Here is a 115,343-nt window from a genome sequence, read left to right as displayed (position 1 = left end):
GCCGTACGTGATGGCGGCCAGCACCGCGGTCAGCCCGACCGCGAACGTCGCGTTGCCCCACCAGTCGATGCGTGCGTGCCGCCGCGCTCCGGTGTCGTGCAGCGACCGGTACGCCCACACCGTGCCGAGCACGCCGAGCGGGATGTTGACCCAGAACACCGAGCGCCAGTCCCATTCGGCGAGCACGCCGCCCGCGACCAGGCCGATGAACGAGCCGGCGAGCGCGGAGACGATGTTGACGCCCAGTGCCATGCCGCGCTGCCGGACGTCGAACGCGTCCGTGATGATGGCCGCGGAGTTAGCCATGAGCATGGCGCCGCCGATGGCCTGCACGACGCGCCAGCCGATCAGCCACAGCGCGCCCTCGCCGCCCGTGAACGGGTCCAGCGCCAGCACGATCGAGGTGAGCGTGAACAGGGCGAACCCGGCGTTGTAGATCTTCACGCGGCCGTACATGTCGCCGAGGCGGCCCAGCGTGACGACCAGGACGGCGGTCACGAGCATGTAGCCCATGAGCATCCACAGCAGATAGGAGACGTTGCCGGGCTCCAGCGGGTTGAGCTCGACACCTTTGAAGATCGCCGGGAGGGAGATCAGCACGATGGATGAGTTGATCATGGCGAGCAGGGTGCCGAGCGTGGTGTTCGACAACGCCACCCATTTGTAGTGCGGATGATCCACGGAGTACATGCGTGCCGCTTTCATCACTCGGTGATCCCCTCGGCCAGTCGTTGCAGAGCGGGCAGCGCGGCCAGGATCGCCGCCCGGTCGGGGGTGGCCAGGCCGTCCAGTACCTGCGCGAGGGCGGCGGCGTGGCGGGCCCGGCGGTGCTCCACGAGTGCCTCACCCGCCTCGGTGATCGTCACGACCACCACCCGGCGGTCGGCCGGGTCGGGGCCGCGGGTGGCCAGGCCGTCGCGTTCGAGCCGGGTGACGAGCTGCGTCATCGCCGGCTGGGTCACCCCCTCGGCGACGTGCAGGGCGCACAGCCGGTGCGGGCCGGATCGCTGCAGGCGGCGCAGCGTCGAGACTGCGGTGAGGCTCAGGCCGTCGCGGGGAGTGAGCCGGCGCAGGGCCTCGTACAACCGCTCGAATGCGGACGCGACGAGGGCGCCGTCCGTGCCGGTCTCGGGGACAGGAGGCATTCCTGATTTATATCACCTGCTTATACAAGCAGGTTATGTAACGTACGCCACGCGTCAGTGCTCGGCGGCCTCCGGGTAGCGCCGGGCGAGAACGCCGAGCGCCAGGCGCCCCCAGGCGATGTTGTCCCGCTCGAACGCGATTCCGCGGTGCAGCGTCAGATAGGGGCCGAGCCGGCTGCCGGTGGCCAGGAACTCGTCATCGGTGCGATCGCCGAGGATCTCCGCGAGTGTGCGCTGGTAGCTCTCCAGCCGGTGGGTGCAGCTCTCGATCCGGGCACGGATCGACGACCGGAGACTCGGAATGTCGGCGTGGGCCAGTGCCTCGACCTGAATGAGGAGTTCGTCGCGGATGGCGGTCGGCTTAGGGTCGCGCCGGGTGAACTCCCGCAGGGCGGCGCGCCCGGCGTCGGTGACCGAGAACAGGCGTTTGTCGGGCCGCTTGGACTGCTTGACGATACGGGCCGACAGCAAGCCGTCGGATTCCATCTTCTCCAGTTCCCGGTAAAGCTGCTGCGGGGTCGTGGTCCAGAAATTGGCGACGGATCCGCGGAACTCCTTGGCGAGGTCGTACCCGGACGACTCGCGGTCGATCAGGGCCGCGAGCAACGCATTCCTCAATGCCACGGTGACATCCTACGGGCGCGATGCGGAACCACCGCCGCAGCGGATCCGCTCACCGGGCGCGCGGTTGGAACTCCGGCGTGCTCTTCGTGAACGCGGAACCGCGGGCGATACGGGTGTTCGGCAGCCGGAGCAGCCGGAGTTGTTCGCGCCGTTCCCGCGCGAACGTCCGCCGGGCGCTGGCCGTCAGCGCGCCGTCGAGCAGGCGCTTGGCGGCCGCAATCGCGTCGGGAGACCGGCCCCGCAATTTCTCGGCGAACGCCACCGCGGCGTCCACCGGATCGTCGTGGATTTCCGTGACCAGACCGATCCGCTGCGCATCGGCACCGGAGATCTCCTCGGCGGTCATGGTGAGCCTTTTGGCCACATCGACACCCACGATCTCGGCGAGACTACGGATGCCACTCATATCGGGGATGATGCCCCATTTGCCTTCCAGCACCGACCATCGCGAATCCGGCGTCGCGAAACGCAGATCGGCGCCCATGGCGATCTGCAGCCCGCCGCCGAAGCAGTGCCCGTGCACCGCCGCGATCACCGGAACGGGAATGCGCCGCCAGGCCCAGCACGCTTCCTGGAAACGGTTGGTGCTGCGCCACGGCACGGGCGCGAACGCCTTCACGATACGGCCGGGGGTGCGCAGCACCGTGGCGAAATCCAGCCCCGAACAGAACGACGGACCGTCGCCCGCGACAACGACCGCGCGCAGGGTGCGGTCGCGGCGCAGCCATCGGGCCGTACGGATCAGATCGTCCAGCGTGTCCAGGGTCAGCGCGTTGAGCTTGTCGGGGCGGGCGAGGCGGACATGCGCGATGCCGTTCTCCACCCGGGTGCTCACGTACGTCGTCCGGGGTGCGGTGTGTTCCATGGTTCGGGCTCCACAAGTGAGGATCTAGAGGCGTGCGGCGAGCTCGGTGGCCTGCTTGATGGCGCGTTTCGCGTCGAGTTCGGCGGCGACGTCCGCTCCCCCGATGACGTGGACCGGGATGCCCCGCTCCTGCAGCGGGGCGACCAGCTCCCGCACGGAGGTCTGCCCGGCGCACAACAGAACCGTGTCCACGGCCAGCACGCGGGTCTCGCGGGGGGACTTGCGGTCGCGCGGGTCCGTGGGGACGGAGATGTGCAGGCCGTCGTCGTCGATGCGGACGTACTCAACGCCGCGCATCATCGTGACCCCGGAATCCTGCAGCGTGGCGCGGTGCACCCAGCCGGTGGTCTTGCCCAGCCCCTTGCCCAGCGCGGTCGTCTTGCGTTGCAGCAGGTAGACCTGCCGGCGCGCCGGTGCGGTCACCTTCGTGGTGAGGCCGCCGCGGGCCTGCTCCGGGTCGGTGACCCCCCACCGCTGCATCCAGTGCTCCAGCGACTCGTTCGCGTCGTGGAGCAGGAACTCGCCGACGTCGAACCCGATGCCGCCGGCCCCGATGATCGCGACTCGCTCGCCGACCGGGGCGCCCTCGCCGACGACCTGCTGATAGGTCAGGACGCTCGGGTGGTCGACGCCGGGGATGTCCGGCACCCGGGGCCGCACGCCGGTGGCGATGACGACCTCGTCGTACCCGGCCAGGTCGTCGGCCGTGGCGCGGGTGCCCAGCCGCAGCGTGATGCCCCGGACGTCGATCATGTGGCGGTAGTACTCCAGGGTGCGCGCGAACTCCTCCTTGCCGGGGATCCGCGCGGCCAGCGTGAACTGGCCACCGATCGCGTCCGCGGCCTCGAACAGCTCGACCCGGTGGCCGCGCCCGGCCAGCTCGACCGCGGCGGCCAGCCCGGCCGGGCCGGCGCCGACCACGGCGATGCGCTTGACCGTACGGGTGGGCAGCAGTACCAGCTCGGTCTCGTGGCCGGAACGCGGGTTCAGCAGGCACGTGGCCCGCTGGTTGCGGAACGTGTGGTCCAGGCACGCCTGGTTGCACGCGATGCAGGTGATGATCTCGCGTTCCCGGCGCTGCGCGGCCTTGGTGACCCAGTCGGCGTCGGCCAGCAGGGGACGGGCCATCGACACGAGATCGGCCTCGCCGGACGCGAGGATCTGCTCCGCGACCTCGGGGCGGTTGATGCGGTTGGACGCGACGATCGGGATCGACACCTCGCGGCGCATCTTCCCGGTCACCCAGGCGAACGCCGCGCCGGGCACCGACGTGACGATGGTGGGTACGCGAGCCTCGTGCCAGCCGATGCCCGTGTTCAGGATGGACACGCCCGCGTCCTGGAGCCCGCGGGCGAGCTCGACGGTCTCCTCCCAGGACTGGGCGTCGTCGACGAGGTCGAGCAGGCTGATCCGGTACTGCACGATGAAGTCGTCGCCGACCAGGTCCCTGGTGCGCCGGACGACCTCCAGCGGGAAGCGCATCCGCTTCGCCGCCGAGCCACCCCAGGCGTCCGTGCGGTCGTTGGTGCGCGCGGCGAGGAACTGATTGATCAGATACCCCTCGGAGCCCATGATCTCCACGCCGTCGTACCCGGCGCGGCGGGCCAGCAGGGAGGCGCGCGCGAAGGCGGTCGCCGTACGGTCGACCTGCCGTGTCGTCATGGCCCGCGGCCGGAACGGCGTGATCGGCGACTTGCGCCCCGACGCGCCCAGGCTGAACGGGTGGTACGAGTACCGGCCCGCGTGCAGCAGTTGCAGCAGGATCTTCCCGTCGTGCTCGTGCACCGCGTCGGTCACGACGCGGTGGGCGCGGGCGTGGTGCTCCCGGGTCATCCGGCTGCCGAACGGCGCCAGCCAGCCCCGCCACGTGGGCGCGTAGCCGCCGGTCACCATCAGGCCGACGCCGCCACGAGCCCGCTCGGCGAAGAACGCCGCCAGCTTCGGCAGGTCCCGCTCGCGGTCCTCCAGCTTGGTGTGCATCGAACCCATCACCACGCGGTTACGCAGCACCGTGTGGCCGAGATCCAACGGGCTCAGCAGCGTCGGATACCCGTCGGGGATGCCATCCATGTTCGTCGTCATGCCACCGGACTCCCTCGTCCCGCTCCCTGCCGGCGACCCTCGTCGGGCGACCGAGAGCCGAGCGCAGTCACCATACAACAAGTTGCATAGTAAAAAAAGTGACTATCAGGGCCGACTCCGCACCGCGCGACTCCCCCGCCCGGGTGACCGTGGGGTCGTGGCACGCGCGTTCCGGGTGCACGATGGACCTCGCTGCTCGGAACGCGGGGGTGGACTGACCGGCAGGAGGTGTGGACCACGAACGCGTTCGGGGTACGTGAGCACTATCGGGCCGGCGGGGTCGCCCGGCTCGTTGTCCGGGGCGACATCGACCACGACGTGGCGCCGCTGCTGGCCGCAGCCATCGCGGGCGTCGCCGGCCGTCCCGCGGTGACGGAACTCGTCATCGACCTGCGCGCGGTTCCCCTACTGGCGGCGGCCGGCATCCGGGCACTGCTCGAAGGCCGCACGGCGGCCGTACGGGATGGCTGCGGCTTCCGGGTCGTCAACGCCGACGGTCTCGTCCACCACGTCCTGTGCCTCACCGGGGTGATCGACCTGTTGCAGGTCACGGCGGACGCCCCGACCTCGCCGCCATGACGCCGGTCCCGGCGGGTCAGCCCGCCCGCCCGCCGCGGGTGCGCAGGCAGGCCCAGACCACCTTGCCGCCGTCGGCGGCGATGCACCCCCACCGGGACGCGGTCGCGTCGACCAGCAACAGCCCGAGCCCGGCGGCGGGACGTGGTGGCAGCCCACGCGTCAGCAGCGGCTGCGCGGCGGACCCGTCCCGCACGCTGATCATCAGATGGTGCGGGCCCACGGCAAGCCTGATGTCGGCCATCGTGCGCGCATGGACGACCGCGTTGGTGGCCAGCTCGTCCGCGATCAGGCAGGCCGGGCCGACCAGCGCGGGCAACTGCCAGCGGGCGCACGCCTCGACGGCCAGCTCACGGGCGCGCCGCGCGGCACCCGTCACCGGAAGCAGCGTGTCGTGCAGCACGGTCACCCGGCGGCGCGGCTGCGCCGCGATGGCCTGCTCGGGGCTGGAGAACACCGGCAGCAGGCGCCGGCAGCCGCGGGTCAGCCGGCGGGCCGTGTCGGCATCGGGGGTGCAGATCAGCAGCGGTATGCCCGGCCACGCCGCCGCCTGCCAGGCCACCGCCCGGAACACCGCCAGCGAACCCGGATCGGGAACCACCAGGTCGGCCACGTCGAGCACGACCGCATCCGGCCGCTCCACCAGGCACGTCAACAGGGTGGCCCGCACCTGCGGGGCGTTCGCCGCGGACAGCTCACCGCAGAGCCGCACCAGAAGCCTGGTGCCCACCTGTTCGACCGTGCACCCCACCGGCGGCGGCATGGTGCGATGGTCGCGCGGCGCCGGCCCGCCGCGCCATCCGTGCCGGTCCCGGGTTTCGTCTTCCGGTTCAACCTTTCGTCCGATGGCCTGACCGCTCGTCGCCGGCATTCGTTCCGAAGGGTGATGGCCTTTCGCTTCCTGGCGCTGCATGACAATGTGGCCGGTGAGCCGGCGCGCAGCCGACGTCGCCACCGCCGACGGCATCGATTCGTGGAGTGGCCGTGCAGGACCAGGACGGACGTCAATGCAGCGGGTCCGCCGAGACGGTCGGCGGCCTGCCGCCACCGCACATCGGACGGATCTTCACCCGCAGCCCCGACGAGCACCACGCCTGGATCCGTTCCCGCTACACCGACCACGAACGCCGGGTCCGCGCACACGCCCGCGACTTCGCATTCTCCTCCGAGTTCGGTGCGCTGGGTGCACTGGCGGTCGTCCGCAGCAGCTACACCGCGGCGAGCGCCGAGGTGTTCTGGCCGCCCGCGCGCGACATCCTCGTCTCGCATGTGGTGTCCGGCCGGTCCCGGCACCGCTGGGACGGCGGCGAGGTGCTGGTGGGCCGGCACGGCACGATGCTGTTCCCGCCGTACGGGTACGAGCACCTGCATGAATGCAGCGACAGCCGCGGCGTCACGCTACGCATGGACGTGCTGTTGCGGGTCGCCGAGGAGACCACCGGACTCGCCCGCGCCGACATCCGTTTCACCGGGCTGCTGCCCGTCTCCCCGCTGGCCCAACGGCACTGGCTGGCCACCGCCGACTACGTACGGCACGGCATCTACAGCCTCGCCCTGGAATCACCGCTGCTGCTGGCGGCCGCGGAGCAGATGGTGGCGGCGAGCCTGCTCGCCACGTTCCCGAACACCACGATGTCCGCCGCGCTGCGGGCGCCGCGGGACACGGCCACCCCGGCGACCGTACGGCGGGCCATGGCGTTCATCGACGCCCGGGCCGGTGAGCCGATCACGCTGACCGACATCGCCGCCGCGGCCGGGGTGGTGCCACGGACCCTGCAGTACGCGTTCCGCCGCCACCGCGACACCAGCCCGACCGGCTACCTGCGTCAGGTCCGGCTGGCCCGCGCGCACGAACAGCTGTCCGCGGCCCAGCCCGGCGACGGCACCACGGTCGCCGCCGTTGCCGTGCGCTGGGGTTTCACCCGCCCCCACCGGTTCGCGACCGCCTACCGGCAGGCGTACGACCGCTCGCCCGCACAGACCCTGCGCACCTGACGTCGGCGACCTCCTGCGCCTCGACACATCCCATGTCGGCGCACCGGCCGGCGGACATGCATGGAGTTGATCACTGCATACTCGCGCAGGGGGCCGCCGTCATGGCCCGCGCGAAAAACCGGTTTGGGGTGCTTGGGTGATTCTTTCGGCAGAACGGAGCGCGATCATGGCCCGGGTTGCGCGGTGCGTTCCCGGGGCCGTCGATGGTGGCTGCGTACGCGTCGCAGTGGACGGCCCCGACGGATCCGGCAAGACGAGCTTCGCCGACGACCTCGCCGCGGCACTGCGCGCTCTCGGCCGCCCGGTGGTCCGGATATCACTGGACGACTTCCTCAACCTCCGCACGGTTCGGTATCGCCAGGGGCGCCATTCACCGCAGGGCTTCTGGGAGGACTCGTACGACTACGCGCGCTTCGCGGCTGATGTGCTCACCCCGCTCGGGCCCGGCGGATCGCGGCGGTACCGGCCGGCCGCGTACGACCTGAAGACGGACACGATGCTGGAACCGGAGCCGAGCACCGCGGAGGCCGAAACGGTGGTGGTGGTCGACGGGTTGTTCCTGCACCGCGACGAGCTTGCCGCGGCCTGGGACTTCTCGGTTTTCCTCGATGTTCCGTTCCCCGTGACCGCCGAGCGCATGGCGCACCGCGACGGCACCCATCCTGATCCGGAGCATCCGACGATGCGCCGTTACGTCGAGGGCCAGCGAATCTACTTCAGGACATGCTTTCCTCACCAGCGTGCCGGCATCCTGATCGACAACCGCGACTTTGACGCGCCACGCATCGTCCGAGGATGACGCCTCGACCTCGTAGCGCGCCGACGTACCGCGGCCCGTCAGGCCGGGAGCCGCAGCGTGAACGTGCTGCCCTGACCGGGGGTGCTGTGCACGGTCAGGTCTCCGCCGTGAGCACGGGCGAGGTTGCGGGCGATGGCCAGGCCCAGCCCGCTGCCGCCGGTAGCTCTGCTGCGCGACTTGTCCGCCCGCCAGAACCGGTCGAACACGTGGGGCAGGTCCTCCGGCGCGATGCCCGGCCCGGTGTCGGTCACGGAAATCACGAGCGCGCCGTCGCGCAGCGTGGAACGCAGCTCGACCCGGCCGCCCGCCGGGGTGTGCCGGACCGCGTTCGACAGCAGGTTGGCCACGATCTGGCGCAGGCGTACCGGGTCCGCGTCGACCTCGGGATCCGCTTCGGCGGACAGTGTGAGCTCCACGCCGCCCCGGTGCGCGGCGCCGCGCTGGGCGTCGGCCGCCTGCCGCAGCAGATCGTCGACGAACACGACTTCGCGGTGCAGGCGCAGGCTGCCGGCGTCCGCGGCGGCGAGATCACGCAGATCGTCGACGACGTGCTGCAGGAGTACGGCCTCCTCGGTGAGCAGGTCCAGCAGTTCGGGGTCCAGCGTGGCCAGCCCGTCCTGGGCGGCCTCCAGCCAGATCCGCATGTTCGCCAGCGGACTGCGCAACTCGTGGGCGATGTCGCTGACCATCGCCGTCCGCTGCTGCTCGCTGGCCGCGCGGCGCTCGGACAGGTCGTTGAACGCGGCGGCGAGCCGCCCGATCTCGTCGTCGCCTCGGACGGGTACCGGCGCCGCCGCGTCCAGCGGTCGCTGCGCCGCCGCGGTGAGCAGGCGCAACGGGCGGACCAGCCGCCTGCCGACCACGACCGTGACGGCGACCGCGAGCAGCAGCACCAGCCCGGTCACGCCGGCCAGGTACGCGATGTTGCGATCGGACAGATCGAAGGAGGCGTCCGGGCGGCGCCCCGGGTCCGCGATGTACAGGCGGGCGGCCGGGGCGACGTACGGTCTGAGCTGGTCCCGGTGGGCCGCTTGCGCGCAGTCGCGCACCCGGTCGTCGGTCATCGGCGGCTCGGTCTTCGCCCGGACGGTGAAATCGAGCGCGGCCGTGACGACCGCGGTGCTGCCCTGTCGCCGCAGGCAGCCGGCGACGAGGCCCTGGTACGCATCCAGCGCCCGTTTCTCCGTCGTTGTCGGCGCCAGCAGGTCGAACGCCCCGCACGCGAGCACGTGCTCGCCGTCGCTGTAGGCGGTCAGCGTGATGGTCGTGCGCCCGCTCGGCGACTCGGTGACCCGTCCCTCGTACCCGTGCTCGCGAAGGCACCGGATCCGCTCACCGGCCCGGGCGCGCATGTCACGCCGCTCCGCCGCGGTGAGCTGCCACGGGCCCACCGCACGCGGGTCGATCTCGCCCGCCGCGTCGCCGCGCAGCGCCGCGTCGACGTGCAGCGGGTCGACCACCGCGGTCAGACGTGCCGGCAGCGGCGACGCGGCACCGGCGATCCGGTGCACGGAGGCGTCCGTGAGCGTGATCTCCCGGCCGGTCTCGGCGGCGAGTGCCTGGATCAGCGGGTCGACACCGGCCCAGCCGGAATGGGTGGCGGCGTACCCGAGGAGGCGGTCGTAGATGCGGCCGTCATCCGCGAGCGACCTGCCCTGCGCCTGCTGGATCGCCCGGCTGGTGGTACGCACCGCCAGCCACGCGGTCGCCGCCACCGCACACAACGCCACCGTGATCGACGTGACGAGCAGCCGGAGCAGCAGGCTCCGGTGCAGCGGGATACGGCTGTCCGGCACCGCTCAGCCCGCCGCCAGCTTGTACCCGACGCCGTACACGGTGACGAGCCGCCGGGGCTGCGCGGGATCGTCCTCCAGTTTGCGGCGCAGGTTCATCACGTGCATGTCGATCGTGCGGTCGGTGGGGTAGCTCTCCCAGCCGCGCGTACGCTGCAGCAGCTGCTGACGGGTGAAGACCCGGCCAGGCTCGGCCGCCAGTGTCGCCATCACCTCGAACTCCCCCCGCGTGCACGGGACGGGTACGCCGTCGCGGTGCACCTCCCGGCGTACCGGATCGACCGTGATCGTGCCGACCGCGTAGCGGTGGTGACCGGGGGCGGCCCGGTGGCCGGTACGCCGCAGCAGCGTCCGTACCCGGGCCATCAGTTCCCGCGGGCTGTACGGCTTGGTCAGGTAGTCGTCGGCGCCCAGGTCGAGGCCGAGCAGCAGGTCGTTCTCGTCGGCGCGGGCAGTCAGCATGAGGATCGGCAGGTCGGACTCGGCACGCAGCACCCGGCACACGTCCAGCCCGTCGACCACGGGCAGCATCACGTCGAGGATGAGCAGATCGGGACGGGTACGCCGGGCCGCGTCGATGGCCGCCCGCCCGTCCGGCACCACGGTCGCCTCGTATCCCTCGGCGCCCAGGTAGCGCCGCACGCCCTCGGCCTGCCGGACGTCGTCCTCGGCGATCAGCACCCGTGTCTGCACGGCCCCGACTATAGGCACCCGGGTTCGCGGTGCTCAGATTTCTGACAGCCTCGATACAGGCGGCTGACCGGTGACCCACACCGGCGCACCACGATCCTTTGCCATGCCGCTGAAACTCTGCGCCACCGTGGCGCTCACGCTGTGCGTCGGCGCGTTGAGCGCCTGCTCCCAAGACAACTCTTCGTCGAACCAGTCGTCACCCGGCGTGGTGTCGTTCGCGAGCGATCCGGCCGCGAAGCCGTCACCGTCGGCCAAGGGCCGCCCGGTCATGCGCCTCGACATGACCGAGGAGGAGGAACTGCAGATGCAGGACGGTTACTACCGGTGCCTGGTCGCGCACGGCGTGAAGATGACCCAGAACGCCCAGGGGCACTACGAGTGGACCGGCCCCGAATCCAAGCAGAAGTCCGAGGATCCGAAGGTCAAGCGGGCGTGCGCCGAGGCGGAGCCGCTGCCGCCGCCCGAGCAGGACCCGGCGAAGAACCCGTACCTCGCGGACGACGAGGACCACTACTGGCAGTGCCTCAAGGACCACGGTGACGACGTGCACCGCGCGTCCGGCGGAGGCTGGGAGCCGGGGCCGCACTGGGGCGAGATCCCCAACGCCACCGCGGTGGACCGGCAGTGCAAGGTGACGGCGTTCAATGGCAAGAAGGGTTGAGCGCCGCTGGGTCGCCGGTGCCGCGATCGTGCTGGTCGCCGCCGGGGTCGTGGCCGCGGGCGTACGGTGGTTGCCCGCCCGGCCCGGCGACGCCCACGGCAGGACCGCAGGCCCCCCGGTGACGACCGCGACCGTCACCCGCACCGACCTGTCGACGGCCCGGACCGTTTCCGGCAACCTGGGGTACGGACCGGCCCGGGTGGTCAAGGGCGGCGCCGGAACGGTGACCTGGCTGCCGGATTCCGGTGTGCTGGTCACCCGAGGGCAGACGCTGTATCGCCGTGACGACCGCCCGGTCGTGCTGTTCTACGGCCGCACGCCGCTGTTCCGCCGCCTCGGCCCGGCCGGTGCGCTCGGGCGCGACGTGCGGGTCGTCGCCGACAACCTGCGGGCGCTGGGCTACCGGGTCGGCGCACAGCCGGCGGTGGGAACCGTCGTCTCGCTGCCGGATCCGGCGGCAGCGGACGACACCGGCGCGGCGCCGACCCCGGAAGCGGCTCCGGCTCCGGCTCCGGCTCCGGCTCCGGCTTCGGCTTCGGCTTCGGCTTCGGCTTCGGCTTCGGCGCAGCATGCCGCACCGGTGAAGTCGGCGCCGCCGGCGAAGCGCGCCGGCTCAGCGGAGTCCCCGGCCGAGGCGGCCGCACGGCGGGTGCGGGTCACCGTCCGCGACGGCGACGCGCTGCTCACCGCGCGCCTGGCCGAGGCGATCCGGCGATGGCAGGCGGACGTGGGCATACCGGTGACGGGCGTCATCGACCCCGCCGATGTGGTCGTGCAACCGGACCGGTTGCGCATCAGCGCCCTGACGTCGCAGCTCGGCGACCCGTCCGAGGCGGCCCTGTTGTCCGTGACCGGCACCGCGAAGGTCGTCACGGTGGAGGTGGGCGCGGACGACGCCGGGCCGGTACGGCGCGGCGACCGCGTGACGGTCACCCTGCCGGACGGCTCGGCGGCGGGCGGCCGGATAGCCGGCATCGGCACGGTCGTCACCGCCGCGGAAGGCGATGACGCGTTGCCGGACCGGGCGAAGATGCGGGTCACGGTGACGGTGGACGACGCGGGCAAGGTGGACCGGCTGACCGCGGCGCCGGTCCAGGTGCGGCTGGCCGGGGAGACCCACCGCAACGTGCTGGTCGTGCCGGTCGGTGCGTTGCTCGCGGTCCTGGAGGGCGGGTACGCCGTACAGCTCGCGGGCGGCGCGGTCGTGCCGGTCACCGCCGGACTGTTCGCCGACGGCCGGGTGGAGATCCGCGGGGCGGGCATCGCCGAGGGCAGCACCGTGGTGACCGCGTCATGACCCCGGTCATCGAGGTGAGCGACGTCAGCATGGCTTACCCCGGTGGGGTCCGGGCGCTGGACGCCGTGTCGCTGACGATCGCCGCCGGTGAACTCGTGGCCATCGTCGGCCCGTCCGGATCCGGCAAGTCCACGCTGCTCAACGTCATGGGCACGCTGGACCGGCCGATCAGCGGCACGGTACGGATCGCCGGGCACGACCTCGCCGGCGCCTCCGACCGGCAGCTGTCCGGCCTGCGCGGGCGCCGCCTGGGCTTCGTGTTCCAGCAGTGCCACCTCACCGACGGGCTCAGCGCGACCGAGAACGTGGCTACCGGCCTGCTGTACGCCGGGGTGCCGCGCCGCCGGCGCCACGCGGCGGCCGCCGAAGCCCTGCACCGGGTGGGGCTGGGGCATCGCCTGCAGCATCTGCCGCACCAGCTCTCCGGCGGCGAACGGCAACGCGTGGCCATCGCCCGGGCGGTGGTCAACGCTCCGGCGCTGGTCCTCGCGGACGAGCCGACCGGTGCCCTGGACACCCGCAACTCGCACGCGGTGCTGGAGCTGCTGACCCGCCTGAACGACGAAGGGACCACCATCGCCGTGATCACCCACGACCGGGAGATCGCTGCGGCGCTGCCCCGCCGGGTGGAACTGCGCGACGGCCGGCTGGTCCGGGACACGGGAGGCTCGGATGGCCGGTGACCCGCGGTCTCGCGTACGGCCGTACGACCTGCTGGCGCTGGGCCTGGTGGGGATCCGGACCCGGCGGCTGCGGGCGGCGTTGTCCGCGCTGGGCATCGCGATCGGCATCGCCACGATGGTGGTCGTCACCGGGGTACCGGCCTCCAGCCAGAAGGCCCTGCTGGCCGAACTCGCCCGCCTTGGGCCCGGCCTGCTGCACGCGAACGCGGTCCCGGACCAGCACCCGCCGGTACGGCTGCCGGCCGAGTCGGTGGCGGTGACGACCCGGATCCCCCCGGTGACCGCGGTCAGTGCGGTGGCCAACACGCACCGTACGGTCAGTCGTCACGAACGCACCGACGCGGCCGTCGGTATCGCGGTCCTGGCGGGCCGCCCGGACCTGGCGCACACGCTCGACGTACGGATGCGGGCGGGCCGTTTCCTCGACGCGGTGACGGAACGCTTCCCCGCGGTGGTCCTCGGCGCGGAGGCCGCGCAGGACCTGGGCATCGTGGACGTCGCGGCCTCGGCGCCGGTGCAGGCGGTCATCGACGGCCGCCGCTTCACCGTGATCGGGGTGCTGCAACCGGTGCCGCTGGCCCCGGAGCTCGACCGCGCGGTCGTCGTGGGATGGGACGCCGCCGTGCGGTGGTTGCGCTTCGACGGGCACCCGACCGTGCTGTACGTGCAGGCGGACGAGGCGGCCGTGGAGCAGGTCCGGGCGGTCCTGCCCGCCACCGTCTATCCGGAATCGCCCGGCATGGTGCAGGTCAGCCGCCCGTCGGACGCGTTGGCCGCCAAACGCAGCACCGAGGCGACGTTCTCGGCGCTGTTCCTCGGCCTGGCCGGGGTCGCGCTGCTGGTCGGCGGCATCGGCGTGGCCAACACGATGGTGATCTCGGTGCTGGAACGCCGCCGCGAGATCGGCCTGCGGCGTGCGCTGGGCGCCACCCGCGGGCACATCTGTCTGCAGTTCCTCGCGGAATCGGTGGCGCTGTCCGTGCTCGGCGCGGTGGTCGGCACCGCGGCCGGTGCCGCGGCGACCGTGGCGTACGCGATCCACCACGGCTGGCCGCCGGTGGTGCCGCCGACGCTGGTCGCCGCGGCCGTCGGCGGGGCGGTGCTGGTCGGCGTGGTCTCGGGCGCGTACCCGGCGATCCGGGCGGCGCGCCTGTCCCCCACCGAGGCGCTGGCGGTGGGCTGACGGGCGGCCGGCGCCCGATCGCCGACCGCCCGCCGCCCCGTCCTACACGGGGACCGACACCAGCTTGGTACCGGTGAACGTCTCCACCTCGACCGCGGCGACGTCGCTCGGCGGCACCAGGGCGAAACCGTCCAGATTCGTCCCGGCCGTCACGCCGGTCTCGGAGGAGAGCCAGCTGCCGGCCTCGCGGCGGCTGCCGTCGTGGCCGACGACGACCAGCCGGCAGCGCTGCCCGGCGGTGATGCCGGCCACCGAGGCGTTGACCCGCACCCAGCCCGCGGCCGGGCGGACCACCACGCTCATCCGGGCACCGGACACCGGGTCCTGGCCGGTGCGGTGCATCGTGCCGGGCACGTCGGCCGAGGTGGACGGCCCGGGCAGCGCGACCTGCTGCGGCGCGGTGGCCCGGCCCAGCACGGTGCCGCCGCCGAGGACCGCGCCGCCCACCGCCACCGCGGCGGCCACCAGGGTCGCGCGGCGCCGCCAGTCGTGCCGGCCGCGTTCCTTGCGGGCCGTCTGCAGCGTGCGCTGCAACAGCAGCTCGCCGTCGGCCGGCGGCCCGTCGATCAGCGCCTCCGGGGGCACCTCACCCAGGGCGGCTTCCACGGTACGCAGGTCGTCCGTCTCCAGCCGGCACTGGGGGCAGGATGCGAGATGCTGCTCCACCGTGGACCCCTCCTGCTCGTCCAGGACGTTCAACACGTACGCGCCGAGCAGATCAGTCACGTGTTCCGTGGTCATCCGGCCACTCCCTTCATGGCAACCACCTGGCCGGGCAGTTGTGCCGGTTGACTGGTGAACGTCTCGCGCATGCGTCGTAACGCGTAGTAAGTGCGGGACTTGATCGTCCCCGGGGGCACGCCGAGCGCGTCGGCCGCCTCGGCCACGGTGTGGCCCTTGAAGTAGATGGCGTCCAGAACGTCGCGATGCTCCGGCGACAACTGCTCCAGCGCATCGAGGACGACGATGGAATCCACCACCCCGTCGGCGTGGTCGCGGTGCACCGGCTCGGTGGCCGGCGACTCCGCCACCTCCTGGGGACGCCGCGACCGGGCACGGAACCGGTCGGTAACGACATTACGGGCAACCGTGAGGAGCCAGCCGCGGACGGACCCCTTGCTGTTGGACAGCGCCTCCGGATGTCGCCAGGCACGCAGCAGCGTCTCCTGGACGACGTCCTCGGCGGCCGGACGGTCACCGGTGAGACGGGTGGCATACGCCAGCAGGGCGCCGCCGTGTTCCTCGTACAACGCACGGATCAGCACCTCGTCAGCGGCGGTGTCCCTGCGACGGGACCACACGGCAGCCATTCGCGCCTCTTCCTCCTGCCCGCGGTGTTAGGCCGGGCGATGCCATCGGAGTCACTGCTCTTGATGCACACGCCCCGGGCGGCGGACCGGTTCATTCCGTACGGGAAACATCGCCCACGCCACACCCCCGGGCGTCAGCTCGCCGGATCGGCCTTGACGAGCTTTCCGTCGCCCCCGACGACGAACCACGCGCCGTCCACGCCCTGCCCGTCGATGTCACCGGCGCCGGCGTCACCGGCGTAGTAGTAGAGCGGCCACCCCCCGTACACGGCCTGGGTGGCGCCCTCGGTCCGCGCGACGGTGCTCAGCAGCGAGGCGTCGACGCCGGCCCCGGTCGTGAGCGGCGCCTGGGCGGTCAACGCCGGCCAGGTCGCGATGCAGGGCCCGGTGCAGCTGCTCGTGCCGTCCTTGTCGCGGGTGAACGCGTACAGGGTGCGGCCGTTGCCGTCGACGAGGATGGACCCGACCGCCGACTCCTCCAGGTGTATGCCGGCCGGTGCCGGCTTCGCGGCGACATCGGCCGCCGACGCGTGCTGGACCGCTTCGGCCGACGGGCCACTGCACGCGGACATTCCCACGGCCAGCACCGCTCCACACAGAACCAGGGACAACCGGCGTCGCATGACGTTTCCTCTCCACGATGGTGTTCGTGGGCCAAACGCCAGGGGGCGGAAACCGGTTCACCGGACCGGCACCCATTGTGATCCAGCCCATGTTCCGGCCGATTCCGGTGAACCGATCCGGAGCGCGGGGCGTGTGCAGCCCGGAATCGCAGAAACACACCGTCGAATCGTTGGAGACCTCATGAAACTGCCCGTCGCCGCATCAGCGCTCGTGCTGAGCATTTCCGCCCTCGTGCTGGCCCCGGCAGCGCCATCCGCGTCCGCCGCCCCAGCGACACCGGCCACACCGGACACCCAATCGATGGCCGGGATGCACCACATGACAACGCCGGTGGCCGGGGTCACCGTCCACAACGGCAGCCGTGCCGAGGGCGTGCAACGGTCCCGCCAGCAGGTCCGCTTCTTCGCCGCCACGCTGCGCGGACGCGACGAGGTGCCGGTCGCGGGCGGACCCGCCGTCGGCGATCCTGACGGTGAGGCCACCGGCCTGGTCCGGGTGCAGGGGAACCGGGTCACGTTCGCGTTCCGCTGGAAGAAGATCGGCGCGCCGACGCTCGGCCACATCCACCAGGGCAAGAGCGGCGTCAACGGCGACGTGAAGGTCCCGCTGTTCACCACGGCCATGCCCGCGACGGTGAACGCCGCCGCCGGTATCACGACGGTCAGCGACCCGGCCATCGCGGACGCGATCCGCCGCGAGCCGGCGAACTTCTACCTGAACCTGCACACCGCCGAGTTCCCCGGTGGCGCTGTACGGGGACAGCTGCACGGCCTGCACGGCCGCGCCGACGTCCTCGGGCTGCTGCACGGCAGCGACCTGAAGGCGTTCCTCTCCGGCGACCAGGAGGTGCCCACCAAGGGCGGCCCTGCGGTCGGTGACCCGACGGGACAGGCGGTCGCGTTCGTCCAGCCGCACGGCACCACGAGCCTCGACTACTCGTTCGCCTGGGTGGGGATCCGGCCCACGCTGGGCCACATCCACCAGGGCAAGCGCGGGGTCAACGGCGACGTGAAGGTGCCGCTGTTCACCACCGCGGTCCCGAGCACGATCGTCGCGGTGGCGGGTACCGCTACCGGCGTGGACGCGGCGGTCATCCGCAGCATCAAGCAGAAGCCGTCCGGGTTCTACGCCAACCTGCACACCGCGGAGTTCCCCGGTGGCGCGGTCCGCGGACAGCTGTTCCGCCGCTGACCCGCCGCGGACGAACCGCCGGCCCCGCAGAACGCGGGCCGGCGGTTCGAGCCGTGTCAGGGCAGGTAGTAGCTGGGGTTGGGCAGCTTGAACGTACGGTCGGCGTGGCCGCCCTTGAGGTCGCTGAACTGGTCACCGAAGCTGGCGACGATGTCGTAGCCCTGCGCCTCGATGTGGGCGCGGGTGGCCGACTTGTAGTGGATCGTGGTGCAGGCGCCGTTCGGGTCGCCCGCACACGCCTTCTTGAGGTACTCCGGGTAGTCCGCGAGCGCGGGCTTGGTGAACAGGCCGTCCTCGCCGTCGGACAACGTGGTCGGCTTCGGGTAGCCGGCGTCCACGCCGACCCCGTCGGCGGTCAGGTTGCCCAGGGTGGCCTGCTCCTGCGCGGCGCCGCGACCGGTCAGGAAGAAGATCGCGTAGCCCTCACGCTGCGCCGCGGTGACCATGCTCACCATGCCCGGCACCGCCGGGAACCGCTGCTCGGTGACGAACGTGGCGTTGGTCGCCGGGTTGTACGCCCAGTTGCTCGCGATCTCGTAGTTGTACGTGGCGAGCGTGGTGTCGTCGACGTCCAGCACGATGGCGCGGGTGCGGTAGCCGCGAGGGGCGTGGGCCAGGTATCGCTTGCCCGCGGCGGCGACCGAACGGGCCTCCTTGGCGTAGTAGCTGTCGTCGGCGAACACGCCGGTGCTCAGCGGGTCGCCGTAGTAGTTGCGGATCTGCTGACGCAGCACGTCGATGTTGGTGATGTCGTCCGCCGAGTGCGGCGTCGAGGTCTTGATGGCGGGCTGCTGCGGTGCGGTGGTGCTGGTCGCCGCGTATCCGATACCGGCGCCGCCGAGCGCGGCGACCGTGCACGCCGCGGCCGCGGTGGCCGCGAGCCGGCGCGAGAAGTGCAGGGCCACGGGTCTTCCTTTCATGAATATTGAACGTTGCCTCAGCAACGTAGACCCCGCCGCAACCGCCGCGCGGGCGGCCCACCGATCTTCAGACGACCGGTACGCGGGCCGGCAGGCGTGCGCTGCCCTGCCGGCCCGCCGGGACGCGACGGCGCCCCGGTTTGCCGGTCAGCTCGAGGTACGGATGCGCAGTACCTCACCGACACCGGCGAGGGTGCCCTTGTTGGACACGTAGAAGGAGCCGTCCGCGCCGACCGCGACCGAGGTCGGCGTGATCAGACCGGCGCTCGCCAGCTCGGTCCGAGCCCCGTTGCGCTCGACGCGGATCAGCGCGCCGGCCGGGTTGCCCGACAGCAGACCGTTCTTCGTGATCTCCAGCACGATCAGCCGGCCGCGCCGGTCGAACGCGATGTCGATGATGTTGGTGAAGCCGTCGGCGTACACGGTGGGTGCGTGGCCGGGTACGACCCGCCAGACCTTCGCCCCGCCGACCGGGAACGGGAACCCGGTGAGCTGGCCGACGTACCAGGCGCCGTCCGGGCCGCGGACCACCGTGGTCGGCACGAAGTGCATCGGGATCACCGCGCCACCGGGGCCCGGCGTCGGCCGGACCGGGAAGACCGCGAGCGTGGAGATGTGGCCTTTGCGGTCGATGCGGAGCAGGTCGTTCCCGCCCGCGTCGGTGGCCACCACGCCGCCGCCGGGCGCGGGGGCCAGCCCGTACGGGTTGCTGTCCGGTCCGGTGCCCGGCTGCCCCTGGTCGGGGTTGTTGGCGGCTTCGAACGCGGCGAGGTCGGCGAAGCGGCGCGGCCCGTACCTGGTCAACCGCACGACCGTGCCGGTGAGCGCGCCGGCCGTGCCCAGGCTGGCCCGCCGGGCGGGGTCGGTGCCCAGGCCGAGCGTGACCAGGGCTCCGGCCGAGGTGAGCGCAACGTCGTGCGGCCCGAGGACCTCGCTGGCGTTGCGGGTGCCCAGCGAGGGCAGGCCGGTGGCGATCCGCCACTGCCGCCCGTGCTGGATCGCGGTGACCGCACCGGTGGCGCTGAGGCAGAAGTCCGCGCCTTCGGGCCCCGGGACACAGGGGCCGACACCGGCCCGGCCGGCCTCGGTGACCAGGATCAGTCCGCCGGGTCCGAGCGTGAGGCCCCGCGGATTGTCGAGACCGGTCGCGATCACGTCGATCCTGGGGGCCGGCGCGCCCGGCGAGCGGGGGGCGGCCAGCGCCGGGCCGGCCGCGCCGACGACCGTCGCGGCCGCCACCAGGACGGTCAGCCAGCGCCAGGGATGTTTCGCCATCAAGTCTCCTCACGTACGGTGCAAAGCCGATGAACGGAACGTATAGGCTGTGTCTTCTCGATTGGTACGAAATAGTATTTTTCGTCCGCAAGTTATCGTGTGGCGATGGCTGATGTGCGCGTCGAGCGCGATGGGACGATCACCACGATCTGGCTGGATCGGCCGGAACGGCGCAACGCCGTGGACGGTCCGATGGCGGCGGAGCTGCGGGCGGCGTTCGAGGCGTTCGAGGCCGATCCGGGACAGCGGGTCGCGGTGCTCGCCGGCTCGGGCGCCACGTTCTGCGCCGGTGCGGACCTCACCGCGGTGGCCGACCCGGCGCGCCGCAACGAGCTGGACCCGGACGGCGCCGGCGGCGGGCCGATGGGACCGACCCGGCTGCAACTCGGCAAGCCGGTCATCGCGGCGATCAACGGGTATGCCGTGGCCGGAGGTCTGGAGCTGGCGTTGCTGGCCGACCTACGGGTGGTCGAGCGCGACGCGGTGCTGGGCGTCTTCTGTCGCCGGTGGGGAGTGCCGCTGATCGACGGCGGCACGGTGCGGCTGCCGCGGATCGTCGGGCTGGGCCGGGCACTGGACCTGATCCTCACCGGCCGGCCCGTCGATGCCGCCGAGGCGCTGGCGATCGGGCTGGCCAACCGGGTCGTGGAACCCGGCCGCGCCGTCGAGACGGCACGGGAGATCGCGGAGCAGATCGCGGCGTTCCCGTACGCGTGCGTGCTCGCCGACCGTGCCTCGACGTACGCGGGCCTCGATCTGCCGGTGCCGGAGGCGCTGCGCGCCGAAGGGGTCGCGGGCGTCCCGATCGTCGCGGGCGAGGGCGTGGCCGGAGCGGCCCGCTTCGCCGCGGGGGCGGGGCGGCACGGCAGTTTCACCGAGCGGCGGGAGTAGCCGCGGGCGTGCGGTCACGCGAGCCGGTGGGCGATCTCGCGGACGGCGGCGTTGATCTCCTCCTCGGGGGCGTCGAGTCCCTGCGCGGCGAACACGGTGAGGTTGACGCTGAGCAGCGCCACCCGGATACGCAGAGCCTCCTGCACCGTGGCGCCCGGTTCCGTGACCGCGTCGAACAGCGCGCTCAGCCGCTCGAAGGTGCTCTCCTTGCCGGGGTGCAGATACCGGACGACGTGCTGGTTGGCCAGGGCGAACTGCATGGCCTGCCGGCCGTGGTCAGCGCTCAGGTGCAACATCCGGTCGATGACCTCGGCCAGCAGCTCCGGCCCGCGGGCCTGCGCCGAGGCCCAGGCAACGAGCTCGTCCAGGGCTGCCAGGTAGTCGCCGAACAGGGACCGGACGATGTCCTCCTTGCTGCGGAAGTGGTAGTACAGCGCGGCCTTGGTGACGCCGAGCCGCTCGGCGATCTCGCGCAGCGAGGTGGCCTCGTAGCCCTGCTGGGTGAACAGCTCCATGGCCACCCGCCGGATTTCGGCCCTGGTGTCGTTTTGCCGTCCCGCCACGCCGGTCATCTCCTGTCGCTCATGTGAGCCTGCTGTCGCCGTCCTCATATTACTTGCCTGCTTGCCGACCGGTAAGGTATCAACTTACCGGTCGGCAAGTAGAAGACTGCGGGCCCACCGGTCGGCAACCTGATTCGCCAGGAAAGGCAAGCACTTGAGTTCGAACGCAGCGGACACCGCCCAGGTGGCGGCACCGAGGTTCACCCACCGCGAAATCATGGTCACGATGAGCGGCCTGGTCATCGCGATGCTGCTGGCCATGCTGGACAACATGATCGTGGCCCCCGCGCTGCCGACGATCGTCGGCGAGCTGGGCGGCCTGGAACACCTGGCGTGGGTGACCACCGGATACATCCTCGCCTCGACCGTGGCGACCCCGATCTGGGGCAAGCTCGGTGACCTGCTCGGGCGCCGCCTGACCTTCATCTCGTCCATCGCGATCTTCCTGATCGGCTCGGTCCTCTGCGGCATGTCGCAGAACATGGCGGAGCTGATCGGCTTCCGCGCCCTGCAGGGTCTCGGTGCCGGCGGCCTCATGGTCGGCGTCATGGCGGTGGTGGCCGAGATCGTGCCGCCCCGCGAGCGCGGCAAGTACCAGGGCGTGATGATGGCGGTCATGCCGATCGCCATGATCGGCGGCCCGCTGGTCGGCGGCTTCATCACCGACAACCTGAGCTGGCGCTGGGCCTTCTACGTCAACCTGCCGCTCGGTGTGGCCGCCCTGGCGGTGTGCTGGTTCGCCCTGGCGAAGCTGCCCCGCGGCACCGGCCGCGTGCGCATCGACTGGACCGGGTCGGCGCTGCTCACCACGTGGATCACCGCGCTCGTGCTGATCACGAGCTGGGGCGGCACCGAGTACGACTGGAACTCCCCGCAGATCATCAGCCTGGCCGTGGTCACCGTGCTGGCCCTGGTGGCGTTCGTGTTCGTCGAGAGCCGCGCCGCCGAACCGATGATGCCGCTGACGGTCTTCCGCAACCGCAACTTCACGCTGGCCGGGATGCTCAGCTTCATCGTCGGCTTCGCGATGTTCGGCGGGATGACGTTCCTGCCGCAGTTCCAGCAGTTCGTGCAGGGCGCCTCCGCCACCAACAGCGGGCTGCTGCTCATGCCGATGATGATCTCCATGATGGTGACCTCGCTGGCCGGCGGTGCCGTGATCAGCAAGACCGGCCGTTACCGGGCCCTGCCGATCGTCGGCACCGTCCTGATGGCCACCGGGCTGGGGCTGTTCGCCACCATGGGCATCCACACCTCCCGGAGCATGACCTCGCTCTACATGGTCGTGCTGGGCGCGGGCATGGGCTGCCTCATGCAAACGACCATGCTGATCGCCCAGAACAGCGCGCCGCTGCGCGACGTCGGCGCGGCCACCGGGGCGGCCACGTTCCTGCGGAACATGGGCGGCTCGCTGGGCGTCTCCGTGCTCGGCTCGGTGTACACCCACGCCCTGACCGAGTCCCTCGCCTCCCACGCCGGCCCGGCCGCGACCGGTGCGGCGGGAGGTTCGGTAGCGCGGATGACCCCCGAGCTGCTGCGCAGCCTGCCCGAGGCGGTGCGGCACCTGTTCCAGCAGGCGGTCACCGACGGCGTCAACGCGGTCTTCACCTGGGCTGCGATCGTGGCCGCGGTGGGCCTGCTGGTCGCCCTGGCCATCCGCCACGTGCCGCTGCGCGGCTTCGCCGCCAAGGAGCAGCCGGCGGCACCCGAGACCGCGGCCGAGCTCGACATGGAGCCCGCCGCGGCCTGACGCTCCGCAACTGCGTGGGCCGGTCCACTGGGGACCGGCCCACGTTCGCGTCGGTGAGAGTTCACGATGCGGCACGGTGCACCGTATGCCCGGTAATAGGGTGTTCGCGTGAACGGCGTGGAACTCCTGCTCATCATCGGACTCGGCATCGCGGTCACCGCGGTGGCCCGGCGGCACCGGATCGAACCCGGCTGGGTGATCGTGGCGCTGGCCGCGGCGGCATCGTTCGTACCCGGAGTGCCCCGCCTCGAACTCGACAGCGAGGTGATCCTCGCCGTGGTGATCCCGCCGCTGCTCTACTCGGCGGCCCGCGGCGCCTCACTCTCCGGATTCGGCGCCAACCTGCGCGCCATCGTCTACCTCGGCGTCGTGCTCGTGGTGCTCAGCGCAGGCGTCCTGGGCTGGATCTCGTCGCTCCTGCTGCCGTCGGTCGGGCTGGCCGCCGCGTTCGTGCTGGGCTCGGTGCTCGCCCCGCCGGACACCATCACCACCGTCTCGCACGGCGACGAGATCGGCCTGCCGAAACGGGTCACCTCGATCCTGACCGGGGAGAGCCTGGTCAACGACGCGACCGCGCTCACACTGTTCAGCCTCGCCATAGCCGCCGTCAACGGCGAGGACGCCACCTGGGCCGGAGGTGTGCTGGCGCTGCTGCGTACGGCGGCGATCGGGCTGGGGATCGGGTTCGCGTTCGCCCTGGCCGGGCTGCGGATCCGCAAGCGGCTCGGCAACCCGACGCTGGAGACCTCGCTGACGCTGCTGCTGCCTTTCACCGCGTTCCTCACCGCCGAGGAACTGCACGCCTCCGGAATCCTCGCGGTGGTCGCCGCCGCGTTCTCGATGAGCATCAACCTCACACTCGACCCCCGGCACCAGTACCCCGGCGGCTACCTGACCCGGCTCCAGGAGGAGCAGGTGTGGCGCGTCGTGGACTTCCTGCTGGAGACGTTCGTTTTCGCGTACATCGGGCTGCAGCTCAAGTTCGTGCTGCGCGACCTCGCCGAGTCCGGGCAACCGGGCCTGGCCCGTACGCTGGCCGCGGCGGGTGTGCTGCTCGTGGCCGCGATCGGTTTCCGGATGGCGGGCGCGTTCGGGCTGTTCGGCCGCTGGACCCTGCGGCACCGCGCGGCCGAACGACACGCCGCCCGCGACGCCCGCTACCGCCAGGCCCGCGAGCAGCGGACGGCCCGCCGGCGCGGCGAGGTGCTGCCGCCGCCGACGGTCAAGGAGACCGTCCTGGTCGGCTGGACCGGCATGCGGGGCATCCTCACGCTCGCAGCGGCGGCCGCGGTCCCCGAGCACACCGCCTCGGGTGCGCCGTTCCCGGGACGCGGCGCGATCCAGGCGATCGCCCTGATCGTGACGCTCGGCACGCTGCTCATCCAGGGCACCACCATCGGCTGGCTGGCCCGCAGGCTCCACTTCGATCTCGGCGCCGAACGGACGCAGGAGGAACGGATGCGCGAGCAGGCCCACCGGATCGTGGCCGAAGCGCGTGAGCAAGTGCACCGGGCGCAGGGAGTGCACGCCCCGCCGGCACCGGCCACCCGTTCCGCCGCGGACATCGACGCATCGTTCGAGGCGCAACGGCTGGCCCTCGGCAGGGCGGTCGTGGAGCGACAGGTCACCGAGGAACTCGCCCGCGAACTGATCGAAGACCTCGATCTGCGGCAGGCGGCCCGGCACACCGCCCACCGGTACGACGGCTCCGAAGGGGACACAACCGTCCGCTGAGATGACCAACATCGAGGTGTTCCGGCCGACGACTCCGCCGGCCGAAGCCGGCCGGATATGGCCGGCAAACCCCCTGCCAGCTGTGTAAACGCTGGGAATCAGGCTGCCGAGGGAACCAAAACGACCACCTGCACTTCGCGCGCACGAAGCACTACACGTTTGCTGCGGTGGACGTTACACTTCGGACACACATGGCCCGCCCAGGGCATCCGCGCGCGTCGTTTTACGGGGAGGAACGTTGCGCATCGCCATCCTTGGACCGCTCGCCGCCACGCATCACGGCCAACCGGTCGCACCGACGGCGGCGAAGCCACGCACGGTACTGGCCACGCTGGCGACCAACGTCAACGACGTGGTCCCCATGGATTCCCTCATCGCCGAGTTATGGCAGGATTCGCCGCCGCGCAACGCGCGCACCACGATCCAGACGTACATTCTCAGCCTCCGCAAGCTGATCCACACCGCCGCGCAGCGCGCCGGCGTGGCCGATGACGCCAAGACGGTGCTGGCCACCACGCCCGCGGGATATCTGCTGCGGGTGTCACCCGACTCCGTCGACGCGAGCCACTTCGAGCGTCTGGCGAACATCGGCCACCGCGCCCGGGAACGCCAGGACCACGTCGCGGCGGCCCGGGCGTTCGCCGAGGCGCTGAGCTGGTGGCGCGGGCCGGTCTTCGTGGACGTGCAGGGCGGGCGCCGGCTGCGGCTGTGCGCCAGACGGCTCGGCGAGGCCCGGCTCAACGTGCTCGACTGCCGGATCGAGGCCGACCTGCGCCTCGGGCGCCATCACGAGCTGCTCGGCGAACTGTCCGCGATCACGGCGCAGCACCCCACGCACGAGGGCATGGTGGCTCATCTCATGCTCGCGCTGTACCGGTCGGGGCGGCGCTACGAGGCGCTGGAGGCGTACCAGCGGCTGCGGATGGGCCTCGCCGAGAAGCGGGGACTCGAGCCGGCACCGGCCCTGCGTCGGCTGCACCGGTCGATGCTCAGCGCGGACCAGGCCGGCACGGACGTGACCGAGACGTGGCAGGCCACCCATTCCGGGGCGCGGCGGGCCGTGCCCCCGCAGCGGATCCCGGCGGAGGCGGCCGCGCTGCCCTGGTCGGTGTCACTGCAGAACTAGCCGACCATCCGGTACGGCAGTGCGTGCACCGTCTGGGCGAACCCGTCGTCGTCCAGCCGGTAGCCGGACACGTCGAGCCGCACCGGCCGGTGGCCGGCCACGGCGGCCAGACCGGCGGTGACCTGCAGCCGGGCACTGGCCGCCCCGAGGCAGTAGTGCGCGCCCTTGCCGAACGTGACGGCGGCGCTGCGGCCGCGTCCCGGGCAGAACGCCGCCGGGTCCGCCACCCGGGCCGGATCGACGTTCACCGCGACGATGTCGACGACCACCGCGTCGCCGGGACGCAGACGGATGCCGAGGCAGTCGCAGTCGGCCACCACCCAGCCGTACACGCCGAGGAACGGCGGGCTCAGGCGCATCGCCTCCTCGGCCACGTCCGCGTACGCGACGTCTCCGGCCCGGGCCGCGGCCAGCGCCGCCGGGTCGCGGTACAGCGCGTGGCACGCCACTGCGATGCCGGTCGTCACCTGGGGCACCCCGGCCGCCAGCAGCTGCGCGACCGTGGCGACGTCCGCCCACGGGTCCGGGCCCTCCGCCTCGGCGTACCTCTGCAGTGCGGCCACCAGCGGGGTGACCGGCGGCCCGGCGGTCAGCTCGTCCACCGCGGCCCGCAGCGCGCGCATCGCCGCGGTGAACGCCGCGGTCTGCCGCTGCGGCAACTCCAGGACGCCGCGGAAGCGGGCCCGGATGACCGACATGACGATGGTGTAGACCTTGGCCAGGGTGGGCCAGCGTTCCGGCGGGAAACCCATCAGCCGGAACGTGCCGTCCAGGCAGAACGGCTCGACGAACGCGGTGACCAGGTCACCGGCCGCGGGCAGCACCGCCATGCGGGCGGCGGCCAGCGCGGTGAACGCGTCGGCGAACTCGTCGACCGCCGCGGGCGCGTACGCCCGGCGCAGCGCCCGGCTGAACACCGGATGGCTCGCCCCCCGGTGGTACCACAGCGCGAAGAACTGGCTCACGGACGGGATCTCGGCCGCCGACGGCAGCGCGACCGCCGACGGGCCGGAGTCCAGCGCCATCCCGATGTGCGGGTCGCGCAACGCGACGTCCGCCAGGTCGTGGGTACGCACCACCCACTGCCCGGTGTCGGCGCGCCAGGTCAGGCCCGGTGGCAGCGCCACGGCGGCCGGCTCAGCGGGCATCGCCGCCCCCGATCCGGTACGGGATCGCCCGCACCTCCTTGAGGTTGTTGTGCGTGTCGATGCGGGTCCCGGCGAGGTCGAGCCGGAGATCCGCCCGCCCGCGCACGAGCTGGCGCAGCCCCGCCGCGACCTGGATCCGCGCGCTGTACGCGCCCAGGCAGTAGTGCGTGCCCCGGCCGAACGTGAGCACCTCGCTGGGCCGTACCGGGCATCCGCGGGCCGGGTCGGCGGCCGGGGTCCGGTGCAGGTTCACCGCAGCCACGTCGATCGCCACGATCGTGCCGGCGGGCAGCGGAACCCCGAGGCAGTCGCACGGCTCGGTGACGAACCGGAAGATGTTGCCGAACGGGGGATGCTGGCGCAGCACCTCCTCGGCCAGGTCGGTGACGTCGACCGTGGCGTCGCGGATCGCGTCGCGCAGGTGCGGCGCGGACCAGATGTCGCGGCAGGCGATGCTCGACCCCACGATCATCGGCTCGATCCCGGCCATGAGAAGTTGCCCGACCAGCGCGGCGATCGGCCACGTGCTGGCGTCGATCGTGGCGAGGTCACGTGCGGCCAGCAGGAACGGTTCCTCGCCGGGACCGGTGAGCATCTGGTCGGTCAGCCGTTTCAGGTAGTGCATCGCCGTCGCGAACGCGGCCGCCTGCTTCTCGCCGTACTCGGTGACCCCGAGCAGTTGCTGTTTGAACAGGTGGATGACGAGCCGGGCGACCTTCGTCAGCCGGGGCCACTGCTCCGGCGGCACCCCGATCAGCAGGAACGTGCTGTGCATGAAGTACGGCGACAGGTAGTCGCGGGCGAGGTCGCCGTGCGGCGGCATCGCGGCCACGCACCGATCGGCCTCATCCCGGAACGCGGTGTCGAACGCGCCGACCACCCGGGCCGTGAACGCCCGGCGCAGCTCCGTGTTGAACCGCGGATAGTGCTCGCCGACGGTGTACCACAGCTCGAAGAACTGGGTGATCGTCGGCGACTCGCCCGGCGGCGGCAGCGCACCCGCCCGCGCGGACTTGCCGTGGTCGACCCCGGTGATGATGTGCGGGTCCCGCAGCACGATGTCGGCCAGGCGCGGGTCGCGGACCTTCAGCCGGCCCCGGTCGGCGTCCCAGCGCAGGCCCTCCGGCAGGACCGCGGACGCCAGCGGCCCGGTCATCGTGCCGCTCCGGCGACGGTCACCGGCAGTTCACGCGGGTAGTACGTGAACAGGTTGCTCGACAGCACCACATCGGACAGATCGCCGTCGAAGCGCAGGTCCGGGAACCGGGCCAGCACCCGGGCGATCCCCTCCTGCATCTCGGCGCGGGCCAGCGCCGCGCCCAGGCAGAAGTGCGGCCCGTGGCTGAACGCGATCTGGCCGGACGCCGACTCCCGGGTCAGGTTCAGCACGTCGGCGTCCACCCCGAACACCGAGGTGTCCCGGTTGCCGGAGCCCAGCGACACGAACACGGTCGCGCCGGCCGGGATTGTCACGCCGCCCAGCTCGACGTTCGCGGTGGCGAACTTGGCCACCGCGAACCCGGTGCCCATCTGCGCCCAGCGCAGCAGTTCCTCCACCGCGTTGCCGATCAGCTCCGGGCGCGCCCGCAACAGCGCGAGCTGCGACGGGTTGAGCAGCAGCGCGAAGAACGCGTTGCCGAGCTGCACGGCGGTGCTCTCGTACCCGGCCATGAGCAGCAGGATCACGGTTGACACCAGCTCCTCGGTGGACAACTGCGACTCGTCGTCGTCGCGCAGCGCGATGAGCTTGCTGAGCAGGTCGTCGCCCAGCGCGCGGCGCTTGCGGGCGATCAGGGTGGCGGCGTACCGGCCGATGCCGCCCAGCGCCTCACCGAAGTCGGCGAACGACGACTGCATGTCGCGCCGGGTGAGCCGGGAGGCCAGCGCCGTGAACTCGGCACGGTTCGCCACCTCGATGCCCAGCAGGTCGCAGATCACCCGGATCGGGATCTGGTACGCGAAATCCGCCATCAGGTCGAACCGGCCGCCACGCGCCTCGATCGCGTCCAACATCTCGTCGGTGTGCGCGGCGATCCGCGGCCGCATCGCGTCCGCCTGCCGCTGGGTGAACGCCTTGGCCACGATGCGCCGCCAGCGGGTGTGTCCGGGCGGCTCCGAGATGGACCCGCCGAAACTGAACACCGGGCTGGACCGGTCCGCCTGGTAGCCGGTGTCCACCCGGGCCGCGCCGTCGCGGTCGATGCTGCGGCTGAACCGCGGGTCCAGCATGGCGGCGCGGACGTCCTCGTACCGGGTGACCAGCCAGGCCGGGTCGCCGCTGGCCAGCTTCACGCGGGCCACCGGGGTGTTGTCGCGCAGCCAGGGCCACTGCGGTGGCTCCTCGAACGGCCGCTGCCGGGCGAACGGATACGGTCGGGCGGTCACATCCATGTCGGTCCTCCGGTGACGGTCACGGTGCGTCGGTGCTCCGGTGAGGGGGTGAGGGTGCCGAGGCGGTGCGCCCGGTGGGCGCGGACGCTGTCCAGCAGCGCGGGCTCGGGGGGTGTGCCCGCGTATTCGCTGAGCACGTGGTGGCCGAGGAAACCCAGGAACGCCTCCTGCTCGGGCGTCAGGCCCAGCCTGTTGTTGTGCGTGTGCAGGTAGCTGACCAGCAGCACCTGCCGGCGGCGTGCGGCGTCGGCGTCCGGGCCGGCCAGCGTCACCGCGGGCAGCACGACCGGGTCGGCGGCCACCGCGGCGAGGGCCGCGCCGACGGCGGCGCCGTACGCGTCGTCGCCCGGCTGCAGCTCGGCGAGCACCCGGGCGGCCTGGGCAGCGACACGGTCCCGGCGCGCCGCCAGCAACCCCGGCCAGGTGCCCAGGAACTCGTCGAACACCCACGGCGACCACAGCAGGCAATAGCGGCCCAGGAACGCCGCCGCCTGCGCCGGGGACAGCCCGGCCCCGCACAGGCCGCGCAGCATCATCGTGAACGCCATCCCGAGCCGCCGTCCCGGCCGCTCGGCCAGCCGGGGCAGAGCGCTGAGCACCAGCGCGGCGCTGCGGTCGAAGAACTCCTCCGCCACGGCCACCCCGGCCGGGCCGCCGTACTTGTCGTGCTCCGGGGTGTAGGTCGCGGCCCGGACGGTGTCCCTCGGGTACGTCGGTCCCGCCGCCACACCTTCCAACGCCGCCATCGTCGGCTGCGCCTCACGCCGGAACTCGTCGAGGTCGAAGGCGAGCTCGTCCGGATGCTCGCGCAGATACCGGGCGAACTCGGCGACCAGCACCGCGGCGACCGCGTCCGCGTCGGCCGCCTCGGTGCGCACCCGCACGCGGAGGTGGTGGCCGCCCTCCCAGTACCGCAGGAAGAACGCGCGCCGCACCCGCCCCTGCGCCCGCAGCCGAGCCAGGGCGGGCGCCAGCGCGTCGGTGAGGAACGCGTCCTGCCCGCCGAGGCGGTGCACGTGCAGGCTGCGCCAGACGTCATCGGGCATGGTGGAACTCCACGAAGAACTCCTCGGCTGCGGTGTCGGGATCTGCGGTGTCGGGATCGGAGTCCGGCGGCACCGGCAGGCATTCGTGGATCAGCACGGATCCGCCGGGCGTCGCGCGGGCCTGCTTCGCGAACACGTGGGTCAGGAACGGATTGCGTACGTCCAGGAAATGCGGCTTGTGCAGCCGGGCGCTGCGCGCCTCCAGTGCCCACTGGCGCGTCTCGGCCAACAGGTCCCGTTCCCCGGCGGGCAGCACGGGCGGGGCCAGCATCCGGAAGAACAGCCGCCGGGGCAGCCCGGCGGCCCGGCACCACCGGTCGAACGCCGCCAGGCCCGCGGCCTCACCGCGTTCCAGCTCCGCCAGCGCGGGCAGCTCGCCGACGCCGAACCGCCACGACCGGCGGTCCAGCACCAGGTCACCGAGCACCAGGCGGGGCCGCGGCCCGGTACGCGGCCCGTCCGCACGGTCCAGTTGCTCCCACAACCCGCCCCGGTACGTGCGGGTCGGCGCGAACACGCACAGGAACCGGTACAGCATCGGCGCCGCCGCCGGGTACAGGAAGTTCAGCGGCACCAGGTCGATCGGCTGAGAGTCGCGCGCGGACACCAGCACCAGCCGCCGCCTCTGCGGATCGGCCCGTACGGTGAGGTCGGCCAGCGTCAGCGCGCCCGGCGCGGCGGCCACCGACCCGGGATAGACCAATTCCAGCGGGCTCAACCGGGGATGCTGGTTGAAGTTCAGCCCCAGCACCACGGTGAGGTCGGCCTGCCGGGGCCCGGTCCGGGCCAGGTGCCGGCGCAACGCCGCGGACAGGCTCCAGCCGTCGCCGTCCTCCGGCTCCAGCAGGTCGCAGTAGCGGGAGAAGAACACCCCGTGCCCGGTGGTCATGCCGTTGATCACCGCCCGCCCGGCGGCCCGGTCGAACTGCACCCGGTACGCCGCCGAGCGCCACGGCGGCACCGACTCGGGCAGCCGGCCGGTGAACGCGCGCAGCTCCGCCGGGTCCAGCACCAGCTCGTCCGCCGCCGGATCCGCGGCCAGCCGCGCCCGTAGCAGGTCGAAGAAGTCGCCGCGCAACGCCCGTACCGCGTCGGCGGCCGGGTCGTCCACCCCGCACATGACCGCGCTCGCCGCGGCCGGGGCCAGCTCGGCGAACTGCCGGTACAGCTCCAGCAGCGGCGCCTCGGCGGCCGGGCCGAACCGGTCCGCGAAGAACCGGTACAGGCCGAGCTTCTCGATCGTGGCGTCGTCGAGCACCGGGACCAGCCGCTGCAGCAGGTCGAGGTGGTCGCGGTTCGCCTCCAGCACGTCCGGGCGCCACGTGCGGGGGCGGCCCGTGGTGCCGACGTCCTCGTACATGGCGGCGCGCATCGCCTCCCGCGCCGGGGGCGGGCCGCCGCACACCTCGGCGAACCGGTGCACCAGCGCGCGCAGCTCGGCCAGCAGGCCGGTGCGGCGGCGGGCGCCGGCCGCGGCGTACGTACGCTCCACCGCCCGCAGCCGCTCGAAGATCTCCGCGCACGCCGCCGCCTGCGCGGTGCCGACCTGGCGGAGCCGGTCGGCGGCCTGTCCGGCCAGGTCGGTGGTCTGGTCCGGCAGGCCCAGGCCGCGATGGCACAGGCCGACCGTGACGAGCTTGTCGATCGTGTCCGCTGCCGCGGGCACCCCGGCCGCGGCCAGGCGATCGCGCAGCTCCCGCACGGTCAGCTCACCGTCGCCGAGCGCGGTGACCAGGAGGTGCACAAGGTCCGTGGCGCGTGCCGCAACCACTCGGTCCGGCGCGAACCCGTCGTCGGCACCCTCCATCGGCCGCCGCAGGAAGTACGCACGCCCGTCGCGGATCGTCACCGAGTTGTTCATCCGCACCCGCAGCAGGTCGTCGGCGCCGTCGATGCGGTGCAACTGGTGCACCATCCACATGAGCAGGCCGACGCTGAGGCGGACCTGCGCGTGCCGCTGGCCCCGCGTACCCGGACCGGTGTGCCACGGCCCCGCGCCGATCTCCGTGAACGCGCCGAACGGCGACGGTTTCAGCGCCACCCGGTAGGCGAAGCTGGTGATCGTGCTTTCCGCCCGGCGCGTCCGGCTGGGCTTGCGGGCCGGGTCGAACGGGTCCGCCGCGTACGCCGTCACCTCGCGGTAGACGTCCTCGCCGGAGAGTTGCACGCCGCGCTGGAAGTCCTCGCCGGTGGCCACGGCCGCGAGGGCGCGCCGCCCGTCGGCCAGGTCCGCGGCCAGCGCCCGCTGCACCCGGGCATCCAGCGCGTCGGCCGCCGCGCGCTCGCGGGCCCACTCGGCGAGCAGGTCCCGCACCGGCTCCGGCAGCAGGTCCGGCCGGGACGGGGGCCGGACCTGCCGGTCATTGTGTACGGCGCGCCGCGCTGCCAGAAGTTCCCGCCGCTCGTCGGCCGATGCCGCCGGAACCAGCGCGTGCACCGCGTCGGCCAGCTTGCCCGCCAGCGGGGCCCGCCGGGCAGCCGCCGCGTCGCACTCCTCCAGCAGCTCCCAGAACCGCCGCGGCACCAGGCCGTCCAGGGCGGCCAGGCCGATCGTGCCGCGCCGGAACAGCAGGTACGGACTGAACTCGCCGCTCACCCGTGCCTCACCGTCACCTCCCAGTCGAGGCCGGCGCGTACCGCGCCGACACAGATCTGCGCCTGTGTGCCCGCGTCGTGCCCGTCCAGCCCGTACGCGGCGTCGATTGCGGGCGCGTCGAATCCGAGAAACGGGTGGTTGCCCAGCCCCGCCGCGGTCGCCGCGAGGATCACCGCGTCCATCGCGACACCCACCGCGAGCTGCTGGGTCCGGTAGTGGCGCGCGGATCGGCACGCGTACCGGGGTGAGGCGGCGACGTGCACCGTGAACGCGGCGAGCTCCGCGTTCACCCCGTCGCCGAACATGGCCGCCTGCAGGTACGGGCCGAGGGCCGGGTCGGGGCCGCGACCGGCCGGGGTGAGCCGGCCGCGGTCGTGGGCGTACCAGCCGGGCGGGATGTCCCGCACCCGGTGCACCGCGACGTACAGGGAGGTCGCCGGCGCGGTGTCGCCGCAGCGGAGCAGCCCGGTCACCGCGTCGGCGCCGTGGCGCAGCACCGTGGCGAGCTGCGCCGGGTCGGCCGGGGCGCCGGTGAACTGCGCTCCCCCGGACCGCCGCCGGACGATCACCGCGGGATCTGCCGGATCGACCGCGACCGGGGCGGGCAACGCGACCGCGCCGCGCCGGGGCGGTTGCGGCTGGCCGGCGTCGAACTGGAATCCAGGGGGCTCTGCGGTAGTCGGTCCGGCTGTTGCGGGCTGGGCTGTTGCGGGCTGGGCTGCCGCGGGCTGGGCTGTTGCGGGCTGGGCTGCCGCGGGCTGCGTCGCGGGCGGTGGGGTCGCCGGGAGATCCGCGGCGAGCGGTGTGGCGCGGGCCGACGCGTGTACCAGGTCGAACATCGGGGACCGTTTGATCCGGCGGGACCGCTCCAGCAGCTCGGGTGCTGCGAGCGGCGGGGCGCCGGCTCCGTCCGCGGCGCGGAACACGGCGTCATCGCCGGCCGGGTCCGCCGCGCGGGTGGCGGGGCCGCACCCGACGACCGCGTACACGCTCTCGTCGCGGCCGTCCACGCCCAGACTGGTGTTCAGCGTGTCGTCCGCGAAGTCGGTCCACACCCGCGACGGACCGAACTCGGCGGTGGACAGCCGCATCAGCCTGCCCAGCACCACGCCGGCGTCGACCGCGCCCAGCCGGTACGAGAATTCGCCGTACTTGTAGAAGTTCTTCCAGAACCGGCTGGTCAGCAGCAGTACCACCGCGGGCAGCGGCGCATCCGGGGCCAGCCGCAGCCCGGCGCGCAGCCGCGCGCCAGGGCTGCCGGGCAGCGCCAGCAGCTCCATCCGGTACGGGTCGACATGCCACAGCCGCTCCGCGGCCACCACGTACGTCTCGGTGGGGTGCATCGCCCCGCCCGACGGCACGGCCCGCCGCAGCGTCGCCCGGGGCCCGCGGACCGCGGTCACCGCGACCGCCCCGGCCAGTACGCGGGCCAGCGCACCGGACGGCGGCACCCGTTCGCCGCCGCGGTGCACCTTCACCGGCCATGGGCCGTCGGCGAAGTCGGCGCGCCAGCCGGGCGGGTTCACCGACTGCGGGTCCTCCCGCAGCCGCCGCAGATGCGCGGCGATCCGGTCAGGGGAAGGGGTGCGGGACACCGCCGACCTCCTCCCCGGGCCGCAGCCCGCTGTCGTACGGCACGCCGGTGCCGTCGGTGAGCCGCGGCAGTCCCTCGGTGCGCCGATTCAGGTGCCCGAACGTCATCGGCACCAGACCGGGCACGATGACCCGGGTGCAGTGCAGGCCGTTGCGGGCGAGCTCCGGCATGGTCTGGTCGACGGCCAGCACGTCCAGGCCCACGGCGAGCATGTCGCCCACGGCCCGGTGCAGGTCGGCCCGCAGATCCGGATCGTGGTCGACGACCGTGCCGGTGACCTCGGCCAGCGGGACCGCCGGGCGTCCGGAGTCGAGCAGGAACGCGTACCGGCCGCGTGCCTCCGGCAGCGAACCGGCCAGCGAGTGGTCCTCCATCCGCCGGATCAGGGCCGGGTCGTCGAGCATTCGCAGCCCGTCCGCCCGGCGGCGCGGGTACGTGTGCCGGGTGGCCAGGATGCTGCCGATCAGCTCGTGCAGCCCCCCGGTGACGGCCTGCTGCGGGTCGGGATGGGCGCCCGAACCGGCGAGCACCGCCGGGCCGCGGCCGGACCGGTTCTCCGCGGCCAGCCAGAACGTCGGCAGCCCGTACTCCATGGTGGACCGGAAGCAGCGGAACTCGAAGCCGGTGAACAGCCGCGCCTTGCGCAGTACGGACCCCAGCTCGCCGTCGGCCGGCAGCTCCACCTCGGGCAGCGCCAGCCGCCGGTACCAGGCGAGCAGGAACGAGTCACGCTCGGCCACCTCGCGCAGTCCATGCAGGATCGCCTCCTCCGCGGAGCTGCCCACGGCGCAGCCGTTCGAGGTGTCGTAGACGAACGAGACCTCGTGGTCGTGGCGCGGCCCCCAGAACGCGGCCCGTTCGGGGACCAGCACCCGGCCGCCGTCGCGGAACGAATAAGCCCACACCCAGTCGATGACCGTGTCCGGGTCGAACGCCCGGTAGCGGAAGTCGTCGCGGGCGTACGAGCTCACCGGGTGGGTGCCCAGCCGCGGCGGGTAGACGGCCCGGTCGGCGACGTCGGCGTACGCGGCCCGCACCGGCGCCCGCCGGCCCCCGCGGTGCATCCCCGCGTACCGTTCCAGCCCTTCCAGGACCGCGATCGCGCGGCTGTCGGCGTAGTTGCGGGCCCGGCCGATGGCCGGTTCGCGCCGCCCCCACCGGGTGGACAGCTCGACCGAGCACGCCCCGTACGGGCTCTGCAGGTCCTGCTTGACTTCCTTGAACAGGCCCAGTCCGGGGTACAGGTAGTCGGCGGCGACCCGCACCGGGTCCACGCGTGCCGTGCGCAGGGTGGCCGGGGCCGGTTTCGTGAGCGCGACGTGCGCGGGGGTGAACGCGGGTACGGTCTCGGAGCCGGGCCGCCCGCAGATGGCGCAGGTGGAGTCCGGCAGCAGCATCTGAGGTTCCGCGGTGCCCGCGTCGGCGTCCACGACGAGGACCGATCCGGGGTCGGCCAGGGCGCCGGTGAGCGACGCGCGGGTGTACCGCTCGACCATGGGCAGCGCGGCCGGGCGCAGCGTCCACACGCCGGGATCGCGGGCGGACGACTCGGCGGTGGCGTCGAGATCGGGGCCGAACGGTGAGTTTGCGACGCGGGTGACGAGGCAGCGGGGGCAGCCGGGGCGGCCGGGCGTCCACCACGGTCCGACGTAGACCATAGCCCGCCATGTGCCGACGAACAGCAGCGACCGACCCAGCCCGACGCATTCCACCATGGTGTCGTGGTGGGCGTCGACGTCGGTCAGTTCGGCCACCAGAACGCACACGCCGCCCGCGTCCGGCGCAGCCGCCGTGCTCACCCGCGCGGCGATGTGCCGGGCCAGGAAGCCGTCGCCGACCACGTCCGTCGCCGCCCGCAGCGTCGCGGTCATGCGGGCACCCCCGGCACGGCGATCACGTACGCCGCGTCGCCGAGGAAGCCGAGCAGGTGGCTCAGGTCGCGGCCGGGCGCCCACCGGGCCCGCTCGTCGAGGCGGGCCAACGCCTGCTGCCAGGTCCCGGCCGGTGGCGCCACGTGCGCGGGCACGCCCGGGGCGCCGCCCACGACCGTACGCAGCAACGCGTTGTCTCGGGCGTGACCGGCGTGTACGCCGTGGCCGGTGACCGCACCGGCCGGGGTCTCCAGCACGACCCGGACGAACCCGGTCGCGATGACGTCGGCGCCGGTCTGCCGCCACGTCAGGCCGCGCGCCGCCAGTTCCCCGGCGAGGAACGCGCCGGCCGGCGCGAGCACCGCCGGTTCGGCCTCCTCCGCCGCGGGGTCCCTCGCGCCCGCCGCGGCATCCGTCGCCGGTTCTGTCGCGTCGGGCCCGGGCAGGGGACCCGGTGCGGTCGGGGCCGCGGCGGAAGCCGCCAGGCGGGCGCGGTAGACGGCCTCGGCGTGGGACCAGCCGGCGCCGACCTGCCAGCCGTCCGGCAGCGCCCCGGCGGCGGCCGCGATCCCGCGGGCCAGATGTTCCAGCGCCACGAGGACCACCTGGTTGCGTGCCTCCCGCGGGGAGATCGCACGGCAGACGACCGCGGTGGTCGACGGTTCCGCGGCCGTGTTGTCCGGCTCGGCGACCCGGCAGACGCTGGCGGCCAGGGGGATCTGGTCGACGTCCTCCTCCCCCAGCGCCAGGATCGGGCCGAGCACGTGGTCGGTCCATCCGGCGGTGGCGGTGACGATGCGGTCCGCGACCGCGACCAGCTCGGCCTCGTCCTCGGCGGCGGGAACGTCCGGGCGGACCAGATCGTCGGCCCGCCCCGGGCCGGGGTCCAGAGTCGAACGGACCGCACCAGCCCGGCGAACGTCCGGTCCCGAGTGGACCGGGCCCGCCGATGCCGAGTGGACCGGGCACCGCGGGTGGCGGCGGGGTAGATGGGTCCGGACGACCGGGGCGAGTGGTTCGACCGTGGTGATCCGGTCGAAGCCGTCCTGCGGCGCACCGGCCAGAGTGGTGAAGGCGTGCTGGGCCAGGTGCAGCGCGGCGATCGTGGCGGGTGCAGCCGCCGGCGGCAGCGGCTTCCCGGTCGCCGCGACCGCGCGCGCCGCCATCCAGCGGTGCAGGCAGGACCAGCAGCCGTCCGGACCGCCCGGCAGGGCGACCGTGAAGTCGCCGCACCGGCCCAGCACCCCCAGGTTGCGCCCGGATTCGCGCAGTCGTGCCTGGGCCGCCCCGATCACCGGCACCTCGGCCGGGTGGGCGCTGCCGGTCTCGTCGGCCAGCAGCACCATCGCGGCGTCCAGCCGACCGGCCCGCTCCGCCAGCTCGGTCGGATCGAGCTCGTCGGCGTACTCGACCGGGTAGCGCAGGTGGCCGTCCCGGCGCATCGCGGCGGACAGCACCTCGGCCACCCGGCTGTCGTCCGCCTTGGTGGTCACGACGTGCACCCGCGCCAGCCCGAAGTCGGTCAGCGCTGCGAGCAGCGCGGTCAGGGCGACGCCGCCGCCGGCCACCAGCAGGGGCGCGGACCGGGCCTGGTGGAACCGCGCGACCGGCCGGTCGGCGTGCAGGCCGAGGAAGTCGAGCTGGGCCGGGTAGAGCTGCCGCAGCCAGTCCGGCACCGGTTCGGCCGGGTGCCGGACCTCGGTGACGAAGCCGTTGCGGGCCAGCGTGGCGACCAGTTCGCGGACGGAACGCCGGGCCGCGTCGGGCAGCCCGGACACCAGTTCGTCGACGGTACGTTCGCCGTCCAGGTTGCCGAACACCGCGGCCACCAGCCGGTACGCCCCGGCGCCGCGGATCGTGAACGAGCCGGCGTTGTTGCTCAGCCGCACCCCGTCGGGGCGCCGGACGAAGAACGCGTCCGGCCGTACCTTGAATCGTCCGGTCATCGCAGCTTCCCGTGCGTGGTGTACGCGGCCCCCGCGGCCCGCTCGGACACGACCTCCACGACGCCGGGGCGTTCGCTGTCGTCCAGGGCCTGGCAGTGTTCCCGGACGGCGTCCGGGTCGACGTCGCCGACGACCCGGGCGACGAGGCGCTCCAGGCCGTCGGCGCGGTCGACGAGCACCCGTGCGTCGGCCACACCGGGCAGCCGCAGCAGGTGCCGTTCGACGGCGCGGGGGTAGACGAGCACGCCGCGCAGCTTCTCGCCGCCGTCGATGCGGCCTTCGAGGCACAGGTTGCCGGCCGCGTCGAACCGCCCGTAGTCCGTGCCGGCCACGTGGTCGCCGACCGGGCGCGGCGGCTCACCGGGACGCCACAGGTGGTGGCAGCAGTCCGGCCCGGCGACCGCGATCCGGCCGATCCCGTGGGCGTCGGGGTCGCGGATCCACACGGCCTTGCCCGGTATCGGCGCGCCGACGTGCTGGTTGTGGCCGGGGTCGGGGTCCACGGCGATGGCGCCGGTCTCGGCGGTGCCGTACAGGTTGGCGGGTGCGACGCCGCGGAACCGGTCGCGGATCAGGTCGACGCGGGCCTTGGTGAGGTGCCCGCCGCCGAGGAACAGCGCGACGTGGCGCATGTCCACCGGCGCTGGGGTGCCCGCGCAGGCGGCTGCCGCGACCGCGGGGACGCTGAGCACGAACGTGTCGTGCCCGGTCCGCGTCACGGCCGACCAGTCGTGCGGCCGGAAGATCACCAGGTCCCGTTGCAGGAACAGGCTGGGCAGCACGGTCATGAAGAACGCGGCGGAGAACTGCAACGGCAGGCAGGTGGCCAGCGTGCCCGGCAGGCGCCCGCCGAACGCGGGCCGCAGCATGGCGTGCTCGTAGTGCAGGGCGACCAGTTCCCACGTGTCCGCGTGACTGATCGCCAGTTTCGCCGTACCGGAACTGCCGGAGGTCGCGACCCCCCACAGTGGGCGGTCCGCGGCCGGGACCGGCGGGTCGATCTCGTGCAGACCGGGTGCGAGCGCCCGCCCGTCGCCGCCCGCGGTGGCCCACAGCAGCGTCGTGTCCGGCACGGCGGCCACCGCGCACAGCGCGGCCAGCGAGGCCAGCCCGGTGCTCGGATCGATCCGGTACGCGCCGCCCGGCCGCACGCCGTCGCACCGGTGGGCGGCCAGGTCCGCCCAGGTGGCGTACTCGTCGCCCCAGCGCACGCCGGCATCGGTCGTCGTGGTCAGGAAACGCTGGAATGCTGCCCGACCCATGCCACCCACCCTTCGATGCTGCGGGGGCCGCCCTCCGCGGGGGCGCCGTAGCCCTGGTTGGTGAGGTAGGCCCGGACGACCACCGACTCCAGCGAGTCGAGGGTGCGGTACGGGTCCTCCTCCTGTACGAGGTGGGAAAGCTGCGCCCGCAGGTCGTCGCTCACCGCCCCGCCTCCTTCCGCCAGAAGGCCGCCACGGCCTCGTTGAACTGTGTCGGCGCGTCGTGGCTGGCGATGTGTCCCGCACCGGGGATGACGTGCCCGCGCACGTGGGGCCCGTACCGGGCCGTGCCGGTGGCGGCCGCCCGTTCGACCGACTTGAGCGTGCCGTTGATCAGCAGCGTGTCGACGCCGAGCGCGCCGAGGTCGTCCGGCCGCACCAGCGCGGTCGTCTCGTACGCCCGCTCGGTGTGCGCGGTGAACGCGGCCAGGGTGGCCCGCCATCGGGGACCGTGCAGCCGGTCGTACTCGGCGACAAGGTCGTCGTCCGCGTCGACCAGCGGGCCGAAGCCGGCCAGCAGCGCGAGGAAGACGTCGCGGTCGAGTCCCGGCGCGAAGCCCGTGAGGACCAGCGAGTGCACCAGGTCGGGCCGGGCGGCGGCGACGCGGACCGCGAGCGGCCCACCCAGGTACGAGGCCGCGACGAGCCGCCCGGCCCCGAACCGGGCGACGATCGCGAGCACGTACGCCAGCGCGGCGTCCAGATAGTCCGGTGCGGCGTCGAGCCGGCACCGCCCGTGCCCGGGCAGGTCGACCGGGACGACCCGGTACGGCCCGTCCCAGGCACGGATCTGGGCGCTGAAGTGCCCGTACGAGGTGCCCAGCAGCCCGTGCAGCAGGTACACGGGCGGCCGGCCGGCCGGGGTGCTCAACCGATCGCGACGGTCGCCGCGCCGGCGGGGTCGACGAAGTGGTCGACGCGCATGCCGCTGGCCTCCAGCCGGCTCAGGATGTGCCGTGGCCGGCGCAGGTCGGCGACCAGGAACTGCGACGTGTTCGCGTCGTTCTGCGCCTGGGTGCCCGCCCGGTACGGGGCCACGTCGGGGCTGCCCGGGCTGAACACCCCGGCGAGGCCGACGGCCCGGTCCTGGAACTCCTGCGGCTCCCGGGTGGTGAGGACGAGCCGCTGGTCCGGGCAGGTGAACGCGACGACCGCGAGCATCCGCAGGTACTCGTCGTCCTTGACCCGGGTGGTGTCGCGCGACGCGTTGGCCGGCCGCATCCGGGGCAGCGACAGGTCCACGACCGCGCCGCGTTCGCGCAGGTGGGTGCCGTGGGCGACGAGGTCGACCAGTTCGGCGGCGAGGTCGTCGTGCAGGCCGACGAGCACGCCCGGGTTGACGTACCGGAAACCGGCGTCCAGCCACCGGTCGAATGAGACGACCCGGCGCTCGAAGTCGGCCTTGGGGACCGACAGCGGCGTGTCGCCCATGAACCGCCGGTACGTCTGCCGGTCGTAGGACTCCTGGAAGACGCACATGGTGATCGGCTCGGTGGGCCGGACCCACTCGCCGAGAACGTCGATCTCGTCCGGTTCCATGCTGCCGATGTTGAAGTAGATGCGTTCGAAGCCCATGTCCAGCGCGGCGCGCATGGCCCAGCCGATCCGGAACGCGGTGCTCAGCCGCGTGTATTTGTCCTGGTACTCGCCGGTGAGGAAGCCGACGCCGCGGACGCCCTCATGGGTGTACAGGATGTCGAGCTGTTCCAGGATCTCGTTGCGGCCGGAGAACTTGCGCTCCATCCGGGCGTTGCCCTTGCGCATCGAGCACATCTTGCACTCGGAGTCGCAGTGGTTGGTGGTGTAGAGCGGGACGAACGTGTGCAGGCGCGGCTCGCGGGCCGTGCACCGCGCCTCCGCGGCGGCGATCAGCTCCGCGGTCGTGATGGTGCGGTCCTGCCACAGCGCGAGCGCCGTGGCGGTCCTGCCGGCGGGCGGTTCCTGGCCGACCGGCAGTGCCAGCGCCGCCCTGGTGTCGACCAGCCCGGCTTCCTTCTGCACCGTCGTGAAGTCCGGCTTCGTGAAATCCGTCGGCGCGGCAATGGTCTGTTCCCCCACAACATCCCCTTCCAGCACTATGCCGAAAACTCGCATTCTCATTGGCCTGGGGGAATGCCGTGCTCCCCCGTCGTACTGGCAGCGACGCTACCTCACTCCAATAGCGACAACAACGTCGCTTGACAAGTGATAACGGCGATGATAAACGCCGCGACGCGATCCACATGATCCATGGTGAGCTGGGAGGATGCAGCGAGACCTGGTCCATTCTAGACCGCCCTGTTGTCGCTTTTGTGATCGACGGATAGCGTGCCTATAGCGTCGATTTAGCGAATATCTAGTTGTCCGGAAAACCTTGACACCCGCATCGGGTGCTCAATAGTTTTCGCTGCGGGGCCACAAACGCGAACGAACGCATCAGAAAGAGGTGGCAAAATGGAGAACGAACTGTCGACTCTGGACATCGACGACCTGGAGATCTCCGAGTTCCTGGACGAGAGCCGGCTCGAGGACAGCGAGGTCGTCGCGAAGGTCATGTCGGCGTCGTGCACCACGTGTGAGTGCAGCTGCAGCTGCTCGTCCTGACGCACCGTCGGGCCTCGATCCCGCGGGTCAGCGCGGGCGACCGCCGATGACCCGACATTGAGATTGCTCGTCACACCGGACGTGTCCCGCGGCCGAAAGGCCCCAGGCGCCGCGGGGCACGTCCGGATGTGCCGGTCCGACCCGGCGCACCGAAAGGACGGCCATGACCATCGCACCGACCGCCGACACCCGGCTCGACCTACCCAGCAGCACAGCAGACCAGCGCGTCCTGATGCTGTACGTACACGTGCCGTTCTGCCATTCGCGGTGCACGTTCTGCGACTGGGTGCAGGCGATCCCCAACAAAGACCTGCTCCGCAAGCCGGGCGATTCGGTACGGGAGAACTACATCCGCGCGCTCTGCCGGGAGATCGAACACCGCGGCGCCGAACTGGCGGACGCGGCCACGATGCCGTACGTGATCTACTGGGGCGGCGGCACCGCGAGCAGCCTGGACGACGACGAAGCCACCCGCGTCATGACCGCCCTGCGCGACGCGTTCGACCTGAGCACGGTCGCCGAGGCCACGATCGAGTGCAGCCCCGACACGGTCGACGAGCGCAAGCTGGCGTTCTTCCGCGACCTTGGGTTCAACCGGGTCTCCAGCGGCGTCCAGTCCTTCGACGACGAACGGCTCAAGCGCCTCGGCCGGCGCCACACCGCGGACCAGGCCATCCGGCTCACCCACGCCGCCCGGGCGGTCGGCTTCGACGACGTGTCGATCGACATCATGTCCGGATTCCCGGACCAGAGCGTCGACGAGCTGCGCCACACCGTGGACCGGGCGCTGGAGCTGCCGGTCACCCACCTGTCGCTGTACTCGTTCCGGCCCACCCCCGGCACGTTCATGCGCCGCCGGATGGACCCCGACGAGAAACGCGGCTACCTGCGCAGCCAGAAACTTCTGTTCACCGAGGCGCGGCGGCGCATCAACGCGGCCGGGCTCGCCGAGTACGCGTCCGGCTACTTCGGCAAGGTGTCGCCGTTCGCCGCCATGTACTTCCAGCTGCGGGCGGACACGGTCGGCCTCGGCTCCGGCGCGATCTCGCTGGTCAACCAGCAGTTCCTGTCGCACCGCAAGGGCCTGCTGCATGCGTACGTGCAGGCGCCCACCAGCTTCGACATCGCCGTGCCGGCCAGCCAGGACCGGGTCCTGGTCTCGTTCCTGCAAGCCGGGCTCGCGATGTTCGACGGCATCCTGCGCGACGAATGGCGTACCGCCACCGGCACCGACCTCGACGAGGTGCTCACCCGAGCGTCGATCGCGCCGCTGGCCGAGTTCCTGCGCGGACGCGGCCTCGTCAGCGACGAGCGCGGCATCCGGCTGCCGGTACGCAACGTCGGCGTGACCCTCATCGAGCTGGCGTTCGAGATGGCGATGTCGCAGCCGGAGCTTGCATGAGCGGTGACACCCGCCGCTGGTGGGAGCTGGAGATCGTCGTACCGGTCGACCGGTGGTGCGCCGTGGTCGCCGACGTGGCCGGGCCGCTGCTGCGTACCGCGGCGCACCCTTCGGCCGCGATCAGCGACCCGCTGCTGGTCCGGGACGTCACCGCGCACCGTGCACCGGCACTGTACGTGCAGGCGCGTGCCGCGAGCGGCGACGAGCTGGCGGACGCGTACGGTGCGGTGCTCGCCGCGTCGCCCGCAACCGCACCCGTGGCAACGGCCGTCACGACAGCGAGCGGCCCGGTCGCGGCCGCGGATGTGGCCGTCGTGCGGCCGGCGCGGCTCGTGCCGCTTGCCGGGCCGGTCTTCGGTGGCGCTGCACTACCCGCCATGTCGCGGGGCTTCCTGCATCGCGTCGCGCCCGCGCTGGTCGAGCTGGCCGAGACGGGACGCGAGCGTCGCGGGTCCATGGTGGAAGCCGCGCTGGCCGTGATGGCGGCCCACCTGAAGGCGCAGGGCCCGTCGGCCGCTCCCGGCGCGGAGGCACTGGCGCTCGCCGGGGTGCCGCTCGGATTCGTGAGTTTCCGTTCCCACGCCGAGGCGTTCTTCGCCACCTGCCGCGACCCCGCCGCCGCGCGCGCGGCGATGGAGCAGCGCTACCGCGACGCCCGGCCGGTCATCGACAAGACCGTCGGCAGCGTGTTCGCGGCGGCGGATGCCGGCACGCTGCAGGACGGCCCCGCTGCCCGGTGGTTCTCCGCCGCGGCGGCGGCGCACCACGAGTTCCGCGCCGCGTTCGCGGCCGGGGAACTGACCGTGTCCGCGCCACCTGATCCGGACCAGCACGGCAACGGCCTGGCCCACAGCCGGTTCCACCAGCGGGCCGGGGCGTCCACCACACTGCAGCAGTACATTCAGGGCGATCCCGCGTTCCTCGCGGTACGCCTCGCGACCAGCCTGCTGTACGTCGGGCTGCACACGGCCGGCGTGGCGCTCGCGGAACGCTACTTCCTCTGCCACATCGCCAGCCGCGCCTGCGAATCGCTGAGCGGCACGGACGCCATGTCGATCCTCACCAGCCTGTCCTAGCCGCTCTCACCGCCGGCGCGGGTGACCGGGATGATCGAGGCGACCTCCGGTGTGTACTCCACCGGCCTGCGGTACGGCTCCGCCGCGGGCGGCCCGTACGCGGCGCCCAGCCCGGCCACGAGCGCGCCGACGGCGCTGACGCCCTCGGTGGTGGCTTCCACGCCGAAATACCGACGGCTGGTCGGCAGGTATCCGATCAGCTCGCTCACCTGCGAGGTGACCGGCGGGCGCCCGTACGCGGCGGCCGGGTTGTCCCACAGGTACACCGCGCCCCAGGTCTCCCCGTCCGGGCCGGTCGACGAGATCCACACCTTCTGCCGCAACCCGGGCACCCGGGAGTAGGCGTCGACGGCGTAGTCGCGCAGGTAGGCCCGCAGCGACGCGACCGTCTGCTCGGAGCGGGTCAGATCCCACACAATGATGGAACAGAACAGCTCGTTGTTCTCCACGAGCCCCATTCTTGCGTACCTGATCGCGGATCTCCATGCTTGGCATCGGGGAATTTCCCAAACTGTTTCAGAATCGCTATAGACGCCGTCAAGGCTCGCTTGAAAGCCACTAACGACGCAATGCAACACCACTCCCGGAACGCCAAAGACACCAAGAAACCAGCAGGTCAGGGCGGCTTCCGTCACGAAGGTGCCGCTTAACACGACGATTCTTCCCCCGTCAATGACGCTTGTGACGGCACTCGGCGTTGGATATCTTCCAGTCCAAGCGCCCGCGAGTTCCGGCACGGCCGATTTCGCCGCCGAATTCCCACGGAAAAGGACCGCTCATGACTTTGCCGAACCATCCGAGCCACGAGGACGCCCCCGCGGGTGTCGGCTTCGACGACGTCCCGGACATGCCGAACTTCGCCATCCTGCTGGTCAGCGACCTGGACAGGTCTGTGCAGTGGTACGTCGACGGGCTCGGATTCTGGGTCGAGAAGAAGCTGACCGGCCCGGACGGGCAGCTCGCCGTGGTCCACCTGCGCCGCGCCCAGTACCGCGACATGCTGCTGCGGCCCGCCCGCGAGCCGCTGCCGGGTCCGCTGGGGCGCGGTGTCCGGCTCAGCTTCACGCTCAACGGCGAGACCGAGGAGTCGATGCGGGCCATCGCGGCACGGCTGGAGAAGCTGCCGCAGGGCACCGTGAACGGTCCGCTGTCGACGCCGTGGAACACGGTCGACGTCGAGGCAACCGACCCGGACGGGTACGTGGTCGTGCTGACCACGGTCGCCGACCGGGCCCGCACCTGGAACGAGCTCAAGGACAGCGTCCGGACCGGCGACCAGCCGGTGCGGCTCGGCCGGTGAACCGCACGCCAATCGAGGAGCAGCGATGAGCAAGCAGGCCCAGTCGTCCAAGCTGGTGAACAAGGTCTACAACGCCGCGTACCGGGTCGGGTTCTCGCCGTGGGATCTCGGCCCGCCGATGCCGGAACTGGTCGACCTCATCGAGGGCGACGACGCGCTGACGCCGGGCCGGGCACTCGACCTCGGCTGCGGCGCGGGCACGAAATCGGTGTACCTCGCCCAGCACGGCTGGCGGGTCACCGGCGTGGACATCGCACCGGAGGCGATCAAGCAGGCCCGGCAGAAGGCGACCGACGGCGCGGTGCAGGTCGAGTTCGTCGTGGCCGACCTGCTGACCGACCTGGACGGCGTGGTCACCGGCCCGTACGACTTCCTGCTCGACTTCGGGTGCGCGCACAGCTTCCGCGACGAGGCGAAGGCGGTGTACGCGCGCAACATCGCGACGCTCGCCGCACCCGGCGCCACGCTGTACCTGTACGCGTTCACGAAGGGTCCGCTCAGCGTCCGCCCCGCCGAGATCGACTCGGATTTCGGCCCGCACTGGGAGCTCGTCTCGGCGGTGCCGGGCAGCAAGCGCGGCATCCCGGACGCCGGGCCGACGTGGTACCGCATGACCCGCCGGGCCTGACATGGTGACCGACCTGCGGACCGAACCGCTGGACCTGCGCGACCCGGCGCTGGTCGCCGACCCGTACCCCGCGTACGCGGGGCTGCGCGCCACCGGCGGCCTGCACTACTCGTCCACCTGGGACGCGTGGCTGGTCACCCGGTACGACCTGTGTCACGAGGTGTTCAGCCGGCCGCGGGACTTCGACCCCGTCGGGCAGCCGCTGCTGCGCGGCCTGCAGCGGCAGGTGCTGGACGGGGCGAGATCGTGGCGCGTACCGGAGGTCCCCGCGCTCGCTGGGCACGACCCCGGGCAGCGCGCGGTGGGGCGCCGGACCACCGGGCGCGCGCTGACCACGCCGTTCGCCGACGCGCTGTGGGACGGGTTCGCGGCCGAGTGCGCCGTGGCCGCCGCAGACCTGGCCGAGCGGTCCGCGTCCGGCCCGGTCGATGTCGTCCGCGGGTACGCGGTGCCGTTGGTCACCAGCCTGCTCGCGGGCCTGATGGCGGTCCGGCCACCGGATCTGCCGGTGTTCCGGGCGTGGGCCGAGAGCGGCTACGCCGACGACCTGAGCGACGCGGCGCGGGCCCGCATCGTCGTCGACATCCGGCGGCTGCTGTCGCGGCAGGCGGTCGACCGTGTCAAGCACCCGGTCGACGACTTCGTGGGTCACCTGGCCGCGCTGCCCGGCGGTACCTCGGACCTCACGGCTCACCTGGAGTTCGTTCTCGGCACCGGACTGATGATCTCGTTGGTGACCCATCAGGGCCTCGTCCTGAGCTTCAGCACGCTGCTGCAGTCCCTCGTCGACGCGCCCGAGGAGTACGCCCGGCTGCGGCGCGACCGGTCACGGATGGCCGACGCCGTGGAGGAGGGCCTGCGGTTCGACACCTCCACCCAGGCGCTGGGCCGGTTCGCCCGCGCCGCCACCACGCTGGCCGGCACGCCCATCCCGGCGGGCAGCCTGATGATCTGCCTCGTCGGGGCCGCGAACCGCGACGAGGCACAGTGGCCGGCCGCCGATTCCTTCGACCCCGCCCGCGGCGCCCGCGCCGCCTCCCGCCACCTCGGCTTCGGGCACGGTGCCACGTCCTGCCTGGGCGCGGCGATGTCCCGGCGGGCGCTGGCTCATCTGCTCGGCGCGCTGGTCGAGCACGCCACCGCGCTCGGCCCGGCGCCCGGCGCCCGGCGCTTCCCGGAGTTCATGACGCGAGGATTCGTCGCCCTACCTGTGGAGCTGACACCATGACCACGCTCGGCGAAGCCGTCACCGCGTATCCGTTCCCGGCACAGTGCCCGTTTCAGCTGCCCCCGGAGCTGGGCCGCCTGCGGCGCGAGGCCCCGGTCTCCCCGGTGCGGCTGGCCAACGGCGCCTCGGCCTATCTGGTCACCAGCTACCGGCACGTGCGGATGGTGCTGACCGACGAGCGGTTCAGCCGGCGCCCGGTCCGTGCGCGGGCCGCCGGTGAGCAGGCGAGCGCCCGGAAGCCGGGCGCTGCCGCGTTCGACTTCGGGCTGTCCATCGCCGACCCCGCCGATCACGCCCGCTGGCGTCGCCACACCGGCCAGGTCTTCCACCTACGGCAGGCCGAGGGCCTGCGTACCGGCATCGGGCGTCTCGTCGACGACCTGCTCGACGACATGGCCGCCGCGCCGGGGCCGGTGGACCTGATGGACCGGTTCGCCTTCGCGCTGCCGCTGAACGTTCTGGGCATGCTGTTCGACGTACCGGAGGACCTGCGACCCGGCTTCGACGCGTGGGCCCAGGCCATGCGGGCGGGCGGCGCGTCCATGGCCGCGTTCGGCACCGCGATGGCGGGCCTGCACGAGGCGGCGGTCGCGCTGGTCCGGCGGCGGCGCGCCGAGCCCGGCCCGGACCCGCTGTCACACCTGATCAGGATCGCGGCCGGGGACGGTTCCGGCCTGTCCGACGACGATCTGGTCTCGACCGTGCTGCTGCTGACGGTCGCCGGGTACGAGACCGTGGCGACCCAGCTCGGCAACGGGCTGCTGGCGCTGTTCCAACATCCGGCCGAGCTGGACCGGGTGCGCTCCGGCGAGGTCGCCGTCGACGCCGCCGTCGAGGAGATTCTCCGGTACGCGCAGGCCAGCACCGGTTTCGCCGGGATGATGTACGCCACCACCGACGTGCCACTCGACGACGTGGTGGTGCCGGCCGGCGCGGCGGTGTTCGTGTCGATGGACTCGGCCGGCCGCGACGAGTTGCGCCTGCCCGATCCGGAACGGTTCGACGTGTCGCGCGGTGCCGCGAGCCACCACCTGACGTTCGGCGCCGGGGCGCACTTCTGCCTCGGCGCCCCGCTGGCCCGCGTCGAACTGCAGGAGGGCCTGTCCCGGCTGCTCGCCCGATTCGATCTGACCCTGGTGCCGGCGGCGCACGACGTGACGATCACCGGCAACCGGTTCCACCGGCTGCCCGCCGAACTGCCGGTGCTGCTCGTGAACCGAGAGTCCTGATCAGGCGACACGCTCGGGCGTACGGATCGGCCGGTGCGACCGGTCGTGGCGACCGACGTCGAGCGCGCCGGTGGTGATGTCCGCAGGCAGGGTGAAGGTGAAGCGGGTGCCACCGCCGGGGTTGTCGGCGGCGGTGATGGTGCCGCCGTGGCGTTCCACGGTGCGCTTGCAGATGGCCAGGCCGAGCCCGGTGCCCGCGTAGCCTTTGCCGCGATGGGCGCGGTGGAACGTGTCGAAGATGGCAGCGTGCTGCCCGGCCGGGATGCCGATGCCGTTGTCCGCGACGGTCACGGTGACCGTGTCGTCCTGGCAGGCGCCGGTCACCCAGATGTGCGGGATGACACCCGGGGCGGTGTACTTGACGGCGTTGCTGACGAGGTTGTCCAGCAGCTGCCTGATCAGCACCGGGTCGGCGTGCACGGGGTGCAGGTCGCCGACGGTGAAGACCGGCACGGGTTTTTCCGCGGCCATTGCGGTGTCGATGCGGGCGTCGGCGACGTCGGTGACCACCTTGGTGAGGTCGACGGGTGCCGGGGTGATGGACGCGTCGCGGGTGGTGGTGTATGCGAGCAGGTCGTTCACCAGTCCGCGCATGCGGGCCGCGGCGCGCTCGACGCGGGCCAGGCCCGTGTGCGCAGCCGCCACCGCGGGGTGCTCCGGGATGTCGCCCAGGGTTTCGTCGACGGCTTCGGTCCAGCCCTCGACCGTGGTGAGCGGGTTGAGCAGGTCGTGCGCGACCACGCCCGCGAAGCTGGCCAGTTCGTCGCGCTGCCGCGTCTCGGCGGTGACGTCGCGGATCAGCACGACCGACCGGTCCAGGGATCCGTCGGGGTCGGTCAGCGGGGTGGCGGTCAGCCGCACGATCCGGTCGTGCGGAAGGTCGGAGTTGCTCACCAGGACATCCATGGAGTGGCCCTGGCAGGCGGAGGTCACCTTGCGGTGGGGCAGCTCGTGGTCGGCGATCGGGCTGCCGTCGAGCCGGCGGAACCCGTAGAAGCTGCTGGCGTCGTCGACGTCGTGAGTCCGGACGCGCCCCAGCAGCGTGGCCACGGCGGGGTTGTGCATGACCAGCCGCCCGTCGCGGTCCTCGACGGCCAGGCCGTCGGCCATGGAGTTGACGATCGCGTTCATCAAATCCGCCTGCCGCGATGCCTGGGCCTTCTCCTCTGCCAGCTCGCTGGTCACCGCGGCGCGTTCGTCGCGGGACAGCGCCAGGGTCAGGCCGATCAGGGCGGAGGTGGCGGCGAACGCGTGCGCGACCAGCACCTGCCCCTGCGGTGACCCGAGCATCGCGAACGGCCCCGACTCCCACAGCGTGGAGGCGCTGGTGGCGAACGTGACGACCGCACTGAACACGAAGACATAGATGGTGGACAGCCGCACCGCGGAGTACACGCTCAGGGCGAGCAGCGGGAACACCATGGTCACGCCGGAGAGGCCGAACGTGAGACCGTAGCCGGCCAGCGAGCACCCGACGACCGCCAGGTATTCGTATGCGCGGGCGCGCGTGGTGTCGCGCATGATCTGCCGCCACGCCGCGGCCAGCGATCCGTACCGGGCGCGCTGGGCGGACAGCTTCGCGCCGACCTGCAGGGCCAGGCCGCCGTAGAGCAACATGCAGGTGAGGGTGCAGAGCAGCATGGTTGCGGTCTGCACCCCGACGAAGGTGCCGGTGGCCAACCACAGGCCCGGGAAGCCGACCGCGGCGCCGGCCGCCGTGGCGCCGACGGCGGCGACCAGCAGCGGCCACAGGTCCGCCGGGCGGCGAAGCCCGGTGCGGGGCGCGTCGCCGCCGGTGTTCGGGTGTGGGTGGGACAGCAGCCACCGGAACGCGGCGACCTGGACGCCCACGATCAGGCCGCAGAGCACGGCGACGGCCATCGGCTGACCGACGACGAGGTTGACGCCCACGGTCGCCGCCAGCAGCACCGCGGGGTCGACCCACCGGGCCGGTGCCCCGCGCTGGGCGACCAGCCACATCGCCGCGACACCCGCGGACGGCCACAGCTCGTGCAGCCCCCCGTGCGCCGCGATCGGCGCCCGGCTCACCACGACCGTCGCCAGGTAGGCCGAGACGAACAGGACGGTACGCAGCAGCGAGGCCCGCAGGCTCATCGCCGGCTTCCTTCCGGGTCGCCGCCCATCAGCTCCCGCACCGCCATGCACCACCGCGTACGCATGAACGGCTTGCTCAGATGTGCGTTCGCATCGAGGGCACCCACGAGCCTGTGGGAGTCCCGCAACACGGTCCCGAACACCTGCATGACGCCCTCCGTAGCCGGCTTCTCACTATTCCCATCGCCGCCGGGGAGACCGCTGCTGAGCTCCGGCAGACCTGTCCGGGCAGGTCCAAGGTCCCGGACCGGACACCGCGACGCACTACGCCGCGGTCTTGCGCCAGTACACGCCGCACTGGTCGATCGTGACCAGCTGCGGGTCGGGCACCTCGGCGGCCTTCAGGTAGTCGTGCACGGCCCGCCGGCATTCCTCCAGGAAGTGGTAGTCGTCCACGATCACGTAGCCGCCGGCCGAGACCTTGGGATACAGGTGCTCCAGGGTCGCGTACGTGGAGTCGTAGAGGTCGTTGTCGACCCGCAGGATCGCCAGCCGTGACACCGGGGCGGTGGGCAGCGTGTCGGCGAGCCATCCGGGCAGCAGCCGTACCTGGTCGTCGAGCAGGCCGTAGCGGCGGAAGTTGTTCCGTACCTCGTCGGCCGACCCGCCGCGCAGGAACTGCTCCTTCATCGCCTGCGCGGCCTGGCGTCGCTGCTCGTGCTGCTCGTCGGTCAGGTCCGGGTAGACGTCGCTCATCCGGTACCGCGCGTCGGCGGGCGGCTCGGGGAAGCCCTGGAACGAGTCGGCCAGCCACACCGTACGGTCCGTGACGCCGTACGCCCGCAGCACGCCGCGCAGGAAGATCATCGCGCCGCCGCGGCCCACCCCGGCTTCCAGGAAGTCCCCGGGGATTCCGTCGAGGAGCACGTTCTCGGTCAGCTCGCGGATGTTGTCGAGCCGGGCGTACCCGATCATGGTGTGGGCCAGGCTCGGGCAGTCCAGGCCCGCGGTCCGGGCTTGCAGGTCGAACGCCGCGGGCGGCAGCCAGGGCGGCGAAACCGGCGGGTCCTGGTAGATCACGTTGGTCACGCACCGCCGGAGCAGGTCCAGATACAGCCGGGCGTCAGGGGTGGTCACGGTGTCTCCTCTCCGGATGGGTGGCCCGGCCCGGGGGCCGAGCACGCTCGGGCCGGACCCGGGGGCCGCGCCGGGTGCCGGCCAGCGTCGAATGAACGCCCGTCAGGCGGCGCGGCGCAGGCCGTTCGGGGCGGTCCAGTGCTCGCCCTCGGTCTTGATGAACCAGTCGACCGTTTCGGCCAACCCGTCGGTGAGTCCCCGCAGCGACGCGGGATCGATGCCGATCGCCGGCAACGTCTGCGCGTCGGCCCGCACCGGCGTGGCCGGGTCCTCCCCCGGCCGCATCGGCAGGTCCACGATGGACGCCCGGCCGAAGCCGCGGTCGGCCACCAGATCGATGATCGTTTCGGCGGCGTGCCGGATCGTGGTCGACCGGGTCGGGCCCACCTCCACCACGTCGACGATGCGCCCGGCCTGCGCGGTTTCCAGCGCCGACACCAGGGCCCGCGCCACGTCGCCGACCCACACCATGTCCGACACCTGGTGACCGCCGCCGTACAGCTCGACCGGCATGCCGGACAGGGCGCGGCACACCACCGCGGGGGTGATCTTGCGGACCTTGCCGGACCCGAACGGCGCCGCCGCGAGCTGCCGCGGCCCGTACGCGTTGACCACCCGGACGCAGTTCACCCGGGTGCCGTGCTCGGCGTTGTACATCCGCACGAACCGCTCGACCGTGGTCTTCGAGATGGAGTAGCAGTTGTCCATCGTGTGGTTGCCCACGCAGATGTACACGCCGGGCAGCTCGTACTGGGCGATGGCGGCCAGGAAGTTGAGCCCGCCGAACACGTTGGTCTCCGCCGCGGGCCGCGGGTTGCGGATCGTCTCCTGGGTGCCCAGCACGGCCGCGAGGTGGATGACCGCATCGCAGTGGGCGGCGAACTCCATCATCGCGGTGGCGTCCCGGACGTCGCCGAGCACCACCTCCCAGGGGGATTCCTGGGGCTGGCGGTGGCGGTCGAGGACCACGGGTTCGTGGCCCCGCTGCGCCAGCTCCTCGCACACGTACGTGCCGATGAATCCGCGTCCGCCGGTTACGCCGACCTTCATGAACGTTGCCTCCCCGTACTCGACGTCACATGGTTTGCCGTCCTGGCGACGAACGCCTCGAGATCGTCAGCCAGCCGGTCCAGCGGCGGTAGCGCCCGCATCCGCTGTTGCATCAGCCCGGCGCGCGCCTGGAAGCCGGTGTCGGCCAGGACCGCCGCCACGGCCGCCCGTACGGTCGCCGCGGTGACCGCCGCGAGGTCGAGCGGTGTCGCGAGCCCCAGGTCCGCCAGCCGGGCGGCGGTGGCGGGGTGATCGCCGAAGAACGGCACGGCGACCATAGGCACCCCCGCGTCGAACGCCTCGCGGACCCCGTTGAATCCGCCGTGCGTGAGGAACAGGTCGCACGAGCGCAGCATCGCCCGCTGCGGCACGAACGCTGCGAGGTGGACGTTCGCCGCGCGCGCACCCGGCCATCGGCCCGGATCGGTGCCCGACCCGAGCGCCACGACGCCGGTGACCGGCAACCCGCCGAGCGCCTCGATGATCGCGTTGAGCACGGTGGTGGACCGGGGGTCGCAGTGTGGCGCGTTCATGCCAAGGCTGGCCAGGACGAGCGGCCCGGCGCCGGCGGGACGGGCGAGACTCGCTGCCGCCTCCGCGTCCGCCCGATCGTCCGCAGTGGACGGCCGGTAGTGGCGGGCGCCGGGCCAGCGCAGCCCGTCCGGGTAGAAGACATCCGGCACGAGGCCCACCCGAAAGGGGCGCACGGGGTGCCATGGGTCGCTCACCGGAGGCAGGTCGAACCCGGCCCGCAGGCGGTTGAGTTCCGGCAGCGCCCCGTCCCGGGCGACCGGCGACAGCGGCGCGATGTCCACCGTGCCGGACGGCACGCCCAAGCACTCGGCGGCCACGTATCCGCCCATCTCGGTGGAGTCGCGCAGCACGCAGTCGGGTTTCCACGCGCCGAGCACGGTGGTGATCTCCGCCGCCTGCCCGCTCGTCGACGGCGTGACGAACGGATGTGCGGGCGGGCGGCCGGGCCGCGCCGGGCGTACCGCCCCGGCCCGGGCGCGCATCATCTCGTCCATGGACAGCAGGCTCGCGACCGGCAGCAGCGGAAAGCCCGCCCGCGCGATCCGGTCGCCGACCGCCGGGCCCGACGCGACGGCCACGTCGTGGCCGCCGAGCCGCAGGGCGCGGGCCGCGGCCAGCACGCCCACGAGATGGCTGGGATTGGCGTGGCAGGTGAGAGCGACGCGCACGTCAGAATCCGGCCATTTGCGGCGCGGGGGCGCTGCCACCGCCGGCATAGAGCTTCGCGTACGCCGCGCGCAACGCGGCGGAGTAGCGCTGCCACGCGGACGGGGTCATCGTGACGCCGCGCGCCTCGTGCGGGCCGAGCCGGATCGGCGGCTTGGTCTCCAGTTCGGGGCGACCGGCCACACCGTCGGCGACCTCCTGCCCGGTCAGGCCGGCGGGATCCCACGTGGCGTAGAACTTGCCCTTCGTGAACGCCAGCGGGATCAGTGCACCGCCGAGGTACTGCTCCCAGAACGCGGCGGCCACGCCCGGGATGTGTGCGCTCGACCAGTCGTCCACGACGACGACGCCACCGGGCCCGAGGACCCGCCGCGCGGTCTCCAGGTCCGCCCGCGTCGCCTCGTACGAATGGGCGCCGTCGATGTGCACGAGGCGGCAGGAGCGGTCCGCCAGGATGTCCAGCTCGGCGGAGGGCCGGGCGTGCACGGTCGGCAACCGGTCGTGGAATCGCAGGTAGTTCTTCTCGAAGTCGGCGCGCTGCAGGCCGGGATAGAACGCTTCGTTCTCGGTGTGGTTGTCCGCGGTGAGCCCGGACTCGGAATCGAACACGTCGCAGACGACAAGCGTTTCCCCGGCGGCCGGGAAGAATCCGAGCAGAATTGCACTCTTACCCTTGTACGCGCCGATCTCCAGGATGTCGCCGCGGCATCCCCGGCGGACCTGCACCTCGTTGACCACGGCGAGCATCTGCGCGTCGGTGGGGTACAGCCACCCTTCGACGTCGTCGCCGGCCGGATCTCCGATGAATTCCAGATATTCAGTCAGACTCATCCCAGGCACCGATTCCCGTCACCACCGCGTCCCGATCCTGCCGGCGCGAATGCGCCCGGCCCCGCAATGCGGGAAGTGGAACGCTGAGAATGGCCCCCCGCATGAGGGCAAAGCTTAGAATCGCGGGATTTTCGATGTCAACCATCGTCCATTGATTCTCGACACCATCTGAAGCGTCTTTATAGCGATGTTTTACCGGGCGCCGTCAGGGTTCCACTCCCTCGCCGTCGCGGCCCGCACGCCACACCAGCCACCCGATCTCCAGGGCGGCGACGAGGATCAGGGCGTTGAAGAACGGCAGCCAGGCCGCGAACGTCGCGAACACCAGCGCCGCGGCGCCCAGGACGAAGCTCATCAGGCGCAGAAGGACCGGCCTGCGCAGGCTCGCCGCCAGCGGCCCCGATCCGGCGCGCATCCGGGCCACGAAGTCGGGGTCGTCGATGGTGAGCTCGCGTTCCAGCTCGGCGAGCTTCTGGCGATCACTGCGACCGAGCACCGGACTCACCTCCGCTGCGGCTGGTTGCGGCCCACCCGGCTTCTACCCCGATGCGGGTGCGCTATGCGGTCGGCCCACCACGCTCCCGCCCGGGATCCATGGTTTGCCCGGTTTGTGACGGGGAACGACGCAGTGATGCAGCGATACGGCGACGAGGTGTCCGCGCTGGCGACACCGCTGACCGACGCCGGCGACCTGGACGTCCTGCTCGATCGCATCGGGGACGCCCGGGTCGTGATGCTCGGCGAGGCCACCCACGGCACGCACGAGTTCTACACGTGGCGGGCGGCGATCAGCCGGCGGCTGATCGAGGAGAAGGGTTTCGCGTTCGTCGCCGTGGAAGGCGACTGGCCGGACTGCGACCGGGTGGACCGCAGCGTACGGTGCCGGCCCGACGCACCGGCCGACCCGCGCGAGGCGTTGCTGGCGTTCGACCGGTGGCCGACCTGGATGTGGGCGAACGAGGAGGTCGTCGACTTCACCAGCTGGCTGCACGCGCGCAACAGCACCGTCGAGGAGCCCGAACGGGCGGGCTTCCACGGGCTGGACGTGTATTCGCTGTGGGAGTCGCTGCGCGAGATCCTGACGTACCTGCACGTGCACGATCCGGAGCAGTTGCCCGCCGCGATGGCGGCGTTCCGCTGCTTCGAGCCGTACGCCGAGAACCCGCAGGAGTACGCGTGGGCGAGTCGGCTCGTGCCGACCGACTGCGAGAACGAGGTGGTGGATCTGCTCGTCGGCCTGCGGGCGGCGGCGGCGTCCGACGGGGCCGCCCGGTTCGGCGCCTGGCAGAACGCCGAGGTCGTGGCCGGCGCGGAACGCTACTACCGGGCACTGGTGCACGGCGGGCGGGAGTCGTGGAACGTACGGGACCGGCACATGGACGACACCCTGGACCGGCTCCTCGACCGCTACGGCCCCGGCGCGAAGGCGATCGTGTGGGCACACAACACGCACGTGGGCGACGCCCGCGCGACCGACATGGCCGACGCTGGCGAGGTGAACCTCGGCCAGCTCGCCCGCGAACGCTACGGCGCCGACGACGTGGTGCTCGTCGGCTTCGGCACCCACCGGGGAACCGTGGTCGCCGGCGACGCGTGGGGCGCGCCGATGGAGGTCATGCCGGTCCCTCCGGGCCGCCCGGACTCCCTCGAAGAGGTGCTGCACGCCACGGCTCCCGAGCGCGCGCTGTGCGTCCTGCCCCCGACGGACCGGCCCGGCGTGCTCACCGACGAGCTGGCCCATCGCGCGATCGGCGTGGTGTACCGCCCCGAGCGCGAACGGTGGGGAAATTACGTGCCGACGGTGCTCGGCGAGCGGTACGACGCATTCTGCTGGTTCGACGAGTCCCAGGCGGTACGGCCGCTGCACCTGCGCAGCACCGTGATGGCGGAACCCCAGACGTATCCCTCCGGCGTCTGATCGGATCGAGGAGCAAGGGGCCGGATCGAGGAGCAAGGGGATGGAGATGACCGACTGGATGACCGCCCACCGGATCGCGGTGGGCGATGTGGCGCTCGAGGGCGACCTGGCAGTGCCGGCGCACGCGGTCGGGCTGGTGCTGTTCGCGCACGGCAGCGGCAGTTCCCGGCACAGTCCCCGCAACCGGGCGGTGGCCGCGGACCTCAACCGGTTGTCGCTGGCGACGTTGCTGGTCGACCTGCTCACCACCGGAGAGGAAACCGTCGATGCACGCACCCGGGAACTGCGTTTCGACATCGGGCTGCTCGCCGACCGGCTGATCGGCGTCATCGACTGGCTGCAGGACCAGCCGCAGACCGCGGTGCTGCCGATCGGACTGTTCGGTGCGAGCACGGGCGCGGCGGCGGCACTGGTGGCTGCCGCGGCGCGTCGCGACGCGGTCCGGGCCGTGGTGTCCCGCGGTGGGCGTCCCGACCTGGCCGGGCCCGCTCTGCTGGAGGTGGCCGCGCCGACGCTGCTCATCGTCGGGGAACGCGACGCTCTGGTCCTCGACCTCAACGAGCAGGCCCGCAACACCATGCTGGTGTCGGCAGAACTGCGGATCATCCCGACCGCCACGCATCTGTTCGAGGAGCCGGGCACGCTCCAGCAGGTCGCCGAGCAGGCGGGCCGGTGGTTCACCGACCACCTGGCCGCGCCTGCCGCGCACGCATGACAGGGAGCACCGGCCCTGCTGCGCGGTGACAGACGTGCACGGTCCCTGGTCCGCCCCATCGCGCCCGGGCCGGGACTGGGGCACAATGTCGGCCGTGCGTGTCCTAGCAGCCGTCGCCGCCACGGCCGTCCTCCTGACCGCGACCGCCTGCAACGACGGGCAGAACCGGGTCGCCGCCGCCCCGGCGCCGACCACCGGGCCGTCCGCGACCGGCGGGGCCGCGCTTCCCCCGGCCGCCGCATCGGCGGCCGGATCGGCGCGTCCGACGGCCGCGAGCTCCGCGACGGGCGCGGGGCGGTCGGCCGCCCCGGCCCGGGCGGCTGCCGCCGCCTGCGACCCGGTGCCGGCGGGCAGCTACTGGCGGGCCGAGGTGTCGCGGCTGCCCCGGCACGCCCGGTCGGCGACGTACGTGGCGAGCATCGGCACCGGCGCCTCCCTCACCGCGGACTTCGGCTCCGGACAGTGGGACGGCGGCCCGATCGGCATCCCGGTCACCGTCGCGCCCGCCGGCACACCGAGCGTCCCCGTACGTTTCGACTACGCCGACGAGAGCGACCGCGGCCCGTACCGGATCCCGCGCAACGCCAAGATCGAGGGTGGCCCGTCCGGCAGCGGTGACCGGCACATCATCGTCTACGACCCCGCGGCCTGCCGGGCGTACGAGCTGTTCGACGCCCACCCCGCCGGCAACGGCTGGCAGGCCGGCTCCGGTGCCGTGTACGACCTGCACAGCCAGCGGCTGCGCCCGGACGGCTGGACCTCCGCCGACGCCGCCGGCCTGCCCATCCTGCCCGGCCTCGTGCGATACGAGGAGGTCGCCGCCGGCCACGTCGACCACGCCGTGCGCATCACCGTGCCGCGTTCCCAGGCCGCGCATCTGTGGCCGGCCCGTCACCACGCCGGCCGGCCGGACTCGGCGCTGCCGCCGATGGGGCTGCGGCTGCGGCTGCGCGCCGGCGTGGACCCGAATCGCTTCCCGCCCCAGGCGCGGGCCGTCGTGCGCGCCCTGCAAACCTACGGCGCGATCGTGGCCGACAACGGTTCGGCCTGGTACGTCAGCGGCGCGCCCGACCAGCGGTGGAACAACGACCAGTTGCAGACGCTCAAGCGGCTCAAGGGCTCCGACTTCGAGGCTGTCGACGCCACCGGGCTGATGGTCAACCGGAACTCGGCGGCCGCCCGCAGCTGACCGCGGGCTCGGCAACCTGCCCGCTCCGGCGCCGGGACCCGGATGCACCCGCCGCGCAGGACTCTCGTCTGAACAACCTCGGGGCTCAGCCATGCTCCCACGACGGTCGGCGCATGGTCTCGGGGGCGGACCTCTGTCGGTATCCCGGCGATTCGCCCGCTGCCCCTGACTGATCAGGCGGAGGGCCCTACCCGATGACGACACGACCGCACGCGCGACCCGATCGACCGCAGCGGACCCGGACCCGGCGGCAACTCGCCGGAGCGATCAGCGCGGCACTCGTGGCGTGCATGGCGGTGGCCGGGGTGGCCGACTCCGCGTCGGCTCAGGTGCCGGGCACCGCGACGCGGTGGTCGTCGCTGATGTATCACAGCCTCACCCCGACCCCGCAGTACGTGCGGACCCGCAAGGTTCTCGCCGCGCAGCGCGCCGCCCTGGTGGTACAGGGGCGCCGGGTCGCCTCGGCCCGGACCGTGCAGGGTTCCGCGCTGGCCGCGGTGACGACGGCCGTCAGCCTCGACGCGTACGCCCGTACCCGGTATGCGGTTGCGCGGGAGGACCTGGCCAGCGCGAGAAACCGGCTGGTCGTGGTGTCGCAGCAGCGGCCGAGCAGCGCGGTCGCGGTGGCCCGGGCGAAGAACGTCGTCACCGCCTCGGCGAAGTCCGTCGTCCTCCGGCGGACCCAGGCGCACAGCGCGGCTGCGGCGCTCAGGACGGCACAGGTGTCCTCCCGCACCGCCACGGTCAACCTGGACCGGGTGACCGCGGCGTGGCAGCGCACTTCCGCGGCGATCCGCACGAACCAGCGACGGCTCATCGCGCTCGACCACTCCGCCGAGTACGCCGCGCAGGCCGCCGCGATCAGCCGCTCCGTCGTCACGGACATCCAGGCCCGGTTCACCACCGCCGACACCACCACGGTCAACGGCATCACCGTGCACAAGAGCGTCGCGTTCGCGTTCCGGCGGATGCTCGCGGACGCAAAGACCGGCGGGATCGTCCTGTCCGGTGGCGGGTACCGGACCAAGCAGCAGCAGATCGAACTCCGGAAGATCAACGGCTGCCCGGACGTCTGGACCGCGCCGCCCTCGTCGTGCCGCGTGCCGACCGCGATTCCGGGCACGTCGTTGCACGAATTCGGCCTGGCGATCGACATCACGTCCGGCGGCTCGACGATCACCCGCGACAGCGACGCGTTCCGGTGGCTGTCCGCGCACGCCGCCAGGTACGGATTCGTGAACCTGCCGTCCGAGGCGTGGCACTGGTCGATCACCGGCGCCTGACGCACCGTCCCGGCTACACCGCCGGCACGCGCCGCCGCAGCAGGCAGAACTCGTTGCCTTCGGGGTCGGCGAGCACGTGCCAGCTCTCGGTGCCGGTCTGGCCGACGTCCACCGGCCGGGCGCCGGCGGCCAGCAGGCGCTGCAGCTCGGCGTCCTGGTCGCGGTCGGTGGCGTTGACGTCGATGTGCAGGCGCAGCTTGGTGGCCTTGGGCTCGTCGGTCCGGCTCAGCACGATGGTGGGCTGCGGACCGCCGAAGCCGGCCTCCGCGGGCCCGATCTCCACGTCCCCGTCGTCCGTGCGGTCCAGTTCGACGTAGTCCAGGACCGCGCACCAGAACCGGGCGAGCCGGTCCGGGTCGTGGACGTCCAGTACGAGCTCGGTGATTCGGCAGGCCATGGCCCCACCATAGGCGTGAGCAGGCCGCGTCTCACTGCTGTCGCTGCGCCTCGAAGTGGTCCTTCATCGCCGGGTAGTAGTCGTCGAAGCTCGGCATGGGCAGGCCGTCGCGGGCGGCCACCAGAGCGTCCAGGTAGTACTCCCAGCCCGGTCCGATCTCGCCGACGCCGCCGGTGTCGGTCAGCTTCTGCGTGAAGCGCAGCTCGGTCACGCCTGCGGTCTCCGCGAGCGCCATGTCCAGATACCAGTTGCCGTGCTCGCTTTGGGTGGACAGCGACAGGCGACTCGGCGGGTCGCACGCGTCGATCGTCATGTCCATCCAGGGCTTGCCCTCCTCGTGCACCATCTGGACCTTGATCTGGCGCCCCGGCGCCGCGTCGCCCTGCCACGGGCCGAACCAGCGGGCCGTACGTTCCGGGTCGGTGAGGCTCGCCCAGACGTCGGCCACGGGTGCACGGAACGTACGGGTCAGCACGAGGTCGTTGCCGAGCAGCCGGCCGGTGGGTGTGGGGCTCATGCGGTTTCCTCCTGAGAACGGTCGCGGCCGGCGCTCGTGCGCCGCTCGCGGCGGGTGCGGTAGACCTCGGTCTCCAGTGCGTCGAGGCGGTGCTGCCAGCCGGACGGGCGGGTCAGCCGCTCCAGCCACCCGGCCAGTTCGTCAAATGGCGTGGTGACCAGCGCGTACATCCGGCGGCGGCCGTCGGCGGTGTCGCGCACCAGACCGGCCTCGCGCAGCACCCGCAGGTGGCGGCTGACGGCGGGCCGGCTGATCGCGAACCGGTCGGCGATCTGCCCGGCGGACAGCGGTTCGTCGCGCAGCATCACCAGGATCTCCCGGCGCACCGGATCCGCGATCGCGCTCGCCACCTCGTCCACTCCGGGAAGCGTAACCTGTCGGTTACGCTTCCGCAAACGATATCGCTCGACGAAGCCGCCGGCCGGAACCTATGCTCTCCCGCAGCCGTGACCGGGAAGGGAGACCGTGATGCGTCACCGCACCGTCGCCGTCGTCCCCCCGTCGCGATTCGAGCCGATTCTGATCTCTGGCGTGCCCAGCTCCGGGTGCGCCACCGGGGCTGGACGTTCCTGACCACACCTTTTCTGCACTGTGCCGTTTGCCTGCGGCACCGTGTGGTCGGGCGGGCGCCGTCCTCATCGGAACCAGCGCGAAAGACAAAAGATCATGCGTGTACGCAATCTCGGCATCCTGGCCCACGTCGATGCCGGCAAGACCACCCTGACGGAACGGGTGCTGTTCGCTACCGGCGCGGTTCACCGGTACGGCGAGGTGCACGACGGCAACACCGTGACCGACTTCGACCCGCAGGAACGCGATCGCGGCATCACCATCTCGGCCGCCGCGGTCAACTGCGACTGGTCCGGACACCGGCTGAACCTGATCGACACCCCCGGACACGTCGACTTCGCCGACGAGGTCGAACGGTCCCTGCGGGTGCTCGACGGCGCTGTCGTGGTGTTCGACGCAGTCGCGGGCGTCGAACCGCAGACCGAGGCGGTGTGGCGCGCTGCGGACCGCTACCAGGTGCCCCGCATCGTGTTCGTGAACAAACTCGACCGGCCGGGAGCCGACCTGGACGCCGTCGTGGCCGACATCCGGCAACGGATGCGGGTCGCGGCGCTGGTGGTGCAGCTGCCACTCGGTCGCGAGGGCGGTCTGACCGGTGTCGTCGACCTCGTACGCATGCGCCGTGTCACCTGGATCGACGGTCGCATGGCGCACGAACCGGCCGACGATGCGGAGGCCCGCAAGGCGCGGCAGCGGTTGGAGGAGCAGGTGGCTGAACGGCATGCCGGCGCCCTCGAAGAGCTGCTGGACGCGGCCGTCGATTACCTGCCGGAACCGGATGGTGACCCGGCGGCCGACCTGGCCGCGCTGGTGTTCAAGGTGCAGGTTCCGCGAAGTGGCCGGCTGACCTACCTGCGGGTCTACGACGGCACGTTGCGCAAGGGAGACGTCGTGTGGGACGCGGTGGCACAGCGCGCCGAACGGGTCGGCCGGATCCTGCGGGTGCAGGCCGACCGCCACACCGAGGTCGCCGAGGCACGGGCGGGAGACATCGTGGCGGTGGCCGGGGTGAAGGCCGCGCAGGCGGGAACGACGCTGTGCCACCGGGCGCGTCCGGTGTTGCTGGAAACGCCACGCGGCTCGGACCCGCTGGTCTGCGCGGCGGTCGAGGCTCGCACCCGGGCCGACGCCGTACGCCTGCCGGTGGTGCTGGCCGCGCTGGTCGAACAGGACCCTTCGTTGTCCGTACGCATCGATCCCGAAAGCGGGCAGACCCTGCTGTCCGGGCTGGGTGAACTGCACCTGGAGGTCGCCGTGGAAAGGTTGCGCCGCGCGGGCGGGCTCGCGGTCACGCTGGGGCGCCCCCAGGTCGCCCTGCGGGAGACCGTGACCCGTGGCGTGTCCGGTGTGCGCTACCGGCACGTCAAGCAGGACGGCGGTGCGGGCCAGTTCGCCGACATCGTGCTGGATGTCGCGCCCGCGGACGGTCTCGGGTTCACGTTCGCCTCGACGGTGACCGGTGGCCGGGTGCCGGCCGAGTACATCCGGGCGGTCGAGGCCGGCTGCCGCGAAGCCCTCGCGGATGGGCCGCTCGGCGGCCATCGGGTGGTCGGCGTCCACGTGACTCTCGTGGACGGCGGCACCCACCCGAAGGACTCGTCGGAGCTGGCGTTCCGCGCGACGGGGCGGTTCGGTCTGCGGGCGGCGCTGGGTGGCTGTGCGATGACACTGCTCGAACCGGTCAGCGAGGTCACCGTCACCTCGCCCGCTGACACGCTCGGTGCCGTACTCGGCGACCTGGCCGGCCGCCGTGGTCGCATCACGGCCACCACCGGCGAAACGGTCATCGCGGTCGTACCGCTGGCGGCGCTGTTCGGGTACGCCACCCGGCTACGCAGCCACACCCACGGACGCGGCAGCTACACCACCCGCCCCGCCGGTTACCGGCCGGCGGTCTGAGCCGTCAGAGGCGGGGTCCCGGCGCCGAACGGCGTCGGGGCCCCGCCGGGTCAGCGGAACGTCGCGCCGCTGGCCTGCTTCAGCGCGGCGATCAGGTTGCCGTCCTCGTGGATGACGGTGTCGTCGTCGAGCTCGAGACGGTCCTGCGCCGCTTCCGCGGCGAGCCACCCCAGCAGCCCGTCGAAGTCGGCGGCCGCGACGAACTTGCGTTCCTGGTCCTGCCCGAAGTTGATGACCTGGCCGGGCCGGCCCTCCGGGCCCGGGTCGAAGTCGAGCCCGACGTAATCGGACTCGTACGGCCACGCGATCAGCGGAATCCAGCCGGGCAGCGTGTACTTGCGGCGGATCGCCAGGCGCGGGTACGACCGCTGGTCCAGATCCAGCGATCGCATGCCGTCGGCGTCCTCGCCGGCGCGCACCTGCGCCCATGTGGTCCACTGCCGGGCCACCTCGGCGACCGGCAGCCACCACAGCCCCAGCAGCACGCCGGGTCCCTCGTCGCACTCCTGCCCGTCGTGCAGACGCCAGCCTGCCTTGACCGACTCGGGCAGCCGGTGCCCGGCCAGTTCTTCGAGCTCGGCGATCGCCGTCTCGTCGGCCGGCGGGTTCAGCAACCCGGCGGACTCGGGGGACAACTCGCCCACCTTGCCGAGGTAGGTGGCCCAGGCGGCCCCGGCGTCGAACCCGGCCATCATTCCTCCGCTGCGGTGTGGCTTCCGTCGTCCTCGCCTGGCACAGTAGCCGGATGCCGATCACCGAGCCACCCGCCATCACGCCCCTGACCGGCGAACTGCTGCGGTCCCTGGCGGAGAACGGGGCCGGGCACACCGCCGCGACGTGGCACGTGCGCTTCGAGAAGGCCGCCCCGAGCGGGTCGTACTTCGACGGCACGCTCACCGGCGTGGCTCCGCAGGACCGGCCGATCCCGGCCGCCGACCGTCAGGCCATGCGCAAGGCCCTCGACGCGGCGCGCGCCGCCTACTGGGACGCCGGTGACCCGGTGCGGATCATCGACTACCGGCTGCACCTGGGCGGTGAGGGCTGGCAGGCGGAGCCCGCGGTGGAGACCTTCGCCGACTACCGGGCGCTGCGGGCCGCCCTGGAGCCGGTCGAGCGGCGGCTGGTGGCCGCGCTCGCCGAGCTGCTCGACGACGACTGGACCGAGTCGAGCCTGAACCGTTCCGTCCTGCCCGAGGAGCCGGACGTCCTGCACTTCCGGCGCGGCCGGGACCGTACCCGGGACACCCCGCCGCCCGCCCTGGTCGCGCTGCTGGACGAGCTTGTGGCCGTGCTCACCGCGCACGGCCGGGCGCCCTGGAGGGTGAAGATCGACGTCAACGGCGAGCGGGACATGCACCAGAGCGATTCCGAATACGCGTACGGCCTGATGCGCTGAATTCAGGCGCCCGCCACTGAGGACTTCGAGGCGTGCCGGGCGGTCTTGGCCCGGTACATCGCGCTGTCGGCCGCCGCGAGCAGCCCCTTGGCGTCGTACGAGGTCCCGGTGCCCACGGCCACGCCGACGCTCACGTCCACGGTGACCTCGCCGACGGCGAGCGGAACCGGTTGCCGCACCACGTCACGGATGCGGGTGGTCAAACCCTGAGCCCGCCGTTCACAGTCGGCGCCGGTGAGGACCGCGACGAACTCGTCCCCGCCGAGGCGGCCCACGATGTCCTCGGAGCGGATCGCGCCGCGCAGCCGTCGCCCCATCGACCGGAGAAGCTCGTCGCCGGCCGCATGGCCGTAGCCGTCGTTGATCTGCTTGAAGCCGTCCAGGTCGAGGAACAGCACCGCGACCTCACCCATCCGCGTGTCCAGCGCGCGGTCCAGGTGCGCCAGCAACGTCGCCCGGTTCGGGAGTTCGGTGAGCGGGTCCATCCGGGCCTGCTGGGTGAGCTCCTGTTCGGCGGTCTTGGCGGCGGTGACGTCGCTGAGGTGGACGACGTACGAGCCGCTGTCGGCGAGCGCGGCCAGGCAGACGTGCACCCAGGCTTCCGCGCCGTCGGAGCGGCGGAACCGCAGGTCGCCCCGGCTGGAGTCGAGCTCGCCGCTGGCCAGGGCGTGAAAGCCGGAGCGGGCACGGTAGCGGTCGGTGACGTCGACCCACTCCCAGTACGGCTTGCCCACGATGCTGGTGGCGGGCTCGGCGAGCAGCGCCTCCAGCGCCGGGTTCGCCTCGGTCACCGAACCCTTGGCGTCGAGGATCGCCATGCCGGTGGGCGCGTTCTCGAACGCGGCGTGGAAACGCCGCTGGGCGGCGGCAAGTTCGGCCTCGGCCCGCTTACGGGCGGTGATCTCCCGCGCCACGATCAGCGCTGCGGGACGCCCCTGGAACTCCAGGGGGGTACCGGCCGCCTCGATGTCGACCACTCCCCCGTCGAGACGGACCAGCTTCTCTTCGACGTACTCCAGCGGCTCACCCTCGGCGGTCAGCGAACGCATCCGCGCCGCACCCGGGTCCCGGTAGTCCGGGTGCATGAACTCGATCGCCGGCCGGTCCTGCAGGTCGGCGATGGTGCGCGCACCCAGCAGCCGAAGTCCCCGCGCGTTCGCGAAAACGTGATAACCGTCGCAGATCACGAAAATGGTGTCCGGGGAGAGGTCCACCAGGGCCTGGAACCACGCGTCCCCCGTGCCCGCGAGGGTGTCCGTCGCCGCGTGCCCGTTGGTCACGACCGATCACCACCCAGCGCGAGTCAGTATTCTCTGACTCAACGATCGGCCGCGGACCGCTTGTTCTGAGTGCCGGCCGACGACGATCGGCGGTGCCGCCGCCCGCACGCCCGGCGGACGGGCAGGCGGGGGCGAAACCGCCGGCTCTGGATCCTTACGCGGCGACGAGCGGCTTGAGTGCGACGGCCACCTTGGTCACGACACCCGGACGGTGGCCGTTGCGGATCAGGTTGATGGTGATCCCGTCGATGCCGGCTTTCAGGACCCGCTCGTGCAACTGCTCGGCGACCTGCTCCGGCGTGCCGAGGAAGGCCCGGTTGCGGCGGTCCTCGGGTACGGTCTCGGCGATCTCCTTCACTTCCTGCTCGGTCTCGCCCACCCCGCCCATCACGAGGTAGCTGGTCGCGAGCGTGGCCGGGTCGCGGCCGATCTCCTCGCACCGCTGCCGCAACGCGGCGACCTTGCGGGGCAGCTCCGCGACATCACAGATGATGTTCATGTGGTCGGCGAAACGTGCGGCCAGCCGGAACGTCTTCTGCTCGCCACCACCGCCCAGCATGATCGGTACGGTCGGCCGCAGCCGCGGGTTGTTCATCGCGCCACGCGCCGTGTACCACTTGCCGTCGAGCGTGGCCTGTTCCCCCTTGAGCATGGGCGCGATGATGGTCAGCGCCTCCTCGAGACGCGCAAAACGCTGCCCGAACGTCCCGAACTCGAAGCCGTAGTCGTGATGCTCTCGCTCGAACCAGCCGGCACCGATCCCGAGGATCGCCCGGCCCTTCGAGACCACGTCCAAGGTGGTCACGGTCTTGGCCAGCAGCGCCGGATTACGGTACGTGTTTCCGGTGACCAGCGTGGACAGCTGGATCGTCGTCGTTGCCGACGCGAGCGCGCCGAGGGTCGTGTACGCCTCCAGCATCGCGTTCTCGGGCGCACCGATGCCCGGCAGTTGATAGAAGTGGTCCATCACCAGGACAGTGTCGAATCCCGCCGCCTCGGCCTCCCGGGCCTGCGCGGCGACGGTGTCGAAAAGGTCCTCGACGCCGACACCGGGATAGGTGTAGTTCGGAATTTGGTACCCGAGCCGGATACTCACAGTGCCTCCGCCAATGTAAGAGGGCTATCACCTGTTAATGTAAGAGACCACTTACACGATGGCAAGGCGCGCGGACGACCGGGAGGCGGCATGCCGGCGGACCGGGGCTACCACCACGGCGACCTCCGCGCCGCGCTGATCGAGGCGAGCTTCGACCTGCTCGCCGAGTCCGGCCTGCAGCGCTTCTCCGTCGCCGCCGTCGCGCGACGGCTGGGGGTGAGTTCGGCGGCGCCGTACCGGCACTTCCCGGACCGCGCCCACCTGCTCGGCGCGGTGTCGGCCACCGCCGCCCACGACCTGCGCGCGGAGATCACCGCCGCGGCCGATGCGGCGGCCTCCGACCCGGCCGCCCGGATGGCCGCCGTGGCCGGCGCCTACATCCGGTACGTCGTCCGCACCGGCGGCGGCATCCACGTCATCTACGCCGCCGAACTGTACGAACTGGCCGACGAGGACCGCCGCGAGCACACCCGGGCCCTGATGAGCACGCTGCTCGACCTGGCCGGGGCGACCGGCACCCGGACGTACCAGGAGACCGTGCAACTCGTCGAGGCGACGATCGCCGTGGCGCACGGCTACACGTCCCTGATCGCCGACGGCTTCTTCGCGCGTCGCAGCGGCACCGTCAACGACATCGCCGCCCGGGCCACCTCCGCAGCCCACGCCCTGATCAGCCCGAAGCCGTAGCGCCCAGCGCGGCACAGAGCTGCGGGCCGTACCGGCCTACTCGCCGCGGAACACCGGGGCGCGTCGTTGCAGGCTCGCGTCGATGCCTTCGGCGCTGTCGCGGGTCGCCCACAGGATGCGCTGCTCGGCGAGCTCATGGTCGAGCGCCTGCCGAACCCGGGCCGCCAGGTCACCGCGCAGCGTACGCCGGATGGACCGGACCGCCAGCGGCGCCGACGCGGCGATCTGAAGTGCCAGCTCCCGGGCCGTTTCCCGCAGCAGGCCCGGCTCCGCGAGCCGGTCGGCCAGACCGATGCGTACGGCCTCCTCGCCGCCGACCCGCCGCGCGGTCAGCAGCATGTCGGCCGCGACCTGCCGGCCCACGAGCTCCGGAAGCGTGACGCTGAGCCCGAAGCCCTGGTGGAAGCCCAGCCGCGCGAAGTTCGCCACGAACCGGGTCGATGCCTCCGCGACCCTGAAGTCGGCAGCGCACGCCAGGCCCAGCCCACCACCCACGGCGCTGCCCTGCACCGCGGCGATCACCGGAGTCCGTACCTCGAACAGCCGGATCGCCGACCGGTACAGGCCCTGGGCGGCGGCTGCCCGGTCGCGGACGAATTCGCCCTCGCCGAGATCCGCGCCCGCACAGAAGTGCCTGCCCTCCGACGCCAGGACGATCACCCGGCAGGCGGGGTCGTCATCGAGCGCCAGCGCGGCATCGGCGAGCCGGGCGAGCAACGCCTCGTCGACGTGGTTCGCCGGAGGCCGGCGCATCTCCAGCACGGCCACACCGTCCGCGACCGTGACCGACAGCTCCGTGCTGGTCTCCGAACCCACCGCATGCCTCCGCGTGACCATCGAACATTCCCCGGTCACCCTGCCACACCGAGGTGGCGGCGTTGATCCCGGATCTCGCCCGGTGGATCAGACCTTGCGGAAGCGTGCCTGCGCGAAGCAGTAGGCGCCGAATGCCGCGAAGCCGAGCGCGACCAGGCCCAGCAGCCACGGCCCCCAGCTCTGCCCCGCCAGCGTCCGCAGGGCGGCGTCGAGCCCACGCGCCTTGTCCGGGTCGTAGGTCACGGCGGCGGCGATCACGAGGACCCCGGCGATCGCGTACGCCACGCCCTTGGCGACGTACCCGGCGACGCCGGCCCGCCGGATCGCCCCGTGCACCGGCGCGGTCATCCGCCCGGTGTTGAGGTGGCGCTCGAATCGCTTGCTCGCACCGTACGCGAAAAGGCCCACGCCGACGCCCACGACGACCAGGCCGACGAGGCCGACCAGCCACCGGCCGCCGGTGGCGGCCAGAAGCCGCGACGTGGCGTGCTCCTGCCGACCGGCGGAGGAGCCACCCGCACCGCGGACGACCAGGACGCCGGTCCAGGCCAGCCAGAGGTAGACGACGACCCGGCATCCGCTGGCCACCCGCTCCACCGCCACGGTCCGGCCCCGCTGACCGCGCTCTCCGATGGCCGCCGCCAGGCCCTGCCAGATTGCCAGCGCCACCAGCCCGGCAACGACGACGATGACCAGCGCCTTCCCCAGCGGCTGCTGGGCGAGCGTCTGCAGCGCGCCGCGCTGGTCACCCTCCTGGGCCCGGCGGCCGAACGCCACCCGTAACGCCACCCAGGCGAGCAGCAGGTGCACGAGTCCGTAACAGACGAAACCGCCACGGGCCAGGCGTTGCACGGCCGTGCTGTCGGCCGCGCGACGCACGGCGTGGGTGGTGGGCGAGGTGGCGGTCATGGCTGCTGATGTCACCGGCGGCGGCGCATTCCAAACCTTTCGCGCCACATCACGTCGGTCAGCAGGCGCCGGGACCGCCGTACCGGAACGTCCGGTTGCTGAGCTGGTTCACCGTGTACAGGCTGGGCGTGGCGTAGGTGGTCAGGTTCACGTCGAGCGCGCTCAGGAAGGAGACGCTGCCGATGCGGGCCGCACTGGTGCTACTCGCCGGCAGGCCGTTACCCATGTCGGTACACGGCTGGGAATTGGGCGAGGCGACCTCGCCGAAGTACTGCACCGTGCCGGTCAGGGTGAACTGTCCGTTCCACAGGCTGTCCGGGAAGTAGCCCACCCATTCCGTGTCGTACGCGACCCACCAGGCGCCGTTGTAGTGCTGGATGCCGAGCTGTTTGGTAACGCCCTGCGGCAGCGTGTCGCCCGGCTTGATGTTCTGGCTGTAACCGACGAAGCCGCACGCGTTGTAGCAGGTCTGTCCGTGGTTCACCCAGTGGTAGACGAACAGGTGCGGGTCGCTGTCGCCGTTGATCGTGCGGTCGACTGTCCAGCCGACCTCGGCCACCTGTGCCCCGTCGATCGATTGCACGCTCAGTTCGGCCAGCGAGTGGTAATCGCCCTCCGCCAGTTCGGGCTTGGCGATGGTGAAGTTCGCGTACGTGCCGTTGAACAGCAGGCCGCCGAGGCTGACGTTCTGGGTTCCGACGGAATAGAAGTAGTTGACCTGCGAGCCCCCGCCTTGCACGGGCTCCTTGAATGCGGGTGGTTTGGGCGGCACCACGTCGGTGGTGCTGTTCTTGACCACACCGTTGCGCGTGCTGAGGCCCTTGGGGGCGAACTCGGGGTCGGGCACGGTGGACCCGCTGGTGTCGGCGGGCGCGACGTCCGCGCCCTCGGCCGCGACCTCGGCGCTGCTGGCACCCGCCTCCGCCTGGGTGAGATCGGTCGGCGTGCCACCCCACGGCAGGGCCGGCGGTGGTGCGAGGTCGTCCGGGGCGCTCGTGGACGCGGCGCTCGACGACGGTGTCGCGGAAGGACTGTCCGTAACGCTCTGGGACGTGGTCACGGAGACGTCGTCGGTGTTCTCGGCCGCGCCGGCGTTGAGTGTGAAAACGACACTCATCGAGCCGACGGTGAGCACGGCGAGGCCGGCGGCCAAGAGGCCGCGGCGGGAAATCGACACTTGTCCGTCCTCATTGATCGGGAATTCGGAGCGGGGGGATCCGCCACCGTTATCGACGGCGGTGCCGACGATATAGCGGCCGCAATCCCACAAACTCCCGCCGAGCACGTTTCGGCCTTAATGGCCGGGTACCCGAACCGATCCGGCGACACCGGACGGTGGAGTGGAACACCAAACGTGTCGACCTTGTCGCGCTGGGCGCATTCCCACGTCAAGAGAAAGAGGTGAAGTTTCGGAGACTATTTCAGATCCAATATGGATCTTCGTCCCTCACCACCGGACGGAACCCGGTCTACTCCGTCGCGGGCAGGATGCGGCCGCGGACCTCGCCGAAACCGATGACCGCACCAGCCGCGCCGGGCGCGGTCGCGCTGATCACGATCTCGTCGCCGTCCTCCAGGAACGTCCGCGTCGTGCCGTCCGGCAGGTGCAGGGGTTCCGCGCCGGCCCAGGACAGTTCGATGAGCGAGCCCCGCTGATCCGGGCGCTCGCCGCTGATCGTGCCGGAGGCGTACAGGTCGCCGGTCCGCAGCGACGCACCGTTGGCGGTCAGGTGCGCCAGCATCTGCGCACCGGTCCAGTACATGCCGTCGAACCTGGGGCGGGAGACGACGTGGCCGTTGAGCCGCACCTCCAGCCGCACGTCCAGCCCCCACGGCTGGGTGGCCGAGTCGTCGAGGTACGGCTGCAGCGGCACGGTCCGGGCCGGAGGTGACACGCGGGCGGGAGCGAGCGCGGCCAACGGCACGACCCACGGCGAGATCGAGGTGGCGAACGACTTGCCGAGGAACGGGCCGAGCGGCACGTACTCCCAGGCCTGGATGTCCCGGGCGGACCAGTCGTTGACCAGGCAGACACCGAAGACGTGCTCGGGGAAACGGGTGAGTTCGACGGGCCGCCCCAGTTGCGACGGGGTGCCGACGACGAACCCCAGCTCGGCCTCGATGTCGAGGCGCTGCGACGGCCCGAACGTGATCTCACCGTCGGCGCTGCGGCGCTGCCCGCACGGCCGGACGACGTCGGTACCCGAACCGACGATCGTGCCGGCACGGCCGTGGTAGCCGATCGGCAGGTGCTTCCAGTTCGGCGTCAACGGGTCCTGGCCGGGCCGGAACATCCGTCCGAGGTTCGTCGCGTGCTGCTCGGAGGCGTAGAAGTCGACGTAGTCGGCGACCGTGAACGGCAGGTGCAGGACGGCGTCGCGCGCCGGTACGAGGTGCCCCCGCAGTTGCTCGCCGAACGTGGCATCGGTGAGCCAGGTGGTCACCAGGGCCCGCACCCGCTCCCACGTCTGGGGTCCGGCGGCCAGCAGGGCGTCCAGCGACGGCCCCGCCACGGCGGGGGCCAGCTCCGGGGCCAGGCGGCTCACGGCTGCCGGGAGGTCCAGGATCATCTCGCCGATCGCGACACCCACCCGGGTGCCCGGATCCGACGCCGTGCTGAACACCCCGTAGGGCAGGGTGGCGATGCCGAACGGATGATCCGCCGGGACGTCGAGCCAGGTGGTGGCGGTGTCGGTGGTCAACGCAGGTCCTCCGGGAGAAGTCCGTGGTGCAGCAGGCCCTCGACCGGCTCGGTGGTGCTGCACGTGCCGAAACTGACGAAGTGGTGACGGATCCGCCCGGCCTGCGCGTCGTCGATCCCGGCGACCGCGTGCGCCACCCGTGCGCCGTCCTGGTCGGCCAGCGCCGCGGCGACCGTGCCGACGTCGGCGCCGTCCAGGGCGCGGGCGGTCGCGAGGAGCACGTTCAGAAATCCGTGGTGTTCGAAGCCGGTGGCCCGATCCCGGTGCCGGATCGGGTCGTGCAGGCCGGCGGTGAGCTTGAATGCGAGGCCGCCGCGCACGGCTGCCGTCAGAACGCCGGCCAGCCCCGGCTCGTCGGGGAACGCGGTCGCGACCACCCCGCCGGTGCGGATCTTGAGTCGCAGGCCGGTGCGGGTCAGCGTGGCGACCTGCGCCGCGGTCACGTCGGCCCAGGGCAGCTCGACATAGGTCTGCACGGCCGCGGGCACCTGCCCGTCGACCATGGTCACCAGGTCGTCCAGGCCCTCCGCGGACGACGGAACCTCCAGCGCGACGAGATCCACCCGTGGCTCCTCGCGCGCGTGCGCGATCGCGGCGCCGACGTCGCCGGTTCCGCCGGGCAGGGTGAGTGCGAGCGCCAGCGGGGACCCGCCGGCCAGCGTCCCCGCCAGCTCCGCCCAGCGCGGCAGGGAGCAGATGAACGGGCCGAGCAACGGCGCCAGCGGCGACGACCGGCGCTCGCGGTGGGCCTGCACCGCCTCCGGCACACCGAGGTTGCCGGGCGGGAAGATGGCCGCGTCGTCGAACAGATTGAGGAACAGCCGGGGCGGTGCCGTCACGAAGCCGGTCCCCGTCCCGCCCAGGTCCAGGCGTACTTTCCGTCGTCGCAGGCCCGTCCGGCCTCGCCGAGGCCCAGCGGCCGGAACGTGTCGACCATGACGGCGAGTTCGTCGAACCGCTCCGCGCCGAGGCTGGCCTCGATGGCGCTCGGTTGCGGGCCGTGCGAGTGGCCGCCGGGGTGCAGCGAGATGGAACCGATGCCGATGCCGGAGCCCTTGCGGGCCTCGTAGTCGCCGCCGACGTAGAACATGACCTCGTCGCTGTCCACGTTCGAATGGTAGTAAGGCACCGGGACGGCCAGCGGGTGGTAGTCGACCTTGCGCGGCACGAAGTTGCAGATGACGAAGTTCGCGCCCTCGAAGACCTGGTGCACCGGCGGCGGCTGGTGGACCCGCCCGGTGATCGGCTCGAAATCGGCGATATTGAAGGCGTACGGGTACAGGCAGCCGTCCCAGCCGACCACGTCGAACGGGTGCTGCGGCACCACGTGCACCGTCCCGGTGAGCCCGGCCGGGCCGTCGCCGCGATGTTTGAGGTACACCTCGACGTCCTGCTCGTCCACGGTGCGCGGCAGTCCCGGAGTGCGCAGGTCCCGCTCGCAGTACGGCGAGTGCTCCAGGAACTGGCCGTAGCGCGACAGGTACCGCTTGGGCGGGGCGATGTGACTGTTGGCCTCGATGACGTACAGGCGCAGCGGCTCGTTGCCGGCCGGCACCCACCGGTGGGTCGTCGCCCGCGGAAGAATCACGTAGTCGCCCGCGCCGACCTGCAGGTCGCCGAAGACGGTTTCCACCGTGCCGGTGCCGGCCTCGACGTACGCGCACTCGTCGCCGGTGGCGTTGCGGTAGAGCGGTGACGCCTCACCGGCCACCACGTAGTTGATCCGGACGTCGGCGTTGCCCATGACGAGCCGCCGGTCACGCACCGCGTCCCGGGACTTCCACTCCTGCTCGCCGAACAGCTCGTGCAGCTTCAGGTGCCGGGGCAGCAGCGGCTGGTTCGGCACGGTCGACAGGTCGGGGAGGTCCCAGGGGCGCGCGTCGACGATGGCCGACGGCACGTGCCGGTGGTACAGCAGCGACGAGTCGGAGGAGAAGCCCTCCTCCCCCATCAGCTCCTCGTAGTACAGGCTGCCACCGGCATCGCGATGCTGGGTGTGCCGTTTGGCGGGGACGCTGCCGACTCGCTGGTAGTGCGCCATCCGTACCTCCGTTCCTGCCCGCAGAAGTCGCTCCCCAGCTTTGAGGAACGAACAGTGGTGCACAACACGCCCAGCCCGGAGCGAGCATTCTGCGCAGAACCGCCGAGACCACCGGGCACCCGCTGGGCAATCTGTACAGCAATCGATCAAGCGGCGGCGGCGGTGCGCCACCGTACCCAGCGTGTCACCGGATCACGCCGCCGGCGCGGGTTCGGCCAGGCCGGCCCCGACCGGTACCCCGTCGATCCACACCCGCGCCACATCGTGCGAGGTGGCCAGCGTGAACACCTTCGCGAGGGCGTCGTCGGGCCCGTTCGCGTGACGCAGGCCGATGTCCAACGGCGTACCCGGGGCGGGTTGCACCCAGATCGCGTCGAAGCAGCGGCCCACGCCCAGATCACCGACCTGCTCGCGCAGGCCGAGCGCCTGCGCGCCGGCCGCGGTGGCCAGGTGCAGCAGGTGGGCCGGGCCCAGCGGCACGCCCTCCTCGCCGCGCACCCGCTGCAGCAGGTACGCCTGCAGCCCCTCCTTGAACAGCGAGAATCCGGTACCGGCGCCCACGTCGCAGCCCAGCGCCACCCCTACCCCGTGGGCGAGATGGCGGTCCAGCGGGAACAGGCCGCTGCCCAGCGCCGCGTTGCTGGTCGGGCAGTGCGCCACGCTGGCCCGGGCCCGGCCCAGCCGCTGCAGTTCCGCGTCGGTGGGGTGCACGTTGTGGGCGAAGACGCTGCGCCGGCCCACCAGCCCATGCCGGTCGTAGCAGTCGAGATAGGTGCCTCCGCCGAACAGTTGCCGGACCGTGCTGACCTCGGCGACGTTCTCGTTGAGGTGCGACGTGAACCAGCTGCCGGGCACGTCGCGGTGCAACTGCCCGCACGATTCGAGCAGGTCGTCCGTGGCGGACAGCGCGAAGCGCGGGGTCACCGCGTACCGGCTGCGTCCGGTGCCGTGCCAGCGGTCCGCGAGCGCCCGCCCTTCGTCGTAGCCGCGCTGCGCACTCGTGTGCAACTCCGGGCGCAGCATCCGGTCGGCCACGATCAGCCCGCTGGTGATGCGCAGGCCGTGCCGGGCGGCGGCGGTGAACAGCTCGTCCACCGCGGGCGCGAAATGGGAACCGAAGACCAGCGCCGTGGTGGTGCCCGCGGCGATCAGGGACGTGACGAACTCGGCGGCGACCGCGCGGGCGTACGTCACGTCGGCCAGCCGGGCCTCCTCCGGCAACGCGCACCGCTCCAGCCATTCCAGCAGCGGCATGCCGAGCGCGCCGATGACGCGTACCTGGGGGAAATGCACATGCGTGTCGACCATGCCGGGCAGCAGCAGGCCGCCGTCGAGTGCGACCACATGCACGGACCGGTGCCGAGCGTGCAGGTGGGCGAAGGAACCCCGCTCGACGATGCGCCCCTGGTCGACGAGGATCCCGGCGTCGGCGTCGTGGCGCAGCCCGCCCCCGCGGAACGGGTCGTCGGGGGTGTCCAGGACCTGCGCGCGATACAGGATCATCCGTCGGCGTCCGCGGGCGCGGCGAGCGGGGCAGGCGTGCCGGTGTGCGGCCGTTCCCCGCGTTCGATGGTGCGCAGCAGGTCGGCGGCGACGCTGACCGCGATCGTGGCGGGTTCCTTGCCGCGGATGCCGGGAACGCCGATCGGTGTGGTGATCCGTTGGATCGCCGCGGCGTCGTGGCCGTGCGCGGCGAGATGGGTGCGGAACCGGGCCCATTTGGCGGACGAGCCGATGAGGCCGACCGAGCCGAAGTCGCCGCCGCGCAGCACCGCGTCGCACAGTGCGAGGTCCTCGGCGTGGTCGTGCGTCATGATCAGGATGTGGGTGCCGGCGGGCAGCTCGCCCAGCACGATCTCGGGCAGCACGGCGAGCCGGTGCACATGGATGCGGGCGACCGCGTCGGCGAGCACCGCCAGCCGCACGTCGGTGACCTGCTCCGCTCGGGTGTCGACCAGATGCAGGTCGAGGTCGTGACGGGCCAGGATGCGGGCCAGTTCCAGGCCCACGTGGCCGACCCCGAACACGGCCACCGCCGGGGTCACGGGCAACGGCTCCAGCAGGACGGTGACGGTTCCGCCGCAGCATTGCACCCCGTGCTGGTAGGGCGCCTTGTCCGACAGCGCGACGGTGAACAACTCGGGAGTGACCGCTGCGGCCGCCAGCTGCGCGCGGGCCTTGTCGACGGCCACCGCCTCCAGGTTGCCGCCGCCGATCGACCCCCACGTACGGGCGGCGCCGACCACGAGTTTCGCGCCGGCCGCGCGGGGCGCGTGCCCGCGGACGGTCACCACGGTGACCAGCACGCCGGGCTCACGGGTCGCACGCAAGTGCGCCACCGCAGCGACCCATCCGCCCTCAGCCATGGCGCACCTCGTCGGGCCGCCCGGACTCCGGACGCACGTTCTGCATCCGCGCGACACCGTCCACTCGCGCCCCGTTGACTCGGCCGTCGGCGAGCGTGGCTCCGGCGGGTCCGCCACCGAACGTGGCGGACGGCGTCCCCGGACGGCCCGCGTTGCGGGCCTGCTCGACCGCCCAGTACACCGCCTCCGGTGTGGCCGGCGAGGCGAGGTCGACGCTGATTCCCGCGGGCCCGAACGCCGCCGCGGCCTGGCGCAGCGCCTCGCGGACCGAGAACGCGAGCATGAGCGGCGGCTCACCGACCGCCTTGGAGCCGTACACCGCGCCGTCCTCTGCGGCGTCGGTCAGCAGCGTGACGTGGAAGACCTCGGGCATGTCGGAGAAGCTGGGCAGCTTGTACGTGCTGGCCCCCTGCGTACTCAGCCGGCCGCGCGCCGGACCCCCGGTGTCCCAGCGCAGGTCCTCCAGGGTGAGCCAGCCCGCGCCCTGCACGAAGCCGCCCTCGATCTGGCCGACGTCGATCAGCGGGGACAGGCTGTCGCCGACGTCGTGCACGATGTCGACCCGCCGGGTCCGGTACGCGCCGGTGAAGCCGTCCACCTCGACCTCGGCGGCGGCCACCCCGTACGCGAAGTATTTGAACGGCGAGCCTTGCATCACCGAGGCGTCCCAGTGCAGGCCCTCCGTGCGGTAGAAGCCCGCAGCGAACAGCTGCACCCGCTGGAAGTACGCGGCGCGGACCAGTTCGTCCCAGGCGATGCCGTCGGCCGCGCCGATGCGGCGGGCGACGCCGTCGACGATGCGTACGTCGGCCGCGTCGGCGCCGAGCACGGTGCCCGCGACCGCGGTGAGCCGGTCCCGGATCTGGGCGCAGGCGTTCTTGACCGCACCGCCGTTGAGGTCGGCGCCGGAGCTGGCCGCGGTGGCCGACGTGTTGGGCACCTTGTCGGTACGCGTCGGCGCCAGCCGCACCCGGGCCAGCGGAACACCCAACGTGGTCGCCGCGACCTGCAGCATCTTCGTGTGCAGGCCCTGTCCCATCTCCGTGCCGCCGTGGTTGACCAGGACGGAACCGTCCTTGTACACGTGCACCAGCGCCCCGGCCTGGTTGAACGCGGTGAAGTTGAACGAGATGCCGAACTTCACCGGGGTGAGCGCCAGAGCGCGTTTGGTGTGCGGGTGGGCTTCGTTGAACGCGGCGATCCGCTGCTGCCGGGCCGCGACGTCACCGGTGTCGAGCACCTGCTGCCACAGCCGGTGCAGGCGTTGCGGGTGGCGCACCGGCTGCCCGTACGGTGTGCTCTGGCCTTCCTGGTAGAAGTTGCGGCGGCGCAGCTCGGCCGCGTCGACGCCGAGCAGTGGCGCGCACCGGCCGAGGATGTCCTCGATGACCAGCATGCCCTGCGGGCCGCCGAAACCCCGGAACGCCGTGTTGGACGTCTTGTGGGTCCGCGCGATCCGCCCGTCGAGCCGCACGTGCGGCAGCCAGTACGCGTTGTCGACGTGACACAACGCGCGGGCCAGCACCGGCTCGGACAGATCCAGGCTCCAGCCGCCGTCCGCGGTCAACGTCGCCGCCAACGCCGCCAGCCGCCCGTCGGTGTCGAAACCGACCCGCCAGTCGACGTGGAAACCGTGCCGCTTGCCGGTCATCGTCAGGTCCTGGGTACGGGTCAGCCGGACCAGCACCGGACGCCCGGTCAGCGTCGCACCCAGCGCGGCGACCGCGGCGAACCCGTGCGGCTGCATCTCCTTGCCGCCGAAACCGCCACCCATGCGCAGGCACTGCACGGTCACCTCGTGGCTGGACCGGCCCAGCACGTGCGCGACGATCTCCTGTGTCTCCGACGGATGCTGGGTGCTGCTCTGCACGAAGATCTGACCGGACTCGTCGACGTGCGCGAGCGCGCACTGCGTCTCCAGGTAGAAATGCTCCTGCCCGGCGAACTCCAGTACACCGCTGAACACGTGTGCGGCAGCGGCCAGCGCGGCCTCGACGTCGCCGCGCGCAACCCGCGGGGTGGCACCCTGGAAACTGCCCGCGGCGATCGCCTCGGCGAGCGTCACCACCGACGGCAACGGTTCCACATCGACCTCGACGGCGGCGGCCCCGAGCCGGGCCGCCTCCGGCGTCCCGGCGAGCACCCAGCACACGGCGTGCCCGTGAAACATCACCTCGTCCGGGAACAACGGCTCGTCGTGCTTGACCCCGCCATCGTTGACGCCCGGAACGTCGGCGCCGGTGAGCACCCGGACCACGCCGGGCACGGCCAGCGCGGGCGTGACCCGCAACGCGGTGACCCGGGCGTGGGCGTGCGGCACCTGCACCGGGTGGGCGTACAGCACGTCCTTGGTGCGGCCCGCCAGATCCTCGGTGTACAAGGCGGCACCGGTGACGTGCAGGACGGCGCTCTCGTGCGGGATCGCGAGCCCGACCACGGGATTCTCCGGCCGCTGCGCCAGCGCACTCATGAGGCATCACCATTCTCGGCGTACAGCTTTCGCAGGCTCTGCTCGAGCATGGCGGCCCGGTACGCGGCGCTGGCCCGGTGATCGTCGAGCGGGGTGCCTTCGCCGCGCAGCACCTGCGCGGCCGCGTCGACCGTCGCCGCGGACCACGGCTCGCCCTCCAGGGCGTCCTCGGTGGCGCGGGCCCGGACCGGCGTGGCCGCGACACCGCCCAGCCCGATCCGCGCCCGGACCACGGTGCCGTCCACGACATCCAGCGCGAAGCCGACCGCCACGCTGGAGATGTCGTCGAACCGCCGCTTCGCGATCTTGTGGAACGCGGTGAGGCCGGCCGGTGGCTGCGGGATCCGCACCGCCCGGATCAGCTCGCCCGGTTGCCGGACACTTCGCCGGTATCCGGTGAAGTAGTCGGACAACGCCACCCCTCGTTCACCGTCCGCGCCGGCCAGCAGCACGACGGCGTCCAGAGCCAGCAGCGCCGGCGCGCAGTCACCGATGGGCGACCCGGTGCCCAGGTTGCCGCCGATGGTGGCACTGTTACGGATGAGCCGCGACGCGAACTGCGGGAACATCTGGGCCAGCAGCGGCACCCGGCCGGCCAGGCGGCGTTCGATCTCCGTCAGCGTCAGCGCGGCCCCGATCTCGACGTGGCCGGGGCCGACGGTGAGCCCGCGCAGCTCCGGCAACCGGTCGATCGCGACGGCCAGCGCGGCCCGCGCGCCCCGCAGGTTGACCTCCACGCCCCAGTCCGTGGCGCCCGCCACCACGGTCGCCTCGGGGTGATCACGTAGCAGGGCGAGCGCGTCGGTCAAGGTCGCCGGGCGGGTAAACGCGCCGTCGCCGTGCCGTACCCGCGTCGGCCGCGACGGCGGAGCGGACGCTTCCTGGCGGGCGGCGAGCGGGTCGCCGTCGGGTACGGGACCGAGCGCGTACGCGGCGTCGCGGATCGGCCGGTACCCCGTGCACCGGCACAGGTTGCCGCTGAGCGCGTGCAGGTCGAACCCGTTCGGCCCGTGCTCGGCATCCGGGGTGCCCGCCGCCCGGCCGGGCCGGTAGAACTCGGCAGCCATGCTGCACACGAAACCGGGCGTGCAGTACCCGCACTGCGAACCGCCGCGCACCGCCATCTCGTGCTGCACCGGGTGCAGGCGGCCCGGGTCGCCCAGCCCCTCGGCCGTGACGATCTCCTGCCCGTCGAGCCCGGCCGCGGGCAGCAGGCATGCGTTGATCGCGACCCATTCGGTCGGGGTGTCCACCCCGGCGCGGGCCACGAGTACGGAGCAGGCGCCGCACTCCCCCTCGCCGCAGCCTTCCTTGCACCCGGTCAGCCCCTGCCCGCGCAGCCACTGCAACGCGGTGGTGTGCACAGGCGTGTCACCGAGCGGAAGATCCCGCCCGTTGACCCGGATTCCGGCATCGACCATGCCCAGCTCCCGTCCGCCGTCCTCTGCCCGGGCCACACTGGGCCGGCACATGGTTGGGGGATGACGCTGGGGGCGGTTGGTTATCCATGCGAACAACACGCCCGAGCCGTGGCGCCACTGTACCGCTGCTGGGCCGTACCGGGAAGGTCGTTCGACCAGCGGAAACGCGGGCGTGGCCACCGGCGGCCGGCGGCCGGGGGGTGCTCCCGGATCGCCCGGAAGCACCCCCACCCGGCCACGACGCGGTCTACGGCACGACCGCGTACGCCTGCTGGACGGTCTGCTGGATGCGATTGCCCGCGGTGTCCCACGCCTCGGTCCGCAGCCACACGGTGCCGGGCACCGCGGGGTCCCGTACGTCGGCCAGGAAGTGCCCGTGTGCGGCCGTGACCGGCGCGGGCCGCCACGTCTTTCCCTGATCGGCGGAGACGGACATGGTGAGTCCGGCGACGCGGCCGGCGCCGGCGGCGCCGGCGGGCGCGGCCACGGTCACGCTGATCCGGTGCACCTGCCCGGCCTCGGCGGTGTCGGTGAGGCTCAGTCCGAGGTCGTAGCGCAGTTGCAGCAGCGGCTGCCGCGCGCACTGCCCCAGATCCGGCCCGCAGCCGGTGGCGGTGGGCCGCCGGCTGGTGAAGGTCCACACGTTGTCCACCCGCGGCGACATCCGCCGCACGGCCTGGCTCGGCGAATACCACGGGTTGGTCGGCGGCAGGATGAACGTGCCCTCCATCCGATACTGTCCCGGGTCGGGCGGCAGCTCGAAGTACGGCGTGTTCAGTCCCGGATACGGCCGGCCGGGAATCTCCTTGCCGTCCCGGAACAGCTTGTACGTGAACGGGTACACGGTTCCCCAGTCGATGTCGGCGACGTGGCCGAAGGAACCGTCGTTCAGGTACGGGGAGGCGAGCAGGCGGTCCGGGCCCCAGCGGAAGAACCCGGCGCCGTCTCCCGAGTCGGGTGCCGCCATGGATGTCGGCCCGGCCAGCCAGTCCTCCCGAGGGCCGCGCCACGCGGCGAAGTCCACCTGGCTGAACATGTTGTGGGCGCCGTCCTCGATGGCCGCGGCGCGGCGCCAGAAGGCCCTGGGGTTCGCGGGCCCGACGTAGTCGTCGATCTCCGCGGGTGCCCGCAGATAGATGTACGGGTTGACCGCGGCGCCCGCGGAGTCGGTGCGGAACGCCAGCCACCACTGGGACAGCCCGAGGCCTGCCACGTCGGCGTGGTAGCGGCTGTGCACCTTCGTCAGCGCGCCGGTTCCGACGTGGTGGGTGAGGTCGGCGTCGATGCCGTTGCCCTTGCCGAAGTGCAGGTGGTACATGGCCGCCGGGTTCGGCTTCACCCGCATCTGCAGGGTGGCCGGCGCGGTGCGCAGCCGTTCCCCGTCGGCGTTGCCCACCGACAGCTGCGCAATCCCCTTCGGGTCGGTGGGAACGTGCCCGGCGAACTGCGCGATCGGCAGCGCGCCGGGCGCGTCCAGGTACGGCAGCACGGCCACCGCGCCCGCCGCGGCGCCGTTGGTGGTGGCGGTCGCCGCGGCCTGCGCCGCCGCCCAGTACCGGTCCCATTCGGCGCCGGTCGTCGGGCTCGGCAGCTTGACCAGTGCCGCCTTGCCGGCGACGCCCGCCTTGGCGAAGTCCTCGGGGGTGCCGGCCCCGGCGAACACCAGCGGCAGGTCACGGTCGCCGGCCAGCTTCGCCGTGACCTGGTACGGGTCGAACTGTGCGGGCAGGTCCCGGCCGCCCGCGCGCAGGTGCACGGCCCGCTGCCCCAGTGTGAACGACTGCTGAGCGGTGATCGACCCCTGCACGGCCGGCGCGGTGGGTGTGGCGTACAGCTCGATGTTCTGGTCACCGCGGCTGGGGAAGTCCAGCGTGACCGAATAGGACGGTGCGACGTTGACCGTGACGCCGACCTGGTGGTCGTACTCCCACGTCGGCTCCGGCACCTGCGCGCGGGAGCGCACCGCGGTACGTGCGTCGAGGGTGACCGAGGCGCCGCTGCCGCCGGCCGTGACGTTGCTCGCCGCCACGGCCGCCCAGCGCCGCCGGTCCGGCCGGATGTCGGAGTGCTGGGAGAGCACCGCGTACGTGCCGTCGGGCACCGTGGCCACCCAGACATCACCCTGCCGATGCGCCCAGAAGAACACCTCGGCCGGGTCGAACGGGTCGTTGGGGTCGGCACTGACCTCGTCCCGGACGACCGTCACCACGTCGTTGTCCGCGATGGTCTCGCCGTCGAAGCCGAGCCGCTTGATGGTCATGGTGACGTGCGGCTTCGGCGGGTGCGGGACGTACCAGCTCACCGGCGTCCGCACGGTGACGCCGCCGGGGCCGGTGGCGGTGAGGGTGCCGCCGTAGACGCCCGGGTCGCCGAGCCTCGGGTCGACGGTGAGGTCGAGCGCGGCCGCGCCGCCGGCCGGTACGGTCACCGCGGGGTGCGACAGCGTGACCTGGCCGGCGGCCGGAGCGCCGCCGCTCCACGACGTCACCGACACCTGCGCGGTCAGTGTCACGGCCGCGCCGGTGGCGTTCGTGTACGTGACCGCGCGCGTCGCCGGTGCCGTCGTACGGTCGAGTACGCCGAAGCTCGCCGCGGCGGACCCGGCCACCTTCTGCGTCACCGCGCGGGCCACGTCGAGGCGCCCGGCGCCCTGCTCGTTCCAGGCCCGCGCGTCGTCCTTGGCGGCGGACACGAGCGCATCCTTGAGCTGGTCCGCGCCCGCGGTGGGCCGGGCCTGCGCCAGCAGCGCGACCGCGCCGGTGACATGCGGGGTGGCCATCGAGGTGCCCGACAGCGGCACGTAGTGCGGGTCGCCGGGGATGTCGGGGAAGGTTCCCTTGGCCCGCGCCGCGGTGATGGTCACGCCCGGGGCCACGATCTCCGGTTTCACCATGGCATCGCCGAGCCGCGGTCCGTGGTTGGAGAACGCCGCCAGGTGGTCCTTCTTGTCCACCGCTCCCACGGTCAGCGCCGCCGCTGCCGCGCCGGGCGCGGACACGCACGGCGCGCAGCCCGCGTTGCCGGCCGCGACGACGAACAGCGTGCCGGTCGTCGTGGTCAGCGAATCGATGAGCCGGCTCAGGTCGTCGCTGCCGTCGCTGGGGTCGCCGCCCAGGCTCAGGTTCACGACCTTCGCCTTGCCGGCCACCCATTCGAGGCCGGCCATGATGGCCGACTCCGGGCACGAGCCGGTGCCGTCGCACACCTTGCCGACCAGCAGTTTCGCGCCCGGGGCGACCCCTTTGTACCGCCCGCCGGACGCGGCGCCGGTGCCGGCGATCGTGGAGGCCACATGGGTGCCGTGCCCGAACGTGTCGTTGCTGTCCTCGCCGTCGATGAAACTTCTGGCCTCGATGATTCGCCCGGCGAAGTCAGGGTGCGTCGCGTCGATCCCGGTGTCCAGCACACCCACCGTGATGCCCGTACCGTCGAAGCCGGCGTGCCACACCGCCGGGGCCCCGATCATCGGCACACTCTCGTCCAGCGTCACCCGCAACCTGCGGTCCAGCGACAGCCGGGTGATCGCCCCACCCAGTTCCGGGGCGGCGGCGCGCCAGAACTCGGCCACGCGGGCCCGCGGGATCCGTACCCCGGTCAGGCCGGCGGCCCGGACGCGGGCCGTGACCCGGGCCGCGGGCAGGACCGCGGCACCGGCCGGGCCCTTGACGAGAAGATCCACTTCCTTGTCCGGGGTACGGCTGCGCAGCGCCACATTGAACAGTTCCGGGTCCAGGGTGCCGGCCGTGACCGCGGCCTGCGCATCGGAGGGAATCACGTAGTAGCCGGTGCGGTCGCCGCGCGCGATGAACGTCGGCGCGGTGCGGCCGGGACGCGGCGCGGCGTCGATGGTGACGGTCGGCGAGGCACCGGGTCGGGCCGTATAGGTGACGACGTCGCCGGTGACCAGGGTGACCCGGCGGCCCGGATCACGTGATGGGGCAAGGTTTTCCGGGCCCGGCGAAGCCGGGGCGGCACCGGCCGGGCGCGCCGGCCCGGCCAGTGCGACCGCCAGCACCGCCACCGCGAGGGCGGACAGCAGCGGGTTACGGGACATCACGGTCCTCCGCAGATTGATTGATCTACATGTCTGCCCGGCCGGGTTGGTTGATGATGCTGTCCTGTTACCTGCCGTTTACGGAAGGATTCACCGCGGCGGAAACCGCTCCTGGCCACTTTCCGCCACGATTGCCGGGGCGAGATCACGCCGGGTGGGGGGCAGAATCAGCGCATGCTCGACGCCCTCGATCTCGACCCGGTCGAACAGGCCGTCTACGAGTTGCTCGTCGACGGCCCGCCGCAGGCGGCGGCGGATCTCGTCGCGTCCCTGTCCGTCGATGCCGACGTGCTGCGCCGAACCACCGAGTCGATGGTCGCCAAGCGCCTGATCACCCGGGTTCCGGGCCGCCCGTCCCGGTACGCCGCGGTGTCACCGGCGTTCGCGTTCGAGCAACTGTTCACCGCTCAGGAGCGGGCGCTGACCCAGGCCCGCGAGTACGTCGAACAGCTCCTGGCCCGCTTCCACCAGGCCGCGGGCGGCCGCGATCCCGCCGAACTGGTCGAGATCGTCACCGGGCGTCCCCTGATCCGGCAGCGCTGGGTCCAGTTGCAGCGCAGTGCGCGGGAACAACTGCGGGTGGTGGACAAGCCCCCGTATGCGCTGCCCGCGCGGGACAACGTCGCCACGGAATCGGAGATGCTGGCCAAGGGCGTACGCTGCCGTGCCCTGTACGACTCGGCCGGCCTGCTCGAACACCACGACCTGCGCACCGACGTGGAGGCGTGCATCGGGCTCGGCGAGGAGGCGCGGGTCATGAACAACGCGCCCACCAAACTGGGCCTCATCGACGACCAGGCCGCGATCCTCCCCCTGGAACCGGCCCCGGCGCAGCTGGAAAGCATGGTCATCGTCCACCCGTCCGGTCTGCTCGAAGCGCTCGGCGCCCTCTTCGAGCACCTGTGGCGCCAGGCCCTCCCGCTGCGCCTGAGCAGCCCCGGCGAACAGACCCACCGCGCCGACCAGCCCACACCGGACGAACTCCGCCTGCTCAGCCTGCTCGCCAGCGGCGCCACCGACGAGGCGATTGCCGCACAACTCGGGCTCGCCCACCGCACCTACCAACGCCGTCTGCGCGCCCTGCTGGACCGCCTCGGCGCCAACACGCGGTTCCAGGCCGGCATGCACGCCACGCTGCGCGGCTGGCTCACCCCGCCGGCCCTGCCGTGAATCCGGGCGCGGCCCCGGCGCCGCCGCCCGGCTTCCAGACCGGCGGCGACGGTGGTCCGGATCAGAGCCAGCCGTTGGCGCGGGCGCTGCGCGACGCCTCGATCCGGTTGCGGGTGCCGGTCTTGCCGATCGCGGCCGACAGATAGTTGCGGACGGTGCTTTCGGACAGGTGCAGCCGGGCGGCGATGTCAGCGACCGTGGCACCGTCCACGGCCGCGGCGAGCACATGCCGTTCGCGGTCGGTCAGCGGGTTCGGGCCCGCGGACAGGGCCGCCGCCGCCAACGCCGGATCGATCACCCGCTCACCGGACAGCACCCGCCGGACGGCCACCGCCAGATCTTCCACCGGCCCGTCCTTGACCATGAAGCCGGCGGCGCCGGCCTCCATCGCCCGCCGCAGGTAGCCGGGCCGGCCGAACGTGGTCAGGATCAGCACCCGGCACGTCGGCACCTGATCCCGCAGTGCGGCCGCGGTGTCCAGCCCGTTGCCGTCCGGCATCTCGATGTCGAGCAGCGCCACATCCGGTACGACCCGCCGGGCAGACGCCACCGCGTCGGCTCCGGTCCCGACCTCGGCCACCACCTCGATGTCGGGTTCGAGATTCAACAGCAGGGCCAGTGCCCCGCGCATCATGCCCTGGTCCTCGGCGAGCAACAGCCGGATCATGGCAGTCACCGTCCTGCTCGCGTCGCCGGGATCTGCGCGGTGAGCTGAATACCGCCACCGGGAGCCGGGGCGATGTTCAGTGTCCCGCCCGCCCGGACCAGCCGTTCGCGCAGACCGCGCAGGCCGTTGCCCGGCTGGGGCCGGCCGCCCACACCGTCGTCGCGGACGGTGAGCAGCGAGCCTGCCGCATCGGTGCTGATCTCGATGTCGCACCGCGACGCACGGCTGTGCCGGAGCACGTTGGTCACCCCTTCCCGTACCACCCAGCCGAACGCGTCGGCGGCTTCCACGCCCAGCGGGTGGCCACTCTCCCGCACGGTGACGGCGATGCCGACATCCGCCAGGGCGGTACGGGCGCCGGCTAGCTCGTGGCCCAGGCCGCGGTCCCGATAGCCGGTCACCGCCTCGCGCACCTCGGCGAGCGCGGTGCGGCCGATGCGTTCGATGTCGGCGGCCTCCGCCGCGGCCCGGGCCGCATCCGCCGGGGCCAGGCGGCGTACGACCTCGGCCTTGACCACGACCAGCGACAACGTGTGCCCGAGCAGGTCGTGCAGATCCCGGGCGAACCGGAGCCGTTCCTGCTCCACCGCCGTGCGCGCCAGCTCCCGCTGGGTACGGCGCAGCTCCTCCACCAGATGCGCCATCCGGGTGAACGCCACGGTCATCGCGCCCGCCAGCATTGTGATCAACGCCGGCTGCGCGATGTCGTCGCCGGGGAGCCGGTGCGCCACGCCGATCACGACCACGGCCGCGGTGGCGCCGCCGACCCAGCCGAACCCCCAGCCGCCGCGGGTCTGTCCCATCGCCCCGGCGGTCGCGACGTACATCAGCAGGATCAGCCAGCCCTCCGGACCGCCCGCGTACGCTGCGGCCTGCGCCACGCCGAGCACGGCGAGAAACACGAGCCCGGCGTGGCGCATCACGGGTCGCACCGCCGGCCCGGCCACGGCGACCGCCACCAGCACGAGGTAGAGCGCCGCGAACACGACCAGCCCGGCCGCTGCCGCCCATGCCGGCTGCACCTGGCCGCGGGCGATCGCCGTGGCGGGCGGCACCAGCAGCCAGAACCAGAGTGTCTGCGCGGCCACCAGTAGGAAGCCGCGGCGCTTCGCGCTCGGTGTCGCGGCGGGGCTGACATCGGACATGGCGGATACCGTATCGACCGTCAGCCGCGGGCGGTCGATCGCCGGTACGCCAGCACGGCGAAGGCCGTGAACGCCACGGTCCACGCGGCGAGCACACCGAGCCCGGCGAACGTGGGAGCGAGTCCCGCCGCCGACCGCCACCCGAGCTCGGCGAGCCGGTACGTGGGCAGGGCGTGAGCGAGGTCGCCCAGCCACGCCGGGAAGTAGGCCACCGGCACGAGCAGGCCACCGAGCACCGCCAGCCCCAGGAAGGCGACGAACGTGACAGGCTGCGCGAGCTGCGGAGTGAGCCCGTACCCGATAGCCAGCCCGAGCAGCGCGAACGGCAACGTGCCGGCCCACATCAGGATCAGCATGGCGGCCCACCGGCCGGCCCCCAGCTCGACGTGGTGCTGGATCCGCCCTGCGATGCCCACCGCGGCCACGGCCGGCACCGCGCTCAGCATGCTGACCACGGCCTTCGCCACCACCGCGTGCCGGCTGGGCAGTGGGGTGACGCGGAGCTGCCGCAGCCAGCCGGCCGTGCGTTCCTGGGCGACGGAGGCGCCGACGATGAGAACGCCCGCGACCGCACCGTACCCGGCCAGGCCGACCATCAACGCCGCGGCGTCGCCCAGGCCCGCGAACCGATCGCCGTCCGCGCCCATCGACGAGAAGAGCGCGTAGGTCAGCACCGGGCCCAGGACGGTGAACAGCGCCAGCCGCGGGTCCCGGATCAGCCGTCGCAGTTCGAACCTCAGATATGCGCGCATCAGTGCTCCGTTCCGGTGGTGGTGAGGGCGACGAACGCGGCTTCCAGCTGCGCCGCGGTGACGTCCGACGAGCGGGCGTCGCCCCGGGTGGCGGCCAGGGCGCGGATCTGCTCGGGAGCGGCGTCGGCCACCACCCGGCCCCCGGCGAGCACGACGATCCGGTCGGCGAACTGGTCCGCCTCGGTCAGGTGATGGGTGCTGAACACGACGGTGCCGCCGTCGGCCGCGTACCGGTCCATGGCATCCCAGAACGCCTGCCGGGCGGCCACGTCCATGGCTGTCGTGGGTTCGTCGAGGACCAGCAGGTCGGGGCCACCGGCCAGCGCGAACGCGAACCGGGCGCGCTGGAGTTCGCCGCCGGACAGCCGGTCCAGCCGACGGGTGGCCCGGTCGGTCAGCCCGGCCGTCGCGAGGATCCGGTCGGTGGCCAGCGGACGCGGGTAGAGCGCCCGGGCCAGTTCGATCACCTCGCGGACGGTGGCGTTCGACACGAATCCGCCGTCCTGAAGCATCGCCCCGACCCGGCCCGCCCGGACGGCCCGGGTGGGTGGCTCACCGAACAGCGCCGCGGTGCCGGCATCCGGTGTCGCGAGGCCGAGCATGACCGAGATCGCAGTGGTTTTGCCCGCGCCGTTGGGCCCGAGCAGCGCGACCGTGCTACCCCGGGTGATCGTCAGGTCGACGCCGGCGAGCGCGCGGACCGCGCCGAACTGCCGGACGACTCCCGTGAGGCGTACCACTGTGTCATTCATGACCATGACGCTATGCACCCGCGAACGGCGGCGGCAGAGCCGCCGATACGCGTACCGCCAGGACAAATGTCCCGGGCGGCCGGGTGCAGACCGAAAGCCCACCCAAAGCGTCGTCCCTATCGTTCGGGCGGCCCGCCTCGGCGGGCACCTGATCCGCAACGAAAATGGACGGCACACATGGACTCCAGGGTTTTGGAAACCCAACGGTGGCTGAACAAGGAGTACGGCTCCGTCACCGGCTTCACCACGGTGACCGAGGACGGCATCACCGGTTGGGACACCATGCACGCGCTCACCCGCGCGCTGCAGTACGAGCTGGGCATCAGCCCGCTGTCGGACACGTTCGGCAAGCAGACGCTTGCCGCGGTCACCGGCATCTCGAACGACATCGAAGGCTACTGGACCACCAACCGGATCAAGATCGCCCAGTGTGCGTTCTACTGCAAGGGCTATGACCCGGGCGGCATCGACGGCACGTGGGGCGTCGATGCCAAGTACGCGCTGAACAAGTTCATGGCCGACGCCGGGCTGCCCGCCCCCGCGACCAACACGTTCCCGCCGAAGGTTCTCAAGGCGCTGCTCACCATGGACCCGTTCGTCGTGGTGGCCGGCGGCACCCCGGCGATCCGCCAGGTCCAGCAGTGGCTCAACAGCCGGTACACCGCCCGACGCGACTTCTTCCTCGTACCGTGCGACGGCATCTTCTCCCGTGACGTGCAGAAGGCGCTGTACCTGGCGATCCAGTTCGAGCTCGGAATGACCGACGACCAGGCCACCGGTACGTTCGGTCCCGGCACGAAGGCCGGCCTGAAGTCGCATCCGGTCAGCGGTGGCTCGTCCGGGCCGTTCGTCGGCATCTTCACCGCCGCGATGGTGTTCAACCGCATCCGGCAGGGCGCCTCCGTGTTCGAGGGGTTCGCCGACAGCTTCGGCGGTGACGCCGTGACGGCGCTGCGCACGTTCCAGAAGTTCTCGGCGCTGCCCGAGACCGGCACCGGGGACTTCACGACGTGGTGCCAGTTGCTGGTGTCGACCGGCGATCCCGACCGTCCGGCCACCGCGTGCGACGGCGTCACCGCGATCACGGACGCCCGCGCCGCGGCCCTGCGCTCCGCCGGCTACGAGATCGTCGGCCGTTACCTCGACAACAAGCCGGGCAGCTCGCTGAACAAGAAGATTCAACCCGGCGAGCTGGACGTGATCTTCCGGAACCAGCTGCGGGTCTTCCCGATCTCCCAGTACAACGGCGGGGAGGCGGCGTACTTCACGTACAACCAGGGCTATCAGGACGCCCGCGCGGCGCACGCCGCCGCCCTCGGGCACGGGTTCGATGCGGGCACGGTCATCTACTTCGCGGTCGACTTCGACGCCACGCAGAAGGACGTCGACGACGCGGTCATCCCGTACTTCATCGGGGTGTCTGCGGGTCTGGCCGTCGAGGGCAAACGATACATCCACGGGGTTTACGGGTCCCGCAACGTCTGCGCCGACGTCACCGCCCGCACCAACGCCCGCTGGTCGTTCGTCTCCGGCATGTCCACCGCGTACTCCGGCAACATGGGCTACACGCTGCCGGACAACTGGGCGTTCAACCAGGTCCAGACGCTGTCCGTGGGCGCGGGCGGCGGCAAGATCGAGATCGACAAGGACGCGTACCGGCCGGGCACCGACCCGGGCGTGATCTCGGTCGGCGGCACGGTCACCGGCATCGACCTGTTCATGAAGAACATCCAGAATGTCTACGAGCTGGCCAAGGGACACGGCACCCGCAACCCGAGCCAGCTCGTGCTCGAATGGCTGCGCTACGAACGGTACGACACCACCATGTGGCGCAAGCTGATCGGCGACCTCGACCACACGTTCATCGACAAGCTCCGGTCTCGCGGGCTCACCCCTCCCCCGCGCGAATTCCAGGACCCCGGCACCGGAATCACGGTGAGCGTCGCCCACTTCGCCGCCTCGTGCAACGGCGTCCTGCTGGCCGGCGCGCCCGTGGACTGGACCCTGTTCAACGAGGGTGACGTCGCCGGGTGGGGCGGCGACTGGATGACCTTCTACGGCGAGTGGCGACGCGACAGCAGCAGCTTCTCGTCCGGTCTCACGTACTGCCGGGAGAAGCTGGCGAAGACGAGCGCGTTCGGCACGTTCAAGCTGCGTGACCTCGTGGAGGACGCGGACGCGTTCAACGTGGGCATGCAGCTGCGCGGCGGCGCGAACATCGTCGACGAGCTCGACAAGCTGCTGCGCCAGGGCGGGCACCGGCGCCGGTTCCGGTCGTTCCTCGGCGGTCGGTTCCTCAATGCCGCGAACGCCAGGAAGGCCGCCCGGACCGTGCTGATGCCCGGGCCCACGCCGCTCGTCGACAACGGCCGGGTGTACCTCATCCAGATGACCGGGGGCATCCCCACGCTGATGCCGTCGATGCTGCCGGTCGACAAGCTGGACGAGTTCTGCCAGGGCTTCGCCGACACCCTGCAGATGCTGGCCGACGACGAGGCCAAGGGGGATCCGAAGTGACCGGCTCCGCGCACCCGACCACAACGAAGGATTCCGCGATGAGTGACCGTGCCGTCCTGTCCCGCCGTCAGGTGCTCGCCGGGGTGGGCGGCGTCGCCGCCGGGCTGGCGTTCGGCGTACCCGCCGCGGCCCGGACCGGGCAGGTCACCGACGACGGGTGGCCCGCGGTCGGCGCGGCCCGCATCACGCAGCACCGCATCGAGGGAAGTGACGCGGTCGTCGCGCTGCTTCCCGGCCCCACGGCCGCGGTGCTGCTGCACGTGGCCCGGCGCTTCCACTACGAGGTGGACGCGCTGGCGGCCGGCGAAGCCACCGGCTATCGCGGCGCGGGCGACCGCCACCACCGGTCCGGTACCGCGCTGGAGCTGCGCCCGGGCAGCTATCCGGCCGGTGCCGCCGGCAACCTCTACCCGCAGCAGCTCGCCATGGTGCGCGACATCCTCGCGGAGTGCGACGGGGTGGTGCGCTGGGGCGGCGACGATCCGGCGCGGCCGATGGAGGGGCACTTCCGCATCGACGTTCCGCCGGGCGACGCCCGCCTCCATCAGCTCGTGGCGCGCCTGGAGCAATGGGCGGACGAACCGGATCAGGGGGCCGGTGTCGCGGTCGACCCGGCCGCCCCGGACCGGCGCCAGGCGTCGATCACCCTGCAGCGGCGGCAGGCGGGCCCGCGCTGACGCACCGGGTGCGGCGTCCGTCCCGGCACGTACCGGGACGGACGCCGCGACGGAGCCGCCCGGGTCGTGATGGCCGGAGAACACCTTATGGTGGGGAACAGGCATCATCGCCGCCATCGGGAGTTCCGCGAGCGAAGGGACCGACACGTGTTCTTCGACCTGGGCGTACGCGACTTTCTGGATCGCGCCGAACTGGTGTATGCCGATCGCGTCGCGGTCGTGGACGAGCCCGACCAGCCCGCGCCGTCGTGGGGATCGCTGACCTACCGGGACGTCGCCAGGCTGGCCCGAGCCCAGGCTGCCGGTCTCGACGCGCTGGGCGTACCGGTCGGCGGGCGTGTCGCGATCGTGTCCCACAACGCCGCCCGCCTGCTGGTGTCGTTCTTCGGGGTCTCCGGCTGGGGCCGCGTCCTGGTACCGGTCAACTTCCGGCTGTCGGCCACCGAGGTCAAATACATCGTGGAGCACTCCGGCGCCGAGGTACTTCTCGTCGACCCCGAGCTGAGGCACCTGTGCGACACGGTCACCGCCAAGCACGTCTTCATCCTCGGCGAGGACGACGAGATCTTCGCCGGTACGGCCGACCCGGCTCCGTGGGCGGGCGACGAGGCCGCCACCGCGACGCTGAACTACACCTCCGGCACGACTGCCCGCCCCAAGGGTGTCCAGCTGACCCACCGCAACCTGTGGATCAATGCCGTCACGTTCGGCCTGCACATCACGCTGTCCGACCATGACGTGTTGCTGCACACCCTGCCGATGTTCCACGCCAACGGCTGGGGCATGCCGTACGCGTTGACCGGCCTCGGCGGTCGGCACATCGTGCTGCGCAAGGTCGACGGCGCCGAGATCCTGCGGCGCATCGAGCAGCACGGCGTCACCATCCTGTGCGCCGCGCCCGCGGTCGTCACCGCCGTGCTGGACGCGGCCGTCGCGTGGGACGGGGAGATCCCCGGCCGGGACCGGGTTCGCATCGTGGTGGCCGGCGCCCCGCCGCCCACCCGAGTCATCGAGCGCGTCCGTGCGGAGCTGGGCTGGGAGTTCCTCCAGATCTACGGTCTGACCGAGACCGCACCGGTGCTGACCGTCAACCGCATGCGCGCGGAGTGGACGGACCTCGACCCGCACGAGCAGGCCCGCCTCCTCGGCCGGGCCGGCGCGCCCGCGCTCGGCACCCGGATCGCCATCGACTCCGACGGCCAGGTGCTGGCGCAGTCCAACACCAACCTCGAGGGATATTGGGACAACCCCGAGGAGACCGACCGGGCCCAGGCCGGGAACTGGTTCCACACCGGTGACGGCGGCACGCTCACCGACGGGTACCTCACGATCTCCGACCGGAAGAAGGACGTCATCATCACCGGCGGGGAGAACGTGTCCTCGATCGAGGTCGAGGACACGCTCATCTCCCACCCGGCGGTCCGGGAGGCCGCCGTGATCGGCATCCCCGACGACACGTGGGGCGAGGCGGTCACGGCCCTGGTGGTCACCGACGGCACTCCGCTCACGGCCCAGGACGTCATCGCGCACTGCCGGGCGAGCCTCGCCGGCTTCAAGTGCCCGAAGCGGGTGGAGTTCCTCGACGCGCTGCCCCGCACGGCCACCGGGAAGATCCAGAAGTTCAAGCTCCGCGAGCCGTACTGGGCCGACCGGGAACGCAAGGTCAACTGACTACTGGGCGGCCCGATCCCCCGACCGGCATGTCGCGGCAATCTTCCTGAGCTGGGCTAACGAGGCAGTGGGGGCAGCGCCGGGCGGTCCAGCCATGCGGTGAACAGGCCGTCCAGGGACTCGCGGGCGAACCGCTGGGCGTGCTCGCGGAACTGCTCGGTGGTCACCGTGGCGTGCCGATGCTCGGCGATCCAGGACCGCAGGAGGGCGAAGAACGCCTCGTCGCCGATCGTCTTGCGCACCGCGTGCAACGCGAGCGCGCCGCGCTTGTAGACCAGCGGGTCGAACATCCGGTCGATGCCGGGATTCGCGACGATGACGTCCATCGGGCGCGCCGCGACGCGGGCATACCAGTGGGTCGCCAAGGCGTCCGTCGGCAGCTCACCGCACACACCGGACCACAACCACTCGGCGTACGTGGCGAAGCCCTCGTTGAGCCAGATGTGGCGCCAGTCCGCGACCGTCAGGCTGTTGCCGAACCACTGGTGGGCCAGTTCGTGCACGACGAGCCGCTCGTGGGTACGCCGCCCGTCGACGTGGTTGGTTCCGAAGACCGCCATGCCCTGCGCCTCGATCGGGTCGTCGAGTTCGTCGTCGGCCACCACGACGACGTACTCGCCGAACGGGTACGGCCCGAACAGCCGCTGCAGCGCCTCCATGATCTGGCCGTGCCGGCCGAAATCGTGGGCGAACGCGTCACGGATGGCGGGCGGGATCGCGGCGCGCTGCACGACCCCGCCCACGGCGAGGTCGACCAGCACGTACCGGCCGATCTGGACGCTCATGAGGTACGGGGCGGTGGGTTCGCGCCGCTCGTACACCCAGGTGGTGCTGCCCGCGTCCCGGCGCCGGGAGACGAGGTCACCGGTCACCAGGACGGCGTACAGCGACGAGGTCGTGAGCTCCACGCGGAAGCTGGCCTTGTCGCCGGGCCGGTCGTTGCACGGAAACCACGACGGTGCCCCGTTGGGCTGGCTGGCGACGAGTACGCCGTCGGTGAGTTCGTCCCATCCGATGTCGCCCCACCGGCCGGAGATGGGCATCGGATGGCCCGCGTACCGGATGTCGACCCGGAACATGTCTCCGACGCCGATCGGGCGTTCCGGCCGGATCTGCAACTTGTCCGGCCGATGGGCGTACCGCGCCGAACGTCCGTCGACCCGCACGTCCTGGATCCGGAAGCGACCGAGGTCGAGCGTGAACCGCGACAACGGCTGCAGCGCCATCGCGGTGATGCTCGCCTTACCGGAGAGGCGGTTGGGCGCGACCCGGTAGACCAGGTCGAGGTCGTAGTGCATGACCCGGTAGCCGCCGTTGCCGTGCTGCGGAAGGTACGAGTCGGTGGAACGCTCGGCGCCGGGCATGGCGCCGGACGCCATCGGCACCTTCGGGGTCATGCCCGGCGGGCGGCCGGTGCGGGCCAGGTCGCGATCGGGTTGCCGAGCCACCGGCTGTCCTCGGGCACGGCGTCGCCACGCGTCACCAGCGATCCGGGGCCGACGGTGGTCCGCGCGCCGATGCTCGCGCCGGGAAGAACGATGCCGTGCGGGCCGAGCGCGGCTCCCGCGCCCAGGGTCACCTGATCCATGCTCATGACACGATCATGAAACAGGTGGGTCTGTACCACGCAACCCCGATTTACGGTCGAACCGTCGCCGAGACGGACGAGGTCGTACTCGGGCAACCAGTAGGTTTCCAGCCACACGCCCCGGCCGATCTTGGCGCCGAGGGTCCGCAGCCACGCCGTGAGCAGCGGCGTTCCGGTCGCGAAGCGCACCAGCCAGGGCGCCGCGAGCACCTCGACGAACGTGTCGGCGAGCTCGCTGCGCCACACGAACGAGGTCCACAGCGCGCGCTCGGTGACCCGGAACCGCCCGACCAGCAGCCACTTCGCGGCGGTCGCGGTCGCGGCCGCGACGATCGTCGCGCCGAACATCACCGGCCCGGCGGCCAGCGCGGCCGCCCACGCACCGGCGAGCTGCCACACGTACGTGAGCGCGGCGAGCACGCCGACGGCGAGGGCGGCGGCACACATCACCGGGACGATCCGGCACAACTCGACCGCGGCCCGGGCCAGTTTCAGCCGTACCGGCGGGTCGAACGTGCGGCTGGTGTCGGCCGACTCGACCGTGCGCCGCAGCGGCATCGGCGGCGCGCCGAGCCAGGACGAGCCCTTCTTCGCCTTGCGCGGCGCGGACGACAACACCCCGACGAGGCCCCGCTTGGGCACCGACCGGCCGGGCGCCGCCATCCCGGAGTTGCCGAGGAACGCCTGCTTGCCGATGCGGGCCGGGGCGACCCGCAGCCACCCGTGGCTCAGCTCGTACGTGGCGACCATGGTGTCGTCGGCCAGGAACGCGCCGTCGTCGACCGTGGTCATCGCCGGGAGCGCGAGCACCGTGGACGCCTCCACGCCGCGCCCGACCTTCGCGCCGAGCAGCCGCAGCCACACCGGTGTGAACAGGCTCGCGTAGAGCGGGAACAGCCCGATCCGGGCCATCCCCATCAGCCGCTCGGTGGTCCAGACCTGCCACGCCACCCGCCCCTGAACGGGGTGGTACCCGGCGCCCACGCCGAGGCTGAGCGCCCGGACCGCGACGAGCACGAGAAGGGCGTAGCCGACGAGATACGTGACCGTGGCGACCGCGACGGCGGCCAGCACGGCACCCACGGTCGGCCGGAACGCGACCGTCCCGCCGAGCAGGGCCAGCGCCGGCAGCGCGGCCAGCACCGGCACCAGTCCCAGCAGCTGCGCGGTCAGCCCGTACGCGGCGATCCAGCAGCGCGACCGCAGCCGCGAGCGCCGGGGACGGGCCGCGGGCCACTCGCCCGGGTCCTTGGCGGCGGGTGCTGCCGGAGAGCCGGCCCAGCGCTGGTTCGCCGGTACGGCGCCGGCCACGGTCGAGCCGGCGGCGATCTGCGCGCCCTTGCCGATCCGGGTGCCGGGCATCAGCGTGCTGCGGGAGCCGACCCGGGCACCGGCGCCGACGCGTACCCGGCCGATGTGGACGACGTCGCCGTCGACCCAGTAGCCGGACAGGTCGACCTCCGGCTCGATCGCGGCGCCGCGGCCGAGCTTGAGCAGGCCCGTGACCGGGGGCGCGGAGTGCAGGTCGACGTCCACGCCGACCTGGGCGCCGAGCGCCCGGGCGTACGTGATCATCCAGGAGGCCCCGGCGACGCTGGTCGCCCCGGTCAGCTCGGCGATCCGTTCCGCGGCCCACAGCCGCAGGTGCACGCTGCCGCCACGCGGGTGGCTGCCCGGGCGTACGCCGCGCAGCAGCAGCCGCGCCGCGCCCGCCGCCAGGCCGATCCGGCCGAGCGGGCTGAACAGCACCGCCCAGCCCAGCGCCACCCACCACCAGGACACGGTCGGCGCCCACGGCGCGGGCGTGAGAACCGCGAGGATGTTGCCCAGCGCGGCCAGGACGGTCAGCCAGCGCAGCCCGACCAGCGCGAGCATCGGCAGCATCAGTACGCCCTGGACCACCCCCGCCCGGCGCGGCGTCGGCCGGACCTCGCGCCGGACCGCCGCCGTGGTGTCCAGCGCGGCGAGCACCGCCGCGAGCTGCGACAGCCTGGGGTGCCGGTAGATGTCGGCCACCGAGACCTGCGGGTGCCGCTGCCGGATCCACGCCACCAGTTGCGCCGCGCTGAGGCTGCCGCCACCGTGGTTGAAGAAGTCGGCATCGGCCTCGGTGGGCCGGACGCCGAGGATCTCCTCCCAGCCGCCCGCGAGCCATTCCTCGGTCGCGGTCAGCTCGCCCGCGGCGTCCTGCTCGGTCGGCAGCGGCCAGGGCAGCGCGGCGCGGTCCACCTTTCCGGACGTGCGGGTCGGCAGGGCGTCCACCACGGCCAGCAGCGGAACGAGTGCGGCGGGCAGTTGCTCACGAATCCGCAGCGTGGCGGCCGGGGCATCGAAGTCGGCGCCCTCGTGCGGCACGACGTACCCGACGAGGAGCTGGTTGCCCGCGGTGGTCCGCTGCACCGCGGCGGCCGCGCCGGCGACCCCCGGCAGCGCCTGCAACGCGGCGTCGACCTCGCCCAGCTCGATCCGGCGCCCGCCGAGTTTGACCTGCTCGTCGCCGCGGCCGACGAACAGCAGGCCTTCGGGCTCCGCCCGGACGATGTCCCCGCTGCGGTACGCCCGCTGCCAGCCCAGTGCGGGCAGCGCCGCGAACTTCTCGGCATCCTTGTGCGCATCGAGGTAGCGCGCGAGCCCCACCCCGCCGATGACCAGCTCGCCGGTGTCCCCCATCGAGACCGGCTCACCCGACTCGTCGACCACCGCGAGCTGCCACCCGGCGAGCGGAAGCCCGATGCGCACCGGTCCGTCCCCGGTCATCCGCGCGGCGCAGGCGACCACGGTCGCCTCGGTCGGGCCGTACGTGTTCCAGACCTCGCGCCCCTCGACGGCCAACCGCTCGGCGAGCTCCGGCGGGCAGGCCTCACCGCCGAAGATCAGCAGCCGGACGCCCTCCAGCGCGTCCGCCGGCCACAGCGCGGCGAGCGTCGGCACCGTGGACACCACGGAGATGCGCTGGCCGGCCAGCCAGGGACCCAGGTCGACGCCACTGCGGACCAGCGATCGCGCGGCCGGAACCAGGCAGGCGCCGTACCGCCACGCCAGCCACATCTCCTCACAGGACGCGTCGAACGCCACCGACAGTCCGGCCAGGACGCGGTCCCGCGGGCCGATCGCCTCGGCGTCCTCACCCGCGAGGAACAGCTGCGCCTCGGCGTCCACGAATGCGGCCGCGGAGCCGTGGCTGACCGCGACGCCCTTCGGCGTGCCGGTGGAGCCGGAGGTGAAGATGATCCAGGCGTCGTCAGCCGGACCTGGGCGGCCGGGCCGGCCGTCGGGGGCGCGGCGCAGCGACACGGACAGGCCGTCACACAGTACGGCGCAGACGTCCGCCTCGGCGAAGACGAGTGCGGCGCGTTCCTCGGGATCGTCCGCGTCGACGGGCACGTAGGCGGCACCGGCGGCGAGCACACCGAGGATCGCGAGGTACAGCTCGGCGGAACCGGAGGAGATTCGGACGCCGACCCGGTCCCCGACGCCGACGCCGTGCGCGGTGAGCGACGTGCGCACGGCGTCGATCCGGTCAGCCAGCTCCCGGTACGTCAGGACCGCGGCGCCGTCGTCGAGCGCGGCGGCATCGGGATGCGCGCGCACGGTCTCGTCGAGGATGTCGACCAGGGTGCGGCGCAGCGGCGTCGAGGAGGTGCGGAACACCGCCGGGCCCGGCGGCTCGAGCGCGATCGGGGGAAGGTCAACGAGCTGCAGATCAGTGGTCTGGGTCACAGGCCGTGCACCATCTTCACCTCACGGGTCAGCGTCAGCCAGGCGGTGCGGCATGCGGGCCGCCCGGGGCAGCGCTCAACACTACGTTGTGATAGCGCACCGTGTCGGTGAGGTGTCAGATTCGTGACCGTCACCACAGCGGGATCGCCTGGAAGGGTAGCAATGCCGCGTTCGCCATCAAAATCGGCGACGATCTGCTGTTGCTGAGGACTCCGTTCGCGCGCCGTGCACGTCAGGCGTTCGGCACGGTGTCGGTCTGGTTCGCGGCGTCGACGTAGGCGGTCACCTGATCGACCAACTGCTGCGCCGTCCGGCGGTGTTCGGCGTTGTCGACGAGCTCGTCGAGGTCGAGGACATTGACGAGGTCGGCCTCGCAGTTCAGCTGCGTGGTGATGCAGCTGTCCGGGTAGTCGTCGCCCCAGTAGTCTCCCGACGTCTCGACGCTCACGTGGATGCCGAAGGTCAGCGGCGTGATGTCGACGCCTCTGTCGAAAAGGTACTGGTAGGTCTGCCGCAGCGCGTTAAGGGCGTACTTGATCTGGTTGTCGAAGTTCTTGTGGGCCGAGTTCGCCGCCGACGTGAGCGCGGTGAGGTTCGTCGCGACGACCCCGCTGCCGCCGAGGTCGGCGTTGATCAGGTGTCCGGCGACGAACGCCTTCGCCGGGTAGGCGGCGCGGATGTCGTCGAGCGCCTGCGGGATCGACGTCCCGGCGGTCGCCGAACCGGACGTGGAATTGGCCGCGCCGGGCCCGAGCGTCACGGTGGATGCGCAGCCGCCCGCCGCCGCCGGGTTCGCGGCCTGGTACGCCGGAACCACGAAGTAGATCTTCGAAGCCATCGTCACCTCGAAGGGTGGCCGCCGAGCCCTGCGTCCCAGCCCGGCCGCGACCTCCGCCATGAACCGTTCTTCCATCGTCTGCGGTGCGCTCATCGTCGTCTCCTCGTGGCCGGGATTCGCTAAGCGTTCTCGTGGTGATGCAGCACGTGGGCAACAAGCTGCATGCGGCGCGCCTCGGGAATCTGCGCGAAGCTCGGGTTCGCGGCCATGACCTCGTCCAGGACAGCCTGAGTGTCCTCGTCGAGAACGTGGCCGGCACCGGCCGCCGCCTGGTCGCCGTCCGCAGCGCCCGACGCGCCCGCGCCGACGGGTACGGCGACGCCGTACTGCGCGAACAGCGCGACGCGCTGGTCGACGGACATCGGCTCGGCATGCTCGATGAAGCCCGTCGCCGGCGCCCCGAGACCTTGCGCGGCGCCGTGGTGGGCAAACCACTGCGCGAACGGCGCCCACCCTTCGTTCGTGCCGTTCCAGTACGGCAGGCTCGCGATGGCGAAGGCGTGCCACGCCGCCTCGTCGTAGCCGCCTGCGGCGCCGGTGGCGGCCGGCTCCCCCGCGGCCGCCACCTCACGGACCACCTCGGACGCCACCTGGTCCAGGTCGTCACCGCCGATCAGCCGTTCACGGTCGTCGTCCGGGAGGCCGTCGAGGCGCTCGAACAGCCGCCGCGTGACCGGGTGCCAGTCCGCGTCCGCGAGGCCCAGGTCCGCGAGCAGGCGGGCCCGGGTCTCGAGCCAGGTCGCGCCCGGCTCGGTGCGCCGGTGCTCCTTCATCGCATGCAGCGCCGGATGGAGCCAGGCCCACAACTCATCGACCATGTCCGCCATGGGGCTCCTCCGCCACTTCGACATTCAAGATCCTGGATATCGTCGAAGCTAGCAGTGACCGGCTCCGGACCGGTTGCCCCATGGGACAGACCAAAGGGCAGCGTTCCGTACGGCGCCGAGCGCGCATCCAATTCGGCCGATTCCCTCGATCCATAGTGCTGATCGTCACGGCCGCAACGGCCGGAGATGAGCAGCAGGTGACCGGCCCATGCCCCTAAGATGGCGATGCTTCGAAGGTCAAGAATATGGATCACCGATGATTCTTCGGCCGTTCGCTCTCAATACGAAGGAAACGATGGGCTGCATGCAAGCGACCATGGTGGACGACGCACCCGCACTGGTAGGTGAGGTGCTCACGCTCGACTCGTTCGACCGCCTCGCCGGGACGCTGTCCGGCCACTCCTTCGTCAAACTGGTCGTCGACCGGCCGACCGGCGAGATCCACTTCATCAACCACGCCGTCCATCAGTTCCACGGCTACTACATCGCCGAGCACATCCTCGGCATCACCCGCCAGCAGCTGGAAGCGCAGGTGGACGCGTACAACCACGCGTTCTACGCGGACCCGGACCGCCGGCTCTACCTCGGCCTGCTCGCCCGGCACCGGCACGCCGAGGGCGGCGAGTTCCTGAGCCTGGAGACCGTCGAGGTGGACACCATGTCCACCGACATGCTGCGCTACCTGTACCGCTTCGTCCGTACGCGGGTGGACCCGGCCGTGCCGCTGCTGTTCAAGCCAGCCACCCACCGCCAGGAGCAGCAACTGGCCGAGATCCCGGAGACGGAGATGCCGCGGATCGCCGCGCACGAGATCTTCTCGGCCGCACCGTACGTGCCGTTGCAGTCCGGCACGGCCGAGGGGCGGCTGCGGGCCTTCCCGGACGAGGCGGCCTACCGCCGGGCCGATCCGCCGCTGGAGTGGTACGACATCGTCGCGATGGAACGCGTCCCCGACGACATCCCGCGGCTGAGCGGGATCGTCAACGCCGGCCACACCACTCCCCTGTCGCACACCAACGTCCTCGCCGCCGGCTGGGGGGTGCCGAACGCCATCCAGCTCGCCGCACTGGAGCAGATCGACGCCGACGGGCTCGACGGCGCCTGGGTGCGCTACGAGGTGGACCCGGCCGCACCCGGAATCCGGTTGAGCCGGATCAGCCGGCCCGCCGCGGTCGGTGCGCCCCCGGCCTGGACGACCACCCGGGTGACCGTGGAGCCCCCGGAGAGCCAGGCGACACCGATCGCCGACCTCGCCGACCTGCGCGCGGGCGACGCCTACCGGTACGGCACCAAGGCCGCGAACCTGGGCGAGCTGCGGCACGTGCTCGCGCACGGCTCCGACCGGCTGCTCGGCTGGTACCAGGTACCGCGCGCGTTGCGTCCCCACCTGCTCGACTACGCGCGGCGGCTGCTCGGGGTGGCCGACGGCGCCGACCCGTACGACGCAGCCCGTGACCTGCTGGGTGAGACCACCGTGCCGCGCGGCATCGCGCTGCCGTTCGCGCTGCAGCGCGAGTTCCTGGAGTCCTCGGCCGAGGTGCAGCAGGAGATCGGGAAGCTCAAGACCGCGCTGGAACTGGGCGCCACCGACCTGGAGGCGCGCTGCGACCGGCTGCGCGACCTGGTCCGCGCCACCCGGGTACCCGACACCATCCGTCGCAGCATCGACTCGGCACTGGTCACGCACCTGCGCGGCGTCGCCCGGTTCGTGGTCCGCAGCTCCTCCAACGCCGAGGACCTGGCCGGGTTCTCCGCGGCCGGCATCTACGAGTCGATCACGGACGTGACCACCATGGACGCGGTGGTCGACGCCGTGCGCGAGGTCTGGGTCTCGCTGCTGTCGGCGCGCAGCGTGCGCCTGCGCCACCAGGCCGGCATCAGCCTCGACGACGCGTACATGGGCGTGGTCATCCAGGAACAGGCCGCCGCCACGATGGGTGGCGTGCTGGTCACCACGAACCCGCTGGCGCCCGGCGACTTCCGCGACGTGTTCCTCAACGTCTCCACCGCCTCGGTACAGAGCGTGGTCGGCGGCGTCGGCGCGCCCATGCAGTACCTGTTCAACACGGTGGAAGGCGGCGGGCGCACCGTGTCGCTCGGTGACGCCACGCGCGACCTGGCCGACGCGGACCGCCGTCGGATGGAACGGCTCGCCGTGATCGGACGCCTGCTGCAGGCCCACTTCTGCGCCGACTACACGTTCAGCGCACCGGTCGACATCGAGTGGGTCGCCGACGCCGACCGGATCGCCGTCGTGCAGCTGCGCCCGTACGCCTGCTGAAACCCCTCGCCGAACCGGCGGCCCGCGATGCGGGCCGCCGGATGCTTCCTGCCCGGAGTCGCCTGATGTCGTCCACCCTGCTCGCTGCCCCGCCCGCCCCCGGGTCGGCCCGGCCCGGACTGCCCGCGCACGTGCGGCGCGTGGTCCGGTTCACGTACGCGTTCCAGTTCTTCTTCGGGCTGCTCGTCTGGGTGCCGGTGTTCTACTCGTACCAGCGCGCCGCCGGCCTCGACGACCGGCAGATCTTCGGCATCCAGAGCATCTACTACGTGGTGTTCTGCCTGTTCGAGATCCCGACCGGGCTGATCGCCGACCGGCTCGGCTACCGGCGCAGCCTCACCGCCGGTGGCGTCGTGCTGCTGGCCGCAAACATCCTGCCGATCGCCGCACCGAACTACCCCGGATTCCTCGCCCACTGGGTGCTGATCGCCCTCGCCCGGTCGCTGGTGTCCGGCGCCGCCAGCGCATACCTCTACGAGTACCTGCAACGCCACGGCGCGGGCGAGCACTACCAGAAGGCGGAGGGCAACGGGCGGGCGTACAGCCTGATCGGGAAGATCATCTGCTGGCCCGCCGCCGGTCTGATGATGAGCTGGTGGCCGGCGTCGGTGTACTGGCTGACCGCGCTGCACGCCCTGGTGGCCGTCGCCGCCGCATTGCGCCTGCCGGCGCTGCCCGCGCCCGCCGAACCGGCCGCCGGTCCGCGGGCCTCGGTCGCAGCGACCGTACGGGGCGCGCTCGGCCAGCTACGCCGTTCGCCCCGGCTGGCCCTGATCATGGTGCAGGGGGTCGCGGTCTTCACTCTCGCCCGGATCTGCCAGGTCAACCTGTTCCAGCCCATCCTCACCGGCAAACAGACCCCGGTCGCGTGGCACGGCGCCGTGCTGGCCGCCATGACCCTGTTCGAGGTCCTCGGGTCGGCGCGCAGTCACTGGCTGCGCCGCATCCTGGGCGACCTGCCGGCGGTCTTCGCCCTCACGGTCGCCATGGCCGGGTGCCTCGCACTGGTCGTACCGGCCGACGCGTTGCTCACGGTCGCATGCCTGTGTGGTTTCTCGCTGGTGGCCGGGCTGACCTATCCGGTGCAGCGCAAGCTGCTCAACGAGGCGATCCCCGACTCGCGATACCGGGCCACGCTGCTGTCCATCGAGTCGATCATCGACCGGGCGGTCTGCGCCGGGGTGGCCCTGCTGCTCGGCAGCTACCTCGCCACCGATCGGCTCGACACGTTCCTGTTGCTGTCCGCGGGCGCCGCCGTCGCGCTGATGGCTCTGCTGGCGCCACTGTCCGCCCTCGTCCGCCGGCGCACCGCCGCGGACCGTACCGCCGTGGAAGGCTGATAATGCTCGTATTCGTCGAGGCCGGCATCGCCGGCACCGGACTCTCCGCCCTCGCCTGGGCCGACCACCAGGGCATCGACGTCGGCCTGATCAGCGTCGACCCCGAACGGTACGCGAACGGGCCCGACGCCGACCTGCTCGGCCGGCTGGCCGCACGTGAGCGCGTGTTCCGCAGCGCCGACACCGATGCGGAAAACCCCGACACCGGCCTGAGCGACTGGGTCCGCGCCAGCGGCACGCCGCACGGCGTGGTGTGCATCGGCGACCGCCACCTGCCGTTCGCCGCGGCGCTCGCCGCCGAACTCGGTACCCCGTTCCACCCGGTGGCCGCGGTCGCCACGCTGCGGGACAAGCGCGCGGCCCGCCAGGTGTACGCCGAGCTGGGCATCCGCTCCCCGCGCTGGACCCCGGTCGCCGTCGCCGACGACGCGCTGCGGCTGTTCGCGCAGGCCGGGCCGGTCGTACTGAAGAACGTCAAGGGCTCGGGCAGCATGGACGTGCTGCTCTGCCGCACGGCCGACGAGGTACGCGAGCACTTCGCCACGCTGAGCGAGCGGCAGCGCTACCTGGGCGGCGACCTGATGGCCGAGGAGTTCGTCGCCGGGCCGCTGTACAGCATGGAGACCGTCGTCAGCGGCGGGACCTGCCTGTGCCTCGGGAGCACCGACCGGCAGCTCGGGCCGCGACCGCACTTCTGCGAGCTGTCGTACACGTTCCCCGTGCCGCTGCCGCAGGCGGCGTTCGACGAGATGACCGCGGGCGTACGGGCCATCGCCCGCCGCCTCGGCATCACCCACGGATTCCTGCACTCCGAATTCATCCTCACCGCCGGCGGGCCGGTACTGGTCGAGGTCAACGCGCGCATCGGCGGCGGCCTGCTGGCGCTCATGATGAACGACTGCCTCACCGTGTCCTGCTGGGAACTGCTCTGCCGCACCGCCCTCGGCGAGCCGGTCACCCCGCCCGAGCACAACGGCCGGTATGCCAGCGCGGTCACCGTGTACCCACCGGTCGCCGGGATCCTCGCCGCCCGGCCCGACCGGAACGCGGTGGCGGCAGCCCCGTTCGTCAGCGACGTGATCCTCAACGCCGCCCCCGGCGACCCGGTCCGCCCGCCCACCGACTACCGCGGTTCCGTCTGCCAGGTCCGAACCTGCGCCGACACCCCCGGCATGGCGTACAACGCCGCTCTCGCCGCGGCCCGCGACATCCCGGTCGCGCTCGCGTCGTGAGTTCATTCGTGACTCAAGGAAGGTGCCGCATGTTCCGTTCCCTCGCCCGTGTCGTGCTCGCTGTCGTCCTGGCCACGTCCGCGCTGGTCGCCGCCCCGGCGTCGGCGGCGTCGGCCTCGTGCAGCCGTCCGGTGGTCTACTTCGATCTCGGCAACGTGCTGATCGACACGTCGGACTGGTCCCACGTACGGTACGAGCCGGGCGCCCTGGCGTACCTGGGTGACCTTCGCTCCCGCGGGGTGGCACTCGGGCTCATCGTCAACATCCCGGAGTCCTGGGGCACCACCCAGGAGGAGAAGCTGGCCACGATGCAGCAGTACATCGCGGACCGGTGGGCCGAGACCGATCCGTTCGTCTGGTCCTGGTTCGACGGCCGCGTCGTCCTGCCCCGCACGGACGCCGAACGCAAACCGGCGCCGGTGCTGTTCCAGCGGGCCCTCGCCGAGTCGGCGCCGTGCGTGCCGTACTACGAGGGCGAGGTCCCCGCGGAGCTGACCGCAGCCGCCCAGGTGGGCCTGCACACGTACCAGGTCGGCCGGGCGGACCGGCCGTTCTACCTGCCCGCCACGCAATTGCGGAGGCGCTGACTCGGTTCTTGACCACGGGCGGGCGCGTTGCCCAGCACACCGTGGTGGTCCACCGCGACGCTGGCCGGACCCGGACGGGCCCGGTCAGCGTCGGCACAGAGCAGATCATCGGACGCGACATGGCCAAGCTCAGAGATCAGCTCCGCTGGGCGTGGTATAGCGCCGGGCCTGTCGGGCCGACTTGGCCGAGCCAACTGGGTTGGTATTCGCGGTGGGGCGTCGCGAGCTTCCACACCGCGTCGAACGCTGACCGGCAAGGTCGAGGTCAGCCGGATCGGTGGAGGTGACCCGGTCGGTGCCGAGGCCGCTTCCGGCGTAGTGCAGGAAGACGACAAGCCGGTCATCGAACAGGTAGAAGTCATTGCCGGGGACAGCCACCGAGGACACCAACGTACGCGGAATCCAGCGGATGTCTTCACCAGCAGACACCATCGGCCGAGCGATGCTGTACGACCACCGCTGATACTCACTCAACGGTTCAGAAACGATCCGGGCACGGCGTACCGTCGCGCCCGCGACGACGTGCCTTCTGAGCGTTGCGCACCAGTCGGCGAGCCACGTCAGGTGCAGCAGCATCCGCATGGCCGCGCCGTGGCTGCGGTCGTCGACGGCGAGGCTGCCGCCGTGGGCGACCACGAGTTCGCGGGCGATGGACAGTCCGAGGCCGGCGCCGCCGGCCGTGCGGGAGCGGCTGTCGTCCAGCCGGACGAACCGGTCGAAGATCCGGGCCCGGTCGGATGCGGCGATCGGCTCGCCGTCGTTCGCGACGACGATCTGCGCTCGCGTACGGCGGGCGTGCAGGGTCAGCGTGACCCGGTGGCGGGCGTGCCGGGTCGCGTTGTCGACGAGGTTGCGCAGCGCGCGGTGCAGGGCGTCCGCGTCGCCGGGGACGCGTACCGGGTGGATTTCGCCGCCCACCCGCAGGCGGGGGTGTTGCAGGGCGATCCGCTCGCGTTCGGCGTACACGAGGTCGTCGAGGTCGACATCCTCGTGCCGCAGGCGCAGGCCGTCGTCGTCGGCGCGGGCGAGCAGCAGCAGGTCCTCCACGAGCCGGGCCATGCGGGTGGTTTCGGCGTGGATGCGGTGCACCGAATTGGCGGCCGGCCCGGTGGCTTCGAGCAGGTCGACGTTGGCCCGGATGGTGTACGACCCCGGACAGCGCCGAGGCGACCGCGACCACCGCCGCGGCGGCCAGCGCCGAACGCATCCGCGCTCCGAACCGCAGCCCTGTCCTGGCCAACGGCCGCAGGCCCATCCGGAACTCCCCTCCCGTGGCGGGTCAGCGGTCGAGCATCTGGGCCAGGTGCACCGCTTTCCGGTCCCGCAGGTCGGCGACCTGCGTACGGCAGGAGAAGCCGTCGGCGAGCACGACCGCGTCGGGTGCGGCGTCGAGAGCGGGTAGCAGGTTCTGCTCGGCGACGGCCACGGAGACCTCGTAATGGCCGAGTTCGACGCCGAAGTTGCCCGCCAGGCCACAGCAGCCGGCCAGCCGCCGCACCCGGGCGCCCGCCGCGGCGAGCAGGTCCGCGTCGGTCGTCCAGCCGAGGACGGCGTGGTGGTGGCAGTGCGGCTGCGCCACCACCTCCACACCGGACAGATCCGGAGGTGCCCAGCCCGGGGTCTTGGTGAGCAGCTCGGCGAGCGTATGCACCGACTTCGCGACGAGCGCGGCGTCGGCGTCGCCGGGCAGCAGCTCGTGAACGTCGGAGCGCAGCACCGCCAGGCAGGACGGCTCGATGCCGACGATCGGGACGCCGGCCCGGGCGTCGGCGGCCAGCGCGGCGACCGTACGCGAAAGGATCTTCTTGGCGGAGTCGAGCTGGCCGGTGGTGATCCAGGTCAGCCCGCAGCACACCGACCCGGACGGCAGTCGCGGTTCGTACCCGGCGGCGCGCAGCACCCGCACGGTGGCGTCCGCGGCCTCGGGCGCGAACGCGTCGGAGAAGGAGTCGGCGAACAGCACCACCGGCGTGCGGCCCTCGGCCGGGGCCGGCGTGAACGTACGCCGGAACGGGCGCCGGGCGAACGCGGGCACGGAACGCCGCCCGTCGACGCCGGCCAGCTGGAGGGCGAGGCGGCCGAGCCCGGGCAGGCGGACGGCCACGTTCGCCAGCCGCGGCGTCCACCCGGCCAGGCGGGCCCAGAACGGCAGCCGGCCGAGTGTGTAGTGCGCACGTGGCCGCAGCCGGCCCCGGTAGCTCTGGTGCAGCACCTCGGACTTGTAGGTGGCCATGTCGATACCGGTCGGGCAGTCGGACGCGCAGCCCTTGCAGGACAGGCACAGGTCCAGCGCGTCGTGGACCGACGGGTGCGACCAGGGCAGTTCGCCGCGGACGACCTCCTGCAGGACCCGGGCGCGGCCGCGGGTGGAGTCCTTCTCCTCGCGGGTGGCCAGGTAGGAGGGACACATGACACCGCCCGCAGCGGAGTTGTCGGCGCGGCATTTGCCGACGCCGGTGCACCGGTGTACGGCCTGGCCGAGGTCACCGCCGTCGTGCGGGTACGCCATGGCCAGCTGCTTCAGCGGGAAGCGCCCGGCGGGCCGGACGTCGGCGTCGACCGGGTCCGGGTCGACCAGCACGCCCGGGTTGAGCAGGTTGCCGGGGTCGGCGGCGTGTTTGATGCCGGCGAACAGGGCGATGGCGTCCGCGGAGTACATGTGCGGCAGCAGCTCGGAGCGGGCGCGGCCGTCGCCGTGCTCGCCGGACAGCGAGCCGCCGAACTCACCCACGAGTTTCGCCGCGTCGGTGAGGAACTGGCGCAGCACGGTCGTTCCGCCGGGCTGGTCGAGCGGGTAGTCAAGCCGTACGTGCATGCATCCGTCGCCGAAGTGGCCGAACGGGGCGGAGGTCATGCCGTACGAGGAGACGAGCTCGTCGAAGCGCGCGAGGTACGCGCCCAGCTTCTGTGGTGGTACGGCGGCGTCCTCCCAGCCGGGCCAGGCGGGCTTTTCGGAGGGTGCCCGGCCCGCCAGGCCCGCGCCGTCCTCCCGGATGCGCCACAGCCGGGCCTGGGCGGCCGGGTCCGTGACGACGAGGCTGTCGTCGCCGATGCCGTCGGCGGCCAGCTTCTGCGCCCGCGCGGCCACCTCGCCGGGATCGTCGCCGGCCAGCTCGACGAAGAGCCATGCCCCGCCGCGCGGCAGAGACGGCACCGCGTCCGGGCCGCGGCGGCCGCGCAGCACGTCGAGCAGCCGCGAGTCGAGCCCTTCGCAGGAGGTCGGGCCGTGTGCGACCACGGCCGGGGCGGCCTCGCCGGCGGCGATGATGTCCCGGAAGCCGAGCACGACGACCACGCGGACGGGGGCGTCGACGACCAGCTTCACGGTCGCCCGGGTGATGACCGCGAGGGTGCCCTCCGAGCCGACGAGCGCCCGGGTGAGGTCGAAGCGCTCCGGCAGCAGGTGCTGCACGGCGTAGCCGGAGACCTGGCGGCCGAACCGGTCGAACTCGGTGCGGGCGGTGGCCAGGTGCGCGCCGACCACGTCTCGCAGGCCCGAGATCAGCGGCTCGGCGCCGTGCACGTACGCGGCGCCGGCGTCGTCGTATCCGGTGGTGACCTGCTCCCCCGCCGCGGTCAGCAGTTCGAGCCCGGCCACGTTGTCGGACGTACGGCCGTACGCGAGTGACCGTGAGCCGCACGCGTTGTTGCCGATCATCCCGCCGATGGTGCAGCGCGGGTGCGTGGACGGGTCCGGCCCGAACCGGACGCCGTGCGGCATGGCGGCCTTCTGCAGGACCGCGTGCACGGTGCCGGGCTCGACCACCGCGGTGCGGGCGTCGGGGTCGACGGCGAGCACGCGGTTCAGGTGGCGGGAGAAGTCCACCACGATGCCGCGGCCGACGGCGTTGCCGGCCACCGACGTGCCGGCGCCCCGGGAGGTGACCGGCACGCCGGTGTCGCGCGCGACCGCGAGCGCCGCGGCGATCTCGTCGACGTGCCGGGGACGCACCACGGCCAGCGGGGGGATCCGGTACAGCGAGGCGTCGGAGGCGTACATCCCGAGAGTGCCGGCATCGGCCCGAACTTCGAGCCCGGCCTTTCGCAGGTGCTCCACCACGCCGGTCGACTGCTCGCTCATGAGTAACATGTTACTCATGCCCGAGCTAGCCCTGCCGCCGGACGCGCAGTCCCTCGCCGACGCCGTCGCCCAGGCCGTACGGGACGGCGTCGCGGCCGGCGAGCTCGTGCCCGACACGACGTATTCCGTCTATCAACTGGCGGATCTGCTCGGGGTGTCGCGCAGCCCGGCGCGGGAAGGGCTGCTGCGGCTCGCGGAAGCGGGACTCATCGAGATCCGGCGCAACCGCGGCTTCCGCGTCCTGCCGCCGAGCGCCCACGACATCGAGGAGATCATCGGCATCCGCCTCGCGCTCGAACCACCCGCCGCCCGGCGTGCGGCCGAGCAGGGCACGGACGAGCAGCACACCGCCGTCCGAGCGGCGCTGCAGGCCATGGCGGCCGCGGCCCAGCGCGGCGACGACGCATCGTTCTGGCCGGCCGACCGCGCGCTGCACGACCTGCTGCTGCGTACCGCCGGGCGGCCCCGCACCGCCGCCATCATCGAGCGGCTGCGCTCCACCACCGCATTGCTCGGCCCGCCCAGTACCGCCCGCGGCCGGACACTGGCCGACATTCACGCCGAGCACGAGCCGGTGGTCACGGCCGTTCTGGACCGCGACGGCGCAGCGGCCGAGGCGGCCATGCGCGCCCACCTCGAAGCGACCCGGGACCTGCTCACCGGAATCCGCGTGGATCGCTGACGACCCCGGAGCCGGGTGGCATGGGTCGGGCTCAGCCGAGCATCGCCGCCACCGCGGCGAGCGTGGCCAGCGACAGCGTGGTGGTCACCACCACCGCCCGCGAGGCCACCGCCTCACCGGCGCCGTACTCCTGGGCGTAGATGAACGTGTTCTGCGCGGTCGGCAGGCCCGCGCACACGACCACGGCGAACAGTTGCGGCCCGGACAGGTGCAACGCCAGCCCGGCCGCCCAGGCGATGGCCGGCTGTACGACGAGCTTCAACACGGTGATGACGGCCAGTTCGGCCGGCTCCACCCGCATCGAGTCCCCGCCGTGCAGCGAGGCGCCGAGCGCGACCAGGGCGGCCGGAACCGCGGCACCCGACAGCAGGGTGAGCGAGGCGCCGACCACCTGCGGCGGGTGCACGCCCGCCGCCGAGCACACGATGCCGAGCAGCGACGCGAGGATCACCGGGTTGCGGACCGGCAGGGTGGCGATGTGGCGGATCCGGATCCGGCCGGCCGGATCGCGGCGGCGGTCGAGGGCGCCCAGGATGACCGGCGTCAGCACCAGGACGTTCAGCAGCACGACCTCGGCCAGGAACGACACGTCGCCGAGGATCTGCGTCGCGATCGGGATGCCGAGATTCGCCGAGTTGACGTACCCGGCGGCCATGCCCCAGATCGGCCGTTCACCGGGTTTGCGGCCGAACAGCCGGCTCACGCCGACCCAGCCGACCCCGACGACCGCGACCGCGCTCACCGCGAACGCGAGCAGCGACCGGCCGAAGAATCCAGCCACCGGCATCCGGGACAGCGTCAGGAACAGGGCGGACGGCATCGCCAGGTGGAAGACGAACCGGCCGAGCACCAACGACGCCGCCTCGCCCATCAGGCCCCAGCGACGGGCCGCGTATCCGAGGGCGGTCAGGATCCAGATCGGCGCGAACGCCGACAGCATGCTCATGCGGTCATTCCCCTCGGGCGCGCCTGGGGGTCGGAGGGCGGCGCACGCCCTGAAGATCGTAAGTATGGCGACGCGCCGGACCGCGGCAGGCTCCTGAACGCTTCCTCAGGGGCTGACGTCGGCCGGCCGCGGGCGTCCGCCTACCCTGCCCTCATGAGCGACCGCAACCTGCCGACCACCTCCAGCTCCCCGTCCACGCCGGGCGGGACCAGGCAGGGTGACCACACCGACGTGTTGCGCGAGATCGAGCAGCGGGTGCTCTGGCTGTCGACCGCGATCGTCGACCACGCCAACCGGGTCCGGCCCAACCCGACCGGCCTGAAGGTCGGCGGCCACCAGGCGTCCTCGGCGTCCATGGCGACGATCATGACGACGCTGTGGTTCCAGCACCTGCGCGCGCAGGACCGGGTGTCGGTGAAACCGCACGCCTCACCGGTCCTGCACGCCATCAACTTCCTGCTCGGCGAGCTCGACGAGTCGTACCTGACCAGGCTCCGGTCGTTCGGCGGCCTGCAGAGCTACCCGTCGCGGGCGAAGGACCCCGACCCGGTGGACTACTCGACCGGCTCGGTCGGCATCGGCGCCACCGCGCCGATCTGGGGAGCCCTGTCGCGCCGCTACGTCGAGTCGCACGTCGGTGGGGCCGGGACCGGGCGCCAGTACTCGCTGGTCGGCGACGCGGAGCTCGACGAGGGCGCGATCTGGGAGGCGATCCTCGACCCGATGGTCGCCGAACTCGGCGAGGTCTGCTGGATCGTCGACATGAACCGGCAGTCGCTCGACCGCGTGGTGCCCAACATCGGCGCCACCCGGCTGCAGGGCATGTTCGCCGCCGCCGGCTGGCAGGTGCTCACCGTCAAGTACGGGCGGCAGCTCAACGAGCTGTTCAACCGCCCGGGCGGCGAGCAGCTGCGGCGGCGCATCGACGAGATGACCAACCCGGAGTATCAGCGGCTGCTGCGCTGTTCGGCGGCCCAGTTGCGGGAGCGTCTGCCCGACGGCGACGAGCTGAAGGCGCTCGTCGGCACGCTCGATGACGGCCAGTTGCACGACGCGATCCGTAATCTCGGCGGCCACGACCTGGCAGCGCTCGACGAGGCGTTCCGCGGCATCGACGACACCCGCCCCACGGTGATCTTCGCGTACACCGTGAAGGGGTACGGGCTGGCCACCGAGGGGCATCCGCAGAACCATTCCTCGCTGCTGTCCGAGGAGCAGATGACCGAGCTCGCCGCGCGCTGCGGCATGACGCTGGATGCGCCGTGGCAGCGGTTCCCGGCGGGCAGCGAGCCCGCCGGGCTGTGCGCCCGCCGGGCCGCGACGCTGCGCCGGGACCCGGTGCGCGCCGTCGCGGCCGGTGCGCTGCCGGCCGACATGGGGCGTACGCCGTCGGGCAAGGCGACGACCCAGGCCGCGCTGGGCCGCGCGCTGCTGGACCTCACCCGGGCCGCCCCGGACACCGCCCGCCGCGTCGTCACGCTGTCCCCGGATGTCTCGTCCTCGACCAACCTGGCCGGCTGGGTGAACAAGGTCGGTGTCTGGTCGCAGACCGCCCGGCAGGACTGGTTCAACGACGATCCCGAGACGATCCTGCACTGGCGCGAGCACCCCCACGGCCAGCACCTCGAACTGGGCATCGCCGAGGTCAACCTCGTCGGCCTGCTCGGTGAACTGGGCGCGACCTGGTCGCGGTGGGGTCAGCCGCTGCTGCCCATCGGGGTTCTGTACGACCCGTTCGTCCAGCGGGCGCTGGAACCGTGGTCGTACGGCCTCTACGCCGGAGGGCAGTCCATTCTCGTCGGCACCCCGTCCGGCGTGGCGCTGGCACCCGAAGGCGGCGCACATCAGTCGATCACCACGCCCTCGGTCGGGCTGGAGCAGCCCGGCTGCATCAGCTACGAGCCGGCGTTCGCCATCGACGTCGAGTGGACGCTGCTGGCGTCGATGGCCCGTCTGGGCCGGCCGGACGGCATCTCGGCGTACCTGCGGTTGTCCACCCGGCCGGTCGATCAGACGCTGGCCGGGGTGCCCGCCGACCCGGCCGCCCGCGAGCGGCGCCGCAAGCAGGTCGTTGCCGGGGCCTACCCGCTGCGCCGCTCCCCCGCCGAGACGCCCGCGCTCACGATCGCCGCGATGGGCGCGGTCCTCCCCGAGGCGTTGCAGGCCGCCGACCGGTTGCAGTCGCTGGGCACGGCGGTCGACGTCGTGTGCATCACGAGCCCCGGGCTGCTCTTCGACGCGGTCCAGGCGCAGGCCGGACGTGCGGCCCGGGCAGCGGCCACCGAGACGTGGATTCTGGACGCCGCCTTCCCCGCCCGCCGGTCGTCGCCGCTGGTCACCGTGCTGGACGGCCACCCGCACACGCTCGCGTTCCTGGCCGGCATCCGCCAGGTGCGGGCGACGCATCTCGGCGTGACCACGTTCGGGCAGTCGGGTGACCTGGAATCGGTGTACCGGCACCACGGGCTCGACACCGACAGCATCGTCGCCGCCGCCCTCGACCTTCTGTGAGCGCCGCACACCCGCACCGGCGCTGACCGCCGGTTGCAAAACAGTACGGTCGTACTGTTTGATGTTGGTCATGTCCCTGCTGCCGGAACCCGGACCGATCCGCACACTGGCCGCCGCCACGCTGATCAATACGATCGGCAACGGACTGTGGATGGTGTCCAGTGCGTTGTTCCTCACCCGCTCCGTCGGCCTCCCGGTCGGTCACGCCGGCCTGGCACTGACACTCGTCGCGCTGGTCAGCCTCGTGACCAGTACCCCGGCGGGCTACCTCGCCGATCGC

Annotated in this window: 98 protein-coding genes and 2 pseudogenes (2 of these 100 running past the window's edge); 37 read left to right on the top strand and 63 right to left on the bottom strand. The window is 72.2% G+C overall.

All coding sequences use genetic code 11. The features are described 5' to 3' along the window. The 5 genes in view from ACMCNK_RS02970 to ACMCNK_RS02950 are tightly spaced (at most 54 nt apart) and all read right to left on the bottom strand, a layout consistent with a single transcriptional unit that may run on beyond the window. On the bottom strand, positions 1-705 hold the 5' end (the start) of the coding sequence (locus tag ACMCNK_RS02970) for an MFS transporter (RefSeq protein WP_412734831.1). 1,083 nt of this gene lie to the left of the window's left edge; only the first 705 of its 1,788 coding nucleotides appear in the window; its start codon is at positions 703-705; its stop codon lies off the left edge, out of view. Continuing rightward, positions 705-1,145 (bottom strand): MarR family winged helix-turn-helix transcriptional regulator, encoded by a 441-nt coding sequence (locus ACMCNK_RS02965; RefSeq protein ID WP_412734830.1) that lies wholly within the window; start codon positions 1,143-1,145, stop codon positions 705-707. The genes ACMCNK_RS02970 and ACMCNK_RS02965 overlap by 1 nt, the downstream gene beginning before the upstream one ends. Before the next feature lie 54 nt (positions 1,146-1,199). After that, on the bottom strand, positions 1,200-1,769 hold the full coding sequence (locus ACMCNK_RS02960; protein ID WP_412734829.1) for a PadR family transcriptional regulator: 570 nt from the start codon (positions 1,767-1,769) through the stop codon (positions 1,200-1,202). A 49-nt stretch (positions 1,770-1,818) separates the two neighbouring features. Continuing rightward, on the bottom strand, positions 1,819-2,634 hold the full coding sequence (locus tag ACMCNK_RS02955; protein ID WP_412734828.1) for a crotonase/enoyl-CoA hydratase family protein: 816 nt from the start codon (positions 2,632-2,634) through the stop codon (positions 1,819-1,821). Positions 2,635-2,658: 24 nt separating this feature from the next. Beyond that, positions 2,659-4,716, bottom strand: a complete 2,058-nt coding sequence (locus ACMCNK_RS02950; RefSeq protein WP_412734827.1) for an FAD-dependent oxidoreductase — start codon at positions 4,714-4,716, stop codon at positions 2,659-2,661. Between the two features lie 228 nt (positions 4,717-4,944). Here ACMCNK_RS02950 and ACMCNK_RS02945 point away from each other — a divergent pair, with 228 nt between their 5' ends. Further along, positions 4,945-5,295, top strand: a complete 351-nt coding sequence (locus ACMCNK_RS02945) for an STAS domain-containing protein (protein ID WP_412734826.1) — start codon at positions 4,945-4,947, stop codon at positions 5,293-5,295. Positions 5,296-5,311: 16 nt separating this feature from the next. On the opposite strand, the gene ACMCNK_RS02940 is transcribed toward ACMCNK_RS02945, so the two are convergent. Further along, positions 5,312-6,055 (bottom strand): ATP-binding protein, encoded by a 744-nt coding sequence (locus ACMCNK_RS02940; RefSeq protein ID WP_412734825.1) that lies wholly within the window; start codon positions 6,053-6,055, stop codon positions 5,312-5,314. 221 nt (positions 6,056-6,276) lie between these two features. Here ACMCNK_RS02940 and ACMCNK_RS02935 point away from each other — a divergent pair, with 221 nt between their 5' ends. Then, entirely contained in the window at positions 6,277-7,287 is a 1,011-nt protein-coding gene (locus tag ACMCNK_RS02935; RefSeq protein ID WP_412734824.1) for an AraC family transcriptional regulator, read from the top strand. A gap of 166 nt (positions 7,288-7,453) precedes the next feature. Beyond that, positions 7,454-8,086, top strand: coding sequence for a uridine kinase (locus ACMCNK_RS02930; RefSeq protein ID WP_412734823.1), 633 nt, complete (start codon positions 7,454-7,456; stop codon positions 8,084-8,086). Positions 8,087-8,124: 38 nt separating this feature from the next. On the opposite strand, the gene ACMCNK_RS02925 is transcribed toward ACMCNK_RS02930, so the two are convergent. Continuing rightward, positions 8,125-9,882, bottom strand: coding sequence for a sensor histidine kinase (locus tag ACMCNK_RS02925; RefSeq protein ID WP_412734822.1), 1,758 nt, complete (start codon positions 9,880-9,882; stop codon positions 8,125-8,127). Positions 9,883-9,885: 3 nt separating this feature from the next. Continuing rightward, positions 9,886-10,572, bottom strand: coding sequence for a response regulator transcription factor (locus ACMCNK_RS02920; RefSeq protein ID WP_412734821.1), 687 nt, complete (start codon positions 10,570-10,572; stop codon positions 9,886-9,888). A gap of 103 nt (positions 10,573-10,675) precedes the next feature. Here ACMCNK_RS02920 and ACMCNK_RS02915 point away from each other — a divergent pair, with 103 nt between their 5' ends. Genes ACMCNK_RS02915 through ACMCNK_RS02900 form a run of 4 tightly spaced genes read left to right on the top strand, consistent with a single transcriptional unit; the run spans position 10,676 to position 14,396 of the window. Beyond that, complete coding sequence (locus tag ACMCNK_RS02915) at positions 10,676-11,233, top strand: hypothetical protein (RefSeq protein ID WP_412734820.1); 558 nt, start codon at positions 10,676-10,678, stop codon at positions 11,231-11,233. Beyond that, a complete protein-coding gene (locus ACMCNK_RS02910) occupies positions 11,217-12,530 on the top strand; it encodes a peptidoglycan-binding protein (RefSeq protein WP_412734819.1) in 1,314 nt (437 codons plus the stop codon). The genes ACMCNK_RS02915 and ACMCNK_RS02910 overlap by 17 nt, the downstream gene beginning before the upstream one ends. After that, on the top strand, positions 12,527-13,213 hold the full coding sequence (locus ACMCNK_RS02905) for an ABC transporter ATP-binding protein (RefSeq protein ID WP_412734818.1): 687 nt from the start codon (positions 12,527-12,529) through the stop codon (positions 13,211-13,213). The genes ACMCNK_RS02910 and ACMCNK_RS02905 overlap by 4 nt, the downstream gene beginning before the upstream one ends. Further along, positions 13,203-14,396 carry an ABC transporter permease gene (locus ACMCNK_RS02900; protein ID WP_412734817.1) on the top strand — a complete coding sequence of 398 codons (1,194 nt, stop codon included), beginning with the start codon at positions 13,203-13,205 and terminating at the stop codon, positions 14,394-14,396. The genes ACMCNK_RS02905 and ACMCNK_RS02900 overlap by 11 nt, the downstream gene beginning before the upstream one ends. A gap of 42 nt (positions 14,397-14,438) precedes the next feature. Here the strand turns inward: ACMCNK_RS02900 and ACMCNK_RS02895 are convergent, their stop codons facing one another. The 3 genes from ACMCNK_RS02895 to ACMCNK_RS02885 all read right to left on the bottom strand — a co-directional run bounded on the left by ACMCNK_RS02895 (position 14,439) and on the right by ACMCNK_RS02885 (position 16,329). After that, positions 14,439-15,137, bottom strand: a complete 699-nt coding sequence (locus tag ACMCNK_RS02895) for an anti-sigma factor family protein (RefSeq protein WP_412734816.1) — start codon at positions 15,135-15,137, stop codon at positions 14,439-14,441. Next, positions 15,134-15,706, bottom strand: a complete 573-nt coding sequence (locus tag ACMCNK_RS02890) for a sigma-70 family RNA polymerase sigma factor (RefSeq protein ID WP_412734815.1) — start codon at positions 15,704-15,706, stop codon at positions 15,134-15,136. Before ACMCNK_RS02890 ends, ACMCNK_RS02895 begins: the two co-directional genes overlap by 4 nt. 134 nt (positions 15,707-15,840) lie before the next feature. Next, positions 15,841-16,329, bottom strand: coding sequence for a hypothetical protein (locus ACMCNK_RS02885; RefSeq protein WP_412734814.1), 489 nt, complete (start codon positions 16,327-16,329; stop codon positions 15,841-15,843). A 181-nt stretch (positions 16,330-16,510) separates the two neighbouring features. Here ACMCNK_RS02885 and ACMCNK_RS02880 point away from each other — a divergent pair, with 181 nt between their 5' ends. Next, complete coding sequence (locus ACMCNK_RS02880; RefSeq protein ID WP_412734813.1) at positions 16,511-17,521, top strand: CHRD domain-containing protein; 1,011 nt, start codon at positions 16,511-16,513, stop codon at positions 17,519-17,521. A gap of 56 nt (positions 17,522-17,577) precedes the next feature. On the opposite strand, the gene ACMCNK_RS02875 is transcribed toward ACMCNK_RS02880, so the two are convergent. Further along, positions 17,578-18,426 carry an HAD family acid phosphatase gene (locus tag ACMCNK_RS02875; protein WP_412734812.1) on the bottom strand — a complete coding sequence of 283 codons (849 nt, stop codon included), beginning with the start codon at positions 18,424-18,426 and terminating at the stop codon, positions 17,578-17,580. Positions 18,427-18,588: 162 nt separating this feature from the next. Next, positions 18,589-19,716 (bottom strand): ScyD/ScyE family protein, encoded by a 1,128-nt coding sequence (locus ACMCNK_RS02870; RefSeq protein WP_412734811.1) that lies wholly within the window; start codon positions 19,714-19,716, stop codon positions 18,589-18,591. Positions 19,717-19,821: 105 nt separating this feature from the next. Between ACMCNK_RS02870 and ACMCNK_RS02865 the strand changes: the two genes are divergently transcribed. After that, positions 19,822-20,607 carry a crotonase/enoyl-CoA hydratase family protein gene (locus ACMCNK_RS02865; RefSeq protein ID WP_412734810.1) on the top strand — a complete coding sequence of 262 codons (786 nt, stop codon included), beginning with the start codon at positions 19,822-19,824 and terminating at the stop codon, positions 20,605-20,607. A gap of 14 nt (positions 20,608-20,621) precedes the next feature. Here the strand turns inward: ACMCNK_RS02865 and ACMCNK_RS02860 are convergent, their stop codons facing one another. Beyond that, entirely contained in the window at positions 20,622-21,170 is a 549-nt protein-coding gene (locus tag ACMCNK_RS02860) for a TetR/AcrR family transcriptional regulator (protein WP_412734809.1), read from the bottom strand. Positions 21,171-21,324: 154 nt separating this feature from the next. On the opposite strand from ACMCNK_RS02860, the gene ACMCNK_RS02855 reads away from it, so the two are divergent. The 3 genes from ACMCNK_RS02855 (at position 21,325) to ACMCNK_RS02845 (ending at position 25,780) form a co-directional block, all read left to right on the top strand. After that, positions 21,325-22,920: an MDR family MFS transporter gene (locus ACMCNK_RS02855; RefSeq protein WP_412734808.1), complete on the top strand. Its 1,596-nt coding sequence runs from the start codon at positions 21,325-21,327 to the stop codon at positions 22,918-22,920. A 108-nt stretch (positions 22,921-23,028) separates the two neighbouring features. Further along, a complete protein-coding gene (locus ACMCNK_RS02850; RefSeq protein WP_412734807.1) occupies positions 23,029-24,654 on the top strand; it encodes a cation:proton antiporter in 1,626 nt (541 codons plus the stop codon). A 238-nt stretch (positions 24,655-24,892) separates the two neighbouring features. After that, positions 24,893-25,780 (top strand): AfsR/SARP family transcriptional regulator, encoded by an 888-nt coding sequence (locus ACMCNK_RS02845; RefSeq protein WP_412734806.1) that lies wholly within the window; start codon positions 24,893-24,895, stop codon positions 25,778-25,780. On the opposite strand, the gene ACMCNK_RS02840 is transcribed toward ACMCNK_RS02845, so the two are convergent. From ACMCNK_RS02840 to nocL, 12 genes are read right to left on the bottom strand one after another with little or no spacing between them, the layout of a single operon-like run. Continuing rightward, positions 25,777-26,928, bottom strand: coding sequence for a cytochrome P450 (locus tag ACMCNK_RS02840; protein ID WP_412734805.1), 1,152 nt, complete (start codon positions 26,926-26,928; stop codon positions 25,777-25,779). The genes ACMCNK_RS02845 and ACMCNK_RS02840 overlap by 4 nt on opposite strands. Further along, positions 26,918-28,084, bottom strand: coding sequence for a cytochrome P450 (locus ACMCNK_RS02835; protein ID WP_412734804.1), 1,167 nt, complete (start codon positions 28,082-28,084; stop codon positions 26,918-26,920). Before ACMCNK_RS02835 ends, ACMCNK_RS02840 begins: the two co-directional genes overlap by 11 nt. After that, a complete protein-coding gene (locus ACMCNK_RS02830) occupies positions 28,081-29,319 on the bottom strand; it encodes a cytochrome P450 family protein (RefSeq protein WP_412734803.1) in 1,239 nt (412 codons plus the stop codon). The genes ACMCNK_RS02835 and ACMCNK_RS02830 overlap by 4 nt, the downstream gene beginning before the upstream one ends. Further along, positions 29,310-30,365 (bottom strand): lantibiotic dehydratase C-terminal domain-containing protein, encoded by a 1,056-nt coding sequence (locus ACMCNK_RS02825; protein WP_412734802.1) that lies wholly within the window; start codon positions 30,363-30,365, stop codon positions 29,310-29,312. Before ACMCNK_RS02825 ends, ACMCNK_RS02830 begins: the two co-directional genes overlap by 10 nt. Further along, positions 30,355-32,961: a lantibiotic dehydratase gene (locus ACMCNK_RS02820; protein ID WP_412734801.1), complete on the bottom strand. Its 2,607-nt coding sequence runs from the start codon at positions 32,959-32,961 to the stop codon at positions 30,355-30,357. The genes ACMCNK_RS02825 and ACMCNK_RS02820 overlap by 11 nt, the downstream gene beginning before the upstream one ends. Then, positions 32,958-34,556 (bottom strand): hypothetical protein, encoded by a 1,599-nt coding sequence (locus ACMCNK_RS02815; RefSeq protein ID WP_412734800.1) that lies wholly within the window; start codon positions 34,554-34,556, stop codon positions 32,958-32,960. The genes ACMCNK_RS02820 and ACMCNK_RS02815 overlap by 4 nt, the downstream gene beginning before the upstream one ends. Continuing rightward, positions 34,534-36,426, bottom strand: coding sequence for a TOMM precursor leader peptide-binding protein (locus tag ACMCNK_RS02810; protein ID WP_412734799.1), 1,893 nt, complete (start codon positions 36,424-36,426; stop codon positions 34,534-34,536). The genes ACMCNK_RS02815 and ACMCNK_RS02810 overlap by 23 nt, the downstream gene beginning before the upstream one ends. Beyond that, a complete protein-coding gene (locus ACMCNK_RS02805; protein WP_412734798.1) occupies positions 36,423-38,372 on the bottom strand; it encodes a hypothetical protein in 1,950 nt (649 codons plus the stop codon). Before ACMCNK_RS02805 ends, ACMCNK_RS02810 begins: the two co-directional genes overlap by 4 nt. Beyond that, positions 38,369-39,634, bottom strand: a complete 1,266-nt coding sequence (locus ACMCNK_RS02800; RefSeq protein WP_412734797.1) for an AMP-binding protein — start codon at positions 39,632-39,634, stop codon at positions 38,369-38,371. The genes ACMCNK_RS02805 and ACMCNK_RS02800 overlap by 4 nt, the downstream gene beginning before the upstream one ends. Next, positions 39,604-39,798, bottom strand: coding sequence for a hypothetical protein (locus tag ACMCNK_RS02795; protein WP_412734796.1), 195 nt, complete (start codon positions 39,796-39,798; stop codon positions 39,604-39,606). Before ACMCNK_RS02795 ends, ACMCNK_RS02800 begins: the two co-directional genes overlap by 31 nt. Further along, complete coding sequence (locus ACMCNK_RS02790) at positions 39,795-40,505, bottom strand: alpha/beta fold hydrolase (RefSeq protein ID WP_412734795.1); 711 nt, start codon at positions 40,503-40,505, stop codon at positions 39,795-39,797. Before ACMCNK_RS02790 ends, ACMCNK_RS02795 begins: the two co-directional genes overlap by 4 nt. Then, positions 40,502-41,692, bottom strand: coding sequence for a 3-methyl-2-indolic acid synthase (gene nocL, locus ACMCNK_RS02785; protein WP_412734794.1), 1,191 nt, complete (start codon positions 41,690-41,692; stop codon positions 40,502-40,504). The genes ACMCNK_RS02790 and nocL overlap by 4 nt, the downstream gene beginning before the upstream one ends. Positions 41,693-42,067: 375 nt before the next feature. Here nocL and ACMCNK_RS02780 point away from each other — a divergent pair, with 375 nt between their 5' ends. The 3 genes from ACMCNK_RS02780 (at position 42,068) to ACMCNK_RS02770 (ending at position 44,695) form a co-directional block, all read left to right on the top strand. Beyond that, the gene (locus tag ACMCNK_RS02780; protein WP_089009173.1) at positions 42,068-42,217 is read left to right on the top strand and encodes a thiocillin/thiostrepton family thiazolyl peptide; all 150 of its coding nucleotides are present in this window, start codon (positions 42,068-42,070) and stop codon (positions 42,215-42,217) included. Between the two features lie 163 nt (positions 42,218-42,380). Continuing rightward, entirely contained in the window at positions 42,381-43,619 is a 1,239-nt protein-coding gene (locus tag ACMCNK_RS02775) for a coproporphyrinogen-III oxidase family protein (RefSeq protein ID WP_412734793.1), read from the top strand. Beyond that, on the top strand, positions 43,616-44,695 hold the full coding sequence (locus tag ACMCNK_RS02770; protein ID WP_412734792.1) for a hypothetical protein: 1,080 nt from the start codon (positions 43,616-43,618) through the stop codon (positions 44,693-44,695). Before ACMCNK_RS02775 ends, ACMCNK_RS02770 begins: the two co-directional genes overlap by 4 nt. On the opposite strand, the gene ACMCNK_RS02765 is transcribed toward ACMCNK_RS02770, so the two are convergent. Then, positions 44,692-45,153, bottom strand: a complete 462-nt coding sequence (locus ACMCNK_RS02765) for a hypothetical protein (protein WP_412734791.1) — start codon at positions 45,151-45,153, stop codon at positions 44,692-44,694. The two genes, ACMCNK_RS02770 and ACMCNK_RS02765, sit on opposite strands and share 4 nt — an antisense overlap. A gap of 320 nt (positions 45,154-45,473) precedes the next feature. Between ACMCNK_RS02765 and ACMCNK_RS02760 the strand changes: the two genes are divergently transcribed. The 4 genes from ACMCNK_RS02760 to ACMCNK_RS02745 are packed head-to-tail and all read left to right on the top strand — an operon-like array spanning position 45,474 to position 49,080. After that, positions 45,474-45,995 (top strand): VOC family protein, encoded by a 522-nt coding sequence (locus ACMCNK_RS02760; RefSeq protein ID WP_412734790.1) that lies wholly within the window; start codon positions 45,474-45,476, stop codon positions 45,993-45,995. Between the two features lie 25 nt (positions 45,996-46,020). Then, complete coding sequence (locus ACMCNK_RS02755; RefSeq protein WP_412734789.1) at positions 46,021-46,623, top strand: class I SAM-dependent methyltransferase; 603 nt, start codon at positions 46,021-46,023, stop codon at positions 46,621-46,623. A gap of 4 nt (positions 46,624-46,627) precedes the next feature. Then, a complete protein-coding gene (locus ACMCNK_RS02750) occupies positions 46,628-47,851 on the top strand; it encodes a cytochrome P450 (protein WP_412734788.1) in 1,224 nt (407 codons plus the stop codon). Continuing rightward, positions 47,848-49,080, top strand: a complete 1,233-nt coding sequence (locus ACMCNK_RS02745; RefSeq protein ID WP_412734787.1) for a cytochrome P450 — start codon at positions 47,848-47,850, stop codon at positions 49,078-49,080. Before ACMCNK_RS02750 ends, ACMCNK_RS02745 begins: the two co-directional genes overlap by 4 nt. Here ACMCNK_RS02745 and ACMCNK_RS02740 read toward each other — a convergent pair whose 3' ends face one another. The 7 genes from ACMCNK_RS02740 to ACMCNK_RS02710 all read right to left on the bottom strand — a co-directional run bounded on the left by ACMCNK_RS02740 (position 49,081) and on the right by ACMCNK_RS02710 (position 55,849). Continuing rightward, the gene (locus tag ACMCNK_RS02740; RefSeq protein WP_412734786.1) at positions 49,081-51,195 is read right to left on the bottom strand and encodes a sensor histidine kinase; all 2,115 of its coding nucleotides are present in this window, start codon (positions 51,193-51,195) and stop codon (positions 49,081-49,083) included. It lies immediately after the preceding gene. Then, entirely contained in the window at positions 51,192-51,344 is a 153-nt protein-coding gene (locus ACMCNK_RS02735; RefSeq protein ID WP_412734785.1) for a hypothetical protein, read from the bottom strand. The genes ACMCNK_RS02740 and ACMCNK_RS02735 overlap by 4 nt, the downstream gene beginning before the upstream one ends. Positions 51,345-51,459: 115 nt before the next feature. Continuing rightward, positions 51,460-52,272, bottom strand: a complete 813-nt coding sequence (locus ACMCNK_RS02730; RefSeq protein ID WP_412734784.1) for a TylF/MycF/NovP-related O-methyltransferase — start codon at positions 52,270-52,272, stop codon at positions 51,460-51,462. 102 nt (positions 52,273-52,374) lie between these two features. Then, on the bottom strand, positions 52,375-53,322 hold the full coding sequence (locus tag ACMCNK_RS02725) for an NAD-dependent epimerase/dehydratase family protein (RefSeq protein ID WP_412734783.1): 948 nt from the start codon (positions 53,320-53,322) through the stop codon (positions 52,375-52,377). After that, positions 53,319-54,524, bottom strand: coding sequence for a glycosyltransferase (locus ACMCNK_RS02720; protein WP_412734782.1), 1,206 nt, complete (start codon positions 54,522-54,524; stop codon positions 53,319-53,321). Before ACMCNK_RS02720 ends, ACMCNK_RS02725 begins: the two co-directional genes overlap by 4 nt. Before the next feature lies 1 nt (position 54,525). After that, on the bottom strand, positions 54,526-55,353 hold the full coding sequence (locus ACMCNK_RS02715; protein ID WP_412734781.1) for a class I SAM-dependent methyltransferase: 828 nt from the start codon (positions 55,351-55,353) through the stop codon (positions 54,526-54,528). A gap of 205 nt (positions 55,354-55,558) precedes the next feature. After that, a complete protein-coding gene (locus ACMCNK_RS02710; RefSeq protein ID WP_412734780.1) occupies positions 55,559-55,849 on the bottom strand; it encodes a DUF3040 domain-containing protein in 291 nt (96 codons plus the stop codon). Positions 55,850-55,984: 135 nt separating this feature from the next. Between ACMCNK_RS02710 and ACMCNK_RS02705 the strand changes: the two genes are divergently transcribed. From ACMCNK_RS02705 to ACMCNK_RS02690, 4 genes are all read left to right on the top strand, one after another. Next, the gene (locus ACMCNK_RS02705) at positions 55,985-57,271 is read left to right on the top strand and encodes an erythromycin esterase family protein (RefSeq protein WP_412740736.1); all 1,287 of its coding nucleotides are present in this window, start codon (positions 55,985-55,987) and stop codon (positions 57,269-57,271) included. Between the two features lie 46 nt (positions 57,272-57,317). Then, entirely contained in the window at positions 57,318-57,986 is a 669-nt protein-coding gene (locus ACMCNK_RS02700; protein ID WP_412740735.1) for a dienelactone hydrolase family protein, read from the top strand. Between the two features lie 94 nt (positions 57,987-58,080). Continuing rightward, positions 58,081-59,175, top strand: a complete 1,095-nt coding sequence (locus ACMCNK_RS02695) for a hypothetical protein (RefSeq protein ID WP_412734779.1) — start codon at positions 58,081-58,083, stop codon at positions 59,173-59,175. A 194-nt stretch (positions 59,176-59,369) separates the two neighbouring features. Continuing rightward, on the top strand, positions 59,370-60,458 hold the full coding sequence (locus tag ACMCNK_RS02690) for a M15 family metallopeptidase (RefSeq protein ID WP_412734778.1): 1,089 nt from the start codon (positions 59,370-59,372) through the stop codon (positions 60,456-60,458). Between the two features lie 13 nt (positions 60,459-60,471). On the opposite strand, the gene ACMCNK_RS02685 is transcribed toward ACMCNK_RS02690, so the two are convergent. From ACMCNK_RS02685 to ACMCNK_RS02675, 3 genes are read right to left on the bottom strand one after another with little or no spacing between them, the layout of a single operon-like run. Further along, a complete protein-coding gene (locus ACMCNK_RS02685; protein WP_412734777.1) occupies positions 60,472-60,855 on the bottom strand; it encodes a VOC family protein in 384 nt (127 codons plus the stop codon). A gap of 31 nt (positions 60,856-60,886) precedes the next feature. Beyond that, entirely contained in the window at positions 60,887-61,372 is a 486-nt protein-coding gene (locus ACMCNK_RS02680; RefSeq protein WP_412734776.1) for an SRPBCC family protein, read from the bottom strand. Next, a complete protein-coding gene (locus tag ACMCNK_RS02675; RefSeq protein WP_412734775.1) occupies positions 61,369-61,731 on the bottom strand; it encodes a metalloregulator ArsR/SmtB family transcription factor in 363 nt (120 codons plus the stop codon). The genes ACMCNK_RS02680 and ACMCNK_RS02675 overlap by 4 nt, the downstream gene beginning before the upstream one ends. Positions 61,732-62,038: 307 nt before the next feature. Between ACMCNK_RS02675 and ACMCNK_RS02670 the strand changes: the two genes are divergently transcribed. Then, complete coding sequence (locus ACMCNK_RS02670) at positions 62,039-63,841, top strand: elongation factor G (protein WP_412734774.1); 1,803 nt, start codon at positions 62,039-62,041, stop codon at positions 63,839-63,841. Between the two features lie 50 nt (positions 63,842-63,891). On the opposite strand, the gene ACMCNK_RS02665 is transcribed toward ACMCNK_RS02670, so the two are convergent. Further along, a complete protein-coding gene (locus ACMCNK_RS02665; RefSeq protein ID WP_412734773.1) occupies positions 63,892-64,533 on the bottom strand; it encodes an SMI1/KNR4 family protein in 642 nt (213 codons plus the stop codon). A gap of 53 nt (positions 64,534-64,586) precedes the next feature. Between ACMCNK_RS02665 and ACMCNK_RS02660 the strand changes: the two genes are divergently transcribed. Next, positions 64,587-65,237 (top strand): hypothetical protein, encoded by a 651-nt coding sequence (locus ACMCNK_RS02660; protein ID WP_412734772.1) that lies wholly within the window; start codon positions 64,587-64,589, stop codon positions 65,235-65,237. 2 nt (positions 65,238-65,239) lie between these two features. On the opposite strand, the gene ACMCNK_RS02655 is transcribed toward ACMCNK_RS02660, so the two are convergent. Beyond that, the gene (locus ACMCNK_RS02655) at positions 65,240-66,517 is read right to left on the bottom strand and encodes a diguanylate cyclase domain-containing protein (RefSeq protein WP_412734771.1); all 1,278 of its coding nucleotides are present in this window, start codon (positions 66,515-66,517) and stop codon (positions 65,240-65,242) included. A gap of 154 nt (positions 66,518-66,671) precedes the next feature. Then, the gene (locus tag ACMCNK_RS02650; protein ID WP_412734770.1) at positions 66,672-67,613 is read right to left on the bottom strand and encodes an LLM class F420-dependent oxidoreductase; all 942 of its coding nucleotides are present in this window, start codon (positions 67,611-67,613) and stop codon (positions 66,672-66,674) included. Positions 67,614-67,703: 90 nt separating this feature from the next. Between ACMCNK_RS02650 and ACMCNK_RS02645 the strand changes: the two genes are divergently transcribed. Further along, a complete protein-coding gene (locus ACMCNK_RS02645) occupies positions 67,704-68,300 on the top strand; it encodes a TetR/AcrR family transcriptional regulator (RefSeq protein WP_412734769.1) in 597 nt (198 codons plus the stop codon). Between the two features lie 36 nt (positions 68,301-68,336). Here the strand turns inward: ACMCNK_RS02645 and ACMCNK_RS02640 are convergent, their stop codons facing one another. From ACMCNK_RS02640 to ACMCNK_RS02590, 11 genes are all read right to left on the bottom strand, one after another. Next, positions 68,337-69,116, bottom strand: a complete 780-nt coding sequence (locus ACMCNK_RS02640) for an enoyl-CoA hydratase/isomerase family protein (protein ID WP_412734768.1) — start codon at positions 69,114-69,116, stop codon at positions 68,337-68,339. Positions 69,117-69,203: 87 nt separating this feature from the next. Then, entirely contained in the window at positions 69,204-70,025 is an 822-nt protein-coding gene (locus ACMCNK_RS02635; protein WP_412734767.1) for a DUF1206 domain-containing protein, read from the bottom strand. 58 nt (positions 70,026-70,083) lie between these two features. After that, complete coding sequence (locus ACMCNK_RS02630; RefSeq protein ID WP_412734766.1) at positions 70,084-71,202, bottom strand: neprosin family prolyl endopeptidase; 1,119 nt, start codon at positions 71,200-71,202, stop codon at positions 70,084-70,086. A gap of 292 nt (positions 71,203-71,494) precedes the next feature. Then, complete coding sequence (gene fahA / locus ACMCNK_RS02625; RefSeq protein ID WP_412734765.1) at positions 71,495-72,727, bottom strand: fumarylacetoacetase; 1,233 nt, start codon at positions 72,725-72,727, stop codon at positions 71,495-71,497. Continuing rightward, positions 72,724-73,566, bottom strand: a complete 843-nt coding sequence (locus ACMCNK_RS02620) for a hypothetical protein (RefSeq protein ID WP_412734764.1) — start codon at positions 73,564-73,566, stop codon at positions 72,724-72,726. The genes fahA and ACMCNK_RS02620 overlap by 4 nt, the downstream gene beginning before the upstream one ends. After that, complete coding sequence (locus ACMCNK_RS02615) at positions 73,563-74,768, bottom strand: homogentisate 1,2-dioxygenase (protein WP_412734763.1); 1,206 nt, start codon at positions 74,766-74,768, stop codon at positions 73,563-73,565. The genes ACMCNK_RS02620 and ACMCNK_RS02615 overlap by 4 nt, the downstream gene beginning before the upstream one ends. Positions 74,769-74,960: 192 nt before the next feature. After that, positions 74,961-76,271 (bottom strand): guanine deaminase, encoded by a 1,311-nt coding sequence (locus ACMCNK_RS02610; RefSeq protein WP_412734762.1) that lies wholly within the window; start codon positions 76,269-76,271, stop codon positions 74,961-74,963. Beyond that, positions 76,268-77,134 (bottom strand): xanthine dehydrogenase accessory protein XdhC, encoded by an 867-nt coding sequence (xdhC, locus tag ACMCNK_RS02605; RefSeq protein WP_412734761.1) that lies wholly within the window; start codon positions 77,132-77,134, stop codon positions 76,268-76,270. Before xdhC ends, ACMCNK_RS02610 begins: the two co-directional genes overlap by 4 nt. Next, positions 77,127-79,604, bottom strand: coding sequence for a xanthine dehydrogenase molybdopterin binding subunit (xdhB, locus tag ACMCNK_RS02600; protein ID WP_412734760.1), 2,478 nt, complete (start codon positions 79,602-79,604; stop codon positions 77,127-77,129). The genes xdhC and xdhB overlap by 8 nt, the downstream gene beginning before the upstream one ends. Further along, positions 79,601-81,025: a xanthine dehydrogenase small subunit gene (locus tag ACMCNK_RS02595; protein WP_412734759.1), complete on the bottom strand. Its 1,425-nt coding sequence runs from the start codon at positions 81,023-81,025 to the stop codon at positions 79,601-79,603. The genes xdhB and ACMCNK_RS02595 overlap by 4 nt, the downstream gene beginning before the upstream one ends. Positions 81,026-81,272: 247 nt before the next feature. Further along, a complete protein-coding gene (locus ACMCNK_RS02590; RefSeq protein WP_412734758.1) occupies positions 81,273-85,079 on the bottom strand; it encodes a S8 family peptidase in 3,807 nt (1,268 codons plus the stop codon). Positions 85,080-85,253: 174 nt separating this feature from the next. Here ACMCNK_RS02590 and ACMCNK_RS02585 point away from each other — a divergent pair, with 174 nt between their 5' ends. After that, positions 85,254-86,249, top strand: a complete 996-nt coding sequence (locus ACMCNK_RS02585) for a hypothetical protein (protein ID WP_412734757.1) — start codon at positions 85,254-85,256, stop codon at positions 86,247-86,249. Positions 86,250-86,310: 61 nt separating this feature from the next. Here ACMCNK_RS02585 and ACMCNK_RS02580 read toward each other — a convergent pair whose 3' ends face one another. From ACMCNK_RS02580 to ACMCNK_RS02565, 4 genes are read right to left on the bottom strand one after another with little or no spacing between them, the layout of a single operon-like run. Then, on the bottom strand, positions 86,311-86,916 hold the full coding sequence (locus ACMCNK_RS02580; protein WP_412734756.1) for a response regulator transcription factor: 606 nt from the start codon (positions 86,914-86,916) through the stop codon (positions 86,311-86,313). A gap of 5 nt (positions 86,917-86,921) precedes the next feature. After that, positions 86,922-88,061 carry a sensor histidine kinase gene (locus tag ACMCNK_RS02575; protein WP_412734755.1) on the bottom strand — a complete coding sequence of 380 codons (1,140 nt, stop codon included), beginning with the start codon at positions 88,059-88,061 and terminating at the stop codon, positions 86,922-86,924. 20 nt (positions 88,062-88,081) lie between these two features. After that, the gene (locus ACMCNK_RS02570) at positions 88,082-88,813 is read right to left on the bottom strand and encodes an ABC transporter permease (protein ID WP_412734754.1); all 732 of its coding nucleotides are present in this window, start codon (positions 88,811-88,813) and stop codon (positions 88,082-88,084) included. Continuing rightward, positions 88,813-89,565, bottom strand: coding sequence for an ABC transporter ATP-binding protein (locus ACMCNK_RS02565; RefSeq protein ID WP_412734753.1), 753 nt, complete (start codon positions 89,563-89,565; stop codon positions 88,813-88,815). The genes ACMCNK_RS02570 and ACMCNK_RS02565 overlap by 1 nt, the downstream gene beginning before the upstream one ends. A gap of 177 nt (positions 89,566-89,742) precedes the next feature. Here ACMCNK_RS02565 and ACMCNK_RS02560 point away from each other — a divergent pair, with 177 nt between their 5' ends. The 3 genes from ACMCNK_RS02560 to ACMCNK_RS02550 all read left to right on the top strand — a co-directional run bounded on the left by ACMCNK_RS02560 (position 89,743) and on the right by ACMCNK_RS02550 (position 94,430). Next, positions 89,743-92,082, top strand: coding sequence for a glycoside hydrolase domain-containing protein (locus ACMCNK_RS02560; protein WP_412734752.1), 2,340 nt, complete (start codon positions 89,743-89,745; stop codon positions 92,080-92,082). A gap of 38 nt (positions 92,083-92,120) precedes the next feature. After that, positions 92,121-92,759 (top strand): hypothetical protein, encoded by a 639-nt coding sequence (locus ACMCNK_RS02555; RefSeq protein ID WP_412734751.1) that lies wholly within the window; start codon positions 92,121-92,123, stop codon positions 92,757-92,759. Between the two features lie 147 nt (positions 92,760-92,906). Next, a complete protein-coding gene (locus ACMCNK_RS02550; RefSeq protein ID WP_412734750.1) occupies positions 92,907-94,430 on the top strand; it encodes an AMP-binding protein in 1,524 nt (507 codons plus the stop codon). A 56-nt stretch (positions 94,431-94,486) separates the two neighbouring features. On the opposite strand, the gene ACMCNK_RS02545 is transcribed toward ACMCNK_RS02550, so the two are convergent. From ACMCNK_RS02545 to ACMCNK_RS02530, 4 genes are all read right to left on the bottom strand, one after another. Next, a complete protein-coding gene (locus ACMCNK_RS02545; protein WP_412734749.1) occupies positions 94,487-95,878 on the bottom strand; it encodes a M1 family metallopeptidase in 1,392 nt (463 codons plus the stop codon). After that, the gene (locus ACMCNK_RS02540) at positions 95,824-99,738 is read right to left on the bottom strand and encodes a Pls/PosA family non-ribosomal peptide synthetase (RefSeq protein ID WP_412734748.1); all 3,915 of its coding nucleotides are present in this window, start codon (positions 99,736-99,738) and stop codon (positions 95,824-95,826) included. Before ACMCNK_RS02540 ends, ACMCNK_RS02545 begins: the two co-directional genes overlap by 55 nt. Positions 99,739-99,970: 232 nt before the next feature. Continuing rightward, positions 99,971-100,669 carry a hypothetical protein gene (locus ACMCNK_RS02535; RefSeq protein WP_412734747.1) on the bottom strand — a complete coding sequence of 233 codons (699 nt, stop codon included), beginning with the start codon at positions 100,667-100,669 and terminating at the stop codon, positions 99,971-99,973. Between the two features lie 26 nt (positions 100,670-100,695). Beyond that, positions 100,696-101,403: a hypothetical protein gene (locus ACMCNK_RS02530; RefSeq protein WP_412734746.1), complete on the bottom strand. Its 708-nt coding sequence runs from the start codon at positions 101,401-101,403 to the stop codon at positions 100,696-100,698. A 304-nt stretch (positions 101,404-101,707) separates the two neighbouring features. Here ACMCNK_RS02530 and ACMCNK_RS02525 point away from each other — a divergent pair, with 304 nt between their 5' ends. The 4 genes from ACMCNK_RS02525 to ACMCNK_RS02510 all read left to right on the top strand — a co-directional run bounded on the left by ACMCNK_RS02525 (position 101,708) and on the right by ACMCNK_RS02510 (position 106,843). Further along, positions 101,708-103,684, top strand: a complete 1,977-nt coding sequence (locus tag ACMCNK_RS02525; protein WP_412734745.1) for a PEP/pyruvate-binding domain-containing protein — start codon at positions 101,708-101,710, stop codon at positions 103,682-103,684. Positions 103,685-103,749: 65 nt separating this feature from the next. Then, the gene (locus tag ACMCNK_RS02520; RefSeq protein WP_412734744.1) at positions 103,750-105,024 is read left to right on the top strand and encodes an MFS transporter; all 1,275 of its coding nucleotides are present in this window, start codon (positions 103,750-103,752) and stop codon (positions 105,022-105,024) included. Between the two features lie 2 nt (positions 105,025-105,026). Continuing rightward, complete coding sequence (locus ACMCNK_RS02515) at positions 105,027-106,256, top strand: ATP-grasp domain-containing protein (RefSeq protein ID WP_412734743.1); 1,230 nt, start codon at positions 105,027-105,029, stop codon at positions 106,254-106,256. A 29-nt stretch (positions 106,257-106,285) separates the two neighbouring features. Next, on the top strand, positions 106,286-106,843 hold the full coding sequence (locus ACMCNK_RS02510) for a hypothetical protein (protein WP_412734742.1): 558 nt from the start codon (positions 106,286-106,288) through the stop codon (positions 106,841-106,843). Between the two features lie 136 nt (positions 106,844-106,979). Here ACMCNK_RS02510 and ACMCNK_RS02505 read toward each other — a convergent pair. From ACMCNK_RS02505 to ACMCNK_RS02495, 3 genes and pseudogenes are all read right to left on the bottom strand, one after another. Further along, positions 106,980-107,407 (bottom strand): annotated as a pseudogene (locus tag ACMCNK_RS02505) (DUF6879 family protein); the annotation flags it as partial. A 12-nt stretch (positions 107,408-107,419) separates the two neighbouring features. After that, a pseudogene (locus ACMCNK_RS02500) lies at positions 107,420-107,902 on the bottom strand (sensor histidine kinase); the annotation flags it as partial. A 220-nt stretch (positions 107,903-108,122) separates the two neighbouring features. Then, positions 108,123-110,924 carry an FAD-binding and (Fe-S)-binding domain-containing protein gene (locus tag ACMCNK_RS02495; protein ID WP_412734741.1) on the bottom strand — a complete coding sequence of 934 codons (2,802 nt, stop codon included), beginning with the start codon at positions 110,922-110,924 and terminating at the stop codon, positions 108,123-108,125. 16 nt (positions 110,925-110,940) lie between these two features. Here ACMCNK_RS02495 and ACMCNK_RS02490 point away from each other — a divergent pair, with 16 nt between their 5' ends. Next, positions 110,941-111,606: a GntR family transcriptional regulator gene (locus ACMCNK_RS02490; protein WP_412734740.1), complete on the top strand. Its 666-nt coding sequence runs from the start codon at positions 110,941-110,943 to the stop codon at positions 111,604-111,606. 31 nt (positions 111,607-111,637) lie between these two features. Here ACMCNK_RS02490 and ACMCNK_RS02485 read toward each other — a convergent pair whose 3' ends face one another. Next, positions 111,638-112,552 carry an AEC family transporter gene (locus ACMCNK_RS02485; RefSeq protein WP_412734739.1) on the bottom strand — a complete coding sequence of 305 codons (915 nt, stop codon included), beginning with the start codon at positions 112,550-112,552 and terminating at the stop codon, positions 111,638-111,640. A gap of 153 nt (positions 112,553-112,705) precedes the next feature. Here ACMCNK_RS02485 and ACMCNK_RS02480 point away from each other — a divergent pair, with 153 nt between their 5' ends. Further along, the gene (locus tag ACMCNK_RS02480; RefSeq protein ID WP_412734738.1) at positions 112,706-115,063 is read left to right on the top strand and encodes a transketolase-like TK C-terminal-containing protein; all 2,358 of its coding nucleotides are present in this window, start codon (positions 112,706-112,708) and stop codon (positions 115,061-115,063) included. 70 nt (positions 115,064-115,133) lie between these two features. Continuing rightward, on the top strand, positions 115,134-115,343 hold the 5' end (the start) of the coding sequence (locus tag ACMCNK_RS02475; protein WP_412734737.1) for an MFS transporter. It continues 1,020 nt past the right edge of the window; the window shows 210 of its 1,230 coding nt (coding positions 1-210); the start codon lies at positions 115,134-115,136; its stop codon lies beyond the right edge, outside the window.

The organism is Krasilnikovia sp. MM14-A1259, assembly GCF_047159535.1.
Taxonomy (GTDB): domain Bacteria; phylum Actinomycetota; class Actinomycetes; order Mycobacteriales; family Micromonosporaceae; genus Actinoplanes.
This window is presented reverse-complemented; position numbering and strand designations above follow the sequence as displayed.

Bases quoted from the DNA above. Each gene is read 5' to 3' on its own strand.
- ACMCNK_RS02965 (WP_412734830.1), bottom strand. From the start codon at position 1,145: ATGCCTCCTGTCCCCGAGACCGGCACGGACGGCGCCCTCGTCGCGTCC.
- ACMCNK_RS02955 (WP_412734828.1), bottom strand. From the start codon at position 2,634: ATGGAACACACCGCACCCCGGACGACGTACGTGAGCACCCGGGTGGAG.
- ACMCNK_RS02950 (WP_412734827.1), bottom strand. From the start codon at position 4,716: ATGACGACGAACATGGATGGCATCCCCGACGGGTATCCGACGCTGCTG.
- ACMCNK_RS02940 (WP_412734825.1), bottom strand. From the start codon at position 6,055: ATGCCGCCGCCGGTGGGGTGCACGGTCGAACAGGTGGGCACCAGGCTT.
- ACMCNK_RS02930 (WP_412734823.1), top strand. From the start codon at position 7,454: ATGGCCCGGGTTGCGCGGTGCGTTCCCGGGGCCGTCGATGGTGGCTGC.
- ACMCNK_RS02915 (WP_412734820.1), top strand. From the start codon at position 10,676: ATGCCGCTGAAACTCTGCGCCACCGTGGCGCTCACGCTGTGCGTCGGC.
- ACMCNK_RS02910 (WP_412734819.1), top strand. From the start codon at position 11,217: ATGGCAAGAAGGGTTGAGCGCCGCTGGGTCGCCGGTGCCGCGATCGTG.
- ACMCNK_RS02905 (WP_412734818.1), top strand. From the start codon at position 12,527: ATGACCCCGGTCATCGAGGTGAGCGACGTCAGCATGGCTTACCCCGGT.
- ACMCNK_RS02900 (WP_412734817.1), top strand. From the start codon at position 13,203: ATGGCCGGTGACCCGCGGTCTCGCGTACGGCCGTACGACCTGCTGGCG.
- ACMCNK_RS02895 (WP_412734816.1), bottom strand. From the start codon at position 15,137: ATGACCACGGAACACGTGACTGATCTGCTCGGCGCGTACGTGTTGAAC.
- ACMCNK_RS02890 (WP_412734815.1), bottom strand. From the start codon at position 15,706: ATGGCTGCCGTGTGGTCCCGTCGCAGGGACACCGCCGCTGACGAGGTG.
- ACMCNK_RS02885 (WP_412734814.1), bottom strand. From the start codon at position 16,329: ATGCGACGCCGGTTGTCCCTGGTTCTGTGTGGAGCGGTGCTGGCCGTG.
- ACMCNK_RS02880 (WP_412734813.1), top strand. From the start codon at position 16,511: ATGAAACTGCCCGTCGCCGCATCAGCGCTCGTGCTGAGCATTTCCGCC.
- ACMCNK_RS02870 (WP_412734811.1), bottom strand. From the start codon at position 19,716: ATGGCGAAACATCCCTGGCGCTGGCTGACCGTCCTGGTGGCGGCCGCG.
- ACMCNK_RS02865 (WP_412734810.1), top strand. From the start codon at position 19,822: ATGGCTGATGTGCGCGTCGAGCGCGATGGGACGATCACCACGATCTGG.
- ACMCNK_RS02840 (WP_412734805.1), bottom strand. From the start codon at position 26,928: ATGCCCGCTGAGCCGGCCGCCGTGGCGCTGCCACCGGGCCTGACCTGG.
- ACMCNK_RS02835 (WP_412734804.1), bottom strand. From the start codon at position 28,084: ATGACCGGGCCGCTGGCGTCCGCGGTCCTGCCGGAGGGCCTGCGCTGG.
- ACMCNK_RS02830 (WP_412734803.1), bottom strand. From the start codon at position 29,319: ATGGATGTGACCGCCCGACCGTATCCGTTCGCCCGGCAGCGGCCGTTC.
- ACMCNK_RS02825 (WP_412734802.1), bottom strand. From the start codon at position 30,365: ATGCCCGATGACGTCTGGCGCAGCCTGCACGTGCACCGCCTCGGCGGG.
- ACMCNK_RS02810 (WP_412734799.1), bottom strand. From the start codon at position 36,426: ATGACCGCGACGCTGCGGGCGGCGACGGACGTGGTCGGCGACGGCTTC.
- ACMCNK_RS02805 (WP_412734798.1), bottom strand. From the start codon at position 38,372: ATGACCGGACGATTCAAGGTACGGCCGGACGCGTTCTTCGTCCGGCGC.
- ACMCNK_RS02800 (WP_412734797.1), bottom strand. From the start codon at position 39,634: ATGGGTCGGGCAGCATTCCAGCGTTTCCTGACCACGACGACCGATGCC.
- ACMCNK_RS02780 (WP_089009173.1), top strand. From the start codon at position 42,068: ATGGAGAACGAACTGTCGACTCTGGACATCGACGACCTGGAGATCTCC.
- ACMCNK_RS02775 (WP_412734793.1), top strand. From the start codon at position 42,381: ATGACCATCGCACCGACCGCCGACACCCGGCTCGACCTACCCAGCAGC.
- ACMCNK_RS02770 (WP_412734792.1), top strand. From the start codon at position 43,616: ATGAGCGGTGACACCCGCCGCTGGTGGGAGCTGGAGATCGTCGTACCG.
- ACMCNK_RS02765 (WP_412734791.1), bottom strand. From the start codon at position 45,153: ATGGGGCTCGTGGAGAACAACGAGCTGTTCTGTTCCATCATTGTGTGG.
- ACMCNK_RS02760 (WP_412734790.1), top strand. From the start codon at position 45,474: ATGACTTTGCCGAACCATCCGAGCCACGAGGACGCCCCCGCGGGTGTC.
- ACMCNK_RS02755 (WP_412734789.1), top strand. From the start codon at position 46,021: ATGAGCAAGCAGGCCCAGTCGTCCAAGCTGGTGAACAAGGTCTACAAC.
- ACMCNK_RS02745 (WP_412734787.1), top strand. From the start codon at position 47,848: ATGACCACGCTCGGCGAAGCCGTCACCGCGTATCCGTTCCCGGCACAG.
- ACMCNK_RS02740 (WP_412734786.1), bottom strand. From the start codon at position 51,195: ATGAGCCTGCGGGCCTCGCTGCTGCGTACCGTCCTGTTCGTCTCGGCC.
- ACMCNK_RS02735 (WP_412734785.1), bottom strand. From the start codon at position 51,344: ATGCAGGTGTTCGGGACCGTGTTGCGGGACTCCCACAGGCTCGTGGGT.
- ACMCNK_RS02725 (WP_412734783.1), bottom strand. From the start codon at position 53,322: ATGAAGGTCGGCGTAACCGGCGGACGCGGATTCATCGGCACGTACGTG.
- ACMCNK_RS02715 (WP_412734781.1), bottom strand. From the start codon at position 55,353: ATGAGTCTGACTGAATATCTGGAATTCATCGGAGATCCGGCCGGCGAC.
- ACMCNK_RS02705 (WP_412740736.1), top strand. From the start codon at position 55,985: ATGCAGCGATACGGCGACGAGGTGTCCGCGCTGGCGACACCGCTGACC.
- ACMCNK_RS02700 (WP_412740735.1), top strand. From the start codon at position 57,318: ATGACCGACTGGATGACCGCCCACCGGATCGCGGTGGGCGATGTGGCG.
- ACMCNK_RS02690 (WP_412734778.1), top strand. From the start codon at position 59,370: ATGACGACACGACCGCACGCGCGACCCGATCGACCGCAGCGGACCCGG.
- ACMCNK_RS02685 (WP_412734777.1), bottom strand. From the start codon at position 60,855: ATGGCCTGCCGAATCACCGAGCTCGTACTGGACGTCCACGACCCGGAC.
- ACMCNK_RS02680 (WP_412734776.1), bottom strand. From the start codon at position 61,372: ATGAGCCCCACACCCACCGGCCGGCTGCTCGGCAACGACCTCGTGCTG.
- ACMCNK_RS02670 (WP_412734774.1), top strand. From the start codon at position 62,039: ATGCGTGTACGCAATCTCGGCATCCTGGCCCACGTCGATGCCGGCAAG.
- ACMCNK_RS02665 (WP_412734773.1), bottom strand. From the start codon at position 64,533: ATGGCCGGGTTCGACGCCGGGGCCGCCTGGGCCACCTACCTCGGCAAG.
- ACMCNK_RS02660 (WP_412734772.1), top strand. From the start codon at position 64,587: ATGCCGATCACCGAGCCACCCGCCATCACGCCCCTGACCGGCGAACTG.
- ACMCNK_RS02645 (WP_412734769.1), top strand. From the start codon at position 67,704: ATGCCGGCGGACCGGGGCTACCACCACGGCGACCTCCGCGCCGCGCTG.
- ACMCNK_RS02635 (WP_412734767.1), bottom strand. From the start codon at position 70,025: ATGACCGCCACCTCGCCCACCACCCACGCCGTGCGTCGCGCGGCCGAC.
- ACMCNK_RS02615 (WP_412734763.1), bottom strand. From the start codon at position 74,768: ATGGCGCACTACCAGCGAGTCGGCAGCGTCCCCGCCAAACGGCACACC.
- ACMCNK_RS02610 (WP_412734762.1), bottom strand. From the start codon at position 76,271: ATGATCCTGTATCGCGCGCAGGTCCTGGACACCCCCGACGACCCGTTC.
- xdhC (WP_412734761.1), bottom strand. From the start codon at position 77,134: ATGGCTGAGGGCGGATGGGTCGCTGCGGTGGCGCACTTGCGTGCGACC.
- xdhB (WP_412734760.1), bottom strand. From the start codon at position 79,604: ATGAGTGCGCTGGCGCAGCGGCCGGAGAATCCCGTGGTCGGGCTCGCG.
- ACMCNK_RS02595 (WP_412734759.1), bottom strand. From the start codon at position 81,025: ATGGTCGATGCCGGAATCCGGGTCAACGGGCGGGATCTTCCGCTCGGT.
- ACMCNK_RS02590 (WP_412734758.1), bottom strand. From the start codon at position 85,079: ATGTCCCGTAACCCGCTGCTGTCCGCCCTCGCGGTGGCGGTGCTGGCG.
- ACMCNK_RS02585 (WP_412734757.1), top strand. From the start codon at position 85,254: ATGCTCGACGCCCTCGATCTCGACCCGGTCGAACAGGCCGTCTACGAG.
- ACMCNK_RS02580 (WP_412734756.1), bottom strand. From the start codon at position 86,916: ATGATCCGGCTGTTGCTCGCCGAGGACCAGGGCATGATGCGCGGGGCA.
- ACMCNK_RS02575 (WP_412734755.1), bottom strand. From the start codon at position 88,061: ATGTCCGATGTCAGCCCCGCCGCGACACCGAGCGCGAAGCGCCGCGGC.
- ACMCNK_RS02570 (WP_412734754.1), bottom strand. From the start codon at position 88,813: ATGCGCGCATATCTGAGGTTCGAACTGCGACGGCTGATCCGGGACCCG.
- ACMCNK_RS02565 (WP_412734753.1), bottom strand. From the start codon at position 89,565: ATGAATGACACAGTGGTACGCCTCACGGGAGTCGTCCGGCAGTTCGGC.
- ACMCNK_RS02560 (WP_412734752.1), top strand. From the start codon at position 89,743: ATGGACTCCAGGGTTTTGGAAACCCAACGGTGGCTGAACAAGGAGTAC.
- ACMCNK_RS02555 (WP_412734751.1), top strand. From the start codon at position 92,121: ATGAGTGACCGTGCCGTCCTGTCCCGCCGTCAGGTGCTCGCCGGGGTG.
- ACMCNK_RS02535 (WP_412734747.1), bottom strand. From the start codon at position 100,669: ATGAGCGCACCGCAGACGATGGAAGAACGGTTCATGGCGGAGGTCGCG.
- ACMCNK_RS02530 (WP_412734746.1), bottom strand. From the start codon at position 101,403: ATGGCGGACATGGTCGATGAGTTGTGGGCCTGGCTCCATCCGGCGCTG.
- ACMCNK_RS02525 (WP_412734745.1), top strand. From the start codon at position 101,708: ATGCAAGCGACCATGGTGGACGACGCACCCGCACTGGTAGGTGAGGTG.
- ACMCNK_RS02520 (WP_412734744.1), top strand. From the start codon at position 103,750: ATGTCGTCCACCCTGCTCGCTGCCCCGCCCGCCCCCGGGTCGGCCCGG.
- ACMCNK_RS02515 (WP_412734743.1), top strand. From the start codon at position 105,027: ATGCTCGTATTCGTCGAGGCCGGCATCGCCGGCACCGGACTCTCCGCC.
- ACMCNK_RS02510 (WP_412734742.1), top strand. From the start codon at position 106,286: ATGTTCCGTTCCCTCGCCCGTGTCGTGCTCGCTGTCGTCCTGGCCACG.
- ACMCNK_RS02495 (WP_412734741.1), bottom strand. From the start codon at position 110,924: ATGAGCGAGCAGTCGACCGGCGTGGTGGAGCACCTGCGAAAGGCCGGG.
- ACMCNK_RS02490 (WP_412734740.1), top strand. From the start codon at position 110,941: ATGCCCGAGCTAGCCCTGCCGCCGGACGCGCAGTCCCTCGCCGACGCC.
- ACMCNK_RS02485 (WP_412734739.1), bottom strand. From the start codon at position 112,552: ATGAGCATGCTGTCGGCGTTCGCGCCGATCTGGATCCTGACCGCCCTC.
- ACMCNK_RS02480 (WP_412734738.1), top strand. From the start codon at position 112,706: ATGAGCGACCGCAACCTGCCGACCACCTCCAGCTCCCCGTCCACGCCG.